99 protein-coding genes, 7 tRNA genes, 1 pseudogene and 1 riboswitch (2 of these 108 only partly in view) are annotated in these 115,343 nt (G+C 45.9%); of the genes and pseudogenes, 35 read left to right on the top strand and 72 right to left on the bottom strand.

All coding sequences use genetic code 11. From position 1 onward, the window contains the following. Both atcB and atcC read left to right on the top strand, forming a co-directional pair. Positions 1-469 carry the 3' portion of a cold adaptation protein AtcB gene (gene atcB / locus AYJ58_RS11985; protein ID WP_006086363.1) on the top strand. The gene continues 290 nt to the left of window position 1, outside the view, so only the last 469 of its 759 coding nucleotides appear in the window; the start codon falls outside the window, past its left edge; it ends in the stop codon at positions 467-469. Between the two features lie 11 nt (positions 470-480). After that, complete coding sequence (gene atcC / locus AYJ58_RS11980; RefSeq protein WP_106650299.1) at positions 481-1,377, top strand: cold adaptation protein AtcC; 897 nt, start codon at positions 481-483, stop codon at positions 1,375-1,377. A gap of 1,222 nt (positions 1,378-2,599) precedes the next feature. Here the strand turns inward: atcC and AYJ58_RS11975 are convergent. The 5 genes from AYJ58_RS11975 to AYJ58_RS11955 form a co-directional block, all read right to left on the bottom strand. Then, positions 2,600-3,049, bottom strand: coding sequence for a hypothetical protein (locus AYJ58_RS11975; RefSeq protein ID WP_106650298.1), 450 nt, complete (start codon positions 3,047-3,049; stop codon positions 2,600-2,602). Between the two features lie 2 nt (positions 3,050-3,051). After that, positions 3,052-3,975 carry a DUF4329 domain-containing protein gene (locus AYJ58_RS11970; protein WP_232790885.1) on the bottom strand — a complete coding sequence of 308 codons (924 nt, stop codon included), beginning with the start codon at positions 3,973-3,975 and terminating at the stop codon, positions 3,052-3,054. 42 nt (positions 3,976-4,017) lie between these two features. Next, the gene (istB, locus tag AYJ58_RS11965) at positions 4,018-4,773 is read right to left on the bottom strand and encodes an IS21-like element helper ATPase IstB (protein WP_088586649.1); all 756 of its coding nucleotides are present in this window, start codon (positions 4,771-4,773) and stop codon (positions 4,018-4,020) included. A gap of 26 nt (positions 4,774-4,799) precedes the next feature. Beyond that, positions 4,800-6,362 carry an IS21 family transposase gene (istA, locus tag AYJ58_RS11960; RefSeq protein WP_106650296.1) on the bottom strand — a complete coding sequence of 521 codons (1,563 nt, stop codon included), beginning with the start codon at positions 6,360-6,362 and terminating at the stop codon, positions 4,800-4,802. Positions 6,363-6,533: 171 nt separating this feature from the next. Continuing rightward, entirely contained in the window at positions 6,534-9,473 is a 2,940-nt protein-coding gene (locus AYJ58_RS11955) for an RHS repeat domain-containing protein (protein WP_232790884.1), read from the bottom strand. Between the two features lie 100 nt (positions 9,474-9,573). Here AYJ58_RS11955 and AYJ58_RS11950 point away from each other — a divergent pair. After that, positions 9,574-10,173: pseudogene (locus AYJ58_RS11950) on the top strand (IS3 family transposase); the annotation flags it as partial. Here the strand turns inward: AYJ58_RS11950 and AYJ58_RS22030 are convergent. The 7 genes from AYJ58_RS22030 to AYJ58_RS11915 all read right to left on the bottom strand — a co-directional run bounded on the left by AYJ58_RS22030 (position 10,123) and on the right by AYJ58_RS11915 (position 19,154). Beyond that, positions 10,123-11,247, bottom strand: coding sequence for a SpvB/TcaC N-terminal domain-containing protein (locus tag AYJ58_RS22030; protein ID WP_232790802.1), 1,125 nt, complete (start codon positions 11,245-11,247; stop codon positions 10,123-10,125). The pseudogene AYJ58_RS11950 and the gene AYJ58_RS22030 sit on opposite strands and share 51 nt — an antisense overlap. 315 nt (positions 11,248-11,562) lie before the next feature. Further along, positions 11,563-11,991, bottom strand: a complete 429-nt coding sequence (locus AYJ58_RS22025) for a hypothetical protein (protein WP_232790801.1) — start codon at positions 11,989-11,991, stop codon at positions 11,563-11,565. 153 nt (positions 11,992-12,144) lie between these two features. Continuing rightward, positions 12,145-12,741, bottom strand: coding sequence for a tyrosine-type recombinase/integrase (locus AYJ58_RS11940; RefSeq protein WP_106650295.1), 597 nt, complete (start codon positions 12,739-12,741; stop codon positions 12,145-12,147). A 403-nt stretch (positions 12,742-13,144) separates the two neighbouring features. After that, positions 13,145-15,979 carry an ExeM/NucH family extracellular endonuclease gene (locus tag AYJ58_RS11930; RefSeq protein WP_106650294.1) on the bottom strand — a complete coding sequence of 945 codons (2,835 nt, stop codon included), beginning with the start codon at positions 15,977-15,979 and terminating at the stop codon, positions 13,145-13,147. A 310-nt stretch (positions 15,980-16,289) separates the two neighbouring features. After that, positions 16,290-16,805 (bottom strand): GDYXXLXY domain-containing protein, encoded by a 516-nt coding sequence (locus tag AYJ58_RS11925; protein WP_106650293.1) that lies wholly within the window; start codon positions 16,803-16,805, stop codon positions 16,290-16,292. Continuing rightward, positions 16,805-18,004: a DUF4401 domain-containing protein gene (locus AYJ58_RS11920; protein WP_106650292.1), complete on the bottom strand. Its 1,200-nt coding sequence runs from the start codon at positions 18,002-18,004 to the stop codon at positions 16,805-16,807. Before AYJ58_RS11920 ends, AYJ58_RS11925 begins: the two co-directional genes overlap by 1 nt. Beyond that, positions 17,997-19,154: a DUF2157 domain-containing protein gene (locus AYJ58_RS11915; RefSeq protein WP_106650291.1), complete on the bottom strand. Its 1,158-nt coding sequence runs from the start codon at positions 19,152-19,154 to the stop codon at positions 17,997-17,999. Before AYJ58_RS11915 ends, AYJ58_RS11920 begins: the two co-directional genes overlap by 8 nt. Positions 19,155-19,292: 138 nt before the next feature. On the opposite strand from AYJ58_RS11915, the gene AYJ58_RS11910 reads away from it, so the two are divergent. Then, positions 19,293-20,138: a substrate-binding periplasmic protein gene (locus tag AYJ58_RS11910; RefSeq protein WP_106650290.1), complete on the top strand. Its 846-nt coding sequence runs from the start codon at positions 19,293-19,295 to the stop codon at positions 20,136-20,138. Positions 20,139-20,223: 85 nt separating this feature from the next. On the opposite strand, the gene AYJ58_RS11905 is transcribed toward AYJ58_RS11910, so the two are convergent. The 17 genes from AYJ58_RS11905 to hinT form a co-directional block, all read right to left on the bottom strand. Further along, on the bottom strand, positions 20,224-20,619 hold the full coding sequence (locus tag AYJ58_RS11905) for a hypothetical protein (RefSeq protein WP_106650289.1): 396 nt from the start codon (positions 20,617-20,619) through the stop codon (positions 20,224-20,226). Positions 20,620-20,920: 301 nt separating this feature from the next. Continuing rightward, on the bottom strand, positions 20,921-21,325 hold the full coding sequence (locus AYJ58_RS11900; protein WP_106650288.1) for a hypothetical protein: 405 nt from the start codon (positions 21,323-21,325) through the stop codon (positions 20,921-20,923). A 31-nt stretch (positions 21,326-21,356) separates the two neighbouring features. Further along, positions 21,357-21,821 carry a GNAT family N-acetyltransferase gene (locus tag AYJ58_RS11895; protein ID WP_106650287.1) on the bottom strand — a complete coding sequence of 155 codons (465 nt, stop codon included), beginning with the start codon at positions 21,819-21,821 and terminating at the stop codon, positions 21,357-21,359. A 19-nt stretch (positions 21,822-21,840) separates the two neighbouring features. Beyond that, positions 21,841-22,446, bottom strand: a complete 606-nt coding sequence (locus tag AYJ58_RS11890; protein WP_106650286.1) for a GNAT family N-acetyltransferase — start codon at positions 22,444-22,446, stop codon at positions 21,841-21,843. 339 nt (positions 22,447-22,785) lie between these two features. Continuing rightward, positions 22,786-23,409, bottom strand: a complete 624-nt coding sequence (locus tag AYJ58_RS11885; RefSeq protein ID WP_106650285.1) for a 2OG-Fe(II) oxygenase — start codon at positions 23,407-23,409, stop codon at positions 22,786-22,788. A gap of 194 nt (positions 23,410-23,603) precedes the next feature. Next, complete coding sequence (locus tag AYJ58_RS11880) at positions 23,604-24,101, bottom strand: GNAT family N-acetyltransferase (RefSeq protein WP_106650284.1); 498 nt, start codon at positions 24,099-24,101, stop codon at positions 23,604-23,606. Positions 24,102-24,156: 55 nt separating this feature from the next. Continuing rightward, the gene (locus tag AYJ58_RS11875) at positions 24,157-24,705 is read right to left on the bottom strand and encodes an NAD(P)H nitroreductase (RefSeq protein WP_106650283.1); all 549 of its coding nucleotides are present in this window, start codon (positions 24,703-24,705) and stop codon (positions 24,157-24,159) included. Positions 24,706-24,841: 136 nt separating this feature from the next. Continuing rightward, positions 24,842-25,435, bottom strand: coding sequence for an HvfX family Cu-binding RiPP maturation protein (locus tag AYJ58_RS11870; protein WP_106650282.1), 594 nt, complete (start codon positions 25,433-25,435; stop codon positions 24,842-24,844). 70 nt (positions 25,436-25,505) lie between these two features. Beyond that, positions 25,506-26,378 carry a DUF6279 family lipoprotein gene (locus tag AYJ58_RS11865; RefSeq protein ID WP_106650281.1) on the bottom strand — a complete coding sequence of 291 codons (873 nt, stop codon included), beginning with the start codon at positions 26,376-26,378 and terminating at the stop codon, positions 25,506-25,508. 145 nt (positions 26,379-26,523) lie between these two features. Continuing rightward, positions 26,524-27,687: a phosphotransferase gene (locus AYJ58_RS11860; RefSeq protein ID WP_106650280.1), complete on the bottom strand. Its 1,164-nt coding sequence runs from the start codon at positions 27,685-27,687 to the stop codon at positions 26,524-26,526. After that, a complete protein-coding gene (gene pnuC, locus AYJ58_RS11855) occupies positions 27,687-28,340 on the bottom strand; it encodes a nicotinamide riboside transporter PnuC (protein ID WP_106650279.1) in 654 nt (217 codons plus the stop codon). Before pnuC ends, AYJ58_RS11860 begins: the two co-directional genes overlap by 1 nt. A 46-nt stretch (positions 28,341-28,386) precedes the next feature. Then, on the bottom strand, positions 28,387-28,647 hold the full coding sequence (locus tag AYJ58_RS11850; RefSeq protein ID WP_028760297.1) for a hypothetical protein: 261 nt from the start codon (positions 28,645-28,647) through the stop codon (positions 28,387-28,389). 106 nt (positions 28,648-28,753) lie between these two features. Continuing rightward, positions 28,754-30,949 (bottom strand): TonB-dependent receptor, encoded by a 2,196-nt coding sequence (locus tag AYJ58_RS11845; protein ID WP_106650278.1) that lies wholly within the window; start codon positions 30,947-30,949, stop codon positions 28,754-28,756. A 54-nt stretch (positions 30,950-31,003) separates the two neighbouring features. Continuing rightward, positions 31,004-31,129: riboswitch (TPP riboswitch) on the bottom strand. A 91-nt stretch (positions 31,130-31,220) separates the two neighbouring features. Further along, on the bottom strand, positions 31,221-31,616 hold the full coding sequence (locus tag AYJ58_RS11840; protein ID WP_106650277.1) for a YcfL family protein: 396 nt from the start codon (positions 31,614-31,616) through the stop codon (positions 31,221-31,223). A 141-nt stretch (positions 31,617-31,757) separates the two neighbouring features. After that, on the bottom strand, positions 31,758-32,255 hold the full coding sequence (locus AYJ58_RS11835; protein WP_006086342.1) for a PaaI family thioesterase: 498 nt from the start codon (positions 32,253-32,255) through the stop codon (positions 31,758-31,760). Next, the gene (locus tag AYJ58_RS11830) at positions 32,242-32,769 is read right to left on the bottom strand and encodes a PaaI family thioesterase (RefSeq protein WP_006081304.1); all 528 of its coding nucleotides are present in this window, start codon (positions 32,767-32,769) and stop codon (positions 32,242-32,244) included. The genes AYJ58_RS11835 and AYJ58_RS11830 overlap by 14 nt, the downstream gene beginning before the upstream one ends. Then, positions 32,766-33,122, bottom strand: a complete 357-nt coding sequence (hinT, locus tag AYJ58_RS11825) for a purine nucleoside phosphoramidase (protein ID WP_106650276.1) — start codon at positions 33,120-33,122, stop codon at positions 32,766-32,768. Before hinT ends, AYJ58_RS11830 begins: the two co-directional genes overlap by 4 nt. Before the next feature lie 406 nt (positions 33,123-33,528). Between hinT and AYJ58_RS11815 the strand changes: the two genes are divergently transcribed. After that, positions 33,529-35,295 carry a M61 family metallopeptidase gene (locus AYJ58_RS11815; protein ID WP_106650275.1) on the top strand — a complete coding sequence of 589 codons (1,767 nt, stop codon included), beginning with the start codon at positions 33,529-33,531 and terminating at the stop codon, positions 35,293-35,295. Positions 35,296-35,464: 169 nt separating this feature from the next. Here AYJ58_RS11815 and AYJ58_RS11810 read toward each other — a convergent pair whose 3' ends face one another. Beyond that, a complete protein-coding gene (locus tag AYJ58_RS11810; RefSeq protein ID WP_106650274.1) occupies positions 35,465-36,100 on the bottom strand; it encodes a LuxR C-terminal-related transcriptional regulator in 636 nt (211 codons plus the stop codon). A 296-nt stretch (positions 36,101-36,396) separates the two neighbouring features. On the opposite strand from AYJ58_RS11810, the gene AYJ58_RS11805 reads away from it, so the two are divergent. After that, positions 36,397-37,143 (top strand): cytochrome b/b6 domain-containing protein, encoded by a 747-nt coding sequence (locus AYJ58_RS11805; RefSeq protein WP_106650273.1) that lies wholly within the window; start codon positions 36,397-36,399, stop codon positions 37,141-37,143. 93 nt (positions 37,144-37,236) lie between these two features. Here the strand turns inward: AYJ58_RS11805 and cctA are convergent, their stop codons facing one another. From cctA to AYJ58_RS11790, 3 genes are all read right to left on the bottom strand, one after another. Then, the gene (gene cctA / locus AYJ58_RS11800; protein WP_006081299.1) at positions 37,237-37,587 is read right to left on the bottom strand and encodes a tetraheme c-type cytochrome CctA; all 351 of its coding nucleotides are present in this window, start codon (positions 37,585-37,587) and stop codon (positions 37,237-37,239) included. Positions 37,588-38,134: 547 nt separating this feature from the next. Further along, a complete protein-coding gene (locus AYJ58_RS11795) occupies positions 38,135-39,217 on the bottom strand; it encodes an AI-2E family transporter (RefSeq protein ID WP_106650272.1) in 1,083 nt (360 codons plus the stop codon). Between the two features lie 220 nt (positions 39,218-39,437). After that, a complete protein-coding gene (locus AYJ58_RS11790) occupies positions 39,438-39,671 on the bottom strand; it encodes a sulfurtransferase TusA family protein (RefSeq protein ID WP_106650271.1) in 234 nt (77 codons plus the stop codon). Between the two features lie 112 nt (positions 39,672-39,783). Between AYJ58_RS11790 and AYJ58_RS11785 the strand changes: the two genes are divergently transcribed. From AYJ58_RS11785 to AYJ58_RS11770, 4 genes are all read left to right on the top strand, one after another. Then, positions 39,784-41,253 (top strand): M48 family metalloprotease, encoded by a 1,470-nt coding sequence (locus AYJ58_RS11785; protein WP_106650270.1) that lies wholly within the window; start codon positions 39,784-39,786, stop codon positions 41,251-41,253. A 128-nt stretch (positions 41,254-41,381) separates the two neighbouring features. Continuing rightward, positions 41,382-41,732, top strand: a complete 351-nt coding sequence (gene arsC / locus AYJ58_RS11780; RefSeq protein WP_106650269.1) for an arsenate reductase (glutaredoxin) — start codon at positions 41,382-41,384, stop codon at positions 41,730-41,732. 47 nt (positions 41,733-41,779) lie between these two features. Beyond that, the gene (locus tag AYJ58_RS11775; protein ID WP_106650268.1) at positions 41,780-42,154 is read left to right on the top strand and encodes a DUF2069 domain-containing protein; all 375 of its coding nucleotides are present in this window, start codon (positions 41,780-41,782) and stop codon (positions 42,152-42,154) included. A gap of 297 nt (positions 42,155-42,451) precedes the next feature. Next, positions 42,452-44,407 (top strand): hypothetical protein, encoded by a 1,956-nt coding sequence (locus tag AYJ58_RS11770; protein ID WP_106650267.1) that lies wholly within the window; start codon positions 42,452-42,454, stop codon positions 44,405-44,407. Positions 44,408-44,559: 152 nt separating this feature from the next. Here the strand turns inward: AYJ58_RS11770 and hda are convergent, their stop codons facing one another. Further along, the gene (gene hda, locus AYJ58_RS11765) at positions 44,560-45,270 is read right to left on the bottom strand and encodes a DnaA inactivator Hda (RefSeq protein WP_106650266.1); all 711 of its coding nucleotides are present in this window, start codon (positions 45,268-45,270) and stop codon (positions 44,560-44,562) included. A 67-nt stretch (positions 45,271-45,337) separates the two neighbouring features. Beyond that, positions 45,338-46,429, bottom strand: a complete 1,092-nt coding sequence (locus AYJ58_RS11760; protein ID WP_106650265.1) for a DUF2066 domain-containing protein — start codon at positions 46,427-46,429, stop codon at positions 45,338-45,340. Between the two features lie 216 nt (positions 46,430-46,645). Here AYJ58_RS11760 and AYJ58_RS11755 point away from each other — a divergent pair, with 216 nt between their 5' ends. After that, entirely contained in the window at positions 46,646-47,896 is a 1,251-nt protein-coding gene (locus tag AYJ58_RS11755) for a uracil-xanthine permease family protein (protein ID WP_106650264.1), read from the top strand. 169 nt (positions 47,897-48,065) lie between these two features. Here the strand turns inward: AYJ58_RS11755 and grxD are convergent, their stop codons facing one another. Beyond that, positions 48,066-48,398 carry a Grx4 family monothiol glutaredoxin gene (grxD, locus tag AYJ58_RS11750; protein ID WP_011846572.1) on the bottom strand — a complete coding sequence of 111 codons (333 nt, stop codon included), beginning with the start codon at positions 48,396-48,398 and terminating at the stop codon, positions 48,066-48,068. Between the two features lie 224 nt (positions 48,399-48,622). On the opposite strand from grxD, the gene sodB reads away from it, so the two are divergent. From sodB to AYJ58_RS11730, 4 genes are all read left to right on the top strand, one after another. Then, the gene (sodB, locus tag AYJ58_RS11745; RefSeq protein ID WP_106650263.1) at positions 48,623-49,207 is read left to right on the top strand and encodes a superoxide dismutase [Fe]; all 585 of its coding nucleotides are present in this window, start codon (positions 48,623-48,625) and stop codon (positions 49,205-49,207) included. 286 nt (positions 49,208-49,493) lie between these two features. Continuing rightward, positions 49,494-51,428, top strand: coding sequence for a PrkA family serine protein kinase (locus tag AYJ58_RS11740; protein WP_006086332.1), 1,935 nt, complete (start codon positions 49,494-49,496; stop codon positions 51,426-51,428). 66 nt (positions 51,429-51,494) lie between these two features. Then, entirely contained in the window at positions 51,495-52,763 is a 1,269-nt protein-coding gene (locus tag AYJ58_RS11735; RefSeq protein ID WP_106650262.1) for a YeaH/YhbH family protein, read from the top strand. Positions 52,764-52,772: 9 nt separating this feature from the next. After that, positions 52,773-54,299 carry a SpoVR family protein gene (locus AYJ58_RS11730; RefSeq protein ID WP_106650261.1) on the top strand — a complete coding sequence of 509 codons (1,527 nt, stop codon included), beginning with the start codon at positions 52,773-52,775 and terminating at the stop codon, positions 54,297-54,299. Between the two features lie 82 nt (positions 54,300-54,381). On the opposite strand, the gene fadR is transcribed toward AYJ58_RS11730, so the two are convergent. Continuing rightward, positions 54,382-55,098, bottom strand: a complete 717-nt coding sequence (gene fadR, locus AYJ58_RS11725; protein ID WP_106650260.1) for a fatty acid metabolism transcriptional regulator FadR — start codon at positions 55,096-55,098, stop codon at positions 54,382-54,384. A 301-nt stretch (positions 55,099-55,399) separates the two neighbouring features. On the opposite strand from fadR, the gene nhaB reads away from it, so the two are divergent. From nhaB to AYJ58_RS11710, 3 genes are all read left to right on the top strand, one after another. After that, positions 55,400-57,001 (top strand): sodium/proton antiporter NhaB, encoded by a 1,602-nt coding sequence (nhaB, locus tag AYJ58_RS11720; RefSeq protein WP_106650259.1) that lies wholly within the window; start codon positions 55,400-55,402, stop codon positions 56,999-57,001. An 89-nt stretch (positions 57,002-57,090) separates the two neighbouring features. Further along, a complete protein-coding gene (gene dsbB, locus AYJ58_RS11715) occupies positions 57,091-57,618 on the top strand; it encodes a disulfide bond formation protein DsbB (protein ID WP_106651810.1) in 528 nt (175 codons plus the stop codon). Positions 57,619-57,800: 182 nt separating this feature from the next. Beyond that, entirely contained in the window at positions 57,801-60,431 is a 2,631-nt protein-coding gene (locus AYJ58_RS11710; protein WP_106650258.1) for a PAS domain-containing protein, read from the top strand. A gap of 10 nt (positions 60,432-60,441) precedes the next feature. On the opposite strand, the gene AYJ58_RS11705 is transcribed toward AYJ58_RS11710, so the two are convergent. The 8 genes from AYJ58_RS11705 to AYJ58_RS11670 all read right to left on the bottom strand — a co-directional run bounded on the left by AYJ58_RS11705 (position 60,442) and on the right by AYJ58_RS11670 (position 67,063). Further along, positions 60,442-60,804, bottom strand: coding sequence for an STAS/SEC14 domain-containing protein (locus AYJ58_RS11705; RefSeq protein WP_106650257.1), 363 nt, complete (start codon positions 60,802-60,804; stop codon positions 60,442-60,444). 152 nt (positions 60,805-60,956) lie between these two features. Further along, positions 60,957-61,313, bottom strand: coding sequence for a DUF3802 family protein (locus tag AYJ58_RS11700; protein ID WP_106650256.1), 357 nt, complete (start codon positions 61,311-61,313; stop codon positions 60,957-60,959). A gap of 176 nt (positions 61,314-61,489) precedes the next feature. Then, complete coding sequence (locus AYJ58_RS11695) at positions 61,490-62,065, bottom strand: YceI family protein (protein WP_106650255.1); 576 nt, start codon at positions 62,063-62,065, stop codon at positions 61,490-61,492. A gap of 155 nt (positions 62,066-62,220) precedes the next feature. Beyond that, entirely contained in the window at positions 62,221-62,673 is a 453-nt protein-coding gene (locus AYJ58_RS11690) for a YaiI/YqxD family protein (protein ID WP_106650254.1), read from the bottom strand. A 68-nt stretch (positions 62,674-62,741) separates the two neighbouring features. Then, positions 62,742-63,380, bottom strand: coding sequence for a pyridoxamine 5'-phosphate oxidase (pdxH, locus tag AYJ58_RS11685; protein ID WP_106650253.1), 639 nt, complete (start codon positions 63,378-63,380; stop codon positions 62,742-62,744). Positions 63,381-63,408: 28 nt separating this feature from the next. Continuing rightward, positions 63,409-64,350 carry an adenosylmethionine decarboxylase gene (locus AYJ58_RS11680; RefSeq protein ID WP_106650252.1) on the bottom strand — a complete coding sequence of 314 codons (942 nt, stop codon included), beginning with the start codon at positions 64,348-64,350 and terminating at the stop codon, positions 63,409-63,411. A gap of 159 nt (positions 64,351-64,509) precedes the next feature. After that, positions 64,510-66,423, bottom strand: coding sequence for a biosynthetic arginine decarboxylase (gene speA, locus AYJ58_RS11675; protein ID WP_106650251.1), 1,914 nt, complete (start codon positions 66,421-66,423; stop codon positions 64,510-64,512). Between the two features lie 487 nt (positions 66,424-66,910). Next, entirely contained in the window at positions 66,911-67,063 is a 153-nt protein-coding gene (locus AYJ58_RS11670; protein WP_011846564.1) for a hypothetical protein, read from the bottom strand. A gap of 701 nt (positions 67,064-67,764) precedes the next feature. Between AYJ58_RS11670 and AYJ58_RS11665 the strand changes: the two genes are divergently transcribed. From AYJ58_RS11665 to AYJ58_RS11645, 5 genes are all read left to right on the top strand, one after another. Beyond that, the gene (locus AYJ58_RS11665) at positions 67,765-68,607 is read left to right on the top strand and encodes a CvfB family protein (protein WP_106650250.1); all 843 of its coding nucleotides are present in this window, start codon (positions 67,765-67,767) and stop codon (positions 68,605-68,607) included. A 133-nt stretch (positions 68,608-68,740) separates the two neighbouring features. Beyond that, the gene (locus tag AYJ58_RS11660; RefSeq protein WP_106650249.1) at positions 68,741-69,448 is read left to right on the top strand and encodes a YceH family protein; all 708 of its coding nucleotides are present in this window, start codon (positions 68,741-68,743) and stop codon (positions 69,446-69,448) included. A gap of 47 nt (positions 69,449-69,495) precedes the next feature. Further along, positions 69,496-70,326 (top strand): ABC transporter permease subunit, encoded by an 831-nt coding sequence (locus AYJ58_RS11655; protein WP_106650248.1) that lies wholly within the window; start codon positions 69,496-69,498, stop codon positions 70,324-70,326. Beyond that, positions 70,323-71,234 carry an ABC transporter ATP-binding protein gene (locus AYJ58_RS11650; RefSeq protein WP_106650247.1) on the top strand — a complete coding sequence of 304 codons (912 nt, stop codon included), beginning with the start codon at positions 70,323-70,325 and terminating at the stop codon, positions 71,232-71,234. The genes AYJ58_RS11655 and AYJ58_RS11650 overlap by 4 nt, the downstream gene beginning before the upstream one ends. Positions 71,235-71,515: 281 nt before the next feature. After that, positions 71,516-71,791, top strand: a complete 276-nt coding sequence (locus tag AYJ58_RS11645; protein WP_106650246.1) for an HU family DNA-binding protein — start codon at positions 71,516-71,518, stop codon at positions 71,789-71,791. A gap of 159 nt (positions 71,792-71,950) precedes the next feature. On the opposite strand, the gene bioD is transcribed toward AYJ58_RS11645, so the two are convergent. The 4 genes from bioD to bioB form a co-directional block, all read right to left on the bottom strand. After that, complete coding sequence (gene bioD, locus AYJ58_RS11640) at positions 71,951-72,691, bottom strand: dethiobiotin synthase (RefSeq protein ID WP_106650245.1); 741 nt, start codon at positions 72,689-72,691, stop codon at positions 71,951-71,953. Between the two features lie 196 nt (positions 72,692-72,887). Continuing rightward, entirely contained in the window at positions 72,888-73,991 is a 1,104-nt protein-coding gene (locus tag AYJ58_RS11635) for a methyltransferase domain-containing protein (protein WP_106651809.1), read from the bottom strand. A gap of 64 nt (positions 73,992-74,055) precedes the next feature. Continuing rightward, positions 74,056-75,276 carry an aminotransferase class I/II-fold pyridoxal phosphate-dependent enzyme gene (locus AYJ58_RS11630; RefSeq protein WP_106650244.1) on the bottom strand — a complete coding sequence of 407 codons (1,221 nt, stop codon included), beginning with the start codon at positions 75,274-75,276 and terminating at the stop codon, positions 74,056-74,058. A gap of 151 nt (positions 75,277-75,427) precedes the next feature. Beyond that, a complete protein-coding gene (bioB, locus tag AYJ58_RS11625) occupies positions 75,428-76,480 on the bottom strand; it encodes a biotin synthase BioB (RefSeq protein WP_106650243.1) in 1,053 nt (350 codons plus the stop codon). A gap of 122 nt (positions 76,481-76,602) precedes the next feature. Between bioB and bioA the strand changes: the two genes are divergently transcribed. Together bioA and AYJ58_RS11615 are read left to right on the top strand one after the other, a co-directional pair. After that, a complete protein-coding gene (gene bioA, locus AYJ58_RS11620) occupies positions 76,603-77,985 on the top strand; it encodes an adenosylmethionine--8-amino-7-oxononanoate transaminase (protein WP_106650242.1) in 1,383 nt (460 codons plus the stop codon). 361 nt (positions 77,986-78,346) lie between these two features. After that, complete coding sequence (locus AYJ58_RS11615) at positions 78,347-79,948, top strand: methyl-accepting chemotaxis protein (RefSeq protein WP_106650241.1); 1,602 nt, start codon at positions 78,347-78,349, stop codon at positions 79,946-79,948. Between the two features lie 238 nt (positions 79,949-80,186). Here the strand turns inward: AYJ58_RS11615 and AYJ58_RS11610 are convergent, their stop codons facing one another. Beyond that, positions 80,187-83,627, bottom strand: a complete 3,441-nt coding sequence (locus AYJ58_RS11610) for a hybrid sensor histidine kinase/response regulator (protein ID WP_106650240.1) — start codon at positions 83,625-83,627, stop codon at positions 80,187-80,189. Positions 83,628-83,801: 174 nt separating this feature from the next. On the opposite strand from AYJ58_RS11610, the gene acs reads away from it, so the two are divergent. From acs to AYJ58_RS11595, 3 genes are all read left to right on the top strand, one after another. Next, positions 83,802-85,754: an acetate--CoA ligase gene (acs, locus tag AYJ58_RS11605; RefSeq protein WP_106650239.1), complete on the top strand. Its 1,953-nt coding sequence runs from the start codon at positions 83,802-83,804 to the stop codon at positions 85,752-85,754. A 219-nt stretch (positions 85,755-85,973) separates the two neighbouring features. Further along, on the top strand, positions 85,974-87,728 hold the full coding sequence (locus tag AYJ58_RS11600; RefSeq protein WP_106650238.1) for a DEAD/DEAH box helicase: 1,755 nt from the start codon (positions 85,974-85,976) through the stop codon (positions 87,726-87,728). Between the two features lie 60 nt (positions 87,729-87,788). Beyond that, entirely contained in the window at positions 87,789-88,049 is a 261-nt protein-coding gene (locus AYJ58_RS11595) for a GrxA family glutaredoxin (protein ID WP_006081259.1), read from the top strand. A 79-nt stretch (positions 88,050-88,128) separates the two neighbouring features. Here the strand turns inward: AYJ58_RS11595 and AYJ58_RS11590 are convergent, their stop codons facing one another. The 17 genes from AYJ58_RS11590 to motY all read right to left on the bottom strand — a co-directional run bounded on the left by AYJ58_RS11590 (position 88,129) and on the right by motY (position 99,935). After that, a complete protein-coding gene (locus AYJ58_RS11590; protein WP_106650237.1) occupies positions 88,129-89,292 on the bottom strand; it encodes a DcaP family trimeric outer membrane transporter in 1,164 nt (387 codons plus the stop codon). Positions 89,293-89,531: 239 nt separating this feature from the next. Continuing rightward, positions 89,532-89,607: transfer RNA gene (locus AYJ58_RS11585), tRNA-Lys, on the bottom strand. A gap of 59 nt (positions 89,608-89,666) precedes the next feature. Further along, positions 89,667-89,742 (bottom strand) — tRNA-Lys (locus AYJ58_RS11580). A 38-nt stretch (positions 89,743-89,780) separates the two neighbouring features. Continuing rightward, positions 89,781-89,856: transfer RNA gene (locus AYJ58_RS11575), tRNA-Lys, on the bottom strand. 188 nt (positions 89,857-90,044) lie between these two features. Continuing rightward, positions 90,045-90,120: transfer RNA gene (locus AYJ58_RS11570), tRNA-Lys, on the bottom strand. 59 nt (positions 90,121-90,179) lie between these two features. Next, positions 90,180-90,255: transfer RNA gene (locus AYJ58_RS11565), tRNA-Lys, on the bottom strand. 38 nt (positions 90,256-90,293) lie between these two features. Continuing rightward, positions 90,294-90,369 (bottom strand) — tRNA-Lys (locus AYJ58_RS11560). Positions 90,370-90,427: 58 nt separating this feature from the next. Next, positions 90,428-90,503: transfer RNA gene (locus tag AYJ58_RS11555), tRNA-Lys, on the bottom strand. Between the two features lie 142 nt (positions 90,504-90,645). Next, a complete protein-coding gene (gene ybgF / locus AYJ58_RS11550; protein WP_106650236.1) occupies positions 90,646-91,395 on the bottom strand; it encodes a tol-pal system protein YbgF in 750 nt (249 codons plus the stop codon). Between the two features lie 24 nt (positions 91,396-91,419). Further along, the gene (pal, locus tag AYJ58_RS11545; protein WP_106650235.1) at positions 91,420-91,956 is read right to left on the bottom strand and encodes a peptidoglycan-associated lipoprotein Pal; all 537 of its coding nucleotides are present in this window, start codon (positions 91,954-91,956) and stop codon (positions 91,420-91,422) included. Between the two features lie 46 nt (positions 91,957-92,002). Continuing rightward, positions 92,003-93,331, bottom strand: coding sequence for a Tol-Pal system beta propeller repeat protein TolB (gene tolB, locus AYJ58_RS11540; protein ID WP_006081255.1), 1,329 nt, complete (start codon positions 93,329-93,331; stop codon positions 92,003-92,005). A gap of 13 nt (positions 93,332-93,344) precedes the next feature. After that, positions 93,345-94,355, bottom strand: coding sequence for a cell envelope integrity protein TolA (gene tolA / locus AYJ58_RS11535; RefSeq protein WP_106650234.1), 1,011 nt, complete (start codon positions 94,353-94,355; stop codon positions 93,345-93,347). Continuing rightward, on the bottom strand, positions 94,356-94,790 hold the full coding sequence (gene tolR / locus AYJ58_RS11530) for a protein TolR (RefSeq protein WP_106650233.1): 435 nt from the start codon (positions 94,788-94,790) through the stop codon (positions 94,356-94,358). Continuing rightward, the gene (gene tolQ, locus AYJ58_RS11525) at positions 94,790-95,476 is read right to left on the bottom strand and encodes a protein TolQ (protein ID WP_006081252.1); all 687 of its coding nucleotides are present in this window, start codon (positions 95,474-95,476) and stop codon (positions 94,790-94,792) included. Before tolQ ends, tolR begins: the two co-directional genes overlap by 1 nt. Beyond that, on the bottom strand, positions 95,466-95,867 hold the full coding sequence (gene ybgC, locus AYJ58_RS11520; protein WP_006081251.1) for a tol-pal system-associated acyl-CoA thioesterase: 402 nt from the start codon (positions 95,865-95,867) through the stop codon (positions 95,466-95,468). The genes tolQ and ybgC overlap by 11 nt, the downstream gene beginning before the upstream one ends. 171 nt (positions 95,868-96,038) lie before the next feature. After that, a complete protein-coding gene (locus AYJ58_RS11515; RefSeq protein ID WP_106650232.1) occupies positions 96,039-98,222 on the bottom strand; it encodes a prolyl oligopeptidase family serine peptidase in 2,184 nt (727 codons plus the stop codon). Between the two features lie 843 nt (positions 98,223-99,065). After that, entirely contained in the window at positions 99,066-99,935 is an 870-nt protein-coding gene (gene motY, locus AYJ58_RS11510; protein WP_063883092.1) for a flagellar protein MotY, read from the bottom strand. A gap of 141 nt (positions 99,936-100,076) precedes the next feature. Here motY and rnt point away from each other — a divergent pair, with 141 nt between their 5' ends. After that, positions 100,077-100,748 (top strand): ribonuclease T, encoded by a 672-nt coding sequence (gene rnt, locus AYJ58_RS11505; RefSeq protein ID WP_106650231.1) that lies wholly within the window; start codon positions 100,077-100,079, stop codon positions 100,746-100,748. Between the two features lie 100 nt (positions 100,749-100,848). Here the strand turns inward: rnt and AYJ58_RS11500 are convergent, their stop codons facing one another. Further along, positions 100,849-101,454, bottom strand: coding sequence for a peroxiredoxin C (locus AYJ58_RS11500; protein ID WP_006081247.1), 606 nt, complete (start codon positions 101,452-101,454; stop codon positions 100,849-100,851). A gap of 388 nt (positions 101,455-101,842) precedes the next feature. On the opposite strand from AYJ58_RS11500, the gene AYJ58_RS11495 reads away from it, so the two are divergent. Further along, positions 101,843-103,162 carry a Na+/H+ antiporter family protein gene (locus AYJ58_RS11495; protein WP_106650230.1) on the top strand — a complete coding sequence of 440 codons (1,320 nt, stop codon included), beginning with the start codon at positions 101,843-101,845 and terminating at the stop codon, positions 103,160-103,162. A gap of 116 nt (positions 103,163-103,278) precedes the next feature. On the opposite strand, the gene upp is transcribed toward AYJ58_RS11495, so the two are convergent. Then, positions 103,279-103,905, bottom strand: a complete 627-nt coding sequence (upp, locus tag AYJ58_RS11490; protein ID WP_106650229.1) for a uracil phosphoribosyltransferase — start codon at positions 103,903-103,905, stop codon at positions 103,279-103,281. 331 nt (positions 103,906-104,236) lie between these two features. Between upp and purM the strand changes: the two genes are divergently transcribed. From purM to asnB, 5 genes are all read left to right on the top strand, one after another. Beyond that, a complete protein-coding gene (purM, locus tag AYJ58_RS11485) occupies positions 104,237-105,274 on the top strand; it encodes a phosphoribosylformylglycinamidine cyclo-ligase (RefSeq protein ID WP_006081244.1) in 1,038 nt (345 codons plus the stop codon). After that, positions 105,274-105,918 (top strand): phosphoribosylglycinamide formyltransferase, encoded by a 645-nt coding sequence (purN, locus tag AYJ58_RS11480; protein WP_106650228.1) that lies wholly within the window; start codon positions 105,274-105,276, stop codon positions 105,916-105,918. Before purM ends, purN begins: the two co-directional genes overlap by 1 nt. Positions 105,919-106,076: 158 nt before the next feature. Continuing rightward, positions 106,077-106,823 carry an HAD-IIA family hydrolase gene (locus AYJ58_RS11475; RefSeq protein ID WP_006081242.1) on the top strand — a complete coding sequence of 249 codons (747 nt, stop codon included), beginning with the start codon at positions 106,077-106,079 and terminating at the stop codon, positions 106,821-106,823. A gap of 237 nt (positions 106,824-107,060) precedes the next feature. Then, complete coding sequence (locus tag AYJ58_RS11470) at positions 107,061-108,737, top strand: M28 family metallopeptidase (RefSeq protein WP_106650227.1); 1,677 nt, start codon at positions 107,061-107,063, stop codon at positions 108,735-108,737. A gap of 598 nt (positions 108,738-109,335) precedes the next feature. Further along, positions 109,336-111,000, top strand: coding sequence for an asparagine synthase B (asnB, locus tag AYJ58_RS11465; RefSeq protein ID WP_106650226.1), 1,665 nt, complete (start codon positions 109,336-109,338; stop codon positions 110,998-111,000). Between the two features lie 169 nt (positions 111,001-111,169). Here the strand turns inward: asnB and AYJ58_RS11460 are convergent, their stop codons facing one another. The 3 genes from AYJ58_RS11460 to AYJ58_RS11450 all read right to left on the bottom strand — a co-directional run. After that, positions 111,170-112,303, bottom strand: coding sequence for a patatin-like phospholipase family protein (locus tag AYJ58_RS11460; RefSeq protein ID WP_106650225.1), 1,134 nt, complete (start codon positions 112,301-112,303; stop codon positions 111,170-111,172). A gap of 235 nt (positions 112,304-112,538) precedes the next feature. Next, positions 112,539-114,785 (bottom strand): TonB-dependent siderophore receptor, encoded by a 2,247-nt coding sequence (locus tag AYJ58_RS11455; RefSeq protein ID WP_106650224.1) that lies wholly within the window; start codon positions 114,783-114,785, stop codon positions 112,539-112,541. Between the two features lie 317 nt (positions 114,786-115,102). Then, positions 115,103-115,343: the 3' end of an acyl-CoA dehydrogenase C-terminal domain-containing protein gene (locus tag AYJ58_RS11450; RefSeq protein ID WP_106651808.1), read on the bottom strand. The gene runs 1,550 nt beyond the window's last position; 241 of the gene's 1,791 nt are visible here — the last part of the coding sequence; the start codon falls outside the window, past its right edge; it ends in the stop codon at positions 115,103-115,105.

Here is a 115,343-nt window from a genome sequence, read left to right as displayed (position 1 = left end):
ACTGATTCAGCATACCTTTGATTTTTTGACCTATTTAATTCGCATCCAAGATAGCGAAGAAAAGCAAACTGCAATTCTAGAATGTATCGCCGAAGATCCAGCGGGCCTCTTCTATCTGTCGATCCCTTTCATCGAAATGATGTTAGGCGAAAAGCATGAAGATGAAGACGGCTACACAGATCTCTACGATGACGAAGAGGACACTGAAACCATCGGCTACGACAGCCGCGTTGCCAGTGAAGATGCACACAGCCTCAGCATAGACGACCCACGCAGCCTAATGGCCTTGATCCACGAGCTCGCGCCCGATGTTGAAAAAGCCATTAAGAGTCTGTTGCGTAACGAAAGCTCAGGTTGGGAAATGATCATCAGCAAGTTTGTCAATGAGCTGGTTATTCAAGCCAAAGAGAAAAACCAAGTGACGGATGAATACGCTGAAGTCGATGATATGTTTAGCTTTTTGGATTAAGGAATTATTTGATGCAACTGGTACTGCGTGATGTAGATCAAGGACCCTACCTGAGCAAGGTATTGATCCAAGGCCAAGCAGACGAAACGCTGAGCGGTGAACAGCTGTCACAAATCAAATCCAAAGCCATTTTGATGAGCCTCAAACTGGCCGATAAGTTTTACAACAAGTACAAAATGCACCTGCTCGAACAAGCGGCGCACGATGTCATTGGTGTGGTGAGTCTTGGTTTGATGGAGTTATCAAACCAGAATCCGCAGCAGGCGATACGCCTGTTGATCACCGCCGATGGCGTAGTGAAATGCTTTCAAAAAGGCTGGAGCATGCTCAGCACTGTCAGCAAGCATAAACTCGTCAACGGCAAGTCACTGTACGGCGATGTCGACAAATTCTTGCTAGAACAAGTGTCTAGCCCGCCCGATGCAGAAGAATGGTTAGGCTATGAAGCCTATCAAGATGCCCTGCTTGAACATCAACGCCAACAGTCAATTGCGGCCCTATTGGCACAGTTTTACGCGCAATCGAGCTATGATCCGCTAGATTTTCTCAATCTAGAGAGTGTATTAGCCGAAGCTGTACTGTATCGATTGTTGTTTGATGGCGCCAAAGTCAGACAGGATTTGAAAAAGCGTATCGGCAAAATCACCTTAAAAGAGGAATGGTTTACCCGTGAGCATATCGAATTGGAAACCCAGAAAGCGTTAGCAGAATTACCCGCAGAACTCGCTGAAACCATCAGTAAAGATCTCGGTAAAAACTTTGCCCCCGCCCTACTGCGTACCCTGCACTTTGCGAAAAGCTACCGCGAACTCTTACTCAGCGACGCTTCACCCGAACGCTTAGAAAGATTCGAACATAAAGAAGGTCTCGTCGGCCTCCTCGGCTGGCCACTCTACATAGTACTTTGATCGGGACTTTGATCGGGACTTTAATCAGTACTGTGTTCAGTAGGTTAACGAGTGCTTGAGCCGCTTAAAATGAGTGCTTTATTGAAAAATAAAGCACTTTTTTATTGTCTTGTTTCTCTATGTCCAATCCCAACAATCAGTATTTCGGTCTCAGTTTTGAGTGGTTTTAACGTAAAGCTTGATAACGCTTTGGGAACAGATAGGTGTTGGAAAGTAGTGTTTGGGGAGCAATAATTTCAGTTGTTAGCAGTTTAGCGTTTGCTGATATCCACTCGCACAGGCTTGCCATGTCATTCACTCATCGACACTGTGAATAGAAACCTAGGGGTTCTGAGCTTATAAACGAGAGCCATGGACGGCGAACTGGCAGTTAAACAAGGATGTTGTTCAAGTCATTCCTTTGGATGCTCGACCGCCCCGTCTGATGTGAAAGGATTCACAAATGCCGCGATGGCATGGATGCCAAAAAGCGGCCATGGGACGGACGGTCGTCTCGCAAATCACGATGGCTCACCTTTCGTGCATTCGCGTAATCTTTAGATTTAAAAGACATACGCAACATACTTTGGGACAGAAATGTGTGAAAAGTAGTGTTTTGGGATCAGTAATTTCAGTTGTTAGCACTTTAGCATTTACGAATATCCACTCACACAGGCTTGCCATAGTATTTGCTCGTCGACTCGCAGCCAGTCCATCCTTGGATGCTCGACCGCCCCGTCCATGGGGCGGACGGTCGTCTCGCTAATCACCATGGCTCACCTTTTGAGCAATAGTGTAACCAGTCTGTATGAAGGAAATACCCAGCAAGCTTTTGGACAAAACCTTGTTAGATTTTTTACTCTAAGCCGTTGGTTTCGGATTAATATTTGTAAGGCAATTATTGAACGTTAGTATTAAAACCGATAAACAAGCCATACATTTTCTTTGCATGAACTTAAGCGAATGATCTCCAAAAACTCATTTGGTCAAAATTCATAGCAGACTGAGCAGCACAAAACAGTAGAAGTGATCAATCATAGACAGCAGAAACGCTCAATTGCGCCAGTGCCGCCATTTAGTGGCGCTGCACCGAATTGCACACTCGGCTGTTAGAGACTGCACACTTCTACTGGTTACGACTGCCCAGACCGCTGGACAAATTGCCCAGTTGCAAGCAAGAAAAAGCCCCATGAAAATGGGGCCAGTAGCTATAAAGTGGTATGGCTACCCACGCCTGTAATAGTTACCTCTCGCTTCCTTTCAAGCCAATGATTGAAATTGATTCCACGTCAAAAATACCACCATTATCGCCATTGTGCTGACCTAAATTAGCCAGATACACTCCCTCAACATAGACATATTTGCCTTGAAAAAAGTCAGGTTCTTTCTTCAGCAATGCCGCCATTTTAGGAGTGTCTAATTCAACAGAAACGGAATGCTCATAAATCTTGTGTTTATATGACCCCTCGTCAAAATATATTGCACCTTTTTTAGGATCGCTAAAATCAGCAATACCTGTGACCCATACCTTCTTTCTTTCATATTTATCAGCATTAGCCATCAAGTGAATGATTGACACAGTACAAAGACCATCGAAACAACGTTCGTTGGCATCTAAAATAATATTTCCTGCATTTACTTTTACAGATAATAGATAGAACACAGAAATTAATACTAATCTTATAAATCTCATAACTATCTCCCTACCTCAGTAATAAACTCTCTCGATGGAATGCTTTTCGCTTGTTTAAACCCATTATAATCAAACTTATATAAACGATCTGAAGGTGATGCCATGTAACCATTTATCTGAAATTTCTGAGAAAAACCTATATCTCCACCATTCCAACCCTCAAAGTTTTGTACATGCCCAGAAAAATGCTCATCATCATATCCCCCTCCAGGGGAGCCATGCGTATGTACATAAGCTGTCCTGTTTCCGACAACGCTAGCAAATGCATAATCCTTGTAATCGATGCCGTCAGCCAAATATGACGTTACTGCATCAGATAAATAATATGAATTGGAAAGAGCCTCGTAACCTATGTTAGCCCCGATCTCAATTCCATATTCAATTGAAATCGGATTTATTGCATCCGCAAATGCTTTTGCAGCCAAAGATTCACTCTTAAATGAACCATCTAACTTATTTTCAAACCATGCGCTTTCAACCGCACCTCTGATTTTTTGTATTTCACCTTTGGATAAATGCTTAGGATATTTCTCATAAAAATCCTTCAGCGAATGAAGCTTCCCTTTTTGAGTGCTATCACCATCAATCTTATCTGTATTCTGCTCCATACTCCCCACTTTCGACACATCTTGCTCAGTTTTCTTTGAGCTTGAGTCTTGTGTAGACGAGCCATTTGAGCGGTCTTTATTTTTGGGACCACAACTACCTGGTATACACGATTTCGTCCAATTAGCACTCTCTCCAGGCCCAACTTCATCAGGCGAACATAATAAGCCTCTTTCATAGCAAGATGCCGCATATCCCGTCGGATCTGTGCCCGCCAACGGATTGTTCATAATATAGGAGTACGGGTTGACGCTCTGGGTCGAGGTCGGACTCTGTATCAGCTGGCTAATAACATCATTTCGATCAGTCAATAACATCATGCCGATCACGATTTTTCTTCCCGCATTTACAACATCTTTGTTTTACTCTGCTTGATCGGCATGCGTCAAGTTTGTGCCCTGTTTTCGCATCGATTCACCCGTTAACGTCACTCTCACAGCACGATGGATCAGCCTGTCTAAGATGGCTTCGGCAAAAGTTGCTTCACCTATCATGGCGTACCATTTATCCACTGGCAGCTGGCTCGCTACCAAGGTGGATACCTTGCCATGACGGGTATCGATGATCTCCAGTAGATTACTGCGTTCGCTCGCATCCAGCATTTCCATGCCCCAGTCATCTAAAATCAAGATCGCAACTTGAGTCAGTTGTGTTATCAACTTAGGGTAACTGCCATCGGCTTGGGCGAGTCGCATTTCCTCAAGCAACGTTTTTAAGCGATAGTAGCGCACACCCATGCCTTGGCGGATGAAGTAACGTCCCAGAGCGCAGGCCAGATAGCTTTTGCCACACCCTGCCGCGCCGGTTAGCAGTAGGTTTTGTTGATGCCTCAGCCAGTGACCTTCTAGCAACTGGCGGATCTGTGCGGGGGTAAACCCTCGACTGGCACGATAGTCCAGTTGCTCGATTTGCCCCATCAGCCTAAAACAGGCTTGTTTTTCTAACCGATTGATTTTGCGTTGCTCTCTTTGTAGCAGTTCGTGACTGAGCAGCAGTTGTAGCCGCTCTTCAAAACTCATGTCTTGATAAAGCATGGCTTGCTCTTGTTGTTGTGCGAGCGCTTGCTTCACGCCACCTAAATGCAGTTGGCTAAGTTGTTCTTCGACGCGTAATTGCATCTTTGTCTCCTTGTTATTTATTGACGTTAGTGGAAGTAGCTCTCACCATGCACGTTGTCGTGGCTGATGGCTTGCAGTGGGTCGTGCTTGTTGGTGTAGATTGGCTGCTGCTCTAAGCCATTTTTAAGCATGGCGCGAATGTTGTGCAGGCGGTTAGCCCCTGTCAGCTGGCCCCGTAAACAGGCCGCTTCTAGCCGGTCTTTACCGTAGGTTTTGCTTTGCCCTAACAGTGCCAAGCAGGGCCTTACCGCTTGGGCCGGATGCTCGGCTTGCCGGATAAACTCATGCACCCAATGTGCGGTATAGGGCCCTATCGAGGCAGCCCAGTGGTGCAAGCGTTCGGGCGACCATTCGAGCAGTGCCTGGTGATGTGCGGGCATATGCTCGCTCAGGCTCGTGTGTTGACCTTTACGCTGACTGCGTACATGCTCGGCGACTACCTTGCCATGGTGATAAAACACCAGGGTATGCTCCGTGATTTGTACCGTTAATCGCTTACCCTGTAAGGCGTAAGGGACTGAGTAATAGTGTTTTTCTATATCAACATGGTAATCCTTGCCCACGAGTACCTGTTGCACTTTGGTGTACTGATAACGGTAACTGGGTAAGGGCTTTAGCGCAGGCGCATCCAACTCGGTAAACAAAGATGCACGACTACCGGGGAGCTTTTGGAAGGGCTTTTGATTGAGGCGCGTCAACAACTCACCAATGCGCTGGTTGAGCTGTGCTAGGCTATGGAACACTTCATGGCGCAGCACCGCCAAAATCCAGCGGGTGACGATTTGTACGCCGACTTCAGCCTTGGATTTATCTTTGGGCTTACGGGGACGCGCCGGCATGATCGCTGTGCCGAAATGGGCGGCTAACATTTGATAGGTCGGATTCAAGTCTGGATCGGTATTGCGTGCCACACTGACGGCACTTTTGAGGCAATCGGGTACCACTAATTGCGGCACACCGCCGAAGAACTCAAATGCCCGTTTGTGGCTCATTACCCAGTCTTCGAGCTGTTGTGAGCGAGTCGCTTCGGCGAAGGTGTAGTTAGATGCACCCAATACCGCGACAAAGATTTGAGCCTTGTAAAGCAGTTCCCCAGTGTGCGGATCAATGATGGGCACCGTTTGCCCACAATAATCGACAAACAGTTTTTCTCCGGCGATATGGGTCTGACGCATCGACGGTTGCAACACGCTAGCCCACTCTTTATACAAGCGACAAAAGTGGTTATAGCTGTAATGTGTTTGGCCGTTACGCTCAGCATACTCTTGCCATAATCGCTCAAGTGTCATGCCTTTTTGGTCCGGTCGTTTTAACTCCTGATGCAACATGGCCCAGTTAGGCAGGGGTTTGTACTGTTTTTTATGCACAGTTTGAGTGTTGAGAAAGGCACGTTCCAAAGTGACATCGTCCCAGATATCACTGAGTGGCCAGTCATGGATCCCGAGGTGTGCAGCACGGTTAGCATAATAGGATACCGTGCTAGGGGAGACATGAAGGCTAAGCGCAATCTGCCTGTGTGATAGGCGAGCCTGATATTTTAGGCGCAGAATTTCTTTCAGTTTTCTCACAGTAATAGGCCTCGCAGACATGCACTTTCCTCAGATTAAATGAGCAGAAAGTGCGGGTTTAACGAAGCGAGGAGAAAAAGTCACGCAATAACATGCATGTCGATCAGGGTTTACCATAAAGAAGCAAAAGTGATCGGTTTGCGATGTTATTGAGCGATCGACATGAATGTTATTGGATGATCGGCATGAATGTTATTGGATGATCGGCATGAATGTTATTAGGCGATCGCCATGCATGGTAATACGCATCAGCGGGTCCACCGACATAAATCGGCCGAGATTGTAATCGTAAATCCGCCCGTTCATATGAATTAACTGCTGTTCATTCAAATGCTCGTGGTCGGTAAAACCGCGGCGGTTCTTATTGGTCACATCCAAATCCTGCAACTTTGATAGCAGCGTATTTTTATTTACTATATCAGTACGATGCCCACCTCCTGTCGATGCAGTGCGGCCAAAGGGGTCAAAGTAGCGCTGACTAACGATATTGCCATTTTGGTCAGCTAGGGTAGTGGCACTGCCCAACCTATCCTTGAGGGTAAATTGCAGCAAATGACCACGCTGTGAGGTATAACTGAGTACTGCAATGTCGTCTAAGTAGGCACGCCAGCTACCATCACTGTCGGCTTCATAGTACTTATCGACATAATAAGTGGTTGCGGTTGTGCTACCGACTGTACGGCTCTGCTTGGCGCGCATAGTATCGCTGCCATAGACAAAACTGGTGGTGGCACCACGGCCAGAGACGCTTAACGGTTTATCCATGGCGTTGTAGTTCATAGTGAGACCATCACCGACACGCAGGTTTCCACGTTTATCATATTGAAAGTTAACTGTTGAGCCATTGAGCTTATTCAGCTGGCATACCGCATTGGGGCCTGCATTACTGTTAGCTGCGCATCCAGCATTACCTCCATAACGATAGGCATTAGTGGCATTAGCACTGTAATCGGTCTTCTTCAGGAAGTTCCCTACTTTGTCATAGGCATAATTGACCGTGGCGGTGAAGTTCGGATTGGTATTATTAAACTGGTATTCTTCCAACCGATTCAAGCTGTCATAACGATAACTTTTGACTAGCCCAGTGACACCATTACGCTCACTGGTGAGGTTCATAAAGTCATCGTAACCGTCATAGTAATGACCGTGAATAAGGCCTAATGGCCCATCCACTTCCACACTCGACATTGTGCCTTCACTGTAATAAACCCGTGACTCAGACATCACTCTGTTGGCTAGGCTAGCGCCGGTAATATGGCCTGCCTCATCCATAGCCGTGATTTGACGATACAAATAGCCTGAGGCAGCGTTGCTGGTCTGCTCAAGGTAGCCGTAATCGTTATAGCCATATTTAAGAGTCAAACCATTAGGGTATTCCAATGCCTTAGGACGACCATAAAAGCCATCGTACTGATGCTTCATCGTGCGGCTCACACCATCAACGGTGACCGTGGTTTGTGCTAATTGCAATGCAGTTGTGTAGGCATAAGCTCGAGTGACGCCGCTTTCAGTTTCAGAGGTCAACATGCCTTGTTTGAGTGTATCCCACACAAAGGTAGCGGTGCCCGGGGCGCTGCCGCCTGTAGTGGTTTTGCTAGTGATACGACCCAGCACATCAAGCACATAAGTTTGCACCACACCGTTGGCATCGGTTTGCTTATCAAGCTCACCTAAGGTGTTATACCCAAAGACTGTGGTACCTTGGTTAGGGTCTATTACCTGCGTTTTATGTCCAAAACCGTTGTAAGTCGCCTTGATATCGCGGTTATTGGCATCGCGGATAACTAACGGCCTACCGGCACTATCATAGGCAAAGCGGTTGGTGCCATTCTGCGCATCCACGGTTTCATATAACCAGCCTTGACTGCCATAGGTGCGCGACATAGTGCGACCTTCAACATTAATATTGGTTGTCAAGCCACTATAGGTATAAACCGACTCCAGCCCGCCGGAACGACCATTAGGAATCGTGCGTCTGATAGGTCTATCGAGCGCATCAAAGTCACTAAACTCGGTATAGTCTGCCGCCGTGCCGTTACCATAGGGCGTTGATTCTCGGGTTAAACGTCCAAGCGCATCATAATGCTTATCCTGATACCGATAGCCCCCATCAAAGCCTTGAGTTGCCGTGCGCAGTAAGCGACCTTGACCGTCAACATATTGCTCCGTTTCAGGGATACCGGCACCACTGGTGCGGGTCATCACCACGGGAATATTGTCATTGTCCTGGGGCGGATTGTTACCCTCATTGGCCAGTAAATAGCGCAAATAGCGGGTTGGACTGCCCGTCTGTTTGACCTGCACCGGACGACCGATACCGTCGTACTCGGTCTGGATAACGATATTATTAGGCGCTATCACTTTGGTGGGGAGTCCTAGCCCCATATCGTATTCGGTAGTGGTGATATGGCCTTTAGCATTGGTGGCTTTGTAGGGCAGATAACCATCGTCAGCTTGAGTTTTACCGTCTTTGGTGTAGGTAAAATTGTTTTGTCTCGCCGTGATGGCAGTACACGCACTACTTTGCCCAGTGCTTTTAGTCCAGAGCGGTAAACCATAGCTGTTTAAGCCGGTTTGCTCGACGCGATTACAACTGCTATTACTGGCAGTATAAGTCACTTTAGTGGGTAACTTATGATTGCTATCCCAGGTATTGACCGTTTGTAATTGCCACTGCGATTTATCTGTCGTGCCAACCGGGTCGTCTCCCCAGTTGCGCAGCGCAGTATTGTGGCTCGTCTTTATCGAATTGAATTTATTGAGCCACCAGTTATTGATATCGGCCACATAATCGGTTTCCGTCAAACTGGTATAGGTATTCGCCTGACCCTTTATGTAATCTGTAACCGTTTGAGTTTGCTTTTTAATATTGCCCGATGAATCAACATCACTGGCATTCACTTGCACTTCTTGTGTTGATAAAGCAATGCCCTGTAAATCCCAGCTTTGCTGTAGCGAGCGGGTTTGAATATTGTGGAATACTTTATTAATCGAGTGTTGCGGGTTATCCGCCCAAGTGTTCGTCACTTGGTTAACGATAGTCGAGCCCACGCTGACCGTTTGCTCAGTTAGCAGTCCCACCTCAGGGAACTTCTGCTTGAAGACGCTATGCGCCGTCTTATCCCGCTGCATATCCTTTTCCCAGATTTGATTAAATCCGGTAAAGCCACGTCCTTGCAGGTTGTACATCGCGCCTTTATAGGCATATTGGGTTTCATTTCCCCCGCCCTGACTTAAAGCAACCCAGCGACGCGCTTACAAGGTGACTACGCAGCGAAAACACTCAGATGCAGTGGCTGATAACCTGTTAAATATGAACTTTAATCCAGTATCGGCTAATCAGGTCTGGGCGGGTGACGTGACCTATTTAAAGACGGGTGAAGGCTGGATGTATTTAGCAGTGGTGATGGATTTATATTCACGCCGGATTGTGGGATGGCACATAGACAAACGCATGACCACGGATTTGATATCTAAGGCATTAATAAAAGCCTACAACCTGCGACAACCAGCGCGAGGGCTGGTATTTCACAGTGACCGAGGCTCGCAATATACCAGTAAGCAATTCGGTAGGCTGCTATCGAGCTATGGTATCCGAGCCAGCATGGGTGATGTGGGGGCGTGTTGGGATAATGCCGTTGTTGAGCGATTCTTTGGCAGCTTAAAACACGATTGGATTTTTAAAGTTAATCAACCAACAAGGGAGTTTATGAAGCAAGATGTGACGGCTTACATGAAATATTATAACTTGGAGCGGCTGCATTCTGCTAATGACGATCTGTCACCGGTAGAGTTTGAAAATTCTCAAGTAAAAGTGTCCAGTTTGGGTTGACCAGTACACATCGATATCTGCTATCGGCTCGAACTCATTTAGTCGACTAACATTTCCAAAGTATTGTTGGCCATCAAATTGGAGTGGACTAGGTGGTGAAACTATTTTACTGTCGAGCCATTTGAATGTGTTAGCAGTAGAACACTGCTTTACACCGTTGAATTTACCGCAACGTGCTATTGTTTTTAGTAATGTGAGGTTACTGCTTTGGCTATTAACATAGTCCAGTAAATATTTTACCGCCCAATCAGATGGTTCTGCAGCGGCCTCTATAGAACTTAACCGGTGCAGCGAGTTAACCTTACCGCCCTGAATATAACTTTCACGCTTATCAAGGCGATTTTCATAGTTAAATTTTACACTTCTAGCCCCGAGTTCAGAACTTGAGCCAGTATAGTAAATAGCCTTAATTAAGTGCTCACCAGGTGTAGCCGTTTCATATTGATAGTTAATTGTATTGCTGCCAGATGACCAAGATTCCTGCATCACTTTCCAGCTTAATACCATAGCTAAACCACTTGGAATGAATCGACTATTCGCGTTCCCTCCATATAAAGCATAGCTTCCATCTGGCTTATAAACAGTAAAGCTACTGCTACTATCATTCATTGCACCATGTTGAATAACCCTAAAAAAAGAGTCCATTTCTGTGCGATACTCGGTATTTGAAGCACCATATGCACCAACAACTGCAACCAAACGCTGTCCGTCAAGGCATAACTTGTCAGTTTGGGCGTTAAATGTGACTGCGCGACTAATACCATCTTGAAGGAATGTCGCACCACAACGGCTGATTTCTGAACCAACATTAAGAGACCATCCCATCCCAAGTAGACCATTGCCACCTTGAGAATTGTACGAGAGTGAAACATTAGGTTGCACACCATTGCGTCCAGGCGGCAAATAGATGGGAATGTGATAACTTGCTTGGCCACCCGATACGCCAGCTTGCCCCTTAACAGTTGCAGTGTTTAAGTCAGCAGTCTCTGCTGGCACAGTATCAACGCCACCTGCATCAGCAACCGTTACCCGAGATAAATTTTTCCAATCACTGCCAAGCAAGGGCAAAGTCACCTGCGTATTGCTCGATAACTTCCAAGCACTGCACGCTGTAGTGCAAGCACGCACTTGATACTGATAGGTGCCAGAAGTGAGCCCCGACAGCGCATAATTTGTGGCTGCTCCTGAATACTTAGCGACCCAAGCGCCACCATTCACTCGTTGCTGTAACTCATAACGCGCAGCGCCACTGACGCTCGACCAAGAAACACTAAAAGCCCCAGTTGCATTGGTTGCTGGTGCGGAGATCGAAGTTGGTATCGTTGGAGTTGTCGGCGCAGAAGGGCTACCAACAAGAATAGAGGGGCTATAAGCGCTACACAATGAACCTTAACAAGCATTGATTCGGTAGTAATATCCAGAGAGAGTCTTGTTAGGTACCTGTAATATTCGTTTCCAAGACCAGCCACCAGAACAAACCGTGCCACCAACAGCAAACGATTTATAGGCTACAACACCATTATCAGCTTGGCCCAATCCGCTGTATACATTCGTCCAAGCGCTACCATCAAGTGACTCTTGGATATTAACGGCAGTAATGGAGCAATCGATACCCCATCGTAATTCGACAATTGACGTAAATCGACTGCCGGAAAGAGTCGGTGCATCCAAAGGTAAAGGAATGTTTGGTAATACTGGGTCTATCTCAACCTTCGGTTTCGTCAACGCCGCATAACTCGGTGTTAGCCATACCAGTCCAAGCAATAACATAAAAGCGGCAAAAGATGATTTACGGCGCAGCGTCCACAGTGGCAACATGACATTCCCTTTAGTTCAAGATCCTTTTTTTGTCAAATCACAATACAAAAATAAACACCCATTAGCAACAAAGTGAAAACACTTTATTTGGTTTTATTTTACTTTCAAAACAGTGCAGCTATGATGTTTTAATCATAATCACACTTGATAAGTTTATACTTCAATAGCTTCTGAAATCCGCAGTGCATCTTCAATTTCGACACCTAAATAGCGCACGGTGTTATCCAGCTTGACATGTCCAAGCAAGATTTGAATCGCCCGAATATCCTTGGTTCGACGATAAATTAATGTCGCCTTGGTTCTACGCAACGAGTGCGTGCCATACAATTCACTATTCTGCCCTAATTGACTCGCCCAGTTTTTTACCCTCGTTCGGTAATAGCTATAACTCATCGGCTGATGAATACTCCTTGGGTTAGGAAATAGATAATCCTCAGCGGTTAATCCCTTTTCGAGCAACCAAGACGTCAGGCTGTGCTGAGTTTTTGGGGTAATTTCAAACTGAACGTCACGATGGGTTTTACGCTGTGTTAACCGCACTCGCGGATTGATGATGCCTGCAGAGATAATGTCTTGAACTTTCAAATGCAGTAAGTCACAAGCGCGCAATTTTGAATCAATCGCCAGATTAAGTAACGCTAACTCAGCAATATTATGTTCTAACTCCAACCGAGTACGAATACGCCAAATCTCTTCCAATTTAAAAGGTCGTTTTTGTCCCATGGGATGACCTTTATTCCAAGCGTCCATATAAACCTCCTCAGGTTGTAATGAATAGACACTTGAAGTATAGGAAATAGCGCTTTTAACTGAGAAAATATGGATTATAAAATCTCATGCATAAATAAAATTAAAGCGGAGTCTAGAAATGAAGTGCTGAATTGCTTTGGGGCAATAGCTTTTTAGCTAAACGAACAGCAGAAGTGTTAGTTAAGATTGGCATTGTTGCAACTGTGATCGTTGGCGGCATGGATGCCGTCGTCGAGCCCTCTGGGATGCTTCTTGTTAAATAAAGAGGCGGCGAGTCACAGGGGAAACAATGAGAATTGATGTGTCACAACTGACGACAACTTTATTTTGCTTTTGGGCAAAAAGAAAAGCCCGCGGCAGCGGGCTTGGCGTCACTTAAAGTCAACGGAATATAAAGACTGACTTAACGATACGTCAGCGTCGTGGTATCCGTTAACTTGTCGTTATCTTTAACGGTCAATTCAACAGTGTGTTGTCCACGGCGGGCAAGGCGCAATACCACTTGACCGTTAGCGCGGGTGCCATTGTCGAACGTCCATTTATGTTGCTTGATTACGCCATCGGTATCGTAGCTAGTCGAGATAAACATATCGACGAACAATAAATTGATACGCTGAATTTGCGCAACAGGTGGTTGTTTCACCTCTCCAACCACCACTGTCACAGTTTGTGACGTGCTATGGGTTAGGCCGTCGTTATCAGTCACAGTTAGCGTGACCAGATACTCACCACTTTGGCTGTAACTGTGAGTCACTACCTCACCCACTGCCACTGTATTATCACCAAAGCTCCACTCGGCAGACACGATTTGTCCATCGCTGTCGGTTGAAGTGGATGTCAGTTGCACCGCAGCGCCATTCACCACTTGAGTGAAACTGGCCACTGGCGCGACTTTTTCCGCGTCGAGCAAGAGTGAAATCACCACAGGATCGTGATCCGATGAGCGGTAAGCATCACTTGCGAATAAGTCTTGGATTTGAGTAGGTGTCTTAAACTCTTCGTTGTAATCCAATACGCGCGGTTCGTCGGTATTGATATGCCACTCAGTCACATCCACCACTTTATCCAGCAGGGTAGCGTTTGCTAAGGCATGATCCAACTGACCCGATTCAGCCGAGAACACATAGGAATAAGGGTTCGGCTTTTCAAGTTTGGCAAACAGCTCACTAAAGCCCGCGTTACCTAACGCCGTTAATGGATCTTCCTTCGCATAGGCGTTCAAATCACCAATCAGCAACACGCCTTGATCTGGATATTGCTCGCTAATCCATTGACCTGCAGCAGTCGCCGCACGGGTACGTGTGATATTACAGTTGCCTTGACCGTCATTGAGATCAGGATCGCCCGCACATTCACTGCCCTTAGATTTAAGGTGATTAACCGCAACAACCACGCCCTCTTCACTGCCGTTCACGCTAAAGGCTTGGGTCAGCATTGGACGGTTTTTACTGTCGTCAAACAGGGGCTTTTGATCGCTATCTAATGGCGAATTGGCACTGGATAGAATGCGTGCAGCGCCCTGCGGCGTGACTTTATCGCTACGATAAATCAAGCCAACTGTGATGGCATCGGTGCCAATCGCATTCATGCCTGTTGGCGCGATATAAGCGTAACGCGCTTCACCCACAGCGACATTCAAACCTGCGACTAAATCAGCAATGGCCGAATTAGCGCCAAAGCCATCGTTCTCGATTTCCATCAAACCAAATACGTCGGCACTGATGCCCACCATGGCGCTGACAATCTTCGCCTTTTGACGCTCAAATTCGCTTAAGGTATTAGCACCACGGGCAGTTGGGAATCCTGCACCTTGACCATCACCGTTGAAGTAGTTAAGCACGTTAAAGCTAGCGACTTTTAAATTACCGCCATCATTCAATGTGGGGGCGACAGGACGTGGGTTTTCCGCCACAAAGTTCACCGTCTCGATTGGCATAATGCGATACAAATTAAAGCCATAGTGCATTACACCCGTAAGCGATGTGGCTTTATCGCCTACGCGCACAGTGTTTGATGCGCTAAGACCAGGTGCAGGGAATTGCACAGGATCTGGATTCTGCGCCGTTAAACCGTCATCTAATAAAATACTGTCGCGTTGGTTAGCCGCGCTCACCGCCAGCGCATCCGCGCCCGGTGCGGCCACTTGCGTACCGATAAAGTGGCGCTGACTGCCTAATGAAATCTCGCCGTAACGACCTAGGTTATAGACTTCATTTACCACTAAATCTTGGCTAAAACGAACACGCATGCCCTCAAATGGCTCAAAATCATCACTGCTGTTAACTGGTAAGGTCACCACCGCCGCCGTTGGCAATGCTTGTGCAGTGGCACACAACTTATGATCTGATACCGTCGTTAGTTCAGTTAAGCCTTGATATTCAGTGACTTTTGCTTTTAAACGAATACGATCGCCCGCCACATACGCGGTAGGCGCAGTGCCGGTATACACAAACACCCCTTCCGAGGTTTGTGGATCGCTATCAGCTTCGTTATCAGCCATTTGTACAAAAATGCCCTTAAGACCGGATTCTTGATTACTGACGACAACCGCTTCAACCACTAAGGTTTGACCATTAAGAGGACTGGCTGCGCCCGCGCCTTGAAGCGCATGAATTGCTGTGGCTTCTTCACCGCAGACTAAAGAACTCGGTGGCGGGTCGACGGGATCGGTTGGTGTGCCAGCACTGAATTTACCGAGATCAGAAATATCATCCTTCGCAAAACCTAACCAAGTGCTAAAGCTGACAGCATCGTCACTGATGGGATCGGCAATCAGCTGATCTGGATTACGACGCAGGGTATTATCTTGAGTGGATAAATCACCACTGCCCCACTCTGCACCGGGATCGACACCAACTTGGCCTAAACTATCAATCACTTGATTTTGATAAGTCAGTTCAATCGCATCGTCGCCGTTAAAGAAGCTGGCGTTACTCTGTTGATTGGTAACCGCAAGAATATCGGCCGACGCGTCGTTATCGGCAACCACATAAGTCGCCCCCGCCGCTAATGAGCCAGTGAGCGCAATGGTCGTACCGACGTTGGTGCTGCCATTGAAATAGAAACGCAATTGATATTGGCTTAAATCAATAACGACCGCAGTTGGGTTATACAGTTCGATAGCTTTATTGTTGCTGCTGCCTTCAACATATTCTGAAATGATCACATTATCCGCGCCATGGGCAAGCCCACAAACGCTGCTGATGGCTAACGCCAGCACAGTTTTAGTGTTAAACATTGAGACCCCTAAATGTATTGTTTTAATATTTTGTATTGAATTGCGATTTAATTGATGCGCTTAGATGCTTCAAGGTGATATCACCTCGAACACTAACGATACTATAGGCGGTAAAGGTTACAAATTGGTTGCACCTAAGTTGCAACTTAAGATGGATATTATTGGTGCAATTTAGCGATCAGAACTAGGAAGAAAGCAGTACGGGAAATGCTGGCCGCTCATTACAAATGCGGCCAGGAATAATCAAAGTGATGGGATAAATGGCTCTTAAAAATAAGCAGAGCCAATGGATGAAAGCCCTGAAGCTGAGCTATAAGGGCTCAAGTTTTTCATCGAGTAAACTGACCAGCAGTAACTCACCTTGGGCGTTCACCCTAAACTCGCCGTATTTAGCCGCACTGAAATGATCGGCTTGTCCTTCTTCAAAGAAAAAGCTGTTCGATGCGAGCTTAATTTGATTACCACGGACACGAAATTGCACCCGCAGCTGATCTTTACCCAGCGCTTGGTCAGTATAAAAATCCACAAAACGCGCCACTTTTTGCCCATCTAGTGCCAACAATAACTGGCCCTGCAGTTGCTGCGGCGCTAAGGCGCTACGTACATCGCGGGCAATGGCATATTCAAGCGCCATATAATCCCCCTGCATTAACGAGCGCGGATCGACTGGCGCTAATGCAAAGCGCACGACTTGGCCGTGATTCAGCAGTTGTTCGAATTTGAAAATGCGCCAATTCACGCCAGCAAGAATCGCAACGGTCGTAAAAAGTACTATGCCCAGCGCCCATTTATGTGAAGCCGCCAGTTTTCCCATCACATTTCCCATCAAATAGTCTCCTTGGCATTTTCATTGGCAGGAAATAACCGCCACATCACTAACCTTGCCACCAGCAGCAGCGCGCCTAAACCCATCAAATAAGCAGATTTGAGCAGTAGTGTTGTTTCTAATGAATAATAATATCCGCTGACAAACAACAGCGCCGACACCACTCCCATGCCTTTTAGCCAAGGCTCATTGCAATATTGGCCAAGCAGAATCAATAGGATAGCCGTCGATAATCCCTGCATGGATAAAGATAAACCGCTAATAACCATTAAACCGAGAAAACAGCCTATCGCCGCCATTGAGCTTAAGGATTGTTGGCGTTCGCGAAATACAGTGATCAACAATAATCCGCAAATGACAAAAATAATCGACAGATGGCTAAGCGTGAGCCACAGACTTTGCTGCCAAGGACTGAATAAGGCTTCAAAAATACTGTCCATGCTAAAGGCATGCATCAGTTGCAATGTCAGTAATGCCAGTGCAAAGCCGTAAATAAGCATGCGCGCGCGGCGGTAATGACGCCCGAACCGATTGATATTGAACAACACTAGGCTAATGATTAAGGCAAACAGACTTGGGCTGACATTGAGCCATTCGAATTTATCCATGAGGCCAATCACGCACCAACTTAAGCCAAACGCGAACACAAACTGGGCTAATCCATGGGCAATTAAACCCCACAACAGCAAGAGAATACCCGCCATACACAGATACCAATTAAAGCTAAAATCATTGTCGATTAAATCATAGAATCCCCAAGCCACACCGATCAAACCACTCAAACAGGCGGCAAAAGCAAATTGCTCAATGAAAATCTGTTGCCGCGGTAAAAAGTACAGCCCAATGCCCACCGCCAAATAAGTTAAGCCGATAAATAAGGCAACGCCCTCACCACTCTGCTCGAACATAGCGCCTAATGCCGCCATCATAAAACCCAATAGAAACAGAGCAGCTATCCAAGCGGCAAAGGCCTGCATAGCGGCAATATACCAAGGAATATCATGGTTTTCTGGCATTTGGGGCGTACTGACTTTGCCCTCGGCATACAAGGATTGCCACAGTGTTATCAGACTGGATTCACCCGATGCATCAATTAAAGCGGCATCCTCTTTTGAAGGAGACTTTAAAGGAGTCGCTACTGAACTCGTTAAAGAATTGGTCACCATGTCGCCATCCGGTAAGCCATTATTATTACTCATGAATGTCTCCCACTTTCCCTTGGGTCGCTCTCGCAGCGGGCTTAAGTGCTAATTCAGACATAGATTCTGACTGTGGTTTAAGCTTGCGACTGAGTGCCTTTAACCAAATGCTTAATCCTGTGCTCGCCAAAATGATGTAAAGCCCAATAAACAAAAATCCGCCTATAGGATCATTGTCCTCAAACATCAGCCGGCTCAGTAACGCAGCGCCCACGGCAATCAGGCTAAAACCGCCCAAGGCCAAGGGATATATGCGCGGTAAGCGATAGCGAAAAATAACGAATCCAAATATCAGATGGGCAAAATAACCACAAATGATCCAAGTACTCGCGCCATCAGACTTAAAAAGATCGTCGAAAATCAACCAAGTGATTAACCAAGTAAAACAACCCATAGCAAACAATGAGCAGGCATATTCGAGGATTGGCGCGTGCCAACGCCCCGCGGCGTTACGGCCTAACAATACAAAAGCGTAATAAAAAGATAAATTCAAACAGATAAAGATCAGCAGTTGGCTTTGCTCATCCAAGAAAGCTCCCCATAAATGCGAAAAGGAATCCAAAAATATCCCTATGCTTAGGTTAATAAGCCCCACCAACAGCAGCCATAAACCATCGAATCCTGCCACCCACGCAAAGGGGAAAATCACTAACGCCCATAGGGCGAATAGCTGCCAAGGATCGGCACCCGTTTGGTAGGTTTGTCCAACCAGCGCTAATAAACCGCCCACCAATACGCTCGCGGCCAGTAACACGCCATTGGCTGTCGTCGCACCAAATCTGCTGTTGTTGCTGTCGTTGCATTGATTACTGCGGTTACTATGACTGTGACGAAGGGAATGGGCAGCCGCAGAAAGGGAATTAGCACGATAATAGAGCCAAGCAAATGCGGCGATGGCGAGCACTATCGCCACTTCAATCAGTCCGAATTTGGCAACACGCCCGAGGGATTGCCAATTGTAGGCAAAGAAAAAAATTACCCCAGAGGCAAAGCTTAACGCGCCAAACCAGAGCAATAGGTTAGCGATTAAACTGCGCCAGCTCGACGCATCTGGCAACTCTGTAACCTGCCGATAAAGCGTATTCGCTTGCTCTTGCGTGATATGTCCCTGTTCAACCCAGCCACACACTTGAGATTTTATCTGGCTCAATGTGAGTTCTCCCTCGTCCTGTTTACGCTAGCTTACTATGACCCATTAAAAACTCGCACCATATCAACAGGGTTAAGTAAATTAAATTGTGTATACTTGTAAGAAAATCATTAACCTTTGGAATGATTAGGGGTAAACATGGTATTTAGACACTTGTATCGTCTGCTGTTTATTTTTATCTTAGGCTTTAGCATCTTTTCGGCCGCAATCGCCCAAGATAACAATCAGTCACCCACAGCACCTAATACAATAGTCCCCAATACAACAGCACCCAACACGATACCGACTATTCGTGTCGGTGGTTATCCATTTGCCCCCTATGTAGATCTACAACAGGATGGCCGTTACACAGGCCTCACCCTCGATATCATTAATGCATTGAATCAAATACAACAAGAAGTGTTTTTTGAATTTACCGTCACCAGTATTGAGCACAGATATAAAGCCTATATGTTAGGCCGCTTCGACATGATGATATTTGAGAATCCCGCCTGGGGATGGCAAAAAATTGCGGATCAGTTTATTCCGCTAAATATAATAGATGGAGAAGTGTTTATTGCGCTTAAGGCCAAAGCCCATAATCAAAATTATTTCAAAAACTTAACCAATAAATCAATCGCATTCGTTAAGGGCTATCACTATCAGTTTGCCCACTTTGAAACCGATACTGAAACGCTGAAAAAGCAATTTCGCCCTTTGTTTGTTAGCAACAATAGAGCCTCTATCGAAAGCATTCTGCGCGAACGGGCTGATATCGCTCCAGTCACTCATTCCTATTTACAGTATTATTTAAAGGCTAATCCACAAGACAGCCATTTACTTTTAATATCAGATAAATGGGACCAAAAGTACGATAATGGCATCTTGCTTAACCACAGTTCATCACTCGATGCTAAGAAGCTAACACACTGGATTCAGCAGCTCATCAACAATGGCAAACTCACCGAGCTCGCTGCCCAATACGCAATCCAGTCGAGCCAATAATGTTTTATTCACACTATTAGCGCAATTAGTTTCGCAAAGCCGTTAACGCGTCAAGCGCGATGATTATCTGAGCATGATTAGCGATTTATGCGACAGACAACAGAGGCCCAAGCATTGCCAAAGTGCCAATTAGCAAAAAAATTAAAGCCTGCACTATAATCATCTGGCCACTATTTGGCGGGCTCAAAGTGGCAATATAAAACTGCCAAATTGCGAAGATCCCGTAATTCATCCCAAGAAATAACAATAAGCTATAGGCATACATACCTGGGATCACTCTAAGCGCACAGGCCAAAAGTACCGCAGTTGAGGCCACAAAAAACACTGACTGACAATGAAATAAACAGCGCAGCATTTGCTTGCTCTGCTGGGAAACATTGGCCTTTAACAGCGGCGCCAATAGAACACGCTTACCATAGATCAAATGGTATCCACAGACTCCAGCACTCAAGACAGTTGCTGCCATTAATGTTAAAACCATACTGCTCCTCGTTATTGCTCATATTGGCTGGTGTTTGAAGATAAAGCGTAAACAGAACTAAAATTGCAACCCTAGCGATAAGACCCTTAAAACCCCAGTTGAGTTTCAGCTTAACAAAAATAACCTAGTTGGCTAAGAATCATTGAGTCAACCGAACCGCAACCAATTCACATTGGCCTGATAAAAATTAACTCGCGCAACCCAGTGCTAAGTTCTTAGCGCAAAAAGGAGCCCTTAGGCTCCCTTACTTCACATGTTTAAAATCACATGCTTAAAAACCTGTGCTGACTAAAACCTGCGACTACATAGTTGCCATAGTCCAATAATCTAAACGCTTTTGTGGATCGGCTAATAGGTTTTTACATTCTTCTTTATATTTGCCCATTAACGCACCTAAGTTACTTGAGCCCCCTAAGCTTTCGATTTGACGCGCTTTCGCGTCGGCAACTGCTTGAGTCACTTCAGCTTCAGAGCTGTATTTCTTGGCTAAATTCTCAGATTCAATTTTAGAGCTTTTTAAACGCTCACCCACAGCCTGCATTTGCGGTGCATTCATCGCCCCAATAGCTTCTGAGCTAATTTGGTAATAAGCGGCACACTCAATGGCTTCTTTACTAAACGCTTTTTCTGCTTCATCAGCCCAAACTGCGGTACTGGCACTCAATACTAAACCACCTAATACCAATGTTTTTACCTGAGTTAACATGTTACTTTCCTTTTAATCGTCATAAATAAACCTACTCAAGCCCTGGGTGGATCTCAAGCTCGTAGATATAAAAATCTTGGTTTCGCACAAAGCCTAAGCCTTCATATAAGCCCTGCGCACGCTGGTTTTTTTGCTGAGTTTCTAACATCAAATAACTCATATTATGCGCTTTGGCATAACTCGCGGCCTGCTGCACTAGCGCTCGCCCAATTCCGACACATCGAGCATGTTGAGTCACAAACACATCGTTGAGGATCAACATAGGGGCCAGACGTAACGATGAAAAGCTGGGATACATTTGCACAAAGCCTAATCCAAGCCCTTGATTATCTTTGGCAATAAATATCACCGATGACTCATCTAACAATCTTGCTTGAATAAACTGCTCCGCCGCCGCGACATCATCCCTGCGCCCATAAAACTGTCGGTACTCATTGAATAACACTGCAATCTCATGGGCTTGAGTCACATCTGCTCGAGTTATAATGCTTGCCATGGGCCTTTCCTTGGTATCGTTAGAGTGTTGGCGGGTGTTGTCGCAATCGAAATTGCAGACTGTTTTTCACCGCTGGCCACTCAGCATCAATAATGGAATACACCACAGTATCGCGAATTGTGCCGTCTTTAAGAATTTTGTGATTACGCAACACACCATCTTGCTTAGCACCCAGTCTCGCAATCGCTTGTCTGGAGGCTTGGTTATGCCAGTGAGTTCGAAACTCAACGGCAATGGCATCTAAGGTTTCAAAGGCAAAGGTCAATAGTAATAACTTAGCTTCGGTATTGATCCCCGTACGCTGAGCACGTTTTGCATACCAAGTGTAGCCAATCTCAAGGCGACGATTTTCAGGCTCCCAATTGCAAATTCGCGTGCAGCCGACAATTTCACCGCTCACTCTATCCCGCACTGCAAAGGGAAAACTCTGACCCCGCGCTTTTTCTTCGAGGGCTTTTGTCACATAGGACTTCACCTCGGCAGGTTCTGGCACGCTAGTAAACCACAAACGCCAAAGCTGACCATCTGTTACAGCTAAACTCAATGCCGCCACATGGGACAAAGATAAAGGCTCAAGCACAATATGCTCACCCGTTAAACAACCTAAGTTATCTTCACAGCCCACAGTCTCGCCCCCGTTAGATGATAGAAAAGTGTGTTGTTGCGCACATTTTTATCTAGCCTAACATTAAACGAGAATAAAAAAATACCCTATTTTCAGCATGATTGGACAAATTTGTCCTATTGTCGGCGGCTTAGATTACCTAAAGCTTAAGAGTGTAAAAAAATTTGAAGAAATGAGTGAATGGCAGTTAAATCCGCTTGGAGTCAATACTGCTGTAACAGAATACGTCGCGAAATGAGATAAGCAATCGGGGCCAATAACAGCAAACACCTAAATCTGCGTTCAGTATTTAAGCGTTTGCTATCCGTTGAAGCTAGCCACCATAGTTAGAGGCTAAAGTTAAAAGCCATTCACACTGTTACTGACCCTAAACCAACCCGCAATACTATTGCGCTGGGCTAAGGTTTGAGTCACTTCATGGGGAAATCGCTCACTGAGAAAAATCACAAAATGACCCATTTTAGGTGCGATGCGTTCGATCTCAATATCAGCTTCATCATAGATAATCAACTCGCCACAATCTGCCGCTTTCCAGTCAGGATTTAAGAAAAACACTGTGGTTAAGATGCGATTTTGACTGCCTTTTAGCGCATCGACATGTTTCTTATAGAATGCCCCAGGCTGATATACCGCATAGTGACTTTCATAGTCGAATAACCCCATAAACAAACGACGATTTAAGCCATTTTTGAGTTGCGTCATCAGTTCAAGATATTGGGCATCAGGCTCGTTGTGCTCTTCTAGCCATTGTATTCTGTCGCGGCGAATATCGGGGTTTAATTGCTGCTCCGCGCCACGACCAATGGACGCAGCTTTTAGCTCATGTGCTTGCGTTGATTGAATTTTTTCCAATAGCACTTGGCTTATATTGTTTGGAACTAAGTCAGGTAAAAAGATATAGCCTTTGTCTACCAAGGCATCAGCGATCACGTCCAGCATTGCTTCACTTAATTGCGAAACCATTATGCTACATCCAATAAAAGGGCTACGCTTTTGCTGTACTCAAGGGCTCAAGGAGGGATTAAATGAGCCTGATTTTCGAGGGGCGTCGATACGAGATATGATTGCTATATCTCAACAGTAAATTTTGCAGAATTCTAGAGTAAAGAACGCCGAATTACAATAAAATAAAAATCACTATAAACAACAACTTAAATTCAACTAAACAGTTCAACTGGCTCATCATCTGGGCTAAGCTGCACACACTGCTCAAACTGTAATCCCAGTTTGTTCAGCAATGCCTTTGACGCGCCATTATGGGCGCTCACAATCGCCACAATACGCTCGATACCTAAACTTTTGCCTAAATCAAAAGCGGCTTTAGCGGCTTCGAATGCGTAACCCTTACCCCAATATTGCGGCAAAAATGCATAGCCTATGTCGACATTATCAAGCGTCGGCCGTTTGATTAAACCGCAAATTCCTATGGTGAATCCGTTCTCCGCGAGCACCACGGCATAAAAGCCAAAACCACATTCGGCATAACTTTTCATTGGTCCATTGAGGATATAATCCTTGGCCTGCACAAGCGTGCGTACTCCCCTGTCCCCTATATTCTCAATAAAGCCTTGGCTATTGAGCAACACTAACATAAATGAAGCATCGGCTGGGGTTAACTGCCGCAGGATTAATCTAGGAGTACGCGCAACTTGCATAGGATTTCTCCACTAGAAATAGACAATGTTTATAAAAATATAGTCATAAGCTTTTTCATAAATAACGGACGTATTGGCTGCCGTCCTTTTGCGGTTTTTGGGGTGCCACAACCGCTGGCATACCGACATACAAAAAGCCGACAATTTGGTCGTGTGGTTCAAGGCCTAAGGCGGCATTCACATTAGCATCGAAGGCAAAATCGCCCGTGCGCCATACCGCGCCTATGCCTAGGGCAAAAGCCGCTTGTTGCATCGCCATCGTTGCGCAGCCCGCTGCAATTTGTTGTTCAAGTACAGGCACTTTAGGGTGTTGCTGCGTTTTTGCAACGACAGTGATCACCATAGGCGCACGCATTGGCATACCCTTGGCTTTATTAACGAAATCCTCGTCGGCGCCGCTGGCTTTAGCCGCCTCAACAAAGATATCGGCTAGGGTGTTTAACCCTTGATCTGTGGCAATAATAAATTCCCATGGGGCTAATGCACCATGATCTGGCACACGAATAGCAGCATCTAAGATGATTTTTAATTGACTCGCATCGGGAGCGGGAGCGATTAATCGCGGAGTCGATTGACGGGTGAGCAAAAGTTCAATAGCGTCCAAGTTCTTATCCTAGTTCGATATAAATTGCGTTCAAGCATAGCAAATTGCAGGCAAAGAGGCATAAAAAAATCCCACCGCATGGATGGGATTTAACGCTTTGATTGCGCTTGAAAATCCAGAGCTCTTTATAAAAGGCTTACTTAACCCCGCAACGCTTAGCGATGAAATAATCTAGGCTAGTGTAACGGCCGCCGCCTAAGGTGAAGAGTGCCAACAACATAATGAAATAAGTGGCCGCAAACTCAATACCATTATTAAGCACAGCTAAGTTACCTGAGCTGGTCAGCCAGTCGTAATTACCATGCTCCTGCAATATTTCTTTGGCTTTCGCCAGTTTATCCCCAGCCTCAAGCACTCTGTCGTTGGCAAGCCAAGAACTGCCATCGGCAATCGCTAACCAGCCATTTGGCCAATGCACTGCCAATGCGGCGACCAACATAGTGACCATCAAAGGGATAGAAATCAGCCGAGTCGCAAGCCCAAGCAGTAATAAGATAGCGCCAAAGAACTCGGTTCCCGCCGCCAATCCTGCCATTACCGCCGGCATTGGCAGGCCTAAACCCCAATCGGGATTAGCAAACCAAGCCACCGTATCGTCAAAGTGAGCGAGCTTGTTATAACCCGCTTGCATCAACACGGGCGCAAGGTAAATCCTGAGGGCTAATGGTGCTAAACCATCGAAATAGCGACTCATATTGAGCAATTTTTGGTAACGGGATGCAAGTGGCATAGTGTCTCTCTTTGACTGATGAATTGGCTTGCAGGAATAGACCCTAGCAAGCCAATAAATCTTTCATGGCCTAGGCTTTTTTTGCACTTGCCTCTTTTTCAATGGCTTCTTGATTAAGCTCGGTGAGATCTTGAATGAGTCCGCCCAACTTTTTATAAAAGTGCTTCGACTGCTTCTCCGAGAGGCTCGCGTTCATCGCTAGCAGTAAGGTTCCAAATGCCTCAGTATTTTTACGCAAAAACACTTTATGTTGTTCAGACTTAAGCTCATCGGGCTGCGTCATTAGCAAGGTCAAACGCTCGGTTAATAGCGCTTTATCGGCGCGCTGGCCAAGGGCGACCTCAAACTGACGTAACCATTCGTGGCGATACTCGAGCCACATATCTAAGGTGGATAAACGCTGTTGATTATACTGATGAATAAGCTCTTTTTGTTCAGCACTCACACTGCCAAGCCAGTCATCAAATTGCTCTTGAAGGTTTTCATCGGCCTCTTTTTGTAACTGCGTTGGGGTTTTGCCGGCAAACTCTTTGACGAGCTCCTGCTCATCTTCCCGTAATTTGGCGAGGATTTGCTTCACCTGTGCATCGGACAAGGACATTATGATGGGCAGTAATTCTGGCAAAGCAAACTCAAACAAACGAAACCAATGCCGCTTAGCAATCTCCACATGCTCGGCCCATAACACTGGCGTTAAGGTATTGGTTTTGATGAGGCTTTCAACTTCGGTTAGTTGCACCACATAGTGGGACAATTCTTTGGATTGGTGCCACAGGACAAATTTTTCAATGAGGGCATCGAATGCCTTTTGCTGTGATTTATCTAAAGTAACGTAATCCTCTTGCTCCCAACCGATGGCCCAATCGAGGAAATGGTAACTGAATTTAGTGGAACAGGCGCTTAAGCCTAAGAGACACACAAGTAGCATCACGCCTTTTTTCATTCTGAATCATCCATCCTAGAACTGTTGCTAATATGACGCTTGAGCCTATATAAAGTTGCCTCTTATATCAAACAAGTTTGTCTAATAAAGGTTTTCAACATGTTAATACTTTGCCTACTTTATGATTCCAATCGAGCAGCCATCCTTATGATGCTTGGGTGATGAGCGGCCAAAAACAATCAAACCATGCGAGATAGTCGGCGCTACGACTGGGCTCCGTTTGCGCCGCCATCAATAATGCCCAGTAACAGGCAAATACCCAGTACATGTCAATGGCGGCGGGCACGGCCGCTGCGGCGTTTATTGAAACATAAGGGTGTTCACTCAGATACTGCGTCACTAACTCGTTTTGCTGGGCAGGCGTTAACGCATGGGTCGCTAACATTACGGCTAACTCACACAGGGGATGCGACGCCGTCGCATACTCAAAATCGATACAATACAAACGATTATTTTTGAGTAGCAAGTTGTGGGGATTAAGATCGCGATGACAAAACTGCGGTTTAATTAAACAAGCCGCTAAGTTATCGCACCAATCTTTGATGGCGATTTGGATGTTAAGCAATTTAGCCACACGCTCATTCCAATTGTGCATTGTGGTAAGAGATGCCTGATAAGCAAGCATCTGCTGGTGATATTCCTGCCATTGTTCTGTGATACTAATGGCATAAGGACCTGTGGGCAGTTCCCGCAATTGCAGCAATAATGCCAGCAGTAAGCACGCAGTTGAGTTGGGATGCTTATCTTGCTGTATTGGCATCAACCTAGGCTCAGGACTTAAACAAGCTTGTGGTGAAGAGCCGTGATGTAAAATGCCCAAAGACGACTGCCCCAGCACAAAATCAGCGGCACTGGTTTGGCGCTCTAATGCTGGCCAATGGATGAAGCGTTTACGTTGAAAGCATTGGCTATCAATCATAGTGTGTTCAATTGCCGCACACTCTGCTGCGCTCGCTACTGCACTTTCGATAAAGTCACTCTCAATAAGGTCACTTTCAATAAAATCGCTGAGGTAATAGCGCTCATCTTCACTCACCCACAACAGTTCAGGGGCAAGTTTAGCTTGGGCGAGTTGTTGCCAGTAAAAACGCTCCTGCTCGCGGGTGCAAAAACTGTCCGCCGCATCGGCATTGACCCGCAGCACATAACACCCTGTTGGCGTAGTGACCTTATAATTATGATTACTCAAGCCGCCCGAAAGCTCGTAAATACTCTGCACTTGCTCAAGCCCAGCTCGTTTGAGTATGGGCAAGAGTGTATTGAATGATTCGCCCGCAGAGTATGGCTTAGCAGCATTGACATCGAGCATTAACTGAGTAACTTCAAGGCATTGGCATCACGGGTATCGGCTAACGCAGTGCGCCACAGGAAATACCCTACAACTGCAAGCCCTACATAGAGTACGAATAATAACGAGGTCAACATCAAGCCTTTACTGAGATAAAGGTAAATAGACACTATGTCGATAACGACCCAATAGAGCCAATTCTCAAGTACTTTCTTCGCCACTAAATAGGTTGTCATCACAGCAAAACAGGTCGTGGCCGCATCTAAATAGGGGAACGCGGCTTGGGTATACATCGCCATGCCGTGCCCGACAAAAAGCGAAATAACGCCTGTCACCGCGATCAACTTCAAGTGGGTTTTCAACGACCAAGTAGTCACTTTGACCCCTTGATGTTTATCGCCGCCTTGGGTCCAGAGCCAATATCCATAGAGCGCCATCGCCATATAATAGATATTCAGCACTGACTCCATCAGTAACGACACCTTCCAAAACAACACAGTGTAAATGGCGGTACTGGCAAAGGCCGCCGCCCAGCACCAGACGCTCGCCTTCATTGCCAGCAGTAGATATGCCATGGCCAGCAATACCGCTAAGGCTTCCCATGCGGTCATCACATGGACTTCACCAAAGGCCGCATTCATACTCTCGACCAAGGTTAACCATAAATCTTTCATTGTGTTGTTCTCACTGCCTATTTGTCGCGTATATGACGCTAAAACATTATTCGCTGTGGGCTAAATTCAGCTCACCACCGATAAACTTACACACAAATACTGCCTTGCCCCACTTCTCATGGGCAGCTTGCATCTCGGTCGCCAGCATAGTCATCACATCTAAATAATCACCGCACACTTGGGTTGCCATCGCATTGGTCACGCGCTCGATATTAGGATAGCTATCCACCCGGCCAATGAACCACTTTATCGGATCGAGGTAATTCTCATTGAAGGGATACATGCTAATTTCTGCGGTCAGTTTCATCTTAATTCCTTAAATTTGAGAGAAGCTATAGCCCTTACACCGGACTACAGCTTAGTCATAAGTTAACTCAAATGGCTCATAGTGACATGAGCCATTATATGAGCTTTTACATGAACTTAACGTTAAAGGTGACGCCAATCTGACGCGGATCACCGTAACGAATATATTGCTTTTCTGCCCAGCCATTATCAGGCTCGTTACCGAAGTAGAAACCGCGCACACCGTATTCTTCATTGAACAAATTACGGCCCCATAAATAAGCCGACCATGCACTCGCCTCATAACCCACGCGGGCATTGACGATAGTGTAGGGTTCAGAACGTGATTCATTGCTGTCTGAATAGTAAAACTCGCTCTTACCGCTTAAGTTTAGGTTAGCAAACCAACCCGAATTGGCACGATAAGTCCCACCAAGGCTGTAGGTAAAGTGTGGTGAATGGGCCAGATCGCGGCCAGTTAAATCCACCTCAGTGCCATATTTGTCCTGATACTGATAATCGCCGTAGGCGGTTTCTAACCAACCTAAGCTTGAGTAAATTTGTAGATTATCCGTGGCATACCAGGTCGCATCTAACTCAGCACCATAGTTATTCGAACTGCCTGCGTTTTCGGTGAACAAAATAAAACGCTGTGGTTTATCAGGGTCTTGCTGGGATGCCGCCACCTGTTGATCTTGTCTGTCCATATAGAACAGCGCCAGATTAGTATCGATAAGCCCTGCTAGCCAATGGGATTTAAGGCCGATTTCATAGTTATAAAGCGTCTCAGTACTGAACTCTTTTTTATCGTTCAGTTCGACAGGCAAAGTCATGTTAAAACCGCCCGCCTTGTAACCGCGTGCGACACGGGCATATGCGTTGTGTGAGTCATTCAGCACTTTACTCACTGCAATATGTCCACCCCACATGGTTTCGCTCGGGTCGAAATTATCGTTATTCGTATCTGAGTAATGGCTATTGCGGCGCTCTAAACGTAAACCCACAGATAAGGCATAATCTGAGCCCAGATCCGTATCGAGCTGACCAAACAAGGCATAGTTCGTCGCTTCATACTCAGAGTCTAAGACTTCATCCGGCCAAGTATTGTATTCAGAATACAATTGGTTATCTTCTTTCAGATTCATGGCGTACACACCAAGCAACCAATCTGTGCTGTCCGCAAAAATTCGGCCCTGCTCGGTAGAACTTAAGCGAAACTCTTGCGACACAGTTTTACGTTGGCCAGTTTTATCCCAAAAATAATCATATTGGCACGGCGCCAGATTGCCATCGTCATCACTGCATTGCTTAGAAGCCCAATACTCTGGGTTCGACCAATCGCCATCGTAACTGTAATGGTGATCGGTATTCGCAAAAGAGGTTAACGAGGTTAACTCAAAGGTTTCGGCGCCAGAATAGGTCGCTTTAAAGCCCGCGCCTGTGGTGCGCTGGCTATCGACACCCGGTTGATCCGATGTCGTCTGGGTCGGTGAATTAGTTAAACTCCACACATCGTAGCCATTATCAAAATCGGCGTGCAGCACAGTTAAATCAAACTGCAAATCGTCAGTCGCATACCAGCGCAGCTTAGCGCGGCCGCTGAACTCATCGCGGCCATTGGTATCGTCACGGCCTAAATAGAGGTTGTCGTGGTAGCCATTTTGTTGATGTTGCTGCAGTGACACGCGATAAAGCAGCTTGCCAGAATCCGTTAATGGGCCAGAACTGAAACCGCTAAACGTGCGTAAATCATCATCGCCTAACGAGACTTCGCCGCCATGTTCAAACACATCGGTGGGATCGTTACTTTTCAGATAAATCAGTCCCGCTAAAGCATTGGCGCCATAACGTGTGCCCTGTGGTCCACGCAGCACTTCGACTTGCTGTAGATCGTACATGCTCGACACCATACCAATACCGGATAAATCGATATCATCAATGATGTAACCCACAGAAGAATTAGGCGCACCTTGGTATTGCTCTTGCTCACCTACACCGCGAATTTGAAAATATTTTGGCCGCGAACTTCCACCTGACCAGTTAAAGTTAGCAATAGAATTAAGCACATCCTCGAAATGCTGCGCGCTTTCATCTTGAATTTTTTGACTGTCGATAACGGTAATACTTGAAGGCATTTTTTCTAAGCTTGAACTGCGAAAATCCGCCGTCACTACCATGACTTCCATATCAGTGCTGGGATCGGGTTTATCGATAGCGTCGGTTTGTGCAAATGCAGCAGAGCTCAGCGCGGCAACAATGGCTAATGCCAGCGGCGCTCGGGTTAAAAACGGGGAATGACGGTTTGACGTTTTACGGTTTGACATAGGACCTCAAATATAATGTTTGAGATCCGGCAACGAATAAGCGATTCAGAAGTGTGCTGTTAATTGGCCCATTCCTACGCCGGTATTAGCCGGATCAGGTTCTAAGGGTTCGTCAGCTGACATCTCAGTTTGCAGTAATCAACGTAAATTCATTCACTGCAAACACCCCTTGGCGGCGCCTAGTATACATGAGTAATAGCATGGGATGACACATTTACGTCATAAAAAGAAAAATGCCAGCATAGCTGGCATTTTCTGGGCGAACTCAGGCTTAGTTCGAAAAGGTTTCGCGCACGTACACATCAAATGTAACCACTTGAGCATTAGGTGCCACGGCGGAGACTTGCAATTGTTGCTTGCCGTGTAATTTGACCGATTTCCAGCTGGTTGCCTCATCTTCTATGGTGTAACCGCTGGCGTCGTACCAAGTGAATTTATACTGCACACGCATGTCAGTTGATGATTTGCTAACAATCAGTGCAGAGCCCTGCACTAAATCACCGACTCGGCGAGCATCCACACTCTGTACCGCAATATCTCGGGCAAAGCTGGTATTATCGACGCGGGTTTCACCCAGTGAACTCACTGAAATCCCTGCGGTATGTGAGGCACAAGCACCTAAGGTCAGCGCCGCGGCCAATAATAGTCCGGTATAAATTTGTTTCATATATTTCTCCCAGTCACGCGACTAAATGCGCGGCTAGCGCGCATTATTCCCTATTAAACGACAAGCTAAGTGAACTGTGCTGAACTTATGCTTAACAAGACAGACTTAATCATCACTCAACTATCTGCTCACTAAAACGAGTTAATCAATCAGAAAGTGCGCCCGTGCCGTAGCGATGAGCTGCTTACGATTGGTTTGCCAACAATCGATATTCACATTGGCCACTCGTCGCCCCTGACGGGTAATGCGACATTCTGCAAAGCTATCTTTATGCAGACCCGCACGCAAATAGTCGATAGAAAAATCGACCACTTTAGGCACTTTGGCTGTTTGCATAAAAACCATTAACTGCACTATCGCCGACATTTCCATAAAGCCCGCAATCACGCCACCATGAATGGCGGGCAACACAGGATTACCGATATTGTCGTCTTTAGCGGGCAATTTAAAAATCAGTTCATCACCAAAACGCTCCACCTTCATGCCAATAAATTTGGCATAGGGAACGTGCTCAAGTAAATGGCCAAAATCATTAAGTTCAGTGGCGCGTTTAACAATGCCTTGCACATCGATAGGCGCTTTTACTTGGGCGTGTTGAGTGGCACTGGCTGTGCCAAGTTCCGAATTATTTGCGCTCATCAGTATCTCCTATCTCAGGCACAGCTTCACCCATCAACGCTTGTCTAAAGGCATCACCGACCATTTCTGGGCTGATCCGCATAAAAGAGCCAACAGCATGGGCAATAGGATCATCTATGCTGTCTTGATAAGCAATCGCGCGGGTAAAGGCAATGTTAGAGGACAATTTGTAGCATTCCGCAAACCCAAACACAGGTTTATGGGGCTGAGCGGGCTTCATATAATCCACCCGCAAATCGAGCGTAGGTGAGATTTCTAACAATTTGAATTTATGGAATATCGCGCTAACCACAGCACTGCCACAGGCGGTATCCATTAAAGTAGTAATGACTCCGCCGTGGATAACCCCCGTATCGGGATAACCAATTAATTCAGTGCTGTAGGGCAACTCAATCAACACATGATGCTCGCTCGCCTCCAGTACCGTTAAACCGAGACGGCGACACTGAGCGAGTTGATCCACAAACCGCTGCGCCATTTGGGTCAACGGGAAAAAATCCGAATTGACCTTCATTTGCCTTGGCTCAACATGGGCCCCAGAGGCTCCCCGCCCACAAGGTGGAAATGAATGTGATAGACTTCTTGTCCACCGTGTTGATTGCAGTTCATGATCAGTCGATAGCCATCTTTAGCGATACCCGCTTCCGCCGCCAATTTAGCTGCAACCGTCATCATACGACCAAGCACAGGCTCATCAGAGGCTTTCATGTCGTTTGCCGTTGGGATTAAATGATTTGGCACAATCAAGAAGTGCGTAGGCGCCTTAGGGGAAATGTCTCTAAAGGCAGTCACTAGTTCATCTTGATACAGAATATCCGCGGGAATTTCGCGACGAATAATTTTGCTGAAAATCGTTTCTTCGGCCATGGGGCGTCCTCCTTGGGTTAGTTGGCATAGTATATACCCAAACAACTTGAAGATGCATGATTCAGCTGGAGTTTAACGCACTTTAGGCAAGGCGGTTATTTGCGGACCTAGTGGGCTAAGTTAAAAATAACCAACAAAGCATAAAGTGCGTTAAAACCCGCCGGGACGGAGCGTCTAGGGCACTCCACTCCCGTGTTGCATCAATTCAAAAGGTGGCCGACATTCTGTCATTGATGCGCCTTGAATTGAAGCACCCTAGGCGCTCTGAACTCGTATCTTCAGGTTGCTTGGGTATATTGACAATTCAATGCTTTGTGTCTGTAGATATTTTGCTTTTCATTTGCCAGTTGCAGGCATTTTTGGCAGCATGGCCACCATTAAAATACTCAGGTTTTGCAGGATAAATATGATCCATTACCAGATAATCCCCGTCGATCCGAAAGCCCATTTATTCGCTGTTACTATGACATTATCCCAACCCAAGCCAGTGCAAGTCTTTAGCCTACCCGCTTGGCTGCCTGGCAGTTATATGGTGCGCGACTTTGCTAAAAATATTATTGAACTCAAGGCACAAGATGCCAATGGCCAAACGCTCAAGCTCAGCCAACTAGATAAGCAAACTTGGTCGATTGACAATAATAGCAGCGAAATTATTCTGACTTATCAAGTGTATGCTTGGGATCTGTCGGTGCGTACTGCGCATTTGGACACGACCCACGGCTTCTTTAACGGCAGTAGCGTGTTTTTATCCGCCCACGGTTTTGAACAACAAACCCACACTGTCACTATGTTACCGCCCTCTGAGACCACATTAAGTGATTGGCGCGTCGCTACCAGCATGACCCGCATCAGTGGTGACGACTTTGCCTTCGGCCAATTTAGTGCCACAAGCTATGACGAGCTCATCGATCATCCTGTGGAAATGGGCTTATTTACCTTAGCCAGTTTCGATGCCTGCGGCGTCCAACACGATATCGTCCTCAATGGCCGCCACCGCGCTTGCATGCCAAGACTCTGCCAAGACTTGAAAGCCATTTGTGAGTATCAAATCAATCTTTTTGGTACGCCTGCGCCGTTTAAACGTTACTTGTTTATGACCACAGTATTAGACAATGGCTTTGGCGGGTTAGAACACAGAGCTTCTACCGCATTAATGTGCTCACGCAAGGACTTACCGCTGTCGCTCAATGCGCCAATCAATAACGACTATCGCACTTATTTATCCTTGTGCAGCCACGAGTATTTCCACAGCTGGAACGTGAAGCGTATTAAGCCAGAGTGCTTTTTACCCTATAAACTGGAGGCTGAAACCTATACGCCGCAGCTATGGGCCTATGAAGGCATCACCTCCTATTATGATGACTTCCTTACCTATCGCGCCGGGTTGGTAGATGAACAAAGCTATTTAGATATGCTGAGTGAAACCTTCACCCGCGTTTATCGCAGCCAAGGACGCTTTAAACAAAGCGTTAAGGACTCGAGCTTTAATGCATGGACTAAGTTCTATAAGCAGGATGAAAACGCGCAAAACGCTATCATCAGTTATTACACCAAAGGCGCGCTGTTTGCGCTGTACTTAGATTTAACCATGCGCCATGAAACCCAAGGCAAATACAATCTCGACCATGTGATGCAGATCCTGTGGCAGGAATATGCCCTGCAAAATAAAGGCACGACTGACAGCTGCCACCAAGCGATTGTCGAGCGACTCCTTGGCCGTGATTGCCACGATTTATTTACCTACTTAGATAACACCGACGATATTCCACTGGCTCCACTACTCGCCGAATTTGGTGTCGAGTTTAACCTTCGCGCCAGCCAAGGTCCGCAGGATGTGGGCGGCGGGCAACTAAAAGGCTATGACTTTACCTTTGGTGCGAAAACCCAAGCGGCGCCGATGGGATTGAAAGTGGTGACCGTTACCCAAGGCAGCCCAGCCCACCTTGCGGGATTAAGTGCGGGGGATATCTTAATCGCCGCCGATAACTTGCAAGTCAGCGCGCAATTTGAGTCGCAGCTACAGCAATATCCGCTGGGTGAATCCTTGAATCTACATTGGTTTAGACGGGATGAATTGATGACGGGTGAATTGATGATAACTGCCGCGCCGAAGGACACTGTCGCCCTAGCAATTAGTGACAGAACTAAACTCGCGGCTTGGTTAGGACGTTAATTTAACGTTTTAATTCGATTGATTTTAAGACAAACAAAAGGGGCAAAAGCCCCTTTTATCATTTCTGAGATAACACTTAACTTAGGTACTAATCTCTAAACGCACACATCTATGTCTAGAACAGTATTCCCTTGCCAAATTAGTGTCTTCTATCAGTGCTAATACAGATTTAAACCATCACATCGTGCAAATAGGTTTGCGCCCACGCGATCGCTTGACCACGGCTCGACACACCGATCTTACGGAATACTCGGTACAAATGGGTTTTTATCGTGCTTTCACTGACAAACAGCTGATTAGCAATATCTAAGTTAGTACTACCCGTTAAGAGGGCTTGTAATACTTCTCGCTCACGAATCGTCAGCGGCTCAGTATCTTCGAACAAACCAAAGTCATCGTTTACCCCATTGACAAGTTGAATTGGTATCACCCTATGGCCTCGTAAAATATTCGAGAATCCTAGGCTAATCTCAGTTAAACCCGCATCGAGATAAAACACCCCTGCGGTCGTGGCCGCTTGCATTAAAAAACGTGCATCGACTTGTTTAGGGAATTGTAAATAGACGACTCGTACACTTGGTTGTTCACGGGCAAGTAAACGCTGAAATTGATGGGCTTTTTGAAGATCAACAGTTGCTAAATCAATCACTACCATGGAGGCATGATTATCCTTGATTTGTTCACACATCTCATCAGGGCTGACTTGCGTCAACTTAACGAGAAACTCCTGTGGCCAACGTCCTGCTAGCAATTCCATTAATACTTGCGATCGTGACACTACAATCCAATGTAATATTTTGAACATCCTGCTCACTCCCTGTCTGATTAACGATTATTCACTTTGAGAACCTAAAATCCTCTCAATACAACTTCAACATCCGTTCAATAGACTTCCAAGTCTACCGTGGTTACGATATTAGCATTAGATAAAACAGATTAAAAAGACTTACGTGAAAAATATTTACCGTACGCAAATCAAAAACTTCTAACACTTTCGTTGAATACACTATCAATCAGAAGTCTTAATTGAAACTGAAAAAAATTACTGAAATTTTGAGATAAAAGCGTAAGATCATACCAACAAAAAAATAAGGAAATTCCATGTCCAGCAGCAAACCCAGCGCGTTTGAAGTTAAATCCTACTCAGTTTGGGACAAACCGACGCGATTATTCCATTGGATTAATGTCATTCTCGTACTCGCACTCATCTTAGTCGGTGGCATCATGATGTATCGTGCTGAGCTGGGCATCACTGAATTAACGGGCAAAATTGGCTTAAAAACTTTACACGTGTACATAGGCTATGCGTTTGCAATCAACCTCATTATTCGCCTTGTGTGGGGTTTTGTCGGCAACAAATATGCGCGTTTCAGCCATATGTTTCCCAATGCTAATAGCAAAAATGAATTAATGACCTATAAGTCAGAATTGGCCGCGGGTAAAAATCCGCAGTATTTAGGCCATAATCCTAAAGGCAAATTTGCCGTTCTCGGCATCATGCTGCTGTTAATCACTATCATGGTTACTGGGCTTTTACGTGCAGGAACCGATATTTACTTTCCGCCATTAGGTAGTGCAGTACAAAGCTATCTGGCCGATACTAATGTCGACCCAGCAAGCTTAAAACCCTATGATGCCACTGGAGTGAATACTGAGAAAGCGGCTGCGCTTAAACCGCTGAAGGGACTAGCCGGTCAAGTTCACGTTTATGCGGTTTATCTACTTTTACTACTGATTTTACTACACGTATTCGCTGTGGTTTATACCGAAGTTAAACGTCAACCTGGCATTATTTCAGCCATGTTCTCTGGTAAGAAGATCATCCAAGGCCAACCAAAAGACGAGTAATTGATTCATTTACTGATAAAAATAACGCCAACATTTGCTGGCGTTATTTATGTAGACTTGAAGGCAGATGCCAACGCTTCTAACATTTTTTAATTATTTTTTCAGAATCGTCGCTGGTGTGCGGCCATCATCATGGCAACTTTCACAGGTCGGTTTTTCACCTACATTCATATCATGCACCGCATGACAATCTGCACAGACTAAATTGCCGTCATGTGGTTTATGCACAGCGTCCATTTCAGCAAGAGAACCGTGACAGCTTTGACACTGTTCAAATTCAAAGGCACCATCCGCAGAAGGTGTACCATCTTTATGACAGCTTTCACATCCACCCGACTCAGCGTGGAAATCAGACAATTTTTGATCTGCAGCAAATGCGGTTGGCGACAGCGCTAACGCTGCGAGACTTGCCCCGAAAAGCGCACTTAATAGTTTTTTGCTCACAATAGTATCCTCCAATGGCGATTGTCAGTGGAAATTCTTGTCAGGGTGACTTCCATCTCGCAACCAAAAGTAAATAGCACGACTCGATATAACTTAGCTAAGGATGTACGAATAAGCAAACCCATGCTAAGCAACCCAACTTTATCAACATACTCAAGGGTAAAATGTGCGCTGCATCATGTAACCACATGCTTATATAAGAGTTTTACATATACCTAACCTAGAGATTACATAATGTAAATCCCTATAGCAACTAAGGACATAATAAAAAGCCAGGGTTAAACAATTTGGGCTCTACTCGAAGGACTTAAGGACAAACTCAAAACCATAAAAGTTAACTAAAGGAGTAAGTGCTGCTTGATAAAGATGTGTAATGACGACTATACGTGGAAATTAAAAAGAGTGCCTAAACGCCCTACTCGTCTCTGACACTGAGCTCCATGGCGGAACTCAGTGTCAAATTTAGTCTCTAAATTTAGAGACTAAATTCAGTTGTTACATGCAAGCCAGCAGACAAAACAAGCTCTGGAAATCGAGCGAGTCGTCATCAACTCGCATCGAGTCCCTGAAGAGTCTCAACCTCAGTTTTAGGCCAAGCGTTAATCACGGCTTTAACCAAGGAAGCCAATGGAATGGCAAAGAATACCCCCCACACGCCCCATAAACCACCAAAGACTAATACCGCGGCTATGATTATCACTGGATGCAAATCCACCGCATCGGAGAACAAAATCGGCACGAGTAAATTACCGTCGAGCGCCTGAATAATGCCGTAACCCAACATCAAATAGCCGAATTCAGAACTAAAACCCCACTGAAAAAATGCCACTAAGGTGATCGGCAAGGTGACTAAGGTTGCGCCAACATAGGGGATCAATACCGACAAGCCAGTCAACACCCCGAGCAACATTGAATACCTCAGCCCCATTAAGGCAAACAAGATATAGCTCGCGACACCAACCACCACGATTTCAATCACTTTGCCACGAATGTAATTGAAAATTTGCTGATGCATTTCAAACCACACTTTGCGGGCTAATTGACGATTAGCAGGGAAAAAACGCTTACTGCCGCTGATCAGCTGGTCTTTATCCTTTAAAAAGAAAAACACCAACAGAGGCACTAAAATCGCATATACCATCAAGACGAGTAATGACGCTGAATAGCCAATTAATTGCTTAGCAATATCCAGTACATGCTGAGTATCGAGCAGTTTTTTAAGCTCTGCGACCATCAAATCTAATTGCTCAGGATTGATAAATTGCGGGTATTGGTTGATCAAGGTTTGTAGCGTCAGCAGCCCTTTATCTATCATGCTCGGCAAATCGGCAATTAAGCTCACGCCTTGACGCCACACACTCGGAATTAAGCCAAATGTCAGTAAGACCACAATGCCCAAAAACAACACGATAACTAAGGACGCACCAGCGGTGCGATTAATGCCTAATTTCAGCATTTGCGCCACGGGCCATTCCAATAAAAATGCCAACACCAGCGCGACTAATAAGGGGGCAAGTAAACCTGCGGCAAAATAAATCACTAAAGCGAACCCAACAAGAATAGCCATTAAGGTCACAGCTTGTGGATCACTAAAGCGCTCTTGATACCAACGAGAAAAAACAGTAAACATGGATCATTCCAATAGTGATGGTTGGCTAGGCTTCCCAAACGCTCAGGAAAGTTTATTTATCATGGTGTTATCTACGACGTTATCAAACTACTTTCACTTCAACTTGTTAGCAGAACGGAAATCTTACGCCCAGCTAGCAAACTCATTTGGTGAACTTATCTAGCGTGCACATTAAATTAGGTCACGACTCGGAAAGGATTTAAACATGAAAATCCTCAATTTATCCCTGAGATAGATCAACTTTGGTGACCATCAAGGCTAACAGACTCACATCATTACGCAACTCTTGCACGACATGACCTTGTTTTTTTAAATATTGGGGAACATCTCGTCGCGAACCTGAGTCTGAGAGTAAGATATGCAATTGCTCGCCGTCTCGCATTGGCTTCAATGCAAGTTTCACTTTAACTAAAGGTACAGGACAGCGAAATAGCGTTAAATCAATAAAAATCATAATGAACTTGCTATAGACGAACTTGGGCTATTATCCTAAGTTGCACCTCAAACTACAAGCTAAGTGCAGTATCTCTGCCTTTAGTTGAGATAATTAGAAATAAAGGATCCGCTTGCGTAACTTGACTTTTTTGACTCGATTAAAACCTTTTGTTGCAGGCGCATTCTCTTTGATGCTGCTAACCTTAGCCGCCAAAAGCTTTGCTAACAATGACTTACCGGATTTAGGTACTGCCGCAGTTAACACCTTCAGCCTTGAAAAAGAAATGGTTTACGGTGATGCCTATATGCGCATAATTCGCTCCTCGGCGCCTATGTTAAATGATCCTGTGTTGAGTCAGTACCTTACAGAACTTGGCAACAAACTGGTCGCCCATGCCACAGGGGTAAAAACGCCCTTCTATTTCTTCTTGTTACAAAATGATGAAATCAACGCCTTCGCCTTCTTCGGCGGCCATGTTGCCGTGCACACAGGCTTATTTCTCAATGCCGATAACGAAAGCGAACTCGCCTCAGTACTCGGCCACGAAATTACCCACGTTACCCAACGTCACCTTGCGCGTTCGCTCGAAGCACAACAAAAGAGCAATCCTGCGACAATTGCGGGTTTACTCGGCGCCATTTTATTAACCATTGCCGTACCACAAGCTGGTATGGCTGCACTGGCGACGACCCAAGCGATGGCAACACAATCAAAAATCAACTATACCCGTTTGCACGAGAAAGAAGCCGACCGCATCGGTATGCAAATTTTGGTGGATGCAGGCTTTGATCCCAACGCTGCAGCGGATTTCTTTGGTAAGTTAGCCACTCGTTACCGCTTTACCACCACACCGCCACAAATGCTGCTAACTCACCCATTACCAGAGTCGCGGATCACTGAAGCCCGTAACCGCGCCGAGCAATATCCTAAGCGTTATATTCCCGATAACCTGAACTTCCAACTGGCGAAAGCTCGTATTCAAGTCCGTTTTTCCAGTTATAGCGACGAAGCGGTTTTGAGCATGTTTGACAAGCAACTAAACAAACAGACCTACAGCTTTAAAGAGGCGGCGCTCTATGGCAAAGCGCTGGCGTTATTTAGATTGAAGAAGTTTGATGAGTCGGAAAAAATCGTCGATGAACTGTTAAAAATTGATGATAACAATCTGTTTTATATCGATACGAAAGCCGACTTATTGACCGAACGTAAGGACTATGCAAAGGCGATTGCTATACTTGAAGCCCAGCGAAAAATGAAGCCAACATCGCAAGTGATTAACGCCAACTTAGCCAATATTTACATCGAAGCTGACCAAGCCCCTAAGGCTATTCCTTTATTGGAGGACATGATATTCCTCGATAAACAAAATCAGCTGCCCTACCAATTACTGAGCGCTGTTTATAAAAAAACAGGCAATCAGGCGTTAGAATATTTTTCTACTGCTGAGCTCATGGCTTTGGGAGCTAATTATAAGGGCGCTATCGATCAGCTTAACTTTGCCTACCGTGCATCTGAAAGTAATCCCTTACAGCTTGCACGTATTGAAGCCCGTATACGCCAGTTCAAAATGGCCGATAAAGAGATGGAAGCGCTTAAGTAATGAGTTGTTTTACAAATTGATTTAACTTCATTACCCATTTATACGCCCCGAACACACTGACGGGGCGTTGTTTTTTCTGTTATCATCCGCTCCATTGTTATTTCAGCCCGTATTGAGCCTCTAGCACTATGACCCAAGCGACGATTTACCATAACCCACGTTGTTCAAAAAGCCGTGAAACCTTAGCTCTACTTGAGCAACAAGGTTGTGACATTACCCTAGTGGAATACTTGAAAACGCCTCCTACGGCTGAAGTCATTGGCGACATTCTGACAAAATTAGGCATCAGTGCTCGCGAATTAATGCGCACCAAAGAAACGGAATATCAAGCCTTGGGGCTTGCCGACACCTCATTGACTGAGCAGCAATTGATTGAAGCCATGGTGAACACGCCTAAACTCATCGAACGGCCAATTGTGCTCGCCAATCAACGCGCTGCCATCGGCCGTCCTCCAGAGAATGTGCTCGCTATTCTTTAATTATGATTTTTATAAAATCGCTTTAATTTTAATTCTTAGGTAGACATATGACGTCCAACACCTTATTTACTCTTAGCCGTTTAGGTTACTTTGCGCTCGTCCTGCTATTAGGCGGCTGGTTTGTTGGTCAGGGTATTAGCGGTGAGTATACTCTGCTATTTAGCCTCTTATGGATAGCGCCATTGTTACTGCCTGCAAAAGGGGTTTTCCAAGGTAATCCATATACTTATGCTTGGGCGAGTTTTATTCTGTGCCTCTATATGCTGCATGGGCTGACGCTGCTTTATGTCACTACCGATGCCTTCGCCTTTGCATTAATCGAAGTATTGTTGATTGGTGTACTGCTGATTGCCTTCCCCTTCTACGCTCGGATCCGTGGTCGAGAACTGGGATTAGGCCTGAAGAAAAAATCCAAAGAATAAGCCATTGCATACAATGTGATTTCAGCGCCGTCTTGCCTTACTAGGTGTGACGGCATTTTTAAATCGCAACGCCAAACTCCGCTAAAGATCTGCGTTCAAATACCCTCTTCATCCTCAGTTCAATGCACAGTTAATCGAACAACTAAATCGCATAAAAATTAACACTTAACATACTTGTAGCGACTTTTTGCAACTTACCCCCCGTGCTATAGTCAGTTTTTCATCGTGGAGTATTGATGTCCCGCGAGTCACAAAAAGTCTGACTGCACCGCTGAGTTAACATGGGAGAATGTTGTAATGGGGATATCGATACCACTGAAACTTTTAGGATTAATAACCTGCTCTAGCCTACTTATGGCGTGCGGAGGCGGTGGAGACAGCAACACAGATAATGGCGGAGTCACACCCCCCTCTAGCTCGTTGCCACGCTGCACAGAAAGCATTTCGCCGCTTCTTGTTACCACATCATCCTCAATCCGTTTTCAAACTGAGCCGACGTATGTGGCAGGTCAATCCAGTGCCATCATTGCCAACATCCTTAATCGCGATAGCCAAAACTTAACCTTTCGCTGGCAGCAAATCGATGGGCCGAACATACAATTAGTCAGTCAAAACAGTCCAGTATTAGCATTCGATGCTCCCACCGCTGGCGACTACCGTTTTAGCTTGCATGTGACGGGAAGTAATCTAGATGTCAGCGGAGAAATCGGCATTAATGTCGACCCAGCATCGTCGGCTATACTGAACGTTCGCCAAGATCACCAAGTGGTTGAAGGCAACAGTGTCAGCTTAAGGCTCGAACAACAATCAGGATTAAGTGCTGCAAATATCTCTTGGTGCGTAGCGTCTGGCCCGGATTTAATGGTCGATGTAAGCGATCCGTTTAGGCCGTTATTTACCGCGCCAACCGTCGCCCAAGATACAATCACTCGGCTCAAAGTGAACGCCAGTATCAATGGTAATCCACTCAGTGATGACGCCTTTGTGCTAACAACCGCGGCCCCGGCGATCAGCTCGCAATATTTCGATACCCCAGTGGCACGCACCCACGCCTATCGTCCAGCCTCACCTTACGCCAATGTGTTAGCGGGCTGTGTTTACTCCAATCAACTTAATGATAGCTGCACTATCAATACCTTACCTTTGATAGGCCAAACCTCAAGTGATCTAAATCGCGAGGCTATTCTTAATCGTGTACTGGTTTCCCACGACTGGATGGGCGATAATTTTGCCGCCTTTTTAGCTCAGATGGACCCCAACAGCGATTTTGCTCGCCTGTTACAATCCGTCACGGCCGTAGTGATTAGCTATGATGTGCGCCCTTCCTTCTATTGGGTCGTTACAGGAGCAATTTATCTCGATCCCGACGATTTATGGCTTACGCCAAGCCAGCGCGACACCATTAATGAAGCGCCGGATTACCGCAGTAATTTTGGTGATGATCTTAACTTTGTGATGCCTTGGCGTTATGTGAAAGACAATCAATATGCGTCACTTGGCGTACCTATCACCGTCAGAGCAGACCGCACGTTAGCGCAAATCAATCCCGATCTAGCCTCATTGCTGTATCACGAGCTTGCCCATGCCAATGACTTCTTCCCCCGCAGCGTACATGCCTCACTCACAGGGCCAAGACTGCTAGATGATTACAGTCGCCGCAATGCCAACAAGAGCCTGATATCCGATCAAGTCAGCAGCAGTTATCCATTAATGAGTGATGAAATGATGGGACTTGCCAATGTCCGTTTCCTCGGCGCAGCGGCGAATAATGTGCAAAAAGCCTATCAACCATCGGATGTGAGCACTTTCTTTTCTACCGATATCGCCAGTGACTTCTATGCCTATTCCAGCACCCGTGAAGACACGGCTATGCTGTTTGAAGAAGCCATGATGAGTTATCGCTATCAAATATTACGTGATGTCGCCGTCACCAATAAGCCTGCGGTGTTAACCGCTGATACGCTGATTATTGACTGGGGACAAAGAGGTAGAATTGCACAAGACAGCCTAGAGAATCGCGCTGCACTGGTGATTGATGAAATTCTGCCAGAGCTTGATGGCATCAGTCTGATTGAAAGTCTGCCCGAACCGATTGCCATGACCCAAGGTCAAAGCTGGCGTCAAACGCTTGCGATATCACCTACGAATGCACAGCTCAAAGGCCAAAATAATGCACCAGCACGTGACGCAGAACCACGATTTGAGCCTGAACTTCGCTTAAGTGGCGACCGTCACCGTCATCCTCAGCAATAGAGTGTTTAAGTTGTAGATAAACAAAAGCCCGTCTGCATTCAGCATGACGGGCTTTTGATTGTTAGGTTTTAGGTTTTTTACATTTTCTAGCGTTTACATCGCTCAAGACTAATTCAAAACCACTCAAACCGTGTCTCTAACCAATCATGCTTTTATAGATGCAGCATCTCTTTGGCAAAGGGAATAGTGAGCTTGCGCTGATGCACTAATGAGGCTTTATCTAACTTATCCAATACATCGAACAAGGTACGTAAATCCCGCGCCATTCGGTTCAACAAAAAACGCCCAACGTCTTCCGGTAATTGCAGACCACGCATGGCAGCGCGGCGTTGCAGAGCGGCAAGCTTTTCATCATCAGCCATAGGTTGCAGTTGATAATTCAACCCCCACTGCATGCGTGAAACGAGATCAGGTAACAGAAAACCCGCGTCCGCAGGAGACGAACTGCCACTGACCACTAAAGCACAATTTTTATGTTCGGCGACACGGTTGTAGAGATCAAAAATCGCTTCTTCCCAGACGGGGTGACCAGCGATGGCATCGACATCATCGATACAGACTAAATCTAACTGTTCTAGTCTTTCAAGCAATGCGGTCGAAATGCTCGCATGTATGCCTAAGGGAATATAAAAGCTGCGACGCTCAACTTCGTTGGCGTGAGCACAAGCGGCGTGCATTAAATGAGTTCGACCCGATTTCACTGGGCCCCACAAATAAATGGCTGCTTCACCCTGTCCTTCGGCATTGGCTCTCAGTTTTTGAATAAGTTCATCATTACCCGCGGCGGGGTAATAACTATTAAAGGTTTCGTCATCTGGCAAATGCACAGGTAACGAGAGTTGCAGAGGTGAGTTTAAGGGCACTCGGTCTTCTCAATATCAAATAAAAACAATGCCGTGCTTAGCATAACTCAGCACGGCCGATAACATCTTAAGGTAAACGCCATTCATATACAGGCTTGCCTGTTTGGTTAGAGACAGGGCTAAATTCCCCCGCACTCACAGGTGCGACTACAGAAATCCGCGGCTCTAAGCTTAATAAACGTTGTAAATCCGTTTCTGAGCCAAACAAATCTAACGAGAAGGTCGCGGTATGGCCTTGAATATGCGTTAAAGTGGCATTTTTAATCGCGCTAAGTTGCTTCAAATATCTTTCAACTTCTACTAATTGCGCCATTTTTTGAATATTAACAAAAGTGACACTCGCGCCTTGCTGTGTACCAGTATCGGCAATCGCGTACTTAGTAAAATAGTATTCGCCTAACGCCGCCATCATGGCTTCAATCGCCTGAGTCGAATTTTCAGCAGTGCCGTTGTAGCTGAATAACGGTGGCGTCAAAGAGTCAATGGTGGCCTTAGTATAGAGATTTAAACGATAACGAACTTGACTGCCAGCGGCATCAATCGCCACCAGCGCCAAAAAGTCAGCTTGATAGCGGCCGGAGACACTGGCCACGATATCTGCAAACATACCTTTGATATCGTTAGGATTAATCCCCATCAACTCATCAAGATCTAAGATAGGCAAAAGTACCGGAATACCACGTGCATCGGAAAAATCACTAAAGAGTTTACGTTCGGCTAACGCAGACGAGTCACCCAATATCACAGTGTCGCCATCACCTGGCATTGCGACCCAAAATAAGGTCAGCGGGCGTTGTGTTCCCCAAACCGGTAATTGCGCCTGACGCAGTAGCGCCACGATGCGACGGTGTTCAAAACTGGCCGTTAACAGTAATTGGCCATTCTGCTCGATATAACCATACTGGCTCAGCAAGGTATCAGGATTACCGAGCTGAGATTGGATCAGACTGTTATCGAGGGATCGCGCCGTGCCAGTGTTCTTGATAATGACTTGCTCAAGTGCACTTTTTAAGGCTTTGTCGCGTTCTGCAACCGCGCGCGAAGACACAGGCACATTGGCCTGATCTAATTTACTCACCTCAACAGCATTGACGCTATTAATCGTGAACAGACAATATAGAAATGCAATTAAGCTCGGCTTCAATAGGAATTTCAGCATCTTTGAGTAGTTGAAGTAAAGTCAGATGGGGCAAATTGTACCATAGTTAGCGCCTTAAGCGAGTCTTGGCAAAATTTAGCCCCATTTCAGTGCCAACCATGGCATGGAAAACCCAAACAGTGATCCGAATCGGCAAAACGGGCGATTTTCTTCTGCTGAAAATCCAACAAACTGATATCATCTGGCGGTTTACCCTAAAATTAACGAGAATAATAAATGAGACGACTCGCTATCCCCCTACAGGGCGCACAAATGCTGTTTGTGGCCTTCGGTGCCCTAGTGTTAATGCCGCTGCTGACAGGACTCGACACTAGTGTGGCATTGTTTACCGCAGGTATCGGTACCCTACTGTTCCAATTGATCACTAAACGCCAAGTGCCTATCTTCCTTGCCTCATCCTTCGCCTTTATCGCCCCCATACTCTATGGCGTGCAGACTTGGGGAATTCCCTCCACCATGGGCGGCATTATGGCCGCGGGCGTGGTCTACGTCATGCTCGGCGCCTTGGTCAAAGTGCGCGGCACCGACTTCATCCATAGGCTATTACCGCCTGTGGTAGTGGGTCCTGTGATCATTATCATCGGCCTTGGCCTAGCTCCAGTTGCCGTGAATATGGCATTGGGGAAAAGTGGCGATGGTAGCTTGACCCTTGTTGACACCAATACTGCGCTATTTATTTCACTCGCGTCACTCTGTACCACAATAGCAGTGGCAATTTTTGCCAAGGGCTTACTCAAAGTCATGCCGATTTTAGCAGGGATTATTGTGGGCTACGGCTTAAGTCTTGCCTTTGGTATTGTTGACTTTGCGGTTGTGACTGCCGCCAGTTGGATTGCGATTCCTAAATTTGTCGCACCCGAATTTAACTGGCATGCTATCGCCTTTATGATCCCAGTGGCAATCGCTCCGGCGGTTGAACATATAGGTGATATTCTGGCGATATCCAATGTTACAGGTAAAGATTTTATGAAAAAACCTGGCCTACACCGCACACTAACGGGAGACGGTGTCGCTACAATTGCCGCAGCGGCCTTTGGTGGCCCGCCAAACACGACTTACTCAGAAGTCACTGGTGCTGTAACCCTAACGCGCAATTTTGATCCAAAAATTATGACTTGGACCGCCATTACTGCCATCACGTTGGCCTTTGTCGGCAAACTAGGTGCGCTGATGCAAACCATTCCCGTCCCAGTCATGGGCGGTATTATGTGTTTGTTATTCGGCTCAATTGCAGCCGTTGGCCTCAACACCCTTATTCGCAATCATGTGGATTTGTCTGAGCCGCGTAATTTAAGTATTGTCGGAGTCACCTTAGTCTTTGGTATCGGCGGCATGGCATTTGGCATAGGCTCGTTTAGTCTGACCGGTATCAGCTTGTGCGGTATTGTCGCAATTACCATGAACTTATTATTGCCTGCGACCAAGCCTCACGATAAGCACAATGTGTCAGATGTCGCCCCTCACTAATTTTTGCTTGAGGGCTTGAGGAATCACAATGTTATTGAAGTGTTTGTTGTAGTGGTTTTTTAGCAATAGATTTTTAGCAATAGAACTGTGAAAAGCAGCGACAAAAAAGCCGCCATGATATTAATCATGGCGGCTTTTTCATTCATACTTATAAAATAAGCATTAACGCTTATTCTTCAGTCTTGATCTTAGCGGCAGCGGCTTTAATCAAAGGTTGTAATTCGCCTTTTTGGAACATGTCCACGACGATATCACAGCCACCAATCAACTCACCTTCAATCCACAATTGTGGGAAAGTCGGCCAGTTAGCAAACTTAGGTAATTCTGCGCGAATGTCTGGATGCTGAAGAATATCCACGAATGCAAACTGCTCACCGCAGTTAATCATGATCTGAGCGACCTGTGACGAGAAGCCACAGCTAGGCAACTTTGGAGAACCTTTCATATAAACAATGATAGGGTTTTCCGTGATCTGTTGCTTAATTTTCTCTACTGTTTCCATTTTGATTCCTAAGTAGGATGACATTGACTCAATGCTGCTATTGTACGTCAGCTAGAGGCAGAACAAAATCCCACAGTTTGTAAGGTTATGCCGACATTTGATTTTTCGATGGCGTCTATCTAGTCAATTAGCTAAACAATGATTCACATCACAAATTTTATCGGTACAATAGTCCTAAGTGAGCACGTTTAAAAACGATAACCTAAGACCATGGAGAGATACTAATGGCTTTCGAATTACCCGCATTACCATATGCAAAGAACGCACTAGAACCACACATTTCTCAAGAAACCATTGAATACCACTACGGCAAGCATCACAACACTTATGTTGTTAAGCTAAACGGCTTAATCGAAGGAACGGATTTCGCTGGTAAATCTTTAGAAGATATCATCAAAACTTCTACGGGTGGCGTATTCAATAACGCAGCTCAAGTGTGGAACCACACTTTCTACTGGAACTGCCTAGCACCAAATGCTGGCGGCGAGCCAACTGGCCCAGTTGCTGATGCAATCAATGCTGTTTTCGGTTCATTCGACGCATTCAAAGCCCAATTTACTGATTCAGCAGTAAACAACTTCGGTAGCGCTTGGACATGGTTAGTGAAAAAAGCCGATGGCACACTTGCTATCGTTAACACTAGCAATGCTGCAACGCCACTGACTGACAGCACAGTCACGCCAATCATGACTGTGGATGTGTGGGAACACGCTTACTACATCGATTACCGTAACGTGCGTCCAGACTACCTTGCCCACTTCTGGCAATTAGTTAACTGGGACTTCGTTAACCAAAACTTCGCTGGTTAATTCATTTAACCTATCGTTGTTGACTGCCTAAATGAGCAGTGAGTTAATCCCAGTAAAAAGAGCCCTAGTGGCTCTTTTTTTATACCCCTCGTTTACCGTCCATCCCTTATCCCACCGATTTATCCTCCGCTAACTACAAGTGCAATAATTGCGTTTGCAACTATTTGTTATTGTTTTTATTTGATATTTTTTGACACAGATAGTGAGTTTATGTCTAAGATTAGAGTAGGAGGCTGGTTAGCCAGTTATCCGTTCCATGACATCACTGGCGTTTCAGGGGGTTTATATGGGCATTTTCGAGCATTACCAAAAGCGCTACGAACAAAAACTCGATGAAGAATATTCTTTGCAAGAGTTTCTGGATATCTGCAAAGGAGATCGCAGCGCTTACATGTCAGCATCTGAGCGACTACTGCTTGCAATCGGTGAAGCAGAAGTCATTGATACCGCAAAAAATCCAACACTTAGCCGTATTTTTTCGAATCGACTTATTTCACGCTATCCCGCATTTAAAGACTTCTTCGGCATGGAAGATGCCATAGAGCAAATCGTGGCTTATCTAAAGCACTCGGCACAAGGATTAGAAGAATCCAAACAAATTTTATACCTACTGGGCCCAGTGGGCGGCGGTAAGTCATCGCTCGCCGAAAAACTCAAAGCCCTGATGCAAAAAGTGCCCATTTACATTCTGAGCGCAAATGGGGTACGTAGCCCTGTCAACGATCATCCTTTCTGTCTGTTTGATTTAGAAGAAGATGGTCAACTGCTAAAAGATGAATTCAACATTCCCAACCGCTATCTTAAAACCATCATGTCGCCTTGGGCGGTAAAACGTCTGCATGAGTTTGGTGGCGATATCTCTAAATTTCGTGTGGTAAAAGTCTTCCCATCGATTCTGGACCAAGTGGCGATAGCGAAAACTGAACCCGGAGATGAAAATAACCAAGATATTTCATCCCTCGTCGGTAAAGTGGATATTCGTCAGCTCGAGCATTTCTCCCAAGATGATGCCGATGCTTACGCTTATTCGGGTGCTTTATGCCGCGCCAACCAAGGGGTAATGGAATTCGTTGAGATGTTCAAAGCACCGATTAAAGTGCTGCACCCGCTACTGACTGCAACGCAAGAAGGTAACTATAACGGCACAGAAGGCTTATCGGCCCTGCCCTATAGCGGGATTATTCTGGCTCACTCAAACGAGTCTGAGTGGTCAACCTTCAAAAACAACAAAAACAACGAAGCCTTCCTCGACCGTGTTTACATAGTCAAAGTGCCCTACTGTTTACGGGTCTCAGAAGAACTGCAAATTTATCAAAAACTGCTGATAAACTCTGAGTTATCAAAAGCGCCCTGCGCGCCTGGCACCTTAGAAACCTTAGCGCAATTTAGTGTGCTGTCGCGCATCAAGCCACCTGAAAACTCCTCCATCTACTCTAAGATGCGGGTGTATGACGGTGAAAGCCTGAAAGATACCGATCCTAAGGCTAAGTCTTACCAAGAATACCGTGATTACGCGGGTGTCGATGAAGGCATGAATGGGCTATCCACCCGTTTCGCCTTTAAGATTTTGTCGCGGGTATTTAACTTTGACCATTCAGAGATCGCCGCCAACCCAGTGCATTTATTCTATGTGCTCGAACGACAAATTGAACAAGAACAGTTCCCCGGCGATACCGCCGAACGTTATCTTGAATTCCTAAAAGGCTATTTGATCCCTAAATATGTGGAGTTTATCGGTAAAGAAATTCAAACCGCTTACTTAGAGTCTTACTCTGAATACGGCCAAAATATCTTCGACCGCTATGTCACCTACGCCGATTTTTGGATCCAAGATCAAGAATACCGCGACCCAGAAACAGGTCAGCTATTCGACCGCGCCGCCCTCAATGCTGAACTTGAGAAAATTGAGAAGCCCGCGGGGATCAGCAATCCTAAAGATTTCCGTAATGAAATCGTCAACTTTGTGCTGCGCGCCCGCGCTAACCATGAGGGTAATAATCCGCTCTGGACCAGCTACGAGAAACTACGCACTGTGATCGAGAAGAAAATGTTCTCCAACACAGAAGATTTACTGCCTGTAATTTCCTTTAACGCCAAAACATCGAACGACGATCAACGTAAACACGATGATTTCGTCAATCGTATGATGGAGAAAGGTTATACCAAAAAACAAGTCCGACTCTTGTCTGAGTGGTATTTACGGGTTCGTAAATCTTCTTAAACTTGCGCTAACTAAGTACAGGGCTTTGGTGTTGCCAAAGCCTTCGCTGGGTTTTGGGAGGTGCGTATGGCGAACTTTATCGATAGACGGTTGAATGCGAAAGGAAAAAGCACAGTAAACCGCCAACGCTTTATCAATAGATATAAGCAACAAATTAAAAAAGCCGTCAGCGATGCAGTGACTCGCCGCAGCGTAACGGATGTAGATAAAGGCGAAAAAATCAGTATTCCCACTCGGGATATCAGTGAACCTATGTTTCACCAAGGCAAAGGCGGTGTCAGGGACAGAGTGCATCCCGGTAATGACCAATTTACCCGTGGCGATAAAATTGATCGGCCACTCGGTGGTTCAGGCGGCGGTTCGGGTAAAGGCGAGGCCTCAAACTCGGGTGAAGGCGACGATGACTTTGTGTTCGAAATCTCTAAAGACGAGTATCTAGAGTTATTGTTTGAGGACTTAGAACTCCCCAATCTACAAAAAAACCGCCTTAATAAACTGGTGGAATACCAAATCTACCGTGCGGGATTCACCAATGATGGCGTCCCCGCTAACATCAATATTGTCCGTTCATTACGCTCATCACTGGCACGTCGCATTGCGATGTCGGCAAGTAAAAAGAAACTATTAAAAGAGTTAGAACAAGAACTTGCCGAGCTGGAAAATATTCCAGGCACTAAGGCCGAGTTGATTTTGGATTTAAAAGCCCAAATTGAGGAGTTAAAACAAAAAATTGCCAGAGTGCCGTTTATCGATACCTTCGATCTGCGCTTTAATAACTATGCCAAACGAGAAATCCCTTCTAGCCAAGCTGTGATGTTCTGCTTGATGGATGTGTCTGGTTCTATGGATCAGGCAACTAAAGATATGGCAAAACGCTTCTATATCTTGCTGTATCTGTTCCTCACCCGTACCTATAAAAACTTAGAAGTGGTCTATATTCGTCACCATACCCAAGCTAAAGAAGTCGATGAACATGAGTTCTTCTACTCCCAGGAAACGGGTGGCACTATAGTATCGAGTGCATTGAAATTAATGCATGAAATTCAACAAGCCCGTTACCCCGCCGATGAATGGAATATCTACGCAGCCCAAGCATCCGACGGTGATAACTGGGCCGACGATTCACCTACCTGTAGGCAATTGTTAGAACAAAAAATCTTGCCACTGGTACGCAACTACAGCTACATCGAAATCACCAATCGCGCCCATCAAACCCTGTGGCGTGAATATGAATCCCTGCAACAGCATTACGACAACATCGCCGTGCAGCATATACGTCAAGCCGAAGATATTTACCCTGTCTTTAGGGAGCTATTCAAGAAACAAGCGGTTTAAGGGGGCACTATGGGGATAACTAAATCAACACCTTGGACACCACTGAGCGATGGTCCCGACTGGAGCTTCGAGCTACTGCAGGACTATCTCAAGGAAATTGAACGGGTAGCGGCACTGTATAAGCTCAGCACTTACCCAAATCAAATTGAAGTCATCACTGCTGAGCAGATGATGGATGCTTATGCGGGCATAGGTATGCCCATAGGTTACACCCATTGGTCCTTTGGCAAACGTTTTATCGAAACCGAGCAAGGTTATAAACGCGGGCAAATGGGGCTCGCCTACGAGATAGTCATTAACTCTAATCCTTGTATTGCCTATCTTATGGAGGAAAACACTATCACAATGCAAGCACTGGTGATCGCCCATGCTTGTTTCGGACATAATAGTTTCTTTAAAAACAATTACTTATTTAAAACATGGACAGATGCGAGCTCGATTATTGACTACCTAGTGTTTGCTAAAAACTACATCAGTAATTGCGAACAAAAATACGGTGTAGAGCAGGTCGAAAGTGTCATAGATTCCTGCCATGCGCTGATGAACTATGGTGTAGATCGCTATAAACGCCCCTCTGAAATATCATTCCGAGAAGAACAAGCAAGACAAAAAGATCGCGAAGCGTACCTACAAAGCCAAGTAAATGATTTATGGCGCACTATACCCAACCAACACCAAGAACTGTCTCAAACAAAAAAACGTCGTTTCCCCGCAGAACCGCAGGAAAACATCTTATATTTCATCGAGAAAAATGCCCCTTTACTTGAACCATGGCAAAGAGAAATAATCCGTATTGTGCGTAAAATGGCGCAATATTTTTATCCACAAAAACAAACTCAAGTGATGAACGAAGGCTGGGCCACCTTCTGGCACTACACAATTTTGAATCACTTGTACGACGATGGTGTGGTCACTGATCGCTTTATGATGGAGTTTTTGCAAAGCCACACAGGTGTGGTTGCCCAACCCGACTACAACAGTCGTTATTACAGTGGCATCAATCCCTATGCTTTAGGTTTTGCCATGTTCACCGACATTCGACGTATTTGTGAAAATCCAACCGAAGAAGATAAAGCTTGGTTTCCCGACATTGCCGGCAGCAATTGGGTCGAAACCTTACACTTTGCAATGCAAAACTTTAAAGACGAAAGCTTTATTAGCCAATATCTTTCACCTAAAGTTATCCGCCAATTTAAATTGTTTGGTATCCATGATGATGAGAAGCGCAATTATCTGTCGGTATCGGCCATTCACGATGAACAAGGTTATCAAGATATTCGCCAGTTATTATCGCAGCAATATAACTTGTCGAACATTGAACCAAATATCCAAGTGCATAATGTGGAGATAAACGGTGATCGTTCCTTAACCTTACGCTATGTGCCAAATAACGATATTCCCTTAGCCAGCAGCCATAAAGAAGTATTAAAGCATTTACATAGATTATGGGGTTTTACTGTCACCTTAGAGCAAAAGAATGCGGATGCGAGTATTACCGTATTAGCATCCTGCCCTGAAGTGGCTAAAGCAGAATAATAAGCCTAATAAAAAAGCCGTTTCCATTGGAAACGGCTTTTGTGTATTTATCGCTATTTTAATGCGACATCAATAACCGCAATTAATTGTCCTGTGCAATAGACGCGGGCATATCATCACGTAATTGTAACCACATCTTACCGCTGTTCATGCCATAGGTGCGCATCAGCGCTGGGACGTCGAGATAATTTTTCGCTTGAGCCAGTAACTCTAACTCTTTATAAAAATTCAAAGCCAATAATCGCGCATCAGAACTGGTGAAATAATAGCGACCGACTCGGCTATACAATCCCTTAAATCCATTTAATATCAATACGTAAAGTGGATTCCCGGAGGAGAAAGCTAAGGTATGATGCAATAAATAGTCGAATTCGGCATAGGATTCAGCCGTATCTTCAAGCTGATGAATTTTGGCGAGCACATTCACAGCCGTGTCTGGGTTATAACGCAGGGCACCGCGGAAATAGATAGCACTGACGTTAGTACGGGCCGACAAGAGTTGGTCAACCAATACCGGAAATCCTTCAGGATTAAGATCGGCAATCGTCTCAAGAATGTTTAAGCCCGAGGTTTCCCAGAAATTGTTCACTCGCGTTGGTTTACCGTGTTGGATTTTCAACCATCCGTCACGGGCTAAGCGCTGTAGCACTTCACGCAGAGTGGTGCGAGTCACACCGATCAATTCCGAAAGCTCACGTTCAGCCGGTAAAATGGACCCTGGAGGAAATTTATTATCCCAAATGGATCTCACAATATACTTCTCTGCAAAACTTGCAGGTCCTTTGGCATTGATAATCATCAGCCCACTTATCCAGTTGTTGTGCGTCGTAATGGTCACTGATCATACCAGAGCGGTAAAAAATGGAAACCATTGACTTAAATTCACTGTGTTATCGCCGTGTAAATGTCACACAATCGCTCAAAAAAACGACCAAGATCAAGGCAACAAACGCCAATTTTGCCGATTAGCTCCGCTTTTTGAAATGTGGGTATCAGTATCTCATTACATTAGCTTTCTCTTTAGGCTAGACTGATTTAACAAACGCAGGTATTGATATTAAACACGTGCAATTTTTAACATAATTAGAAGAGAGGCTGCCATGCCGGCGACAATGAGTCAGGCGTTTATTGGGAACTTCTTAGGAAATTCTCCTAAGTGGTACAAAACCGCAATACTGTCATTTTTAATTATCAATCCACTACTCTTTTTCTATGTCGACCCCTTCGTGGCCGGCTGGGTATTGGTGCTTGAATTTATTTTTACCTTAGCAATGGCATTAAAATGTTATCCATTACAGCCTGGCGGATTATTAGCGATTGAAGCTGTCGCAATTGGCATGACATCGGCAAGCCAAGTCTTGCATGAAATAGAAGCCAACCTCGAAGTATTATTACTCTTGGTATTTATGGTCGCTGGTATTTATTTCATGAAGCAGTTGCTGTTATTTGGCTTCACGAAAATTATCACCAAAGTCCGCTCTAAAATTTTAGTTTCGTTAATGTTTTGTTTGGCATCAGCGTTTTTATCGGCCTTCTTAGATGCATTAACCGTTATTGCCGTGATTATCGCAGTCGCTGTGGGTTTCTATTCTATTTACCACAAGGTCGCTTCTGGAAAAGATTTCGGCGCCGATCACGATCATACCTCCGAAGGGAAAAACGCTGCGGGTGAAGATATATTGAACGAAGAAGAACTCGGTGCATTCCGTGGTTTCCTTCGTAATTTGTTGATGCATGCGGGTGTGGGTACTGCACTCGGCGGCGTATGCACTATGGTAGGCGAGCCACAGAACCTCATCATTGCCGCACAGGCCAATTGGCAGTTCGGTGAATTCGCCGTACGTATGTCACCGGTTACTGTTCCGGTATTGATTTCAGGTATCTTAACCTGCTACTTAGTTGAAAAATTTGGCATTTTTGGTTATGGCGCTAAATTACCAACGGCCGTGCATCGGATCTTATGTGAATATGCCGCCCATGAAGATGCCCGTCGAACCAACAAAGACAACATGAAGTTAATCGTCCAAGCGATAGTGGGTGTCTGGTTAATAGCGGGGCTTGCCTTACACTTAGCTTCTGTGGGCTTAATTGGTCTTTCTGTGATTATTTTGACCACAGCCTTTAACGGCGTCACCGATGAACATGCCCTTGGTAAAGCCTTCGAAGAAGCACTGCCTTTTACCGCGTTATTAGCAGTGTTCTTTGCGGTAGTTGGCGTGATTATCGATCAACACTTATTCGCCCCCGTTATCCAATGGGCACTGAGTTATGAAGGCAATACCCAGTTAGTGATTTTCTACATCGCCAACGGATTACTGTCTATGGTGAGTGACAACGTGTTCGTCGGCACTGTGTATATCAACGAAGTGAAGGCTGCATTGATTAACGGCCAAATCACCCGTGATCAATTCGACTTACTGGCCGTTGCGATTAATACTGGGACTAACTTGCCTTCGGTGGCGACACCTAATGGTCAAGCCGCGTTCTTGTTCTTACTAACATCAGCCTTAGCGCCGCTTATCCGCTTGTCCTATGGCAGAATGGTTTGGATGGCATTGCCCTACACTATAGTGCTATCCATTGTGGGCGTTATGGCGATTGAAACGGGATTCTTAGAGCAAGCTACTCAATATTTCTATGATTCCCATACAATCATCCATCACAGTGCAAAAGAAGTATTAGGCACAGTGTCTGGACATTAAACTTCTCTATTGACTGAACTTTATTTAATAAGTAGAGTCAAAAAAACGCCCCATGTCTGAGGGCGTTTTTTGTTGATATGGAGCTCACTTTGACTGTCATTACTCGCTTTGCCCATTCCCGTTCGTCTTGGTTTATTCTCGCAGGCACAGCCCTCGGCTTAGAGTTAAGCGCACTGTATTTTCAACATATAATGAAACTCGATCCCTGTGTTATGTGTATTTATCAAAGACTTGCTGTATTTGGTATATTAGCTGCGGGCCTTATCGGCATGACAGCGCCAAAATATCGCATAGTAAGGATTCTCGCGGCTATTATTTGGGCCATCAGTGCAACTTGGGGATTAAAGCTAGCGCTATCGCTGGTAGACATGCAAACCAACCCATCGCCTTTCTCAACGTGTTCATTCTTACCTGAATTCCCCGCTTGGATGCCATTACACGAATGGTTCCCTTCCATTATGATGCCTACGGGCATGTGTACTGATGTGCCTTGGGTCTTTATGGGTGTGACGATGGCCGAATGGATGGTAGTGGCTTTCAGTGGCTTCCTAGTGGCTTGGTTACTCTTTATTGTGCCTATCCTGAGTGGTTCAAATAAACCTTCTCTTTATAAATAACCCGTTTGAGATGAGGCAGGGATCAACCCTGCCTTTAATTAACAATTTTATTCACAGTTTACGACTGATTCCCGCCGCTTATCCCATTCAATCGCCGCAACTTAAACATCTGCTCATAGCAAAACAGCGAGAACGCGCTACACTGGCTCAATGAAAAGGTGATGATTTGGTAACTGGTGATTATGGGAAAAAGTTCGACATCTGAGCCACATACAGCCTTAACCCAATGGCAAAACAGTTTGCCGTTCAAATTTAGCCTTATCCAACTTGTCATTGCCGCAATTTTGATTTGCAGCACAGCTTGGGTCATTCTCAGCATTCAACGCCAACAAGTGCTTGATCAACAAGCCGTATTAAACCAGAACTATGGCCAATTAATCATAGCCAAACTGCAGGAAATGACTTCACAGGTCGAAACCGTTGTCGGTTCAATTTCCAGTATTGCAAAACTTTACCGCTATGATCATGAGCAACTGGTGAAAACCATCCCCAGCCTGCTGACGCTCGCTAACCAACAACGCATCATTTCTGGTGGCGGCGTATGGCCCGAACCCGGCGCGTTTAATCAACAAAAATTTCGCGATAGCCTATTCTGGGCCCACAATGTCAACGATGAATTAGTTGCCATTGATAGCTATAACAAGGACACGTTTCCGAGTTATCACACCGAAGAATGGTATCGCCCGACACGCTATTTCCCCGCTGGCAAAATTTTCTGGTCAAAGTCTTATTTCGACCCCACCACCCATGAGTCCATGATCACGGCTTCAGGTGCTATGTGGATGGACCATCAATTTATTGGTGCAGCAACCGTAGATATCAGTTTAGAAAAACTCAATGCCCTATTACGCAATGTGATGGTGGATGTTAGGGGTTATGTCATTGCCTTAGATCATCAAAATCAAGTACTCGCCTATCCCCATGGCGATAACAATCTTCAGCATCAAGCTAATACCAGCCACACCTTTGTCACTTTTAATCATCTCGCTAACCAACAGCCAGACTTCAGTCCCATCGAAGCGGCATTACACAATGCGGATAAGGCATTTATCGCAGAAGCCGTGGCTGAGCGCGTCTTTACCCAAGAACAGATGCAGCATTTGACTCGGCTAAGTCATCAAGATGAACGCGATATGTTAGCCGCCATCGTCAATAACAATGCCTTAAACCATTTTACCACCCCCAAATTACTGACTTCAGTAACCTTAGCCCATGATCCCATTCTAAAAACAGCGTCTCTGGTTTCGGTATTTTTAATGCCTAATACCTATTGGAAAGTACTAGTTGTCACCCCAATTTCGCCACTGCAAGATACCGCCAAACACTTAGTTGAAAAGGTCGGTATTTATTTAGTGTGTATCCAGCTTTTAGGCTTAATCCTATTATTCTTGCTCCAACATAGGTTGTTTATTACCCCGATTATTGAAATCGTCCAAGCCTTAAAACGTAACGATTCCGCCTCAATTGAACTTAAAGCTAAAAACAGCCAAGATGAAATTGGCTTATTAGCCAAGACATTCCTGTCGCGCACGCAACAACTTGAAGTGGCCATGGCGAGTTTAGATGCCAGTAATCTTGCCCTAGAACAACAATTGCAGAGCCAAAACCTGTTCCAACTTGAATTAAAACGCCATAAGGAACAACTAAGGGCTTTACTGAAATTTTCCCAAAATCTTATCTATATCAAAGATCTGCACGGCAAATATATTTTAGTGAATGACAAGTATTGCGAAATCTTAGGTATAGAACGCAGACGCATAATTGGCGCCTCGGATTTCGAGGTATTTCCTAGCCAATTTGCCCACGAGTATCAACAAAACGATCAACGCGTACTGCACAATAACGAAGCCATCAATTTTGAAGAAGCCATTCCCTCACCACTGGGGAATCTTATGTATATCGTGACCAAATTTAAGATCAAAGATGATGACGATACTGTGATTGCGGTCGGCGCTATCGCCTTTGATATCACCTTGAAAAAAATTAAAGAGCAGGAACAGGAGAAATTACTCTTAGGACAAGTTGAGACGCTCAATCATCTACAAGAGCAAGTTCGCCTTATCAATCAACATAATAATGAGCTTTACCAAGAGCAAGAAGCATTAACTAAAATGCTCGAAAAGCATCATCAACTCAATCTCAGCCGTGAACAAAGCCAACAGTTAATGCAAAACTTCTTAGCTGAAATGATGACTCAGGTCATGCATGAGCAAGACCAGCTACTCGCCAAAGTTTGCCAACTGCAACAAACGAACGAGACAAATTACAGCACTCAGATCACCGAAGTCATGGTAACTCAGGCAGAGAAATTGCGGCATATTGCTCAGCTGCTGACCAATCATCAAAACGATATTCGTCCATTGCATCTGGCGCAATTTATGCGTCATTTACTAGGTTTACTAAAAGTGCAATTAGCGAAAGCAAACGTAGAAATTGTGCTCAATTGTGAGGAAAACATCATCATAGATGGCCCAGCTTGGCAATATCTGCAGCTCTTCTATCGCTTAATCACTAACACTTTGAATCATGCTTTTAAGACTCACAACGAACAGCGTGAAATCACCATCGCCATCGACAAATCGAACGACGTGCTGCAGATCAGTATTATCGATAATGGCATTGGTATGACACAGGCGCAGCTCACGCAATTGCGACAGGAACTGGAGCAAGAACTCTGTCTCGGGACCTTAACCTGTATCAATTTATGGCTTAAAAACGACTTCAACGGCAGCTTGACCATCAGCAGCCAGTTAAACCAAGGCACACATATACAGTGTCATTGGCCGCTCAACACAAACTTAGCGTCACAATAAAGAGGGTGGCTTACTGATCAAGCCATGCCTTAGCTTGGCTTTGCTCATCGGCAGCAAATACCTTTACAGGGCACGGCAGCATGCAGGCAAGCGCATTGACCATAGCGCTTGTTTGAGCTTGGTTAGCAATCATGACCACTCTTGAGAAATCACTTAAGTGAAATAAGCCAAGTACCGCATCGTCCCACAGGGCAGCGACAGATATACCTTCAAACTCAGGGGAAAACTCGTACCACAGGCGAATACTGGCGTGATCTTGCAGCTTAGCTTCAATGGCGGGAACTAGATAACCTTCCACATCCCCATGATTAACACGACCAGATGCGACAACTGCCAATATGTCATGGGCATGGCCTGAAGAGATCGTTAGCATTGAACACTCCTTATCAATACACGAATAAAATAATGAAAGCTCACACACTAAAGATACACAGACAATGGCATAAATGCAGGAAAAGAGAGTGGGTTATTTTACGTTAAGCCGATTTGAGCGGCTTGCCACTCAAAGCTAAAGCGCCCTTCTGATTAGGCGCTGACTTGTTGTTTAGCGATTTCTTGATCGAACAAATTCTTAATTAAACCGGAAAATTCGGTAATAAATAACGTCTGAGCAGGTGTAGCTTTATGATTGGCAACTGAAGCTAAAATCTCTTCTAAATCATACACAATTGCATCCACTTCGCGGATAATCATGTTGCGCTGCGCGAAAGACAATGACGGATTTTGACCACACACCATAATGATCTGCGCCGACAATTGCTCTTCAAACAATTCCATCACAGTATCGTCTAAAATCACCTCAGAACTTGGTGTTTCAAATAAGCCAAGATGTTCAGTTAAATACTGGACCAAATGCATGTAACCATCTTTATCTGTGACCATTTTTTACCCTTTAAACTCATTAACTTAATATCTAGTGTGGTGCTATTAATACCACAATCGGAAATATCAAAGAAGCCGAAAATTCGGCTTCTCATCGAGATCCAGCATACGCCACTTATTTAACTCTAGCCTATCTTCGATAACTGACGTATTGATCTACACCAATCTTATTGAAGTTACTGAGTTAAGGTTAGTACAAATGACACAGGAACAGCTTGGCTAATGCTCGATAAACCCGCAATTTCACGTAACTTATCAATGCCTGCAACAAGATCAAACTCATTGGCATTCACAATTATCGGCTGAAAACTGTTCACTAACAGCTTTTTATCAGAAACTTTAGTGATAATTACCGAAAAAGTTTTAGTTTGCGATTTACCATGCAATGCAATTTTACCATCAATATCAACGACTTTAGTCTCACCAACGCCGAGATCTTTTAGCATTTTAGTGTCAACTTGAGACGACAGTTTAAGCTCAGGATATAAAGACACTTCGAACAATAAATTCTGCATCCGCTCATCGCGGACATCAATACCAGTGGCGACGCCCATTAACGGAATGGTTAATTCGAATTGACCATCCTCTTTTAGCGTACCTTTGAGCTGTTTAAAGTGATGGACTTCACCAATGTCACCTTTCTTTACCGAAATAAAACTGACTCGCGAGTCTTGATCCATTACTTGCCATTGCGCGGCGCAGCTAAAACTGGCGATCGCCGATAAGGCAACAATTCCCATCCATTTTTTCATCGTATCCGTCCTCAAAAAGTGAGTTTAAAAGCCATGCAGTAAAGCAAATCGACATCTGCAGCAGGCGAAAATAATGCCCAGTTAACCGTGATCCACATCGCATAACTTCAGCTAAAGATACTCTTTTTATCCATTAGCGACCAGTAAACTATACTTCATACTCTAACGAGCCATTTATCTAAGCTATTGGCAAACGCCTGTTTATCCGCTTGGGAAAACGAATCCGGTCCGCCGGTATGCACGCCTGAACCCCGTAAGTCTTCCATAAAATCGCGCATCGTCAGCTTTTGTTTTATGTTATCGACGGTATAAAGCTCGCCACGGGGATTGAGTGCCAAGGCGCCCTTTTCGATGACTAAAGCCGCTAAGGGAATGTCCGCGGTGATCACTAAATGCGTTGGCTCAACATGGTCGACAATGTATTGATCCGCCACATCAAAACCCGCTCCAACGCGAGTTTGGCTGATGTAGGGCGATGGCGGTACGCGGATCATTTGATTAGCCACCAGCACCAGCGGCAAAGCTTTACGCTCCGCCGCACGAAACAGGATTTCTTTGATAGGATTGGGACACGCGTCCGCATCTACCCAAATTTTATAATCACTCAATGTCTTTTAGCTCTGTAATTAGGTTCACAAGCTCAGTTTTATGCCGAGCTATCGTACTATGCACCGTACTAAGGCGCTAAACGATCGATTTCCCACTCGGCATCATGACGGGTATACATAAAACGATCATGCAGCCTATGTTCTCCACCCTGCCAAAATTCGATACTCGAAGGTCTCACTAAGTAACCGCCCCAAAAACTGGGTAAAGGCACATCGCCCTTAGCGAACTTAGCTTTCATTTCGAAGAACTTGCCTTCAAGTACTTGTCTAGCGCTGAGTTTACTCGACTGCTGCGATACCCAAGCCGCAATTTGGCTGTCCTTAGGACGGGTCATAAAGTATTTAAGCACTTCGGCGGTAGACAACGACTGCGCTTCACCAAGCACCGATACTTGCCGCTCTAAAGGATGCCAAGGGAAATGCAAACTGACTTTATTATTGGCGGCAATTTGCTGGGCTTTGCGACTACCAAGGTTAGTAAAAAATACGAAACCTGTGTCATCAAAACGTTTAAGTAACACTACCCGTTGAAAAGGTTGGCCGTGTTCGTCCACAGTCGCCACACACATAGCCGTTGGATCGCTAAGTTCCGCATCCCTCGCCTGCGTCATCCACAGTTCAAACAAGTCCATTGGGTTTTGCGGTAAGTCGGCACGTCTTAAGCCGCCTTTAGCATACTCGCGGCGGATATCACTGAGATCTGTCATGGGGTTTCCTTAAGTAAATGCCAAAAATTTACATGAATTCAGGGATCAGCACTTCAGCATCAAGCTGCTGATAGTGGCTAAAGCGAATATCATAACCTTGCTCAGTCGTTAATGAGCCACGCCCTAAGCATAAATGGGCAGGAAATCCCTGCGTTGAGTCGTTGATATTAAAGCCGATAGTGTCCCAACTGATGGGAGAAAATAGTGCTAATAATCGCCCTAAGAGTTGTTGCGGATACTGGGCTAAATCCAGATTCGTTTCAAAGCTCACATAGGAGCTAGCGCAGGCATTCTCGCTTTGGGGCGTAATATGCAAGGTCACATAATACTTGCCCCAGAGACCGTTCATCGAAAAACCTGATGGATCAAATAAATGGGCGTCAAGCTCAAAGTCTGGGAATAAATCGTTAAGTTCGAGTGCGGCACAAATTTCAGCTTTGCTTTGCGAGCCACCATTTAGATAATCGGCTAGCTCACCACGAATGTGGTACATCAACAGCTCACAGCTTTGATCATCCTTTGGTGCACGATAATCACTATCAGAGCAGAAAAAATAATGGTGATGACTGTCTAAATGCCCCACTCTCATTGCCTTACCCGCGATACGCTGACGCAGCTTGCCAACATCATCAGCAAAACTCGTGGTTTGCAGGTGGGCTTGGTATTCGTTTTTACGCTGATAACTCACCAACGCGATGGCAGGCACGCCAAGCGCGTCGATAAAATAACAGGCGGCGTCCACTAAAGTGCTATTGCCGCAGGTGAGCATGACAAATCTGTCGTGCCAGACAAACAAGCTAGATTCACTCAACAGGTAGGCATCGCAATCAGCATTACTTAACTGCGACAAAATCTCGGCATGGGCACAATTGACTAAGGCTGACCAAAAACTCACATCGAGTTCACGTAAATTCGGCGCAGACGCCGCCACGATGATCTCAAGTTTCTTTTCTGAGCCTTCAAAAAACATCAAATCCTTAACTCCATTAAACGCTATGCGCCCTTGCTGTTGACATCCTTTACGCCGTAATAGCACCCACGGACGATAAATATCGTCCAGAAAGCAAAAATCAGCCTAAGTGACCTTAGGCTGATTTATTTTAACACACTAAATCTTAAGAAAAATATCTTAAGAAAAATCTTCCAAGTAAGTGTAGCCTTTTAGACCAACTTGCAGTTCTTCTAAAATTTGTGCGCGTTCATCTTCGGCAATATGCAGATTCACTAACTCTTCGTAAGTGCGCATAAAGGCCACCGCATCTAAGTTAACGTAACGCAATACGTCAGCGACAGTATCACCCGCCAATACCGATTCAATGTTCGTCACACCGTTATCTTCGATGCGAACAACCGCAGAGTTAGTATCACCAAACAGGTTATGCATATCACCCAAGATTTCTTGGTAGGCACCCACAAGGAAGAAACCAATCAAGTACGGGCTATCCGCACTCCAAGCTGGCACTGGCAATGTGGTTTCAATCCCTTGTCCATCAACGTATTGATCAACAATACCGTCAGAGTCACAGGTGATATCGAGCATCACAGCACGGCGCTCAGGGGCTTTGTCTAAACCCGATAACGGCAATACTGGGAACACTTGGTCAATACCCCAAGCATCCGGTAGTGACTGGAATAATGAGAAGTTAACAAAGAATTTATCGGCTAACTTTTCATTGAGCTCATCAATAATCGGTCTGTGATAACGGTTCTTCGCACTCAATAGCCCTTGCACTTCATGGCACACACGCAGGTTAGCTTGTTCAGCCCACGCACGCTCCGCTAAGCTCAATTGACCTAAAGCGAATAGCGAATGCGCTTCTTGTAAGTCACTTTGGCTATCGTGGTAAATCTCAATCAAGGCGCGTTGATCAGCGCGGCCGCTGATCTCTGACCATGAATGCCACATGTTATGCAATAACTGTGGTGACTCTTCAGCTGGGGCTTGAATATCTTCAGGCTGATAGGCTTCAGTACCAATAACATCGGTGATAAGCACAGCATGGTGCGCGGTTAAGTAACGACCCGATTCTGAAATAATACGTGGCATAGGCTGCTCGTATTCATTACAGATGTCGGTCAATACGTTAACGATATTGTTAGCGTATTCGGTCAGGCCATAGTTCATCGAGTTATTACTTTGGCTACGTGTGCCATCGTAATCCACCGCTAAACCACCGCCGACGTCGAAGCAGTTAACACTTGCGCCTAATTCACGTAATTCACAGTAGAAGCGACCTGCTTCACTCACACCTTGGCGAATATCACGAATGTTGGCGATTTGCGAACCTAAGTGGAAATGCAGTAACTGCAGCGAATCCAGCATGTCGTGTTGCTTAAGTTGTTCAACCACCAGCAAAATTTGTGCTGCTGATAGACCGAACTTAGACTTCTCGCCACCGCTCGCCTGCCATTTACCTTTGCCTTGGAATGCTAAACGCGCACGCAAACCTAAACGCGGTTTAACGCCCAAACGTTTAGATTCAGCTAACACCATTTTCAGTTCAGACAGTTTTTCTAAAACGATGTAAACCTTGTGGCCTAACTTTTCACCAATCAGTGCTAAACGGATATATTCATTATCTTTATAACCATTACATACAATGACTGAACTGGCTTTTTGCGCCATGGCTAACACAGCCATCAGCTCAGGCTTACTGCCCGCTTCTAAACCCAGTTGTGGTACTTCTTTTGATGCCTGACTCGCCAGGATCTCTTCCACCACAGTTTGCTGTTGGTTTACTTTAATCGGGTAAACCAGCAAATAGTCCGCCTGATACTCGTACTTCTGTATCGCTTGGTCGAATGCTTGGCACAAACTGTTCACTCTGTGGTGCAGGATCTGCGGAAAACGAACTAGTACAGGCAAAGCGACGCCCGCTTTAACCATGTCTTTGGCTAGCTCATTTAAGCCAATCTTGTAATCAGGATTTTTTGGGTCCGGTGACACTGTCACCTCACCGTGATCGCTGATCCCATAAAAACCTTGGCTCCAGTGAGTAACATTGTACCCAGCACGAGCATCATCAATAGACCAATCATTCATTATTATTTAGCCCGTCTATTAAAAAATGGGTTAAACGGTTATGACTTAATAGCACAACCGCCCGTTCGACAAACCCAGGCAAAGGGACACCTTACCTGACATACACGAAGGTAGATTTTACCTTCTACTTAATGCCGCAACGTCACGCTAGTGTAAGTGACATTGCCGCGATTTTCATTAATAGCGCAAGAGACAATTCATCTTAACGCACTATATCCTATCATATTGATGAAGAAGCTTATTCCCTTCTCCCAGTAAAGCTATCTTTACTTGCCTCGCTTGCATTTATCTTAAGGCTAAAGGCCGCAAATACCGTCAAAAAGCCGAATGAAGTCCTGAGTCGTATCCTTAAAACATCAAGCTAATAAGCAGCTTAAAGACGTTCGAAAGAAGTTAAGACCTTCAGAAACCGATAACACAAGTAGAAAACGAAAACCGACAACACCGAACTAGCGAAAACGCCAAACCAGCTTATCTCTAGGCAAGATTATTTTAACAGGGGACTATTGGCTTCTTCGCGGCCAGAATTGATGCGGATCAACGTGAGATGCTTAAGGCCAGTATCATCGTATGGCACGACAATCGAGCGTTGGCATTGTGACACTTTTAGGCAAAGTGCAAAAAATGGATGCTTGTGCATTAGCTAATAAAAACCCTCTTAACCCCATGTAATTCGATATGTTGTCAATTACACGGTTAATGACTGCTGAACCATAAAACCTTTACTACTCACGTAATATTTGTAATGTCTCTAACGAGCGAAGTCGTTGAACGGCGCAATTAAACCGCGCAATGTCACAGAATGCAAGCAAGAATCTCATTTAATATTTTGCATTAAAATATAATAAACACCCGCTTAACAACCACCTACTGAGAATTAGCGTTAAGCTGAATAATATTAGCTAGTTAGCGCATGAACGCCGTACTCGTCTGTTCAATATTTTTTAATAGCCTTTGTAACTTTTTTGACATTTATTGCCGCAAATAACCCTTCATTTTGTGTGTCACTTTAGCCCCGCCCACGTGCAGTCATTGGCTAAAGCCTAGCGCTCAATATCACATTGCAAAATTCAGCCCCAATAAGCCATAAACCGAGGCGCAATTCCACCTTAAAACTTAAGACAATCCCAGATACCAATATGAGGTCATTCCTAGTAACAATCCTCATCACTTTTCCAACCACATTTCTTGTCATAGCCCTTACCAACATCCAACTAAACAGCGGTGATGATTAACGGCTGAATCGCCCTAAGATAAAACCCAAAGACAATAATGCTGCAGTTTCAGCACCGAAGTGTATAATCGCAGCCGAATCACATTCCATTATGCACAGAGAGATCCATGGTACAGATAGGTAAAACCTGCAAACTTGAGGTTGTAAAACAAGTCAGCTTTGGCGTGTATTTAAACGCCCACGAATTAGGGCAAGTACTGCTGCCAAACAAAGTCACCCTAAAAGACTGCCAAGTCGGTGATCTGCTTGACGTGTTTCTGTATCTAGATTCTGAAGATATCGTGATTGCCACCACGCGCCGTCCATTGGCACAGGTAGGCGAATTCGCCTACTTAAAAGCCGTTGCAACCGGTCCTTATGGCGCCTTTTTAGACTGGGGCTTAGATAAAGACTTATTGCTGCCCTTTGGTGAGCAACACAAGCCTATCGAAGAAGGTCGCTCTTATCTGGTTTATGTGCACGCTAACCGCGCCGATGAACGCATCATGGCCTCATCAAAAATCGATAAGTTCCTCGATAAGACAGAGCCAGAGTACGCTGTCGGTGAGCAGGTCGATTTATATATCGGCGGCACCACAGATTTAGGCTACAAAGCTATTATTAATCATGCCCATTGGGGCGTGATTTACGAAAACGAAGTGTTCCAAAAACTGCGTTTCGGCCAAAGACTCAAAGGTTTCATCAAACAAGTGCGCCGCGATGGCAAAATTGATCTTGTGCTGCAACAAGGCAGCAAGCAAGAATTAGATAAGCACGCGCACATTATCCTGATCAAACTCAAACAGGCTGGCGGCTTCTTAGCCCTGACTGATAAAACCGATGCTGAAATCATTTACGATCAGCTTGGTATGAGTAAAAAAGCCTTCAAAAAAGCCATAGGTGGCTTATTTAAGAATGGTCAACTGAGTATAGATAATGATGGCCTGCGTTTAACTGAAACAGCAGAATAATCAACTCTGTTCAGTACTTAGCGTTAAATTTGTACAGTTTACCGCCACTAAGGCAAAGTTTGACTGACAACTCCTAGGATATTAAGCATGGCTCTGTTATAAACAAAGCCATGCTTTTTTCTTTGGAGCTTATATGGAACTCACGTTACACGAAGCCAGAGTCATCGGATGCCTGCTTGAGAAAGAAATCACTACCCCAGAGCAATATCCTCTCTCGCTAAACTCATTGACCTTAGCCTGCAATCAAAAAACCAGTCGCGAGCCGGTACTCGAACTCAGCGAAACCCAAGTACAAATTGCCGTCGATTCCCTTAATCGTAAACGTTTGATCAGCGAACAGTCGGGATTTGGTAGCCGCGTCGTGAAATACAAGCACAGATTCTGCAATACCGAATTCAGTGAACTTCAACTGTCCTCCGCCGCACTCGCCATCGTCTGTTTGTTGCTATTACGTGGCCCACAAACGCCAGGAGAACTGCGCACTCGCAGTAATCGCCTACACGAATTTAAAGACGTGATCGAAGTGGAAGATTGCATCCGCCAATTAATGAGCCGCGAAAAACCTTTCTTAAAACAGTTGCCCAGAGAAGCCGGTCGCCGCGAATCCCGTTATGTGGAATTATTCTCTGCCGCCTCGTCGCAGCTCGAAACTGCGCAGCCAGATAATACTCATACTGCCAGCCCTCATACTGCCAGCCAGACTACCAACCATAGTGCCGCCCATGTCGCAGTGTCTTTGGCTGCTGAGCCGCATGAATTAACCCAAAGAGTGACAGAGCTTGAGCAACAGGTGGCTGAACTGACGCAAAAGCTCGATGAGTTAATCGCCTCGTTGAGTTAATCGTCTTATAAAGCTAATCATAGCGTCAAGAATAATAGAGACAGCAAATGACCAATAATCCACCCAGCAGTTTCAACAACATGCTTATTATCGCCATGTTTGAACTGCGTAAATTTTTATTTAATACCCGAGGGATCATCGCCTTGGTCGCCTTTGGTTTAGTGTGGGGCGTACTCCTGCTTTATCCCATTCAAAGCGCATCGGCGATGTTATTGCAGCCCAATGTAAAAGATGTCATCGACAGCTTATTTGGGGCCAATACCCTCAACGTGCTCTTTGAGTGGCCTGTAGCCGAAATGGCGGTGTTTTGGTGCTTTGCGCTGTATTTATTCCCACTGTTCAGTATTTTGATCGCCGCCGATCAATTCTCTTCCGATAAAACCCGTGGCACACTGCGCTTTTTAACCCTGCGCACTAGCCGTGACAGCTTATTGTTCGGGCGTTTTCTCGGCCAAATTCTGATCCAAGGCTTGCTGATCCTATTGACGATTATCGCCACAGTCGCCCTCGCGCTCAGCCGTGACAGCCAGCTTTTTTTACCAGCGTTAACCTCTGGCGCCTTAGTTGGCCTTAACCTCATCATAGTGATCTTACCCTACACGGCAGTGATGACCTTATTGTCCCTGTATGCGCGCACAGCACGCCAAGCTATGGTGTTTGCGACCATTTTATGGACTGTGATTTCCATCGCCATCATGGTGTTAGGCAGCCAATCTAACGTATTGGCTCAGCTACAATGGATATTACCCGGTGCTCAGTTATCGGACATGCTCAATACCAATGGACTCAACAGTTTAGTTTATGCCCCTATTCCACTAATCCAAACCGCTGCGGCCCTCTTACTCGGCAGAATGTATATGCAAAGGAGCTCGCTATGAGTCTGATCCAATGCCAAGGACTGTCAAAGCTTTACGGCAGCAAAAAGGCGCTGAATGATGTTAACTTCAGCCTAGAAGCGGGTGCCCCCATCGCCCTTGTCGGTCCCAATGGTGCGGGTAAAACCACGCTTTTTAGCCTGTTATGCGGCTATATGTCGCCAAGTGCCGGGACAATAACCCTGCTCGGTGAAGCGCCTAATAGCCCTAAACTTTTAGGTAAAATTGCCGCTTTACCCCAGGATGCGGTGCTCGATCCCAATTTGACCATTGTTAGCCAATTAAGCTTTTTCGCGCGTTTGCAGGGCATGGGCGTTGAACAAGCCAGACAAGAGGCCATTCGCGTATTGACCTTAGTCGATTTAGCTGACGTCGCCGAGCAAAAACCACCCAGTCTTAGCCACGGTATGAGTAAACGCGTATCGATTGCGCAGACGCTCATTGGCTCGCCAGAATTAGTGTTATTGGATGAGCCGACGGCGGGACTCGACCCTGCCAATGCGAAAAAAGTCCGCGAGCTGGTCAAAGCCCTATCGCCCACCACGACCTTTATGATCAGCTCGCATAATCTCGATGAGCTCGAAAAGCTGTGCGATCAAGTGTTGTATTTAGACAAGGGCCAACTGAGCCAAGCCGTGTCTATGCATGCATCGACCGACAGTGATTACCTAACGTTAACCATGCAAACTTGTGACAGTGAGGTGCTGCAAGCGGAAGTGGCGAAACTGGCGGGCGTGGTGAACGTCAGCTCAAAACAGAGCAAAGTGTTTATTATCCAGCTTGCCACGGATGCAGAAAAAGCACAGAACAGTGATATTGAAATGCGCCTATTTACCCTTTTCAACCAACATCAGTGGCAATATAAGATGCTGCTGAAAGGCCGCACTCTGGAAGAAACGCTCTTTTCATAGGCGAGCTTTAAAAAGTTGGCTTCACATAAGCCAGCCGTTGAATAATGCTGCTCATGACTTAAGCGCAACCCAGTTGCGCTTAAGTTTTCGACTCAAAACTGACAAGCACTCAAAACCGACAAGATTACCGCTCAATATACCAACACTCTGTTTTCAATAAAGCTACAAGCCAGTCAATAAAACACCACTCGACCGCGCTAAGCTGGCTATGGCTTTCAATCTTAAGGCGAGCTTGTTATAACTCCCCTTCGATTGAACCTAAGCTGACTTCAGAGGTTTCTATGAACAAAGCACAACTTATCCAACGTATTGCCGCCGAGCTCAATGCATCGCAAGCGAGCACTAAACCTGTGGTTGAGCAGATTTTGCAACAGATCCACATCGCCTTAAGCGAAGGCGAAAAAATCTACCTGCCACAATTTGGCACCTTTGAATTGAGATACCATGTCGCTAAAACGGGCCGTAATCCACAAACGGGCGAAACCATAGAAATCGACGGCTACAATCAGCCCAGCTTTAAAGCCTCAACGGCATTGAAGCAACAGATCAATCGCTGATAGCAACGCTTAGCGTTAATGTGCAGTCACTCATTTGCGAACATTAATCGGCAGCCTTGATAGAAATAAGCCTCACCTAATGTGAGGCTTTTGGTCTCAAAACATTACGATAGCACTTAGCTGAAAGTATTAAGCGGCTAAGCATTAGTTAGGCACTGGCTATGTATTGGCCTCTGCGCTTTGAAAAAGTGGCGAAGTATCAAGATAATCGGCGGCATTTTCAGCACTGGGAGCATCAAGAAAAGGCACACAGCCGAGGAAAGGCGCTGACATCATCTCTTTAAGACTCGCCAAGTTTTCCGCAAACATACTCATATTCGGGTCGACACAATTGGCAACCCAGCCAGCAATCTTAAGCCCATCAGCCAATATCGCCTCTTGAGTCAGCAGTGCGTGATTTAAGCAGCCGAGTTTCATGCCCACCACGAGTATCACTGGCAGTTCTAATTTCTGTACCACTTCCGATAAATATCTCCCCTCGCCTAAGGGTAAACGCCAGCCACCCGCGCCCTCAATCAAACAAAAATCCGCTTGAGCAAACGCTGCTAAATCCAAGCTTTCGATAATGACTTCAGGCGCTAAACCCACGCCCACTTGGGCGGCAGCAATATGCGGCGCAATCGCAGGCTCGAAGGTAAAAGGATTGATGGTGGAATAGGCCAGTTTTAGTGAAGATGACGTCATAAGATGCAGCGCATCGGCATTACGTAAGCCTTCGGAGGTTTGCGCACAGCCCGAGGCGATGGGCTTAACACCTAAGGTAGACTGCGTGTTAGAAGCCAAAATACTCACAGCCGAGTCAGCGCTGGCTATCGCGCCCAAACGGTTTACTGCGGTTAACAGCGCCGATGAAACTAAGGTTTTACCACTGTCGGTATCTGTACCTGTTACAAAAAACATATTAGATCCTTATCTGTCGCTACTGAGTGGTCTTTATGAAATACACTCGGTATGAAGCCAAAAGCAACCAATCCATAAATCTACACACTAAAGCCCCTATCGCTCACCAATGCTAAATATATTTGCATGATGATTGCTGTAGCTAAAACACTGTTGTAGCTAAAACACTGCTTTAGTTAAACATAGCGCGAAACTGTTATATCCCGCGCCGAGCACGTATCTGCACTATCTGATAGGTTAACGGTAAACCTTGGGGTACACGTAACGATTCGGCTTTGGCCTGCATTGCCAGCCAATCTTGGCGACCACGCAGCCGCGGAGCTAAATCTGCAGCGGCTATTGCACCAGCAACTTCTCCTGCTGCTTGCGATGTTGAGTCAATTAAACGGGTTGAGTTGGCTGAACTGATTGAATGAGCTGAATGGCTTGAGCTGACCGATTGCACTGATGCGCCTACCCCTTTAATGGAATAGAGTAAGGTTTTGAGCGTATCAAAATGCACTGTCATAGGAATGAGCTGCACCTCTAACGACTGCCATGTATCGAGTTTAAATGCCGCTTTGAGCGACTCTAGCGTCGAAAAGTCATTCACTCTTAAGCCTAATTCGGCTAATTGATTCAAACTTCCCTGCGCTACTAGGCTCAAATGACACTCGCCATTTGGCTTAAGCACTCGCGCCATTTCGGCGACCGCAGCGGCGAAATTCCCACACCATTGCAAAGCCAAATTCGAATAAATCACATCGATGCAGCCATCGACAAAAGGTAAACACTCGGCATCGGCGCACACGCCGTGATAATCGGGATAAGATTGTTTTAGCTTGTGCAACATGCCAAGGGCGATATCCACAGCAAACACAGTCGTCTGTGGATTTTGTATCGAACCCTGCTCAGCGTGATGCTCAGATTGATGTGCAAAATCATGCACCGAAAAATCGGTCCCAGGGCCAGCGCCAATGTCCAACAGATGACCTTTGGCGGTAAACTCACTGAGTAAACTGGCGGCGCTCAGACGTTGTAACTGATTATGGTCTTGATAACTATGGGCCGCTGCAGAGAATCGTTCGGCAATCTGAGCGCCGTGTGTATTGGCTATTTTCTTAATTGCTCTTTTTCCAACAGCTGGTTTTTCAAAGGCTTGTTTTTCAATCGCTTTTTTTTCAAAAGCTTTCATTACAGCAGATTCGCTCACATTCATCTCGTGAGATATTGACCCGCAAGAGCTGGACTCACTAGATTTGAGCACGTTAGAGCTTGGTTCACTCGCCTTGGGCTTGCTGGATTTAATCGGGCTTGGCATTGCAGTTAACACTCAACCATAAAAACTTAAAATTCAATAGAATAACGCCTTCAATCGCGTACATTTATCTGTGATCATCCGTAGCTTGTCGTTCAGTCACAAGTGGCACACGGACGCGACTGAGCACTTGAGCTAATTGCGCAGCACAGGCCGCGATATCTTCCGCGGCATGGGCGGCCGTTAAGGTAATACGTAAACGCGCAGAGCCCACAGGCACGGTCGGCGGGCGAATCGCGCCAACCCAAATCCCTGCAGCCCTTAGCTCCTCAGCCACTTGCAGGGTTTGCAATGCATCACCAATGACCAGCGGCTGAATCGCGGTATCTGAACCTAAAAGGGGCACATTCGCCTCAAGGCATAATCGTTTAAACAGCGTGATATTCTCACGCAGTTTTTGCTGTAACTCGGGATGTGCTGTGCAGTACTGAGCAGCGGCTAACGCTAATGCGGCATTGGCGGGCGATAAAGCGGTCGAGTAAATGTATTCACGGGCGTTACTGACTAAATAATCGATCAGCGCCTGACTCCCCAACACGGCCGCACCTTGGCAACCTAATGCTTTACCAAAAGTGACCACTTGCACATCGATAAGCTTGGCGGCATCAGCATTGTGATAATCATCGAGCACCGCAAAACCATGGGCATCATCGACAATCAACCAAGTGTTATTTTGCTGACAAAGCGCCGATAACTCAGCAATCGGTGCACAATCTCCGTCCATGCTAAACACGCTTTCAGTGATTAACGCCGATGTCTGATGTCGAGCGAGTAACCGCTCAGCGCTTTCTAAGGAATTGTGTAAAAAACGTTTCAGCTGCGCGCCGCTATCGTGCAAACCATCAATAATTGAGGCGTGTACGAGTTTGTCGGCAACAACAATATCGTGTTGATCAAATAGGGTTTTCATTAGCGCCGTATTAGCACTAAAGCCCGAGCAAAATAATAATGCCGCTTCATGTCCCGTTAAGGCGCAAAGTTCACGCTCCAGCGCCAAATGTGCGTCACTGTAACCTGTCACTAAGGGCGATGCGCCGCTGCCCACACCGTAGATTTGTGCGCCAAGGTGCAAGGCCTCAGCGAGCTCAGGTACGCGGGATAAACCTAAATAATCATTACTACTGAAATTGACATAAGTGCGACCTTCAAACACAAAACGTGGGCTCGAAGTGGATGCGTTGGTGTTAATGGCATGATCGACACTCAGCACTTTACGTTGGCGCAGTAATCCTTGCTCACGCAGAGCATGCTGACGGGCGGCAATTTTAGTCTCAAGCAGAGAACTCATCAATTTAGCCTCAAGAGTGTGCGATTTAAGCAGATTTATCTTAGGAATAGAACACATTGAATAAACCTGTTGGCCGCAGTCAATACAGACTGCGCCGACAGGATTGATATGTTATTCAAGATATACGTCAAACAACATGAAGTCAGTGTGCTTACAAAGCCGCCGCGTCATAGAATTGTGCCGATGACTTATCTTGATAGGCCGCCGCTTTGGCTAGAACAGCACTTTCTTCTTCCAATTTTGCCGCAGCGCCCTGTTCTGGACGTAAGCCTAAACGTCGGAATAGCCCCATATCATCGCTTTCTTCTGGGTTTGGCGTGGTCAGCAATTTACAACCGTAGAAAATCGAGTTGGCGCCAGCAAAGAAACACATGGCCTGCAGTTCATCACTCATATTTTCGCGACCCGCCGATAACCGCACGCGCGAAAGCGGCATTAAAATACGTGCCACGGCAATGGTACGCACAAATTCGAGTGGATCGAGATCGTCAAGCTTCTCAAAAGGTGTGCCCGCCACTTTGACTAACATATTGATCGGCACTGAATCAGGGTGCTGGGGTAAATTGGCCAGCTGTTGCAGTAAGCCTGCACGATCCGTCGCCTTTTCACCCATGCCGACAATCCCGCCAGAACACACTTTCATGCCAGAAGCACGCACATGTGTCAGGGTATCTAAACGATTTTGATAGGTACGAGTGGTGATCACATCGCCGTAGTATTCAGGCGAAGTATCTAAATTGTGGTTGTAATAATCTAAGCCTGCGCCAGCTAAATCGTTCGCCTGCTCTTCAGAAAGCATGCCAAGCGTCATGCAGGTTTCCATGCCTAAGGCTCTGACTTCTTGTACCATTTGCTTAAGGTACGGCATGTCTTTTTCTTTCGGGTTACGCCAAGCGGCGCCCATACAGAAACGAGATGCCCCCGCGGCTTTAGCACTGCGCGCTTCGGTCAGCACAGTTTCCATTGCCAGCAAACGCTCTTTCTCTAAACCTGTGTCATAACGGGCGCTCTGTGGGCAGTATTTACAATCCTCAGGGCAAGCACCGGTTTTAATCGATAACAAGCGGCTAATTTGCACTTCATTGGGATCGTACACTTCACGGTGAATGCTGTGGGCTTTAAATAACAAATCATTCATCGGCAGCGCAAATAAGGCTTCGATTTCTTCCCGCTTCCAATCATGACGAACTTGCAACTGCGACATTGAACACCCTTTTTATTCTGTCTTTTATCTTGGCTAGGATAACCTCAGCCCTTAAACTGTCAACGCCAACCAGTGAACTCAGTTTACTAGTGGCTACTTTACCACCAACCTAGTGAGCATTTATGCGCAATTTACTCGATTTTGATTTTGATAGCGCCCATATTTGGCATCCTTACACCTCAATGACCCGTTCTCTTCCTGTTTTTGGTGTACATAGCGCAAAGGGTTGCGAGCTCGAACTCGTCGATGGCCGCAAGCTGGTCGATGGCACTAGCTCATGGTGGGCTTGTGTGCACGGCTATGCGCATCCCGAGATATTAACCGCGATGGAAAAACAGCTGCATCAGCTGAGCCATGTAATGTTTGGCGGCATCACCCATGAACCCGCCATTGAACTGTGTAAAAAACTTATCGCTATGACCTGCGAGCCGCTGACGAAAGTCTTTTTATGCGACTCTGGCTCTATCTCAGTGGAAGTGGCGATCAAAATGGCGCTGCAATATTGGCAAGGTCAAAGTTTGCAAGGTAAAAGTTGGCAAGATCAAAGCTCGCAGGAACAAACCACACATCAAGAGCGGCCATTAAAACAACGTATTCTTACCGTTAAGAAGGGATATCACGGCGATACCTTTGCCGCCATGAGCGTGTGCGATCCCGAAGGTGGCATGCACACTATGTTTGGCGATGCGCTAACAAAACAATCTTTTGTGCCCGCGCCACAAACCGCCTTTGGCGAAGCCTTACAAGCCGATGATTTAACCGCAATGCGCAGCATTTTAAGTGCAAATCACCATGATATTGCCGCTGTGATCATAGAGCCGATCATGCAAGGTGCTGGCGGGATGCGTTTTTACAGCGCGGATTATTTAGTGGGTATTCGCGCCCTGTGCGATGAATTTGATGTGTTGTTGATTTTGGATGAAATCGCCACAGGCTTTGGCCGAACAGGTAAGCTGTTTGCCTATGAACACGCCAATATCACTCCAGATATCTTATGTTTAGGTAAAGCACTAACGGGCGGTTACATCAGCCTAGCGGCAACGCTATGTACCGATAAAGTCGCCCAAGGAATCAGCCAATCTCCCGCGGGCGTGTTTATGCATGGGCCGACATTTATGGGCAACCCGCTGGCCTGCGCGGCGGCGTGTGCGAGCTTAGACTTAATCAATCGCAATGAATGGCAAACGCAAGTGGCCGCTATCGAGCAGCAAATGCGCTTAGAACTTAAGGATGCGATTGATTTACCCAGCGTAAAAGACGTGCGAGTGCTCGGCGCTGTCGGCGTGTTAGAGATGCACGAACCCGTCAACACGGCAGAGTTGCAGCAACAATTTGTTGATTTAGGCGTGTGGGTTCGCCCCTTCGCTAACCTTATCTATATCATGCCGCCCTATGTGATTAGCCCGGCGCAATTAAGCCAACTCACCCGTGCGATGAAGCTAGTTGCAACAAGCATTAAGGCATCATCCGCCTGTGACGAGCCACAGCTTATTAGCCACGGTTAATACCAACAGCATAAGCCTTCAACGTAATCATCCTTCAAATAGATAACCCTCTGCGCATCGTTAAAAGTGCGCTAGGGTTTAAACTAAGCAGCGATGTTAAGTCACTCAGCAGTCTTACCCAGAATACAAACCTCGCATCCTCTCGATAGCTAAAAGCGCTAAGATTGCAATTGCAACATTGCTCACAATTTCCATTAAAACTCCGCAATTTAGCCCATTAATTTAATCTAGCAACTGGACATTTTTCCAAAGCCAGCAATGCTTATATCGCTAATGTTTTCCCGCACATCTTTCGCCAATATCCGCCAACAAATTGAGCTGAGGAATGGCTTAAATAGCAACACCAAGACATGGAGATCATATGTTCAAACTCGCTGACATAGCCGTCAATCGCAAACTCGCATTACAGCTCATCATCGCCCTAGCAGGCGCCATAATTTTACTCATTATTTCAGTTAGTGCTTTAAAGCATAATCTGATGATGGAGCGTGAAGCACGGCTTAATGCCGTATTGTCCCTCGCTAGCAGCCGCATTCAGGCGTTATCCCAATCACTGCCCTTAGAGCAAGCACAGCAGGCCGCTAAGGACATGTTGAACGACATGCGCTTTGATGGTGATAACTACTTGTTTGTGATTGATGAATCGAGGCGCGTCATCGTCCATCCCATCAAAAGAGAATTAGTTGGGCAACAGATGGGCAATCAAGGCGAAGAAAACTATTGGTACAAAATGGTCGAACTCGGCCGTGATGGCAAACAAGGCCTAGTCGAATACCGCTGGATGACAGCTAATGGAAAATCGGCGCAAAAAATCTCACTCGTCATGGGATTTAAACCTTGGGGCTGGATCTTAGGCTCAGGTATGTTACTCCAAGATATTGAAGCCACCATTTGGCATGAATACCTCACCATGGGTGGTATTACATTTGTCATTATTGTGCTTATGGCTTGGCTAGGTTATGCCATTAGCCGCTCTATTACTCGGCCATTGGATGATGTGAATCAGGCGATGCTCGCTATCACTAAGGGGGATTTAACTACGCAATTAAAGGTCTATGGTAAAGACGAGCTTGGCTCTTTAGCCCGCAACATCAACCAAAGCATTGGCTCGATTCGTAGCACCTTACAGGAAGCGAGTCATAGCGCTGATCATGTTGCCCAGGCCTCGGCTCGCATCGCCTCAACCGCAGAGGAAACTAATCAAGCAGTAAATAATCAGCGGGATCAACTTGCCCAGCTTGCCACCGCCATGAATGAAATGAGCGCCACTATCGCTGATGTGGCAAACAATGCAGAGAGTACAGCCAAAGATACCAAAGAAGCCACCTGGGAAGCTGGCCTTGGCGATCAAGATGTTCACGCCAGCGTAGATGGTATTCATGCTCTTGCCAAAGAAGTGGAGCAAGCGACGGACCAAGTGAACATGCTCAAAGAGGAAGTCATGCAGATCAGCGAAGTGACCTCTGTTATCAGCGCGATTTCAGATCAAACTAACTTACTCGCATTGAATGCCGCCATTGAAGCCGCCCGCGCTGGCGAGCAAGGACGAGGGTTTGCAGTGGTCGCCGATGAAGTGAGGCAACTTGCCAGTCGCACTAGGCAATCGACTGAAGAAATTCAGAACACGATTTCATTGTTGCAACAACGGGCCGTAAGCGCCGCTAAGGCAATGGATGCAAGCCGAGCTTTAGCAGAAAACAGTGTGAGTCAATCGGCAAAAGCAGGAGGTGATTTATCGCTTATCGTTACCCATATCAAACATGTGAGTGACATGGCAACCCATATCGCTACCGCCGCAGAAGAGCAAAGTGTGGTCGCTGAAGACATGAACAGAAACGTGTGCGGGATTAATAACTCAGCGCTCGAAGTCTCCGAATCGGCAACCTATCTCGCCCAAGAAAGTGAAAGTTTGGCGGAGTTATCACTGAATTTAAACAGCAAACTCGCTGTTTTCAAACTCTGATCATTCATTTGGTTGGTTGGGGATGAACGAAGCAACGATAACAAACCTCTAGCCTATTTCTCTTGCAAAGTGCTAAACCAGTATCTAGTGAAGTGTTTAATCCAGATAATCCGCCTCGCAACTACGCGGATTATCTGGGTTTCAGGCTAATGTACCGATGCCACTCAACTTATGTTTCTAATCTGATTTACTAAGCTGATTTAACTAAGCTGATTAGACTTAGTTGCTCAGACTCAGCTCATTTCACTAAGCTCGAAATCAAGGCGCGCAGCGCCGCAGGTTTTATCATTTTCGCCATATAGTGATAGCCGCGGCGCTGCACATCTTCCACCAGCTCTTTGCGGGTATTGGCGGTGATCAAAATACCGGGCAAGTCTTTGCCATACAGGGCACGAATACCGTCCATCGCATCAACGCCATTTTGGCCATCATCTAAGTGGTAATCGGCGAGCACAATATCGGGCGCAACGCCTTTCAGCCCTAGCTTAATGCGTGCATCAGATAAATCTTTTGCGCAAATAACCTCACATTGCCAACGACTTAATAGACTTTCTAACCCCGCCAGAATCGCCTCTTCGTTGTCGATACACAACACTTTGATACCCGATAACGGCTGCAGCAGCGATGGCAACGCCTTCACTTGCGGCTGACGTACAGTCTCCCCGAGCGGCACACAAATGGAGAATACCGAGCCGCGACCTAAATGGGATGAAACCTGAATACCGTGTTCCAGCACTTTACTGATGCGATCGGCAATCGCTAAACCTAAGCCCAAGCCGCTGACATTGTTGCTCTTAGGATTATTCAGCCGCTTGAATTCTTTAAAAATTTCTTGGGTTTCTTTTTCATCAATACCACAACCTGTATCTAACACTTGGATTTCAAGATAATGGCCACGATGGCGACAACCAAATAACACTCTGCCACCGCGAGCATAACGGTAGGCATTGGTTAAAAAGTTTTGTAGGACGCGGCGTAACAGCGAAGGATCGGAATTAACAGTCGCACTGCATGGGACCATCTTAAAACGGATTTGATTGTCCGCCGCCATCGCCTCAAACTCCACGGATAAGCCATTGATCAGTTCTGAAATCGCAAAGTCACGGCGATTCACCTCCACCATGCCGGAATCAAGTTTCGAAATATCCAGCAGATCGGTGAGCAACTCGCCAGCGATCTTAAGCGAGCTATTCACATGGGATAAGGTGGTTCTGGCCTCACGATCGAGATTAGGATACTGAGACAAAGATGCGGTAAATAACCGCGCAGCATTAAGCGGCTGCATCAAATCATGGCCAACAGCGGCCAAGAAGCGACTTTTAGAGGCGTTGGCGATTTCTTCCTGCGCCTTAGCTTCCAGTAACTCACTGTTCAACATGGCTAATTCATAGGTACGCTCGTTAACGCGGCTTTCTAAGGTTTCATTGGCTTCGAGCAGCGCACGCTCCTGCTCGCGATACTGAGTTATGTCGGTAAAGGTCATCACAAAGCCGCCGTCTGGCATGGGATTACCTTGAATTTTAATCACTTTACCGTCTCTGCGATGGCGCTCAGAAGTGTGTGGCGTGCCATTACGCATATGCTGTACCCGCTGGGCGACCTGCTGTTCAATTTCCCCTTCACCGCAATAACCCCGCGACGCATTAAAACGGATCACTTCGCTGATGGGCATACCCTGCTGTAAGAATCCGTCGGGATATTGGTACAACTCCACATACTTATAATTCCAAGCCACGAGATTGAGATCATTATCTATCACGCTCATGCCTTCATAGGCATGCTCAATCGCGCCGCGCAGCATGTCTTGGCTGAGCATAATTTTCGATGACGCTTCATCCACTAGACTGAACACTTCATCCAGCGCCAAATCACGTCCTTGCAGCACAGAATCCATCACCAGCGCTGCGCTTGAGGCGCCAAGCACGCCCGCCAATAAACGTTCTGTGTGGAAAATCAGCTCAGGCGGCGCTGCTTTATGCCAACTATCACTTTTTACCGCATCAATCGAAAAACGGCTAAAGCTTTCATAGGCGCGTGTTGGGCTAACGAATCGACTGGCGAGAATGAGTAAGTCCTGCTGTGAAATCGGGCCATTTTTCTTATTGGCACTGTTCTTCAATTTGCCAGGGCTCACAAAAGCACTGGCCTGAATACGCTCAGCCACACCCGCCCTAAACCAAATCGATCCCAAAATATAACAGGCGATATTGGCAAAAAGTGCCGTCAGAGCATCACGCACATTGGGCGTTATCGCATCTAGCAAACCTATCTCACCCGTGACTCCCGATACTAACGCTGATGAACTTTGCACATCTGTCATGCCCTGCAACATGATGTAGAACCACAACGTAAAGCCCACGCCGAGCCCTAAAAATACCCCAGCACGATTGCCGTGCTTCCAATAAAGCCCGCCCACTAAGGCAGGCGCTAATTGGGCGAAAGCGCCAAAGGACAACATGCCGAGATGGGATAAAGAATCACTGTCGGCTAAGGCAAGATAACTGCCATAACCTAGCCCAAGAATAATCACTATGGCTAAGCGGCGGGCATTTAGTAACAGGTGCGAGAACTGACTGAAGTTTTTCTCGCGAATATGGCCCGTACGCAGCATCACAGGCACTAGCCATTCGTTACTCACCATCACACTGATGGTCACGACCGCCACTATCACCATGCCGGTTGCCGCCGAAAGTGTGCCCAGTAAAGCAATCACAGCCAACAAAGGCTGATCTAAGGCCAGTGGCAGATTAATCACATAGGTATCGGCCGACACTGAATCACCAAGGATGATCTTCCCAGCTAATGCGAGCGGTCCAACGAATAAACCAAAAAGTGCTAAATAGATGGGAAATAACCAACGTCCCTTTGACAACACTGACTCATCGGCGCATTCCACCACCATCACATGGAACTGCCTTGGCATACACAAAAACGCCGCCATTCCGACGAGTAACTCAGGCATTAAAGCTTCGATACGAGGATTAGGATAATTGATCAACGACTGCGCATTGGCCTGCTGCCAAATATCCCCAAAACCATCGAATACCCCGAAACTGATGACAACACCGACCAACAAAAATGCAGCAAGTTTCACCAGAGACTCAAAGGCAATCGCCAGCATCATGCCGGGATTATGCTCAGTCGCATCGAGTTTGCGGGTACCAAATAAAATGGCAAATATGGCTAATAAAGACGTGATCAGTAACGGAATCGTCACCCCATCGAGGGGATCGTCTGCGGGTTGAAACAGGTTAAGGCTGAACACCATCGCCTTAAGCTGCAGGGCGATATAGGGCATGATGCCAAACAAGGCGATTAAGGTGACTAAGGCGGCTAAGGTTTGGGATTTGCCGTATCGGGCGGCAATAAAGTCGGCCACTGAGGTGATATTTTGTGCCTTAGACACTAACACCATCTTGCGTAACATGCTAAAACCTAAGGTAAAAATCAGAATTGGGCCGATAAAAATCGGTAAAAAAGACCAGAGATCCTTAGCCGATTGGCCAACAGTGCCTAAAAAACTCCACGAGGAACAATAAACCGCTAAGCTCAGGCCATAAATACCGACCTGTAGCTTTTTGGTGATGCGGCTAAACCAACGCTCCGCCCCCCACGCTAATAGGAATAAAAGCGAGACATAACAGATGGCAATAACGGCGACGACTAAGGTTAAATTCATACTTTGCTCTTTTTTCTGATTATTGTGCGATAAAACCTGTCTAAAATCTAGCCGGATGTTTAATGCAACAGACTAAATATAAAGGAAAATTTAAAACTAGACCAAGGTCTAATGGAGTTGCCGCCCCCTTGCATACCATACTCAGTCCACGCAATTTTTCAAAAGGGAAGCCCTATGAGCTCGCAGTCTCTCTACAAAGTCTCCGGCAATATCGCTGCCAATGCACTTGTAAACAACGATAAATATAAAACAATGTACCAAGAGTCGATTGTCAATCCTGAAGGTTTCTGGAGAGAACACGGCAAGCGTATTGATTGGATTAAACCCTATACCAAAATTAAAAAAACCTCTTTTGATGATCATAACTTATTGATCAATTGGTTTTATGACGGCACCCTGAACGCTTCTGCCAACTGTTTAGATCGTCACTTAGCCGAGCACAGTGATCGCGTGGCGATTATTTGGGAAGGCGACAACGCCAGCGAACAACGTAAAATTACCTACGGTGAATTACATGCAGAGGTGTGTAAATTCGCTAACGCGTTGCGCAGCCAAGGCGTGCGACGCGGTGACATAGTCACGATTTATATGCCTATGGTGCCAGAAGCCGCAGTGGCTATGCTTGCCTGTGCCCGTATCGGCGCGGTGCACTCTGTGGTGTTCGGTGGTTTCTCACCGGATTCTATCGCCTCTCGCGTCATTGACGGTAAATCCAAAGTCATCATTACCTCAGATGAAGGTATGCGTGGTGGCCGTGCTATCCCATTGAAACGCAACATTGACGATGCCTTAAAACACCCTGATGTCACTAGCATTGAAAAAGTCATAGTGCTTAAACGCACGGGTGGCAAAGTCGATTGGGTAGAAGGCCGTGATGTGTGGTGGCATTCGCTGATGGAAACCGCATCAGAGCACTGCCAACCAGAGGAAATGGACGCTGAATCACCGTTATTCCTGCTGTATACCTCAGGTTCAACCGGTAATCCCAAGGGCGTATTACACACCACAGGCGGCTACATGGTTTATGCGTCTATGACCCATGAATATGTGTTCGACTACAAAGCGGGTGAAGTCTACTGGTGTACCGCGGATGTGGGTTGGATAACAGGCCACTCTTACATGGTTTACGGCCCACTCGCCAATGGTGCAACTGTGCTTATCCATGAAGGCGTACCGAATCACCCAAGTCCTGCCCGTTTAGGCGAAATGATTGACCGCCATAAGGTAAACATTCTTTACACTGCGCCAACGCTAATTCGCGCGCTGATGGCCGAAGGCAAACAACACTTCGATAAGTTCGATGGTAGCAGTCTGAGGATCATGGGCTCGGTAGGTGAACCTATCAACCCAGAAGCGTGGCGTTGGTACCATGAAGTCATAGGTCATGAACATTGCCCTATCGTCGATACTTGGTGGCAAACTGAAACCGGCGGTATTTTGATCACGCCGCTACCAGGCGCGACCGACACTAAACCAGGCTCAGCGACCCGTCCGTTCTTTGGCGTTCAACCCGCCTTAGTGGATAACATGGGGAATATTTTAGAAGGTGAGAACGAAGGTAACTTAGTGTTACTCGACTCTTGGCCGGGCCAAATGCGGACTGTCTATGGCGACCACGAACGATTTGTATTGACCTACTTTAAAACCTTCCGTGGCATGTATTTTACCGGTGACGGTGCCCGCCGCGATGAAGATGGTTATTACTGGATCACTGGCCGAGTCGATGACGTAATCAACGTATCCGGCCACAGATTAGGTACTGCAGAGGTCGAAAGTGCGCTGGTATCACACGAACTGGTCGCCGAGGCAGCAGTAGTTGGTTACCCACACGATATTAAAGGCCAAGGTATTTATGCGTACGTCACGCTAACCCGCGGCACTGAAGAAACCGAAGAGCTACGACAAGAGCTGCGTCAATGGGTTCGTAAAGAAATTGGTGCGCTGGCAACCCCAGATCTCATCCAATGGGCGACGGGCTTACCTAAGACACGTTCGGGCAAGATCATGCGCCGCTTCCTGCGTAAGATTGCCGCTAACGAAGTGACCAACTTAGGGGATGCATCAACCTTGGCCGATCCAGCTGTGATCGAGACCTTAATTGAATCACGCTTAAATCGTACTGAGTAATATCCGAGTGACGAACAACGTCCACAACGCTTAGTCTATGCCCAATAGGCTAAGCGTAACCTGAACCTCCCTTTTTAAACCTCAGGTTAACAGTGAACCCTGTTGAGAGAGTGTGTGATTGCTCCTTTCTCTAGCTTGCCCCTCCAACCAGGGGCATTTTTTTTACCTGTTATGTTAAGCTTGCGACCTCACTTTTATTCAGCATAGATTTTTATCAGCGTGTCAGTCAAACTCAGAGACTATCAACAGCAAGCGGTTAATGCCGCCATCGCCCATTTTAGGCAAAGCCAAGCTTCCGCCGTACTTGTATTGCCCACAGGCGCGGGCAAAAGCATAGTGATCGCCGAACTGGCACGCATCGCCAAAGGTAGAGTCTTAGTGCTCACCCATGTGAAAGAATTAGTTGCTCAAAATGCCGAGAAAGTCGGCCTCCTCACAGCACAAGCCAGTATCTATGCGGCGGGACTCAATCAAAAAGCCACCGACGGAAAAACCGTCGTCGCCAGCATTCAATCGGCAGCGCGGGGGTTAACCCAGTTTGATCAGCCGTTTTCGTTAGTGATTATTGATGAATGCCACAGAGTCAGCCTAGAAAAAACCAGCCAATATCAGCAAGTGCTCAATCATTTACGCACGAAAAATCCCCAATTAAAATTGCTCGGCCTCACCGCTACGCCCTATCGCCTTGGCACTGGCTGGATTTATCAGCAACACTATCACGGCAAAGTGGGGTCTCCCGAACATGCTGTGTTCGAACATTGTGTGTTCGAACTGCCCATCAGGCCACTCATTAAACAAGGTTACCTCACAGCGCCAACCCTGTTTGATGGCTTAAGTGCCCAGTATGACTTCAGCCAACTCAAAGCCAACGAGAATGGCGAATATGCCGAAACCGAGGTTAACGATTTACTGGGGCATTACGGCCGCGCGACCACAGCGATAGTGAAACAGCTCACTGAACTGAGCCAACATAGAAAAGGCATTATCATCTTCGCGGCAACGGTGCGCCACGCTAATGAGATTTTTGGCCTACTCAACCAAGCTCATGCTGCACAGAGCGCCATTATCACGGCACAAACGCACGACAATGAACGAGATGCGACGATTGAACGCTTTAAAGCCCAAGAGCTGAAGTTTTTGGTCAACGTTGCTGTGTTGACGACAGGCTTCGACGCGCCCCATGTGGATTTGATTGCAATTTTGCGCCCTACCGCCTCAGTCAGTCTGTTTCAGCAAATGATCGGCCGTGGATTGCGAATCGCTGAAGGCAAAAAAGATTGTCTTATCATCGACTATGCAGCCAATGGTTATGACTTGTATTTCCCCGAGGTCGGCCAAGCGAAACCCAACAGTAAATCGGTACCCGTGCAAGTGCATTGCCCTGTGTGCGATTTTGCCAATATTTTCTGGGGACTCACGGATGATGATGGCGACATTATCGAACACTTTGGCCGCCGCTGTCAGGGCATAGTCGAACAGCAAGGTAAAAAGCTGCAGTGCGACTTTCGATTTAGATCTAAATCTTGCCCTGATTGCGGTGAAGAGAACGATATCGCGGCGCGCATTTGCCAGCACTGCCAATCGACCCTCATCGATCCCGATAAACGCCTGCGCCAAGTGCTCAGCCAGCAGCACCATCATTTGTTCCGCTGCCAGCATATGAGCCTCATCGACGATGATGGCAATCTGAAAGTGCAATACCTCGATATCGACGGCAATGAATTCAATCGCCGCTTTAAATTGCAAACACCGGCCCAGTGGCGAGCCCTATATGCCTTATTCATCTTTCCCCATAGCCGAACGCCGGGATTAAAACCAAAAAAGTACACTAAGGTGACAGAGTTAATCAGCGACGCGGATAAATTCCGTATGCCCGATCTCTTGCTGCTGAAGAAACATAAAAAAGGCTGGGATCTGCTCGAAAGCTATTTTGATTATCAAGGCCGCTATCAAACTGAAAATAAACGCAGCTGACATTATCAATTCACTTAGGCCTATGGTATAAAACGACTAAAGTAATCCTAAGGAGCTATTATGTTCGTTGTTATTTTTGGCCGTCCAGGCTGTCCTTATTGCGTTCGTGCTGTGCAATTATCTGAGCAACTCGTTGAAAAACGTGATGACTTTAAGTTCAGATATGTCGATATCCACGCAGAAGGCATCTCTAAAGCAGATTTAGAGAAAACTGTCGGTAAGCCAGTTGAAACCGTACCGCAGATTTTTGTCGATGAAAAACACGTTGGTGGCTGCACAGATTTCGAACAATATGTTCGCGAAAACAATCTGTTAGATTAAGCGCTACACATATGTGACCCGCTTAATGCAAAAGGAGACCTAAGGTCTCCTTTTTCGTTTTTATCGCAAGCAAGTAAGATTAGAGCACATACTTAGCCGAGAACATGATGCGGCTCAAATCCCCATCATCGCCATTTTCTTTACTGTTCTTGGCGTACAGATACTCGACCCCAAAGGTCAGCGGTTTGCTTGGCGAATAAAGTAAGTTGATATAGCCAGAATAAGCATCCTTATTCACGCCTGAACCGGTTAAAGCCGCATCGTTATCCGCTTGCATGCCTGACAAGGTTACACTGCTGCGCCACTGCTCATTCCACCAATGACGATAAGACACAAATCCACCGAAAGTACGAATCGACTCAATATCACCGTTGGCATCCAGCACACCCGCATTAATGTAATTGAGTGCCATATAACGACCTAAGCCTTCACCATAGGTGGCCGTAAAGCGAAGATCATCTTTGCCGACCGGAATAATGCCCGCCACACTGGCGCCATATCCTAGGGCTGAGCTATCAATCTGCGTCGCACCTATCTTAGTTTCTAAATTCAATTGACGGGCAATACCCGCAAAAGAGAACGCCGCGCCGCCATCCGTTTTGAGGTTATACCGCGCGATGACATCGGGGATTACCCCGCTACCACTGGTAATGCGGGCACCGCCTTGATTTGGCGTGACTGTGGTTTCAGGATTTTCAATCGCAAATTGGAAATTACCTTGGGTATAGCGCAATAGTGTTTGGCGGGCGAACGGGGTGCCATCGGCAGCACCAACAAAATCGAGATTCTCAGGCAATGCCGCAGCATTTTGGAAGGTGGTCCACGTTTGGCCTACCGTCCAATTGTCATAGGAGACAAATGCATGGCGAATACGAGGCGAGTAGCTGTTGGATGTGCGTTCATTGCCATCGGTGTGGGTCATAAAATCGAGTTCAATAAAGCCAGAAAGTTTATGACCATCAATATCAGTCGTCGCTTTGAAATTAAAACGTGTTTCGCGAGCTTGAAAATCCACGACTTGATTGCCATTCCCCTCTTTTCCATAAATAGTGCCTGGAACATAAAATTGCCTAGAGAGATCCCCCGAATCCGGGGCACCATTACCATAATCACTGAACATGATGTCAGCTTTGATATAACCGCCAAACTCAATGTCCGTATCTTTTAGTGATGCCGCATTGGCCGAACTTGCTAATGCCAACAATATTGCACTACCCATCAAGCTTAGTTTTGCTTGTTTCATTTTTGTCTTTCCCCAGTTGTTATTATTAATCCGCAACCAATATGGACAAATTAACAAGTGAGAAACATTGGCAATAGGTCTATGAGACAAAAGTAGAAAATATCATGATAAATAATATGTTAGGAAAATATTTGAAACGAAATAAGTAAAACTAAGGTATTAAATCTAGGTACTGGAAATTGAAGCTTAACTTGGTAAATTCAGTGGGTAACTTGAGAGAGATAAAGCGGGATAATAAGTGGTGGGTCGTGAAGGATTCGAACCTTCGACCAATTGGTTAAAAGCCAACTGCTCTACCGACTGAGCTAACGACCCATCTAGGTATTGCGATAAATCTGTTCACTTATTCTGACATTAATAATGTAAGTAATAAGTGGTGGGTCGTGAAGGATTCGAACCTTCGACCAATTGGTTAAAAGCCAACTGCTCTACCGACTGAGCTAACGACCCATCTAGGTATTGCGCTGATTTATGCACTTTCAGTAAAGTGGTGGGTCGTGAAGGATTCGAACCTTCGACCAATTGGTTAAAAGCCAACTGCTCTACCGACTGAGCTAACGACCCATCTAGGTATTGCGCTGATTTATGCACTTTCAGTAAAGTGGTGTGTCATAAAGGATTAGAACCATTCGACTGATTGGTTAAAAGCCAACTGCCCTAGCTTTATAAAAAAAAGCGACTGAGCTAACGACCATCTAGGTATTGCTTTAAAACTGTTCACTTATTCCGTCATTAACGATGCGAATAATAAGTGGTGGGTCGTGAAGGATTCGAACCTTCGACCAATTGGTTAAAAGCCAACTGCTCTACCGACTGAGCTAACGACCCATCTAGGTATTGCGATAAAACTGTTCACTTATTCTGACATCAATAATGTAAGTAATAAGTGGTGGGTCGTGAAGGATTCGAACCTTCGACCAATTGGTTAAAAGCCAACTGCTCTACCGACTGAGCTAACGACCCATCTAGGTATTGCGCTGATTTATGCACTTTCAGTAAAGTGGTGGGTCGTGAAGGATTCGAACCTTCGACCAATTGGTTAAAAGCCAACTGCTCTACCGACTGAGCTAACGACCCATTGTACTACTGCCTATCTCGCTAAATACCACTAACTTATTCTATTTATTAGAGTAAGTGGTGGGTCGTGAAGGATTCGAACCTTCGACCAATTGGTTAAAAGCCAACTGCTCTACCGACTGAGCTAACGACCCATTTACTGGTATTTTACGCCCCGAACGACCTCGCCGCTCTGAGGGCGCCTATAATACCTTTTTCATCTTCTCATGCAAGCGCAAATTCCCAATTTTTTGTCGTTTGCATGAAAAACAGACTAAGAGTATGTTTTTTGGTTAATTACGCTTTAATTGCAGCCAGTTGCTGCTGTGCAATGCGTGCTGCTGCGCTGTTTGCGTAATCTTTGACGACTTGTTGGTAGTATTGCGTCGCCCCAGCCTTGTCACCGGTTTTCTCGGCGATCATGCCAAGCTTCACTAAACTGTCACCGCGTTTATTAGAATCACTAAAACGGTCAACCACAGTTTTGAAGGCTTGTTTGGCTTCTGCAAACTCGCTCTTATTAAATAACAGCTGTCCTAACCAATAGTTAGCATTCGCGGCATACACAGAATCTGGGTATTGTTTGATAAAAGCACGGAAGGCAGGAATCGCATCATCATACTTACGCTCTTTCAAGACTAAGTTAACCGCACTCTCATAGCTTGCTGTTTCACTTAAACTACTTGAAGCAGCATTCGTCGCGGCGACTGAGGGTGTGGATGTCGCGGCTGCGGCTGCTGGAGCGGCAGATGCCTTTGAGGATAAATTAGCAAGTTCATCATATAACTGACGCTGACGCTGTTGCATCTGCTCAATCTGATAATTCTGTTGTTCGGTTAAACCACGTAAATCGAGTACTTCCTGCTGCAGTGTATCAAGACGGCGCTGCATTTCGAGCTCGCTTTGTTGTCTTGATTTTACAATACGTTCTATGCGAGCAAGTCTGTCATCACCCGAACCACCAGCAATATCTTCCACAGGAGCAGGTGCTGCAACAGCAGCACCTGCACCAAGGAACATTGCCGTAATTAAGACGGCACGTTTCATTGTGTTACTCTCCGAGATTCAATCTTAGTAAACTAAAACTGCACGACGGTTTTTGCCAAAACCTTCATCAGTGCGAGAAAAATCAAGTGGTTTTTCTTCGCCATAGCTGACTATGCTCATTTGGCTTGGCTGTACGCCCATACCTTGTAGGTATTTAGCAACGGCTTTAGCACGACGCTCGCCCAGAGCAATGTTGTACTCAGGCGTGCCACGCTCATCCGCATGGCCTTCAATCAGTACGCGCACACTTGGGTGCTCAACTAAGTAAGTGCCATGGGCTTCTAATATTGCGGCGAAATCTGTTTGAACTTCACTGCGGTCAAAGTCGAAGTAAATGATGTGTTGCTTTCTCAAGTCTTCTAACTGCTGACGTTGTTGCTCTTCAGCAGACAAGATTGCGCCTACACCACCAGTTTGAATGCCACCACCATTCAGCTCACTACCTGAACCGTTTGTTGAGCCCATTGCATCAGTTTCTGATTCTGAAGTTGAGCTACATGCACTAAGAGCCATAATTGGAAGTGCTACCAACATAGCTTTTAACAACTTATTCAGATCCATTACGTGTTCCTTATAAAATTAAATGTGATTAAATCAAGGTATAACATTAGAGAAACGGTGACCAAGAAGGTGATTTCACCTCACCTTGACCTGCCGGTAATCTTGCTTTAAAACGTCCATCCGTAGAAACAGCTGCTAATACTTGCTTGCCTTGGTATGTAGTGCCATAGATCACCATAGTACCATTAGGGGCCACACTTGGAGATTCATCCAAACGTGTCGATGTCAGCACCTGCATAAAACGCGTACTTAAATCCATACGCGCAATATTAAATTTACCGTTCGTGCGATTAACAAAAATCATACTGCGACCATCAGGGGTAATTGAACCACCGAGGTTCCATTCACCTTCAAAGGTCTCGCGACTGACTTTACCTGAGCTCAACTCTACGCGATAAATCTGTGGTCTACCACCGCGCTCTGATGTAAAAATCAGCGACTTTCCATCAGGATACCATGATGGCTCAGTATCGATAGCATAGTGATTGGTAATACGCTTAATCGCTTTAGTTGCAATATCTATGATGTAAATTTCAGGCTGACCGTCTTTAGATAAAGTCACAGCCAAAGATTTACCATCGGGTGAGAACGCCGGCGCACCGTTAATACCAGGGAAAGAGCTCACTTTCGTGCGCACTTGGGTATAAAGGTCTTGCACGAAGATCTCCGCTTTTTTGTTTTCAAAGCTTACATACGCTAGACGACGACCATCGGGTGACCAAGTCGGTGACATCAACGGCTCTGGCGAGCGCAGTAACATTTGCTCATTGACGCCATCATAATCAGCAACCATCAATTGATATGGGGCTTTTTGAGTATGATTGACCACAACATAGGAGATCCGCGTTAAGAATGCGCCGCGAATACCGGTTAACTTTTCATAGACGATATCGCTGATCCTGTGTCCATATTGGCGAAATTGCGCCGCTGAAATCACAGTTTGACGGCTGTCCATCAAAAATTCTGTTGCACTAACTGGGCCTTTCAACGCTTGGTTTTGGGCTTTGACTAAATCGATTAAATCAAAGCTCACCAAATATTGATCGGTACCATAAGGTTTAACGGTGCCTAGCACTAACGCTTCGGCGCCAACACTTGACCAAGAATTAGCTTGAAACTGTGCCACAGTGCCAATATTACGCTGAGGCAGTCCAAGTTCGTCTAAAGGTTTAAACGTACCGCTACGCACTAAGTCTGACATCACTACATCCGCAATCGCTTGCGGCGCGGCGCCAGGACCTTGCCAAACAAAAGGCATCACAGCGATGGGACGCGCTGCGTCAACACCTTCTGTGATCACAATATCCAATGCCGCTTTTGCGGGGGTGGTGCAAAGCAGAACCGCCAATGCTAACCATTTTGCCAATATTTTCATGGGATTCCTTTAATTAAAACGTTGGTTCAACGATTAAGTTAATTTCTTTCATCAAGTTATAAACCGCAGGGTCCGGAGACACTGGCAATTTACCCGCCTTCAAAATCGCTGCTTTTGCTGCACGACAAACATTTGGATCACCGCCTTTAGTTTGACTGCTGATCACAAAACCATCATTTGCTAATCGTACAGAGACAGTACAAGTCTTGCCACGCATAGATTCATCCACCACCAAATTTCGTTGGATAGTCGATTTAATCATTGCCTGATACTTACCCACTTCACTCTGCATCTGCTTATTCATGGTTTGCGACAATGCCGCCTGCTCCGCCGCTAATGCATCGGCCATTTCCTGCTCCTGCTGGGCGCGGGCTTTGGCTTCAGCATCCGCTTTGGCCTTAGCATCTGCTTTCGCTTTAGCTTCGGCCTTGGCTTTCGCTTCTGCATCAGCCTTGGCTTTATCAGCTTTGGCCTTAGCTTCCGCCTCCTTCTGCTTACGATCGGTCTCGGCTTTTGCTGCTGCAGCTTCTTCCACTTTGCGTTTTTCCGCAGCTTTCTGCGCGGCATCTTCAGCGACTTTACGCTCCTGCTCTTTCAGCTTACGGTCGGCTTCGGCTTTAACTGCTTTTTCCTTTTCCTGCTGCTGTTTTACTTGAGCGAGCTTGGCCGCTTCGTTGGCCTTTTGGGTTTCAATTTCCTGCTGCTTACGTTCTTGCTCTAGCTTTTTAATTTGAGCCTGTTCACGTTCGCGCGCTTGCTTCGCTTCTTGCGCTTTGCGCTCAAGCTCGGCTTGGCGTTCTTGCTCACGGCGTTCAGCATCACGCTTTTCTTGCTTAAGTTTCTCAACTTGATTAGCGACTTTTTGCTGATCAACCATCACAGCTTTAACCGCTGGCGCACTAACTTGTTGCATAGGCTCAGGTTTATGAGAAAAATCTATCCCCAACGCCAGAATAATTATCACGCCAATATGAATACCCGCTGAAATTGACAGAGGTAATGTTACATCTGACTTATCTGCCACCTATTTCTCCTTGGGTGAATCCGTCATCAAACCGACTGATGGCACGCCAGCTTGCTGCAGTGTCACCATCAACTGAATCACTTTATCGTAAGGAATATTTCTATCGGCCTTAACCACCACGGGACGCTCAGGCTCTGTCACCATAAGCGCAGCAACTTCCGTCGCGAGCTCTTCCAAGTCCATAGGAACGTTGGTTGAACCACCTTTATTCAAATAATAATCACCGTCACCGTCAATCGAAGCCACCACTGGCGGCTTACTATCAGCGGGTAAAACTTCCGCAGCCCCTTGAGGCAGCTCCACTTTTACCCCTTGAGTGACTATGGGCGCTGTTACCATAAAAATAATTAACAGCACGAGCATCACGTCGATATAGGGCACCACGTTGATTTCGGCAACGGGGCGACGACGTTTGCGCTGATAAGCTGGTTGCATTATGCCCCTTCCTTCTCACTGTATGCTTGGCGATGCAAAATGCTGGAGAACTCTTCCATAAAGTTTGCGTAGGCCATTTCTAATTTATCAACTTGAGTCGAAAAACGGTTGTACGCAATAACCGCTGGGATCGCTGCAAATAGACCCATAGCCGTTGCAATCAAGGCTTCAGCAATACCTGGGGCCACCATAGCTAAGGTCGCGTTTTCCATCGAACCAATGGCGATAAATGAATTCATAATCCCCCATACCGTACCAAATAAACCGATATAAGGGCTAGTCGAACCAATGGTCGCTAATAAGGGTAAGTTTGCTTCTAACTTTTCCATTTCGCGAGAAAGTGTCACACGCATCGCACGTGATGTACCGTCCATCACAGCATCAGGCACTTTGCTATTTAATTTGTTCAGACGTGAATATTCTTTAAAGCCAGTCACAAATAATGACTCTAAACCGCTATTATCTGGACGAGTCGATAATTCTTTATATAAACGGTTTAAATCAACGCCAGACCAAAATTTATCTTCAAACTTAGCCGATTTACTTTTTGCGGATGTCAGTAAGCTACGGCGTTGTAAAATCACCGTCCAAGACATCACTGACAAGCAAAGTAAGGTGAACATAACAAATTTCACTAATAAACTGGCTTGTAAAAATAACCCAACAATCGACATATCAGCTTGCACTGTCAAACTCCTGCACAATATTTAAGGGAATAGCTCGGGGACGCATTCGTGACAGCGCAACACAAACAACCAGCACTGTGCCTTCACAATAACAGTCTCCCTGTTTATCGACCAAGCGTTGATGAAAGATCAACGAGGCCTTTTTCAACTCTATGACCTTAGTTTCAACAATAAGGTTCTGTTCAAAACGTGCCGCTTTGCGAAAATCTAATTCCGCACGCTTTACCACAAAGGCGGTATCGTCGGCTAAAAGCGCAGTCTGACTCACGCCAAGGGCTTTTAGCCACTCGGTTCTCGCCCGCTCAAAAAAGTTGAGATAGTTCGAATGATAGACAACGCCGCCAGCGTCGGTGTCTTCGTAATAGACTGAAATAGGCCAATGAAACATCATTTGAAAATAAGCAAATTTTGGTTGAAAAATTGACGCTTACTATACCTAGGGAAACAAGACTTGTGAATGACCCGACGAAGATATAGATAGGAATAGCGCGGGTTTCAGATGAATAGGGGCAATTGTAAAAGACAATGGGGTCAAAGGACCCCATTTTATTAACATAGTTAGTTATTTTGCGATAGTTTGTGGCAGGGTTAAGCCAAAACTCTGCCACAAGAAACTGTAGATATCGGCAAATTCGTCAATCTTCATCGCCGTCGGTTTACCAGCTCCGTGACCCGCATTGGACTCGATACGCATAATCACAGGTTCAGTGCCTTGTTGCTTATCTTGCAACATGGCCGCAAACTTGAAACTGTGCAATGGCACGACGCGATCATCATGGTCGGCCGTCATCACCATAGTCGCTGGGTAAGCTTGCGCTTTTACATTGTGATAAGGCGAATATGCCAATAGCGCAGGGAATTGATCTGCTTTATCGGCACTGCCATATTCACTCGTCCAAGCCCAACCGATAGTGAACTTATGGAAGCGCAGCATATCCAGTACGCCCACCGCAGGTAATACCGCAGCGAAAAGTTCAGGGCGTTGAGTTACCGCAGCGCCCATCAACAGACCACCGTTACTGCGGCCATAGGCACCTAACTTAGTGCTATTAGTGTATTTTTCACTCACTAGATATTCCGCGGCGGCAAAATAGTCATCAAATACATTTTGCTTTTTATCGAACATACCCGCTTGATGCCAGCTTTCGCCGTATTCAGCGCCGCCACGTAAACTCGGCACAGCGTAAATACCGCCCATATCTAACCAAGCAATGTTGGCCGGACTAAAGCGTGGTGTCATCGAAATGGCAAAGCCACCATAGGCATACAGTAATGTTGGGTTTTGACCGTTCTTCACTAAGCCTTTTTTGTAGGACAGCATCATAGGCACACGCGTGCCGTCTTTACTGCGATAAAACACTTGCTCAGAAACATAGTCATCGGGATTAAACGATACTTTAGGTTTAGCAATTACGCTTGATTCTGCAGTTTTAAAGTCAAATTTATAGGTGGTCTCAGGTTGAATATAACTATTAAACACATAATAGAAATAGTCTTTGCTTGCTTTGCCAAAAGGCCCCGCCACATTGCCTTGACCGGGTAATGCTACGTCTTGGCGCTTCTGTCCACCCATGCTGTAAATCGATAATTGACCTAATACATCGTGTAAATAACTCACCACTAAATGGTCATTAATTATGGCGACGTTATTAATGGGATCTGTAGACTCAGGAATAATGGTTTGCCATTGGGATTTATCGCTATTGCGGGTATCAATCGCAATCACTTTCCCATTAGGCGCATCTAAGTCAGTTTTAAAATAAAATACTGAACTATCATTACCGAGAAACTCATATTCAGCTTCTAAGTTGAGGATCAATTCCACCACTTGTGATTTAGGTTCAAATAAGGATTTATAGAAGAAACGATTACGCTTATCCGTACCTTGAGAAATCGACAGTAATAAGTATTCGCCTTTCTCGGATACCTCGATACCAAAGCCCCAATCTTTATTCTGTGGGCGCTCGTAAATCAATAAATCTTGGCGCTGATCTGTGCCTAATTTATGGTAATACACTTTTTGGTTGAAATTGACGTCGGCTAAGACATCTCCACCCGCTGGGGCATCATAGCGAGCATAAAACACACCTTGGTTTTCTTTATCCCAGACTGCGCTAGAAAATTTAATCCATTTCAATTCATCAGCAAGTTTCTTACCGGTTGCGATATCAACAAATTGCCATTGCTGCCAATCTGAGCCCGAATTTGACACGCCATAGGCTAAAATTTTACCGTCATTACTCACTGCAACACCTGATAGTGCCACAGTGCCATCCGCAGACAGTTTGTTTGGATCGAGAACTGGCTTTTCAACGCCATCTAACCCTTTTACATACAAAACAGATTGCGCCTGCAGGCCATCATTACGGTAGTAAAATTGATTGTCGCCATTCTCAAATGGGGCTGATATTTTTTCGTAATTCCACAACTCAGTAATGCGATCGACCACAGCTTGTTTATTGGGGATCTTGGCTAAATAGGCTTGACCGAAGGCTTGTTGTGCTTTAACCCAAGCTTCCGTTTCTGGCGTATTGGCTTCTAAATGGCGGTAAGGGTCCGCCACGGCAACACCGTGAATGGTTTCGACGAGATCATCTTTTTGAGTCACAGGATAAACCAATTTATTTGCGCTTGCCTGCTCAGTCGAATTTTGTTCAGGTGCATTGCCACTTTGGCAGGCACCGAGTGCCATTCCCAATGTGGCCACTAACAAACCTTGCTTTGCAAGGCGAAATCGTAATGCCATCTTGTTATCGTCCTTCTTGTGGTTTCAGGCTTAAGGCCTTTTCAGCAAGTACTATACAAGCAAAAAAAATCATGGCAATGCCGTAACTTAATAAGAAGATTTTTAGGTTGTATCGCAGATTTAACAAAATGGCAGCAAGGATAAGCTTATTGAAGTGTATTATTATGCACTAATAGTGATTTATAAGTTATTAATCAAGGTAAATAGTGACTTAAGTGATATAGATCACTTTTGCAATCATTAGAATTACTAATGTTTATGGGCAATTTTTCTCGTTTGTTTTACCGCCGAGTTCACCATAGAATGTGCTTGTTTTCAGGAGATACCTGCTTGCAGATATCGAAAACAAAGAACTTTTAAACTGGTGTGTTCCCAACACTTCAGTTTCTTCCCTGGTTCTTATGCTTGACTTCCTTCCTTCAATTTGTTGATTGCAAATGCATTATTTTTGCGGCCCGCTTAGTTTAAGCGGGCTTTTTTTTATCTATTTCAAACACCATCCTACTTACGACGATATCAAGTTTTAAACCGCTATCACTATTCATGCCCTCACCCCAGTTAAGTTGTCTAAGGTGCTTAACGGTTACCTGCTCGCGAATATCACAAATAAGAAAAACTCATAATCCTATTCAAAGCTCGCTGATGCTGCAAAGGTTGAGGTTGAGGTTGAGGTTGAGGTTGAGGTTGAGGTTGAGGTTGAGGTTGAGGTTGAGCGAAATTCTGCCACGCTATCCAAAAATAACCATCTTCGCATCCAGAAATGACAATGCCAAGTCAGTGACTTGGCATTGGATTAGGTTTAACTATATTGATGTAGCACAAATTAAACACTGCGCAAATGCACTACAAAGGCTTACTTATCCGTATCACAACGCGGCGGTTACGTGCCCTTTCGTCCATATCATCGTTCGAAGCCACATGACGGCGCTCACCGTGCCCTACAGTAACGATACGATCTTGCGGAATACCGCTGGCAACAAAGAAATCTTTTACCGACTCAGCCCGTTTATCTGAGACTTTTTGGTTAACTGAACGGCCACCATAACTGTCGGTATACGCATCCACCAGCACTAACTCTACTAAAGGATCATAGGCTAAGTATTCTTGAACCCGAGACAGTTGCTGCTGGGAGAAACGAGTTAAATCGGTTCCGCCTTCATCATAATTCAGCACAGTAAATGCGATATCTTCAAAGCTATAGGGCAACAGGTGCGCTAGACAAGCTTTGAACTCGCTGTATTTACGGCCAAAATTAACCGATGACAAACCCACAGCGATCTTATTTGACTCGTTATACCAATCGGCATAATAAAACGTCGGCTCCATACCGCGACTCAACTCAGCCAACATAGACCAAGCAGCACGTTTAGGCACCTCACCATTAAAGTACTTTTGATAATGCAGTGACGTGATCTCTTTTGAGACCACTCCCGGACGCCACTGTGGCGCGCGACTAATTAGCTTAGCTTGCGTGACTTGATCCGGTTTTACCCACATGTCTAAGGTAAAATTCATATTCTGCTGCTTACCCGCTTCGCTGGTAAAAATCGCTTTACCGTAGGAAGGGATATCGTGCTCGAGGCGACAAACGATGGGAGAATTCTCGCTCACTCGCCATTGGGAATCACTTAAAGAGGCGACATAATGGCGCAACTCTGCCGTTGCAGTTGCTGGAACGCATAAAATTGATACTAATATCAGTTTTCGCCACATAGCCTTTACTCATGTTTAATCGGTTACATGGCTTTATCGGCAAACTATTTAGTTCCTTTAGCTCATAAAACCATCAATCAAGCATGACACACCCCAACACATTTAGCATAATAGCGCCCTGTGAATTTTCTAGAGTACTTTATGAGTGACATTTGCGACGCGAACAAATTGAAATACCGATTTCGAGGCTACTTTCCCGTAGTCATTGATGTCGAAACTGCGGGCTTCAACTCTCAAACCGATGCGTTGCTAGAAATTGCCGTCACCCTACTAAAAATGGACAATGAAGGTGTGATAGGAATCGATAAAACCTTACACTTCCACATTGAGCCCTTTGAAGGCGCAAATTTAGAACCCGAAGCGTTAGCATTCAACGGCATTGATCCCACTAATCCGTTACGGGGAGCTGTGAGCGAGAAAGAAGCCTTTTTAGAAATCTTTAAAGCGGTGAAAAAAGCCCAAAAAGCCTCTGACTGCCATCGCAGTATCATAGTGGCGCATAATGCCGCCTTTGATCATGGCTTTGTGAGTAAGGCGATTGAACGTTGCGACTTAAAACGCTCGCCGTTTCATCCTTTTGCTACCTTCGATACTGCTACACTCGCCGGACTTGCCATAGGTCATACCGTACTGGCCAAAGCATGCATCATGGCGGGCATTCCCTTCGATAATAAAGAAGCCCATTCTGCGCTATATGATACCGAACGTACCGCAGAGCTTTTTTGTCACATAGTGAATCGTTGGAAATCATTAGGCGGCTGGCCGTTACTGGCCGTAGATGCGCAGGATGCACCAAGCGATACTGAGGAATAAGTTTAGCGGTTCACGCTAGACCTTAAGTCATTTAAAAACAAAAAAGCTGCCATTGGCAGCTTTTTTCATTTAACAGACAACTGTAATTAGCAAGTACTAATTACAGTGAGCTTGCGTTTTCAGACAGGTAAGCAGCAACACCTTCAGTGCTTGCATTCATACCTTTATCGCCTTTTTCCCAGCCAGCAGGACATACATCGCCGTGCTCTTCATGGAATTGCAGTGCGTCGATCATACGTAGCATTTCATCAACGTTACGGCCTAAGGGCAGATCGTTAACCACTTGGTGACGAACCATGCCTTCTTTGTCGATCAGGAATGAACCACGGAAAGCCACACCCGCTTCTGGATGCTCAACATCGTATGCTTTACAGATTTCATGTTTAACGTCAGCCACTAACGTGTACTTAACTTGACCAATACCGCCTTTTTCAACTGGGGTGTTGCGCCATGCGTTGTGAGTGAACTGAGAATCGATAGACACACCGATCACTTCTACGCCACGCTTAGTGAACTCTTCCATGCGGTGATCAAATGCGATCAACTCTGATGGACAAACGAAAGTGAAGTCAAGTGGATAGAAGAATACGACTGCTGGCTTGCCTTTGATGGCAGCAGTTAAGTTGAAGCTATCAACGATTTCGCCAGAACCTAATACAGCTGCAGCAGTAAAATCAGGAGCCTGACGGCCTACTAATACGCTCATTTTATATCTCCATCTATGAGTTGAACTAAGTGTAAAGTAAGACGCCCTCAAGCCAGTATGCTCTCCTCAACCTAGGTCGAGTTAAATCCTTACTGATTAGAAGGTGTTCTTACCAATCAAATCTTTAGGCATTATAAGTCGTGTGCTGTGCCTTACAACCTATTTAAGACCAATATCACATTTTTCAAGGGCATTTCCGTTTTGCCTGACTAAGGATAGAGCAATCTGCACTGATTGCGTGCGATGCACACCACATTCAGCTAACAGACTAAACCCAGCATGATCACATTTTCAGATATTTTTCAGATAAGCTATCGGCAAACTGGACATCCACAGCCTTTGCAGTCAAAAATAGCGTCTTTGGCTTAAAGAATTAAGAAAATTGACTATGAATGCAGTCGTAATTGCAGTGTGCTTAATGTTGGCACTCAGTTTAGCTAGGGTGAATGTAGTAATCGCCCTCACCGTAAGCGCCCTAGTGGCGGGACTTGTGGGCGGAATGGATCTGCACCAAACCATAGATGCCTTTAATACTGGCTTAGGTGGCGGCGCGCAAATTGCGCTCAGTTATGCATTATTAGGTGCCTTTGCTGTCGCACTCTCGCACTCAGGCTTAACCACGCTGATCTCAAGAAGCATCATCAGTAGTCTTGGGCAAGATCCTAATCCCACCAACACTAACTGGGTTCGCTGGTTACTGCTGTTATCGCTACTTGTCATGTCGATGGCCTCGCAGAATATTTTACCTATTCATATCGCCTTCATTCCGATTTTAGTGCCGCCTCTGTTGCATGTGATGACCAAACTGAAGATTGACCGTCGTTTAGTCGCCTGTGTTTTGACCTTTGGTCTCGTCACCACCTATATGATTTTACCGATTGGATTTGGTGGTATTTTCTTAAATGATATTCTGCTTTCCAACTTAACCAGCAATGGCTTAGCGGCTGTGCGTGAGCAAATTCCACCAGCCATGTTAATTCCAGCGGCGGGCATGATAGTCGGTTTACTGACAGCTGTGTTTATTAGTTACCGTAAGCCTCGGATCTATGATGAAGCCAAAGTATTGGTTGCTGAGCCAGAAGAAACCCTCAACAAACGTAATATTATCATCGCCGCAGTGGCGATATTAGCCACCTTAATGGTGCAACTTGAAACCGATTCGATGATTTTTGGCGCCTTAGTCGGCTTCATGATTTTCAGTTTCTCGGGCGCTTTAAAACACGTCGCCGACCAAGATATTTTCAATCAAGGCGTGCGCATGATGGCTAACATCGGCTTTATCATGATTTCAGCCGCTGGCTTTGCCGCCGTAGTGAAAGAAACCGGTGAAGTGGGGACGCTTGTGGCTTCGCTTAGCGACATCATTGGTGATAATAAAGCCCTCGCCGCCTTCTTGATGCTGCTAGTGGGTCTACTGATCACTATGGGAATTGGCTCGTCTTTCTCCACTATCCCGATTATCGCGACGATTTATGTGCCATTGGCGTTAAGTTTTGGTTTTTCGGTGGCGGCGACCATTGCGTTAGTCGGCACCGCCGCGGCGCTGGGTGATGCGGGCTCGCCAGCATCGGATTCCACCTTAGGTCCTACTGCGGGTTTGAATGCCGATGGCCAACACGATCATATCCGTGACAGCGTGATCCCCACCTTCATCCACTACAATATTCCACTGTTAGTGTTTGGCTGGATTGCGGCCATGGTGTTGTAACACCGAACAATACACCCAATAAAAAGGCCGAATTGCATTGCAATTCGGCCTTTTAGATCGAGCGCCCAAATATTAACAAGCTATATGAATAGGCATGTTAACAGGCACAGGAACGATTATTTAGTACCAAAGATTTTATCGCCTGCATCACCAAGACCTGGCAGGATATAGCCTTTCTCGTTTAAGCATCTATCGACAGCTGCAGTATATAATTCGATATCCGGATGCGCCGCTTCTAACGCTTTAATGCCTTCAGGTGCTGCCACTAACACTAAGGCTTTGATTGAAGTACAGCCGCGTTTCTTCAATAAATCGACGGTCGCAATCATAGAGCCACCAGTCGCGAGCATTGGGTCGACAACTAAAGCGATACGCTCATTCATGTCGCTAGCGAGCTTTTCAAAGTAAGGCACAGGCTCAAGGGTTTCTTCGTCACGGTAAATGCCGACAACTGAAATACGCGCACTGGGGATATGCTCAAGCACACCGTCCATCATGCCCAAACCCGCACGTAAAATCGGCACAACCGTGACTTTTTTACCTTTGATTTGGTCGACTTCAACCGGACCGTTCCAGCCTTCAATCGTCACCGTTTCAGTTTCGAAATCTGCGGTAGCTTCATAGGTTAATAAACTGCCCACTTCGGCGGCTAGCTCACGGAAACGCTTAGTGCTAATGTCACCTTCGCGCATTAAACCGATTTTGTGACGCACTAAAGGATGTTTAACCTCGACAACTTTCATTTTTCTCTCCTACTTTATTTTTCGGCGTATTATTTTAGGCAAATTTTTCAGATTCTAGTTGATTTGTTTACTAGGTAAAACATAAAGTTTTGCCATTAGGCCTAATCGTGAGCTATCTCCCAAGAATAATTCCCAATCGCTTAAGATACGTACCTTAATTTACTATTTTGTGACCAATCACAAGGCTTCAAAAACTGAAATACAGTTTTACTCAACCAAAAATAATCCGCCGAGGGGCATAAATCCAAATCATGACTTTCGACCCCTAGCACAAGCTGGTAGAATACCGCCGCATAAAATCCAATAACGATGTACCCGAGAGGATCCCTCCGTGAGCACACCTACCCCACTGAGCTATAAAGATGCCGGCGTTGATATTGATGCAGGTAATGCACTGGTAAGTAACATAAAAGCAGCCGTTAAACGTACCCGTCGTCCAGAAGTTATGGGCAACTTAGGTGGTTTTGGCGCCCTGTGTGAAATCCCCACCAAATACAAGCAACCGGTTTTAGTGTCTGGCACCGACGGTGTTGGAACTAAATTGCGTTTAGCCATCGACTATAAAAAACACGACACAGTCGGCATAGACTTAGTTGCTATGTGTGTGAACGATTTAATCGTTCAAGGCGCTGAGCCACTGTTTTTCCTCGATTACTACGCAACGGGCAAGCTGGATGTTGAAACCGCGACGTCTGTCGTCAACGGTATCGGCGAAGGTTGTTTCCAATCTGGTTGTGCATTAATCGGCGGTGAAACCGCTGAAATGCCAGGCATGTATGAAGGTGAAGATTACGACCTAGCAGGTTTCTGCGTGGGCGTAGTTGAAAAAGCCGACATCATTGACGGTAGCAAAGTGGCAGCGGGTGATGCGCTTATCGCATTAGCCTCGAGCGGCCCTCATTCAAATGGTTACTCTTTAGTACGTAAAGTATTAGAAGTAAGCCAAGCAGACCCTCAACAAGATCTCAATGGCAAACCGCTAATTGAACATCTACTTGAGCCAACCAAAATTTACGTGAAATCATTGCTAAAACTGATCGCAGCATCAGACGTACATGCAATGGCACACATTACTGGCGGCGGCTTCTGGGAAAACATCCCACGCGTACTGCCTGATAATTTAAAAGCGGTTATCCAAGGTGATTCATGGCAATGGCCTGCTGTTTTCAGTTGGTTAATGGAAAATGGCAACATTGCAGAATACGAAATGTATCGTACCTTCAACTGTGGCGTCGGCATGTTAGTCGCGCTGCCAGCCGATAAAGTGGATGCAGCACTTGCATTACTGGCTGCAGAAGGCGAACAAGCTTGGCTGATCGGTGCTATCGCAGATCGTGAAGGCAATGAAGAGCAAGTGGAGATCCTGTAATGCCCCAGAGCTGTCGTGTAGTTGTATTAATTTCCGGAAATGGCAGTAACCTGCAAGCGATTATCGACGGTTGCGACGATAATATGCAGGCCGAAGTTGTCGGAGTCATCAGTAATAAACCCGATGCCTATGGCCTAGTGCGCGCCCATCATGGCGAAATTGATACCAGCTGCGTGATAGCTCACCAAGGTGAATCTCGCTCTGAATACGATGCGCGTTTAATGACAGTCATCGAACAGTACCAACCCGATTTAATCGTGTTGGCAGGATTTATGCGGATCTTAACCGATGATTTCGTGAATCATTACCTAGGTCGCATGATCAATATCCATCCTTCACTGTTACCGAAATACACTGGCTTAAACACCCATCAACGTGCCATTGACGCTAACGACAGCGAACATGGTGCCAGCGTACATTTTGTCACGCCAGAGCTGGATGCAGGTCCGGTGATTTTACAGGCCAAAGTGCCAGTTTATGAAGAAGATACCGCTGATATGCTCGCCGCCCGTGTGCATGAGCAAGAACATGCCATTTATCCACTCGTGGTGAAATGGTTTAGTCAGCAACGTCTTAACATGCAAAACGGCCAAGCCTATCTTGATGGCAATCTTATCGGCCCAAGCGGTTACGCGCCTGATTAGTTTCGCGAAATAGCAATTGGTCGCGAGATCAAAAATAGAGACCTTAGGGTCTCTATTTTTTTAACTATTTTCCACAAAAGCATTGTTTTCTGGGGCAATGTGGCATTAGATAACTTAACGAAAAGTGATTTTTGCTCGGCATGACAAGAGACTATTAGATGAAAAATATTATCTGCGATATCGATGGTGTACTACTGCACGACAATAAACTGATCCCCGGCAGCGACAAATTTATCCAGCGTATTTTAGAACAAGGCAATCCGTTAGTCGTCCTGACTAACTATCCCGTACAAACGGGAAAGGATCTGCAAAACCGTTTAAGCGCCGCCGGTATTGATATTCCTGAAGAATGCTTTTATACCTCCGCCATGGCCACCGCCGACTTTTTACAGCACCAAGAAGGCAGTAAAGCCTATGTTATTGGTGAAGGCGCCCTCACCCACGAACTCTACAAAGCAGGCTTTACCATTACCGATATCAACCCTGACTTTGTGATTGTCGGTGAAACCCGCTCCTACAATTGGGAAATGATCCATAAAGCTGCAGCCTTTGTGGCAGGTGGCGCCCGCTTTATTGCCACTAACCCTGACACTCACGGCCCAGCTTACAGCCCAGCCTGTGGCGCGCTATGTTCGCCAATAGAACGCATTACTGGTAAGAAACCCTTCTACGTGGGCAAACCGAGCGCATGGATTATTCGCTCAGCACTTAATCATATTGATGGACACTCGGAAGACACTGTGATCATAGGTGACAATATGCGTACCGATATTCTAGCGGGTTTCCAAGCGGGGCTTGAGACCATTCTGGTCACCAGTGGCGTGAGTAAGCTTGAAGATATCGACAAAGAACCCTTCCGCCCCAACCATGTGTTTGCCTGCGCTGGCGATATTGATGTGGTTTAAACAATTGTCTCCCCCTAGGTTTAGGTCTAACCACCCATTTTGCTAATCGTTCAAATATGACCTATGCAACACGTCTCGCCCAAAGGCGTATTGCATAGGGTAAAGCAACATTAAGTAACACATTCACCTTCTTCTCAGCCTTGTGGCTCACAGCGGCTTGCTTCATGATAAGCCTCACTTCAGATTGATTAACAGAAATCTAAAATTCCTTAATTAAAACAACAGTAGGATTAACCTATGCGACGTCTGTATCCCCTCTGTGCGCTGGCTATGCTCAGTGCCTGTAGTCCGAATGCATCAGAGCCTGATGGCAACAGCACTTTGGCTGAACTTAAGCCAGTGCAGTTTAATGAAGCGCGCTTTAGAAATGATATTAAAGCCCTGTCATCCGATGAATTTGAAGGTCGTGCGCCAACCACTCACGGTGAAAAACTCACCTTGGACTATTTGAGCAAAGCCTTTACTGAGATGGGGCTCAAGGGCGCGTACCAAGGCAGCTTTTTACAACCTGTGCCTATGGTGAGCTATACCGCAGATGAAGCGCAGCAAGTCACACTGGCAGGATTACCCTTTCAATACCGAAAAGATCTGGTGCTCAGCAGTCGCCACGATAACGGTGGCATTAACATTGAAAACGCGCCATTAGTCTTTGTTGGCTATGGGGTGAACGCCCCCGAATATGGTTGGAATGATTACCAAGATCTCGACATGAAAGGCAAAATCGCGGTGCTCTTAATCAACGACCCCGGCTTTGCCCGCCCTGACTCGGGCAAGTTCAATGGCAAAGCCATGACCTATTACGGCCGCTGGAGCTATAAGTTTGAAGAGGCCAGCCGTCAAGGCGCCCTTGGTGCACTGATCATCCATGATACTGAGCCCGCCTCTTATCCTTGGTCTGTGGTAGAAAATAGTTGGACTGGACCACAGCAAGATCTGGTCCTCAGTAAAGCAGAACAAGATAGCCGTATCCAAGTCGAAGGCTGGCTTACACTGGACGCAGCGACACAACTGTTCGATAAAGCCGGTTTATCACTGCCTAATTTAATGGCGCGCGCCGCCGACAGCTCAATCAATTTACCCCTTGAGCAAACAGCCAGCATCGCCTTTAAAAACAAAGCCGAATACGCCAATAGCTACAATGTGGTCGCCACACTCCCCGGCAGCACACAAGCCGACGAGCAGATCCTCTATACCGCACATTGGGATCACATAGGTAAAGACGAGACGAAAGCAGGCGATCAGATTTACAACGGCGCTATGGACAATGCCTCGGGCACTGCCGGTATTCTCGAAATCGCCAGACAATTAGCCGACAAGGCCAAACAAGGCCAGGGTTTAGCGCGCTCGGTCACCTTTATTGCCACCACAGGTGAAGAACAGGGCTTACTCGGCTCACGCTATTACGCCGCCAATCCACTTTATCCTATCGATAAAACCGTGGCAGTGTTAAACCTCGATAGCACCAATATCTATGGCAAGACCAAGGATTTTACTATCGTCGGCAAAGGGAAATCTGAGTTAGAAACTTACCTTATTGATGCGGCGAAACAACAGAACCGCATCGCCATGGGTGAGAAAAATCCCGCTTCGGGCGGTTTCTTCCGTTCAGATCATTTCAGCTTTGCCAAAATGGGCGTCCCAGCCGTCTTTGCCGGCGGCGGTAGCGACCCCGTTGATGAGGCCACGGCTATCTATAAAACCCAAATGCAAGCCACGATGAAAGGCTGTTATCACAATGTCTGCGATGAATACCATGAAGACTGGGATTTGAGCGGCGCGCTGCAAGATTTGCAAGTCTACTACCAAGTCACGCGCACATTGGGTAGCAGCAAAGATTGGCCGGGATACTATCAAGGCACAGAGTTTAATAGCCTGCGCCCAGCTAAAACGACACTGGTAACGGACGCAAAATAGCAGCTTGTATCAGTAACAGTTTGTGAGAGGCGGCTTAGTGAGTCGTCTCTTATTAACGCCCGCTAGTCGCACCGGTGAAATAAAGCGCCAGCTGAATAGAGCGCCTCCTCCGCCAGCCAAAGCGCCAAACAAGACCTACAAGCACGTGAGCCATTCACGTGCTTTTTTGTTTTTAGCTCACAAACAATGCCGTTATCGCGAAATATCCATCCCACAACACCATTCTGAATAGGCTTATGCCATTGGTTGATGTCAAACTCGGCGCATTAATTGATTAAAAATAAAACACTTAAACGAGCCAACTCATTATTTATGGTCTTTTTTAACGGTTTTTCTGTCATCGACACTTTTTCAAAACACATTGTGAATTCCCCAAAACTCCCCGCGCCAAATCAAACAATAAAAACAAATCATCAAAAATAACTCAAATTTAATGAGTTATTCTCAAATAAAATCATTAAACACAAACATCTAAATCAATAAAAACACCAATAAACAGATAAAACATCAAAATAGTATTTGGCAAATACCTAAATTGCTGGCACATTAAACCTCAATTGAGACATCCTCAAATGACAGACAGTGTGGGAGTTGTACTATGTGTTCAATCTTTTCGATTTTAGATATCCAATCTGATGCCAAAGAACTGCGCCAAGTCGCGCTAGAAATGTCTAAGCTCATGCGCCACCGTGGCCCTGACTGGTCAGGTATTTACGCCAGTGATAAGGCAATTCTTGCCCACGAACGTTTAGCGATTGTTGACATTGAACACGGTGCTCAGCCGCTGCTGACTGAAGATGGCAGTTTGATCCTCGCGGTCAACGGCGAAATCTATAACCACAAAGAATTGAAAGCCCAGTTAGGCGATAAGTACAGCTATCAAACCAACTCTGACTGCGAAGTGATCTTGGCGCTGTATCAAGAATATGGCACTGAATTTCTTGATAAATTAAACGGTATCTTCGCCTTTGTGTTATATGACAAAGCCCAAGACAGATACCTTATCGGCCGCGATCACATGGGTATTATCCCGCTATACACAGGCCGTGACGCTGCGGGTAACTTCTATGTTGCCTCCGAAATGAAAGCCTTGATGCCAGTGTGTAAAACGGTAGAGGAATTCTTACCGGGCCGCTATCTGTATTCAAAAGATGGTGAAGCCGTTAAATACTATAGCCGCGATTGGCAAAGCTATGATGCGGTTAAAGATAACCCAGCCAGCCAAGAAGAATTGCGTGACGCATTAGAAGCGGCGGTCAAGCGCCAATTAATGTCAGACGTGCCCTATGGTGTGTTGCTGTCGGGCGGCTTAGATTCATCGGTTATCTCAGCGATTACTCAAACCTTTGCTAAACGCCGCATCGAAGACGATGGTGAAACGGGCGCTTGGTGGCCACAGCTTCACTCCTTTGCCGTCGGCTTAAAAGGCGCGCCGGATTTAATCGCCGCCAAAAAGGTCGCCGATGCGATTGGTACCATTCACCATGAGATCCATTTCACCTTCCAAGAAGGCTTAGATGCGATTAAAGAAGTGATTTATCACTTAGAAACCTACGATGTCACCACCATACGTGCTGCCACGCCAATGTATTTAATGGCGCGTAAAATCAAAGCGATGGGCATTAAGATGGTGTTATCGGGTGAAGGTGCTGACGAGCTATTTGGTGGCTATTTATACTTCCATAAAGCGCCAAACGCACAGGCATTCCACGAGGAATTAGTCCGCAAACTCGATAAGCTGCATCTGTTCGATTGTCTGCGTGCCAACAAAGCCATGGCCGCTTGGGGATTAGAAGCCCGTGTGCCCTTCCTCGATAAAGAGTTTATGGATGTGGCGATGCGCATCAACCCTGAAGCGAAAATGTCTAAGGATGGTCGTATAGAGAAACACATTCTGCGCCAAGCCTTTGAGCATAAATTGCCAAAAGAAGTGGCATGGCGTCAAAAGGAACAATTCAGTGACGGCGTAGGCTACTCTTGGATTGACGGTTTGAAAGAACAAGCGGCAGCGCGGGTGGATGATTTACAATTGGCAAACGCGAAATTCCGTTTCCCATACAACACGCCAGAAACCAAAGAAGCCTATTTCTATCGCTGCTTCTTTGAAGAACATTATCCACTGAGCGGCGCTGCAGAAACGGTTCCAGGCGGTAAATCCGTCGCCTGTTCAACGCCAGAAGCACTGGCTTGGGACGAAAGCTTACGCGGCATTATCGACCCATCGGGCAGAGCAGTGCGCTCAGTACACACATCAAGTTATTAATGGTCTAACGTTGATGAGCTAGATTAATCATATAAGTTAATTAACTAGATTGATGCACAGGTTAAGATAGCCAACCACAAAGGCCACCCTAGGGTGGCTTTTGTATTTCGATGCAGTTTACTTTTATTGCTTACTCACGCACTACATTGTGGCTTAACTCGAAACCAAGCTAGGCCGACAGCGCACTAAATGGCTGGATTTCAGAGTGAGCTTGAATGTGGGTTTGAGTGTGAGCGTTGGTTTGCACTTGAGTGTGAAAATGAACATTCATCGGCGTCAACGCCATCGGGTCTTGGGTTAAAAACTGCTTTCCGGCACTTATGCCCGCATGGTAATCATGGCGCAAATCCGCATCGGTACTGCCCAGTAACTTACTCTGCAAATTTTCAGCGGCAAAAATCTGCACTATCTCCACATCCTCTGGCGGATTAGCGATAAAATCCAATTCATCCTGATAGGCTTGCTCGTGCTGCACTAAGTAATCTATGGTTTTCGGACAAAAGCCAGAAACACAAATCCAAGATTTGAGTTTATGCACCCAAGCCGATTGCGCCTGAAAATCCTCACTCACAGTGCGGATCACCACAATTTTGCGGGCACCACGACGATAGGCCTCACGCACAGGTAAAGGCGCGGCTAAGCCGCCGTCGAGATAAAAATCACTGCCAATACCTTCGTTTGATGCTGCACCGTGAGCAGAGGCACTGTTATCAGAGGCGCCATGTTCAGCCGCACCGTTATTACAGGCCTTGTCACTATTACAGGCATTATCATTTAGCCAAGGCGTGAGTTTCACCCCTTGTTTATACAGAAATGGTAATGCGCTAGAAGCTTTAAGCAATTCGCGCCACTGGCTTTTACTGCTTGGACTTAAAAAATAACCCTTGCGATCACTGGCATTCGTAGTTGTGATAAGTAACTGCCGATGACCGAGTGAGGCTGTCGCCGCATTAAGATCTAATTTAAACATCCCTTGTCGAGTCTGCTCAAAATACCAATCTAAATCGACCACATTGCCACCAACTAACCCGCGACCGAGTCGATAGAAGCGTTTATGGCGCGATAAACCGCGGATCAAACGTTTGGCATAACCCTTTTGACGGGCCAAAAAACTGCTGAGATTCTGTGAGCCAGCAGAAGTACCAATAAACAAATCAAAGGGATCGAAGCCGTCATCAAGCCAAGCATCGAGCACGCCTGCGGTGAAAATACCGCGTTGACCACCACCTTCTGCAATCAGGGCCACCTGTGGGCTAGCGTTAGATTGAGCGTCTTTGGAGGCTAAGTGGCTGACTGCGTACATAGGGAAACCTTATCGAATAGTTCATATAAGGCGAGTCTAAACAAGACGAATGAGAAAGGATAACGGATAGAAGCTATCATCTTAATAGGAAAATACTATTAAGATAGTGTGCAAGCATTAGCCGGTGATGATAACAACAGCAAATACTGGCAGAAATAATGGCAGTAATAAGCAAGGTTAGGCAGGTTAGCTTGTTCGTCATCCTTAACGAACAAGCTATTTTCACATCAATGCATTAAAACTTATGACTCAGTTCAAGCGTGATATTACGCGGCTCACCGGGGAAATGGCCATTGCGTTCGCTAAACCCACTGACGGCATATTCTTTGTCGAAGATATTTTTAAGATTTAAGCGAACTTGAGTTTGATCCCACTGGGTCGTCCAGCTCATATCAAAAATCGTATGGGGCTTCACCGTTTGGCCATCGAGGCTGAACTGTTCACCCACGTAATCCATACCAAAGGCAATCGCCGAATCGATTGCATTGATATCGTAACGGGTCCATATTCCCGCTTGATGACGCGGCGCATTGGCAAAGTGCTTACTATCAAAGGTATTGGTTAGGCTATCGTTCGTGACCCCTTTAACCACTTCAGTCTCGTTATAGGCATAATTTGCCGTAACGGTCAGGTTATCGGTTAAATCCCCCACCAGCGTCCATTCAACCCCTTGACTGTGTACTTCACCCAAATTAAGTAAAGCGGGAATGCCATCGTCATCGCCAGTATTTAAAGGGTTAGCTTGAGCGACATTTTGTTTTTCAATGCGATATACGGCGAGCGTGGTCATAAACTGACCATCAAGCCACTCATTTTTCATCCCAAGTTCAATTTGATTGCCCGTTTCTGGATCGAGGAAACCGTCAGCAATATCTTGTGCTTGATCGGTTAAAGATGCTGGATTAAAGCTCTCAGAGTAATTCAAATAAAAGGACATTGAATCGATTGGGCGATAATTAAGCCCTGCCCTTGGCGTTATCGCGTTATCGCTGAAGGAGAAACCAGTCTTTTTATCATAATCGTCAAACTGGCTGAAACGCAGACCCGCAATCAATGACCACTGTTCGTTAAAGTGCAAGTGTTCCTGAACATAAAGGCCAAAACGGTTAGCACGGGTACCGTCGGTATCCATGTCTTTTAATTGATAGGTACTAGGATCCGTCTCACCATAGTTAAGGTCAAAAATATTCAGGTTACCCACGCCTTCCTTGCTGGTCGCGAGCTTGTAATGGTACTCGGTTTCCACATAGTGATAATCGCCACCGAACAGGAACTCATGTTCAAAACCTAAGGCATCGAATGCATAAACAAAATCATTGGTTAAACTGATTTCATCATTTGCCCGTGCTTGCACTCGGTATTCACGCTTAATGGTGCCATCTGCACTATTGGCTTTACCATCACCATTTACATCGACCCAACCTCTCGATTCATGATATTGCTGCGTGGAATCATTATTCAGATAGCGGATCTGCGTCTTGACCGAGAAATTATCGGTAAGTTGATGATCGAGAATCGATTGCAGCACCAGCGCATCCATCTTCTGGAAGTCACTCTTTTCATTGGTATTATAGGATGGCGCAACAAGGAAATTACCGTCATTATCGACAGGCACGCCGCGCAATCGATTGCCGCCTAAATCCTGCTTAATAATATCGAAAGTGGTGGTGAGCTTAGTATCATCACTGATTTCGTAGAGTAACCCACCCGCCACTTCGGCATTTTGGCTATCTGCATTATTCCGAAAGCTATCTTCCTGCTGATAATAGGCGCCAAAACGATAGGCAAGATTTTGGGTTAAGCCGCCAGTGAAATCCAGCGAGCCCCCCATCATGTCCTCGCTGCCCGTGCTTAAGGTCAGATCTTTACTCTCGACAAAGGTTGGTTTTTTAGTGACATAGTTAATCATGCCGCCGGGTTCACCGCCGCCATAGAGTGCGGATGCAGGGCCTTTTAACACTTCAACCCGCTGCACATTAAAGAGTTGTGGCACAGAAAAGCCTGAATAGGGATCGCCCCTTACCCCATCATAAAAAACGTTGGCATCGTCGCGGAAACCGCGAAAGGTTACGCCCGAATAACTGAACTCACTCACACCCGCGATTGAGCGGTATAAATCGGTAATATTGCGGGCAGCTTGATCAACGATTAATTGCTCGGTCAGCACTTGCACCGACTGCGGCAATTCCATCACATTAATCGCCGTCTTAGTGCCAATCGTGGTTTCTTTATCGACGTACATTTGCATCGCGCGGCCATGGACGGCAATACGCTCAGGTGCTGCGAGTTTTACCTCCTCATCGGTCGTGGCTTGAGTCGGTGCAGGACTTGCAACAGATGAACTCGTAGACAAGGTCTGCTGCGGAGCCTCTTTATCGAGTAAAGTTTCAGCGGCAAATGTCGACTGATGTTGAGCGAATGCAAGTGCAATTAATGAGTAGGCGAAACGAGTCTTCACAGAATGTCCCCAGCGCAAGCGCATAAAAATGGCATAAACCAAAGGGTTTACAAATGTATTCAAACGAATTGGCCGTCATTATAAAGAATGATTTACGAATAACAACGATTATCATTTGAATTTGCATGAATGTGAAATCTGTTAGGTAAATAGCTAGCGTCAGCTCACATTATCCTTGTGATATTTGGTTATGACTTAAACAAAACAGAGGTTCAGTCGCACAGACCTTAGATAGAAGTGTTAATGTGGGATAAAAATAAAAACCAGCGCAGTGCGCTGGTTTTAGGTTGTTCTCGAACTGTTGTTAAGCAAGGACTTAACTCAGCATATAAGATGAATGCTTAAAAGATAGCTTCATCTAATTGCGTTAGCATTTCACTCGCCTGCTCAATTTGCTTACGCAGACTGCGACCTTGTACCGCCCAGTAAGCCATATAGAAATCAGCAGTTTTCAATTTAGCTTGGTAAAATGCGGTTTCTTCGGTGCCCTGCTCCAACGCCGCTAAGGCCACTGCGGCACTTCTGGCCCACATCCATGCCAGTGCAGTCACGCCGAATAACTCCAGATAAGCCATAGAGGCT

This window comes from Shewanella sp. Pdp11 (assembly GCF_002838165.1).
GTDB classification, from domain to species: domain Bacteria; phylum Pseudomonadota; class Gammaproteobacteria; order Enterobacterales; family Shewanellaceae; genus Shewanella; species Shewanella hafniensis.
This window is presented reverse-complemented; position numbering and strand designations above follow the sequence as displayed.

Coding starts and splice junctions, on each gene's coding strand:
- atcC (WP_106650299.1), top strand. CDS start 481: ATGCAACTGGTACTGCGTGATGTAGATCAAGGACCCTACCTGAGCAAG.
- AYJ58_RS11975 (WP_106650298.1), bottom strand. CDS start 3,049: ATGAGATTTATAAGATTAGTATTAATTTCTGTGTTCTATCTATTATCT.
- AYJ58_RS11970 (WP_232790885.1), bottom strand. CDS start 3,975: ATGATGTTATTGACTGATCGAAATGATGTTATTAGCCAGCTGATACAG.
- istB (WP_088586649.1), bottom strand. CDS start 4,773: ATGCAATTACGCGTCGAAGAACAACTTAGCCAACTGCATTTAGGTGGC.
- istA (WP_106650296.1), bottom strand. CDS start 6,362: ATGTCTGCGAGGCCTATTACTGTGAGAAAACTGAAAGAAATTCTGCGC.
- AYJ58_RS11955 (WP_232790884.1), bottom strand. CDS start 9,473: ATGCAGCGGGATAAGACGGCGCATAGCGTCTTCAAGCAGAAGTTCCCT.
- AYJ58_RS22025 (WP_232790801.1), bottom strand. CDS start 11,991: ATGTTGCCACTGTGGACGCTGCGCCGTAAATCATCTTTTGCCGCTTTT.
- AYJ58_RS11940 (WP_106650295.1), bottom strand. CDS start 12,741: ATGGACGCTTGGAATAAAGGTCATCCCATGGGACAAAAACGACCTTTT.
- AYJ58_RS11930 (WP_106650294.1), bottom strand. CDS start 15,979: ATGTTTAACACTAAAACTGTGCTGGCGTTAGCCATCAGCAGCGTTTGT.
- AYJ58_RS11925 (WP_106650293.1), bottom strand. CDS start 16,805: ATGGGAAATGTGATGGGAAAACTGGCGGCTTCACATAAATGGGCGCTG.
- AYJ58_RS11920 (WP_106650292.1), bottom strand. CDS start 18,004: ATGAGTAATAATAATGGCTTACCGGATGGCGACATGGTGACCAATTCT.
- AYJ58_RS11910 (WP_106650290.1), top strand. CDS start 19,293: ATGGTATTTAGACACTTGTATCGTCTGCTGTTTATTTTTATCTTAGGC.
- AYJ58_RS11905 (WP_106650289.1), bottom strand. CDS start 20,619: ATGGTTTTAACATTAATGGCAGCAACTGTCTTGAGTGCTGGAGTCTGT.
- AYJ58_RS11900 (WP_106650288.1), bottom strand. CDS start 21,325: ATGTTAACTCAGGTAAAAACATTGGTATTAGGTGGTTTAGTATTGAGT.
- AYJ58_RS11895 (WP_106650287.1), bottom strand. CDS start 21,821: ATGGCAAGCATTATAACTCGAGCAGATGTGACTCAAGCCCATGAGATT.
- AYJ58_RS11885 (WP_106650285.1), bottom strand. CDS start 23,409: ATGGTTTCGCAATTAAGTGAAGCAATGCTGGACGTGATCGCTGATGCC.
- AYJ58_RS11880 (WP_106650284.1), bottom strand. CDS start 24,101: ATGCAAGTTGCGCGTACTCCTAGATTAATCCTGCGGCAGTTAACCCCA.
- AYJ58_RS11870 (WP_106650282.1), bottom strand. CDS start 25,435: ATGCCACTTGCATCCCGTTACCAAAAATTGCTCAATATGAGTCGCTAT.
- AYJ58_RS11865 (WP_106650281.1), bottom strand. CDS start 26,378: ATGAAAAAAGGCGTGATGCTACTTGTGTGTCTCTTAGGCTTAAGCGCC.
- AYJ58_RS11860 (WP_106650280.1), bottom strand. CDS start 27,687: ATGCTCGATGTCAATGCTGCTAAGCCATACTCTGCGGGCGAATCATTC.
- pnuC (WP_106650279.1), bottom strand. CDS start 28,340: ATGAAAGATTTATGGTTAACCTTGGTCGAGAGTATGAATGCGGCCTTT.
- AYJ58_RS11850 (WP_028760297.1), bottom strand. CDS start 28,647: ATGAAACTGACCGCAGAAATTAGCATGTATCCCTTCAATGAGAATTAC.
- AYJ58_RS11845 (WP_106650278.1), bottom strand. CDS start 30,949: ATGTCAAACCGTAAAACGTCAAACCGTCATTCCCCGTTTTTAACCCGA.
- AYJ58_RS11840 (WP_106650277.1), bottom strand. CDS start 31,616: ATGAAACAAATTTATACCGGACTATTATTGGCCGCGGCGCTGACCTTA.
- AYJ58_RS11835 (WP_006086342.1), bottom strand. CDS start 32,255: ATGAGCGCAAATAATTCGGAACTTGGCACAGCCAGTGCCACTCAACAC.
- AYJ58_RS11830 (WP_006081304.1), bottom strand. CDS start 32,769: ATGAAGGTCAATTCGGATTTTTTCCCGTTGACCCAAATGGCGCAGCGG.
- hinT (WP_106650276.1), bottom strand. CDS start 33,122: ATGGCCGAAGAAACGATTTTCAGCAAAATTATTCGTCGCGAAATTCCC.
- AYJ58_RS11815 (WP_106650275.1), top strand. CDS start 33,529: ATGATCCATTACCAGATAATCCCCGTCGATCCGAAAGCCCATTTATTC.
- AYJ58_RS11810 (WP_106650274.1), bottom strand. CDS start 36,100: ATGTTCAAAATATTACATTGGATTGTAGTGTCACGATCGCAAGTATTA.
- AYJ58_RS11805 (WP_106650273.1), top strand. CDS start 36,397: ATGTCCAGCAGCAAACCCAGCGCGTTTGAAGTTAAATCCTACTCAGTT.
- AYJ58_RS11795 (WP_106650272.1), bottom strand. CDS start 39,217: ATGTTTACTGTTTTTTCTCGTTGGTATCAAGAGCGCTTTAGTGATCCA.
- AYJ58_RS11790 (WP_106650271.1), bottom strand. CDS start 39,671: ATGATTTTTATTGATTTAACGCTATTTCGCTGTCCTGTACCTTTAGTT.
- arsC (WP_106650269.1), top strand. CDS start 41,382: ATGACCCAAGCGACGATTTACCATAACCCACGTTGTTCAAAAAGCCGT.
- AYJ58_RS11775 (WP_106650268.1), top strand. CDS start 41,780: ATGACGTCCAACACCTTATTTACTCTTAGCCGTTTAGGTTACTTTGCG.
- AYJ58_RS11770 (WP_106650267.1), top strand. CDS start 42,452: ATGGGGATATCGATACCACTGAAACTTTTAGGATTAATAACCTGCTCT.
- AYJ58_RS11760 (WP_106650265.1), bottom strand. CDS start 46,429: ATGCTGAAATTCCTATTGAAGCCGAGCTTAATTGCATTTCTATATTGT.
- AYJ58_RS11755 (WP_106650264.1), top strand. CDS start 46,646: ATGAGACGACTCGCTATCCCCCTACAGGGCGCACAAATGCTGTTTGTG.
- grxD (WP_011846572.1), bottom strand. CDS start 48,398: ATGGAAACAGTAGAGAAAATTAAGCAACAGATCACGGAAAACCCTATC.
- sodB (WP_106650263.1), top strand. CDS start 48,623: ATGGCTTTCGAATTACCCGCATTACCATATGCAAAGAACGCACTAGAA.
- AYJ58_RS11740 (WP_006086332.1), top strand. CDS start 49,494: ATGGGCATTTTCGAGCATTACCAAAAGCGCTACGAACAAAAACTCGAT.
- AYJ58_RS11735 (WP_106650262.1), top strand. CDS start 51,495: ATGGCGAACTTTATCGATAGACGGTTGAATGCGAAAGGAAAAAGCACA.
- AYJ58_RS11730 (WP_106650261.1), top strand. CDS start 52,773: ATGGGGATAACTAAATCAACACCTTGGACACCACTGAGCGATGGTCCC.
- fadR (WP_106650260.1), bottom strand. CDS start 55,098: ATGATTATCAATGCCAAAGGACCTGCAAGTTTTGCAGAGAAGTATATT.
- nhaB (WP_106650259.1), top strand. CDS start 55,400: ATGCCGGCGACAATGAGTCAGGCGTTTATTGGGAACTTCTTAGGAAAT.
- AYJ58_RS11710 (WP_106650258.1), top strand. CDS start 57,801: ATGGGAAAAAGTTCGACATCTGAGCCACATACAGCCTTAACCCAATGG.
- AYJ58_RS11705 (WP_106650257.1), bottom strand. CDS start 60,804: ATGCTAACGATCTCTTCAGGCCATGCCCATGACATATTGGCAGTTGTC.
- AYJ58_RS11700 (WP_106650256.1), bottom strand. CDS start 61,313: ATGGTCACAGATAAAGATGGTTACATGCATTTGGTCCAGTATTTAACT.
- AYJ58_RS11695 (WP_106650255.1), bottom strand. CDS start 62,065: ATGAAAAAATGGATGGGAATTGTTGCCTTATCGGCGATCGCCAGTTTT.
- pdxH (WP_106650253.1), bottom strand. CDS start 63,380: ATGACAGATCTCAGTGATATCCGCCGCGAGTATGCTAAAGGCGGCTTA.
- AYJ58_RS11680 (WP_106650252.1), bottom strand. CDS start 64,350: ATGTTTTTTGAAGGCTCAGAAAAGAAACTTGAGATCATCGTGGCGGCG.
- speA (WP_106650251.1), bottom strand. CDS start 66,423: ATGAATGATTGGTCTATTGATGATGCTCGTGCTGGGTACAATGTTACT.
- AYJ58_RS11670 (WP_011846564.1), bottom strand. CDS start 67,063: ATGCACAAGCATCCATTTTTTGCACTTTGCCTAAAAGTGTCACAATGC.
- AYJ58_RS11665 (WP_106650250.1), top strand. CDS start 67,765: ATGGTACAGATAGGTAAAACCTGCAAACTTGAGGTTGTAAAACAAGTC.
- AYJ58_RS11660 (WP_106650249.1), top strand. CDS start 68,741: ATGGAACTCACGTTACACGAAGCCAGAGTCATCGGATGCCTGCTTGAG.
- AYJ58_RS11655 (WP_106650248.1), top strand. CDS start 69,496: ATGACCAATAATCCACCCAGCAGTTTCAACAACATGCTTATTATCGCC.
- AYJ58_RS11650 (WP_106650247.1), top strand. CDS start 70,323: ATGAGTCTGATCCAATGCCAAGGACTGTCAAAGCTTTACGGCAGCAAA.
- AYJ58_RS11645 (WP_106650246.1), top strand. CDS start 71,516: ATGAACAAAGCACAACTTATCCAACGTATTGCCGCCGAGCTCAATGCA.
- bioD (WP_106650245.1), bottom strand. CDS start 72,691: ATGTTTTTTGTAACAGGTACAGATACCGACAGTGGTAAAACCTTAGTT.
- AYJ58_RS11635 (WP_106651809.1), bottom strand. CDS start 73,991: ATGCCAAGCCCGATTAAATCCAGCAAGCCCAAGGCGAGTGAACCAAGC.
- AYJ58_RS11630 (WP_106650244.1), bottom strand. CDS start 75,276: ATGAGTTCTCTGCTTGAGACTAAAATTGCCGCCCGTCAGCATGCTCTG.
- bioB (WP_106650243.1), bottom strand. CDS start 76,480: ATGTCGCAGTTGCAAGTTCGTCATGATTGGAAGCGGGAAGAAATCGAA.
- bioA (WP_106650242.1), top strand. CDS start 76,603: ATGCGCAATTTACTCGATTTTGATTTTGATAGCGCCCATATTTGGCAT.
- AYJ58_RS11615 (WP_106650241.1), top strand. CDS start 78,347: ATGTTCAAACTCGCTGACATAGCCGTCAATCGCAAACTCGCATTACAG.
- AYJ58_RS11610 (WP_106650240.1), bottom strand. CDS start 83,627: ATGAATTTAACCTTAGTCGTCGCCGTTATTGCCATCTGTTATGTCTCG.
- acs (WP_106650239.1), top strand. CDS start 83,802: ATGAGCTCGCAGTCTCTCTACAAAGTCTCCGGCAATATCGCTGCCAAT.
- AYJ58_RS11595 (WP_006081259.1), top strand. CDS start 87,789: ATGTTCGTTGTTATTTTTGGCCGTCCAGGCTGTCCTTATTGCGTTCGT.
- AYJ58_RS11590 (WP_106650237.1), bottom strand. CDS start 89,292: ATGAAACAAGCAAAACTAAGCTTGATGGGTAGTGCAATATTGTTGGCA.
- ybgF (WP_106650236.1), bottom strand. CDS start 91,395: ATGAAACGTGCCGTCTTAATTACGGCAATGTTCCTTGGTGCAGGTGCT.
- pal (WP_106650235.1), bottom strand. CDS start 91,956: ATGGATCTGAATAAGTTGTTAAAAGCTATGTTGGTAGCACTTCCAATT.
- tolB (WP_006081255.1), bottom strand. CDS start 93,331: ATGAAAATATTGGCAAAATGGTTAGCATTGGCGGTTCTGCTTTGCACC.
- tolR (WP_106650233.1), bottom strand. CDS start 94,790: ATGCAACCAGCTTATCAGCGCAAACGTCGTCGCCCCGTTGCCGAAATC.
- ybgC (WP_006081251.1), bottom strand. CDS start 95,867: ATGATGTTTCATTGGCCTATTTCAGTCTATTACGAAGACACCGACGCT.
- AYJ58_RS11515 (WP_106650232.1), bottom strand. CDS start 98,222: ATGGCATTACGATTTCGCCTTGCAAAGCAAGGTTTGTTAGTGGCCACA.
- motY (WP_063883092.1), bottom strand. CDS start 99,935: ATGTGGCGAAAACTGATATTAGTATCAATTTTATGCGTTCCAGCAACT.
- rnt (WP_106650231.1), top strand. CDS start 100,077: ATGAGTGACATTTGCGACGCGAACAAATTGAAATACCGATTTCGAGGC.
- AYJ58_RS11500 (WP_006081247.1), bottom strand. CDS start 101,454: ATGAGCGTATTAGTAGGCCGTCAGGCTCCTGATTTTACTGCTGCAGCT.
- AYJ58_RS11495 (WP_106650230.1), top strand. CDS start 101,843: ATGAATGCAGTCGTAATTGCAGTGTGCTTAATGTTGGCACTCAGTTTA.
- upp (WP_106650229.1), bottom strand. CDS start 103,905: ATGAAAGTTGTCGAGGTTAAACATCCTTTAGTGCGTCACAAAATCGGT.
- purN (WP_106650228.1), top strand. CDS start 105,274: ATGCCCCAGAGCTGTCGTGTAGTTGTATTAATTTCCGGAAATGGCAGT.
- AYJ58_RS11475 (WP_006081242.1), top strand. CDS start 106,077: ATGAAAAATATTATCTGCGATATCGATGGTGTACTACTGCACGACAAT.
- AYJ58_RS11470 (WP_106650227.1), top strand. CDS start 107,061: ATGCGACGTCTGTATCCCCTCTGTGCGCTGGCTATGCTCAGTGCCTGT.
- asnB (WP_106650226.1), top strand. CDS start 109,336: ATGTGTTCAATCTTTTCGATTTTAGATATCCAATCTGATGCCAAAGAA.
- AYJ58_RS11460 (WP_106650225.1), bottom strand. CDS start 112,303: ATGTACGCAGTCAGCCACTTAGCCTCCAAAGACGCTCAATCTAACGCT.
- AYJ58_RS11455 (WP_106650224.1), bottom strand. CDS start 114,785: ATGCGCTTGCGCTGGGGACATTCTGTGAAGACTCGTTTCGCCTACTCA.